The sequence below is a fragment of the Sphingomonas lutea genome, assembly GCF_014396785.1.
Taxonomy (GTDB): Bacteria; Pseudomonadota; Alphaproteobacteria; order Sphingomonadales; family Sphingomonadaceae; genus Sphingomicrobium; species Sphingomicrobium luteum.
Map to the genome: position 1 here is coordinate 278,267 of NZ_CP060718.1, position 109,234 is coordinate 387,500.

The 109,234-nt window shown below is 66.8% G+C and carries 111 protein-coding genes, 1 tRNA gene and 8 pseudogenes (2 of these 120 cut by a window edge); 80 read left to right on the forward strand and 40 right to left on the reverse strand.

The genetic code is table 11. The features are described from left to right. The 3 genes and pseudogenes from H9L13_RS01420 to ribA form a co-directional block, all read left to right on the forward strand. A protein-coding gene (locus H9L13_RS01420) for an outer membrane lipoprotein carrier protein LolA (RefSeq protein ID WP_244954818.1) crosses the window boundary here: on the forward strand, window positions 1–442 show its 3' portion. The gene continues 221 nt to the left of window position 1, outside the view; only the last 442 of its 663 coding nucleotides appear in the window; its start codon lies off the left edge, out of view; it ends in the stop codon at window positions 440–442. A 154-nt stretch (window positions 443–596) separates the two neighbouring features. Further along, window positions 597–1,379 (forward strand): exodeoxyribonuclease III, encoded by a 783-nt coding sequence (locus H9L13_RS01425; RefSeq protein WP_187540036.1) that lies wholly within the window; start codon window positions 597–599, stop codon window positions 1,377–1,379. After that, window positions 1,376–2,415 (forward strand): annotated as a pseudogene (gene ribA / locus H9L13_RS12875) (GTP cyclohydrolase II). Before H9L13_RS01425 ends, ribA begins: the two are co-directional and overlap by 4 nt. A 3-nt stretch (window positions 2,416–2,418) precedes the next feature. On the opposite strand, the gene H9L13_RS01440 reads toward ribA, so the two are convergent. Beyond that, a complete protein-coding gene (locus H9L13_RS01440) occupies window positions 2,419–3,072 on the reverse strand; it encodes a YggS family pyridoxal phosphate-dependent enzyme (protein ID WP_187538378.1) in 654 nt (217 codons plus the stop codon). Between the two features lie 21 nt (window positions 3,073–3,093). Between H9L13_RS01440 and H9L13_RS01445 the strand changes: the two genes are divergently transcribed. Next, window positions 3,094–3,576 carry a thiamine phosphate synthase gene (locus tag H9L13_RS01445; RefSeq protein WP_187538380.1) on the forward strand — a complete coding sequence of 161 codons (483 nt, stop codon included), beginning with the start codon at window positions 3,094–3,096 and terminating at the stop codon, window positions 3,574–3,576. A gap of 89 nt (window positions 3,577–3,665) precedes the next feature. Here H9L13_RS01445 and H9L13_RS01450 read toward each other — a convergent pair whose 3' ends face one another. Then, the gene (locus tag H9L13_RS01450) at window positions 3,666–4,373 is read right to left on the reverse strand and encodes a porin (protein WP_235091058.1); all 708 of its coding nucleotides are present in this window, start codon (window positions 4,371–4,373) and stop codon (window positions 3,666–3,668) included. A 188-nt stretch (window positions 4,374–4,561) separates the two neighbouring features. Between H9L13_RS01450 and H9L13_RS01455 the strand changes: the two genes are divergently transcribed. Genes H9L13_RS01455 through holA form a run of 4 tightly spaced genes read left to right on the forward strand, consistent with a single transcriptional unit; the run spans window position 4,562 to window position 9,052 of the window. After that, window positions 4,562–4,996: a DUF3576 domain-containing protein gene (locus tag H9L13_RS01455; RefSeq protein WP_187538382.1), complete on the forward strand. Its 435-nt coding sequence runs from the start codon at window positions 4,562–4,564 to the stop codon at window positions 4,994–4,996. 32 nt (window positions 4,997–5,028) lie between these two features. After that, entirely contained in the window at window positions 5,029–7,545 is a 2,517-nt protein-coding gene (gene leuS, locus H9L13_RS01460) for a leucine--tRNA ligase (RefSeq protein ID WP_187538385.1), read from the forward strand. Continuing rightward, the gene (gene lptE, locus H9L13_RS01465) at window positions 7,542–8,042 is read left to right on the forward strand and encodes an LPS assembly lipoprotein LptE (protein WP_187538387.1); all 501 of its coding nucleotides are present in this window, start codon (window positions 7,542–7,544) and stop codon (window positions 8,040–8,042) included. The genes leuS and lptE overlap by 4 nt, the downstream gene beginning before the upstream one ends. Next, window positions 8,039–9,052, forward strand: a complete 1,014-nt coding sequence (holA, locus tag H9L13_RS01470; RefSeq protein ID WP_187538389.1) for a DNA polymerase III subunit delta — start codon at window positions 8,039–8,041, stop codon at window positions 9,050–9,052. Before lptE ends, holA begins: the two co-directional genes overlap by 4 nt. Window positions 9,053–9,280: 228 nt before the next feature. On the opposite strand, the gene H9L13_RS13000 is transcribed toward holA, so the two are convergent. The 10 genes and pseudogenes from H9L13_RS13000 to hemE form a co-directional block, all read right to left on the reverse strand. Continuing rightward, window positions 9,281–9,445: a hypothetical protein gene (locus tag H9L13_RS13000; RefSeq protein ID WP_425326491.1), complete on the reverse strand. Its 165-nt coding sequence runs from the start codon at window positions 9,443–9,445 to the stop codon at window positions 9,281–9,283. A gap of 140 nt (window positions 9,446–9,585) precedes the next feature. Beyond that, window positions 9,586–10,143 (reverse strand): annotated as a pseudogene (locus H9L13_RS01475) (ParB/RepB/Spo0J family partition protein); the annotation flags it as partial. Beyond that, window positions 10,140–10,919, reverse strand: coding sequence for a ParA family protein (locus H9L13_RS01480; RefSeq protein ID WP_187538391.1), 780 nt, complete (start codon window positions 10,917–10,919; stop codon window positions 10,140–10,142). The pseudogene H9L13_RS01475 and the gene H9L13_RS01480, both read right to left, overlap by 4 nt. Continuing rightward, window positions 10,916–11,527: a 16S rRNA (guanine(527)-N(7))-methyltransferase RsmG gene (gene rsmG, locus H9L13_RS01485; RefSeq protein ID WP_187538393.1), complete on the reverse strand. Its 612-nt coding sequence runs from the start codon at window positions 11,525–11,527 to the stop codon at window positions 10,916–10,918. The genes H9L13_RS01480 and rsmG overlap by 4 nt, the downstream gene beginning before the upstream one ends. Continuing rightward, entirely contained in the window at window positions 11,524–13,185 is a 1,662-nt protein-coding gene (mnmG, locus tag H9L13_RS01490) for a tRNA uridine-5-carboxymethylaminomethyl(34) synthesis enzyme MnmG (protein WP_187538395.1), read from the reverse strand. Before mnmG ends, rsmG begins: the two co-directional genes overlap by 4 nt. A 42-nt stretch (window positions 13,186–13,227) precedes the next feature. Continuing rightward, window positions 13,228–14,508: a tRNA uridine-5-carboxymethylaminomethyl(34) synthesis GTPase MnmE gene (gene mnmE, locus H9L13_RS01495; protein ID WP_187538397.1), complete on the reverse strand. Its 1,281-nt coding sequence runs from the start codon at window positions 14,506–14,508 to the stop codon at window positions 13,228–13,230. Window positions 14,509–14,535: 27 nt separating this feature from the next. Next, window positions 14,536–15,261, reverse strand: coding sequence for a YjbE family putative metal transport protein (locus H9L13_RS01500; RefSeq protein WP_187538399.1), 726 nt, complete (start codon window positions 15,259–15,261; stop codon window positions 14,536–14,538). Window positions 15,262–15,333: 72 nt separating this feature from the next. Then, window positions 15,334–16,590, reverse strand: coding sequence for a transcription termination factor Rho (gene rho / locus H9L13_RS01505; RefSeq protein ID WP_187538401.1), 1,257 nt, complete (start codon window positions 16,588–16,590; stop codon window positions 15,334–15,336). A gap of 216 nt (window positions 16,591–16,806) precedes the next feature. Further along, complete coding sequence (locus H9L13_RS01510) at window positions 16,807–17,181, reverse strand: CopD family protein (protein ID WP_244954819.1); 375 nt, start codon at window positions 17,179–17,181, stop codon at window positions 16,807–16,809. 82 nt (window positions 17,182–17,263) lie between these two features. Further along, window positions 17,264–18,316 (reverse strand): annotated as a pseudogene (hemE, locus tag H9L13_RS01515) (uroporphyrinogen decarboxylase); the annotation flags it as partial. 296 nt (window positions 18,317–18,612) lie between these two features. Here hemE and H9L13_RS01520 point away from each other — a divergent pair. From H9L13_RS01520 to H9L13_RS01555, 8 genes are all read left to right on the forward strand, one after another. Next, the gene (locus tag H9L13_RS01520) at window positions 18,613–19,194 is read left to right on the forward strand and encodes a Maf family protein (RefSeq protein WP_187538406.1); all 582 of its coding nucleotides are present in this window, start codon (window positions 18,613–18,615) and stop codon (window positions 19,192–19,194) included. Further along, window positions 19,191–19,784 carry a dephospho-CoA kinase gene (gene coaE / locus H9L13_RS01525; protein ID WP_187538408.1) on the forward strand — a complete coding sequence of 198 codons (594 nt, stop codon included), beginning with the start codon at window positions 19,191–19,193 and terminating at the stop codon, window positions 19,782–19,784. The genes H9L13_RS01520 and coaE overlap by 4 nt, the downstream gene beginning before the upstream one ends. Window positions 19,785–19,793: 9 nt before the next feature. Further along, window positions 19,794–20,492: a DNA polymerase III subunit epsilon gene (gene dnaQ, locus H9L13_RS01530; RefSeq protein WP_187538410.1), complete on the forward strand. Its 699-nt coding sequence runs from the start codon at window positions 19,794–19,796 to the stop codon at window positions 20,490–20,492. A gap of 55 nt (window positions 20,493–20,547) precedes the next feature. Next, on the forward strand, window positions 20,548–21,114 hold the full coding sequence (gene hpf, locus H9L13_RS01535) for a ribosome hibernation-promoting factor, HPF/YfiA family (RefSeq protein ID WP_187538413.1): 567 nt from the start codon (window positions 20,548–20,550) through the stop codon (window positions 21,112–21,114). A 61-nt stretch (window positions 21,115–21,175) separates the two neighbouring features. Further along, window positions 21,176–21,640 (forward strand): PTS sugar transporter subunit IIA, encoded by a 465-nt coding sequence (locus H9L13_RS01540; RefSeq protein WP_187538415.1) that lies wholly within the window; start codon window positions 21,176–21,178, stop codon window positions 21,638–21,640. 54 nt (window positions 21,641–21,694) lie between these two features. Continuing rightward, on the forward strand, window positions 21,695–21,997 hold the full coding sequence (locus tag H9L13_RS01545) for a DUF1491 family protein (RefSeq protein WP_235091271.1): 303 nt from the start codon (window positions 21,695–21,697) through the stop codon (window positions 21,995–21,997). A gap of 179 nt (window positions 21,998–22,176) precedes the next feature. Then, window positions 22,177–22,824, forward strand: coding sequence for a cell wall hydrolase (locus H9L13_RS01550; protein ID WP_187538417.1), 648 nt, complete (start codon window positions 22,177–22,179; stop codon window positions 22,822–22,824). Between the two features lie 113 nt (window positions 22,825–22,937). Continuing rightward, complete coding sequence (locus H9L13_RS01555) at window positions 22,938–23,423, forward strand: MmcB family DNA repair protein (protein WP_187538419.1); 486 nt, start codon at window positions 22,938–22,940, stop codon at window positions 23,421–23,423. Here H9L13_RS01555 and H9L13_RS01560 read toward each other — a convergent pair. Then, a complete protein-coding gene (locus H9L13_RS01560; protein WP_235091061.1) occupies window positions 23,420–24,016 on the reverse strand; it encodes an ankyrin repeat domain-containing protein in 597 nt (198 codons plus the stop codon). The genes H9L13_RS01555 and H9L13_RS01560 overlap by 4 nt on opposite strands. A gap of 64 nt (window positions 24,017–24,080) precedes the next feature. Between H9L13_RS01560 and H9L13_RS01565 the strand changes: the two genes are divergently transcribed. Both H9L13_RS01565 and H9L13_RS01570 read left to right on the forward strand, forming a co-directional pair. Continuing rightward, on the forward strand, window positions 24,081–24,518 hold the full coding sequence (locus H9L13_RS01565) for a YcgN family cysteine cluster protein (RefSeq protein WP_187538424.1): 438 nt from the start codon (window positions 24,081–24,083) through the stop codon (window positions 24,516–24,518). Beyond that, complete coding sequence (locus H9L13_RS01570) at window positions 24,496–25,212, forward strand: M48 family metallopeptidase (protein WP_223176464.1); 717 nt, start codon at window positions 24,496–24,498, stop codon at window positions 25,210–25,212. Before H9L13_RS01565 ends, H9L13_RS01570 begins: the two co-directional genes overlap by 23 nt. On the opposite strand, the gene H9L13_RS01575 is transcribed toward H9L13_RS01570, so the two are convergent. Next, window positions 25,165–27,276 carry a transglycosylase domain-containing protein gene (locus H9L13_RS01575; protein WP_187538429.1) on the reverse strand — a complete coding sequence of 704 codons (2,112 nt, stop codon included), beginning with the start codon at window positions 27,274–27,276 and terminating at the stop codon, window positions 25,165–25,167. The genes H9L13_RS01570 and H9L13_RS01575 overlap by 48 nt on opposite strands. A gap of 50 nt (window positions 27,277–27,326) precedes the next feature. Next, window positions 27,327–27,728 carry a peptide-methionine (R)-S-oxide reductase MsrB gene (gene msrB / locus H9L13_RS01580; protein ID WP_187538431.1) on the reverse strand — a complete coding sequence of 134 codons (402 nt, stop codon included), beginning with the start codon at window positions 27,726–27,728 and terminating at the stop codon, window positions 27,327–27,329. A gap of 75 nt (window positions 27,729–27,803) precedes the next feature. Here msrB and H9L13_RS01585 point away from each other — a divergent pair, with 75 nt between their 5' ends. The 5 genes from H9L13_RS01585 to H9L13_RS01605 all read left to right on the forward strand — a co-directional run bounded on the left by H9L13_RS01585 (window position 27,804) and on the right by H9L13_RS01605 (window position 33,309). Continuing rightward, complete coding sequence (locus H9L13_RS01585; RefSeq protein WP_187538433.1) at window positions 27,804–28,328, forward strand: DUF4402 domain-containing protein; 525 nt, start codon at window positions 27,804–27,806, stop codon at window positions 28,326–28,328. 141 nt (window positions 28,329–28,469) lie between these two features. Further along, window positions 28,470–28,970: a DUF4402 domain-containing protein gene (locus H9L13_RS01590; protein WP_187538435.1), complete on the forward strand. Its 501-nt coding sequence runs from the start codon at window positions 28,470–28,472 to the stop codon at window positions 28,968–28,970. A gap of 175 nt (window positions 28,971–29,145) precedes the next feature. Continuing rightward, complete coding sequence (locus H9L13_RS01595) at window positions 29,146–29,652, forward strand: DUF4402 domain-containing protein (protein ID WP_187538437.1); 507 nt, start codon at window positions 29,146–29,148, stop codon at window positions 29,650–29,652. A gap of 109 nt (window positions 29,653–29,761) precedes the next feature. Beyond that, entirely contained in the window at window positions 29,762–30,589 is an 828-nt protein-coding gene (locus tag H9L13_RS01600) for a fimbrial biogenesis chaperone (protein WP_187538439.1), read from the forward strand. 29 nt (window positions 30,590–30,618) lie between these two features. Next, complete coding sequence (locus H9L13_RS01605; RefSeq protein ID WP_187538441.1) at window positions 30,619–33,309, forward strand: MSCRAMM family protein; 2,691 nt, start codon at window positions 30,619–30,621, stop codon at window positions 33,307–33,309. Window positions 33,310–33,347: 38 nt separating this feature from the next. On the opposite strand, the gene H9L13_RS01610 is transcribed toward H9L13_RS01605, so the two are convergent. After that, a tRNA-Leu gene (locus H9L13_RS01610) sits at window positions 33,348–33,434 on the reverse strand. A gap of 169 nt (window positions 33,435–33,603) precedes the next feature. On the opposite strand from H9L13_RS01610, the gene H9L13_RS01615 reads away from it, so the two are divergent. Next, entirely contained in the window at window positions 33,604–33,816 is a 213-nt protein-coding gene (locus H9L13_RS01615) for a hypothetical protein (protein WP_187538443.1), read from the forward strand. A 1-nt stretch (window position 33,817) separates the two neighbouring features. Here H9L13_RS01615 and H9L13_RS01620 read toward each other — a convergent pair whose 3' ends face one another. Continuing rightward, entirely contained in the window at window positions 33,818–34,792 is a 975-nt protein-coding gene (locus H9L13_RS01620) for a zinc-ribbon domain-containing protein (RefSeq protein WP_187538445.1), read from the reverse strand. Between the two features lie 112 nt (window positions 34,793–34,904). Between H9L13_RS01620 and ftsE the strand changes: the two are divergent. The 4 genes and pseudogenes from ftsE to H9L13_RS01640 form a co-directional block, all read left to right on the forward strand. Then, window positions 34,905–35,593 (forward strand): annotated as a pseudogene (ftsE, locus tag H9L13_RS01625) (cell division ATP-binding protein FtsE); the annotation flags it as partial. Between the two features lie 22 nt (window positions 35,594–35,615). Further along, window positions 35,616–36,488, forward strand: a complete 873-nt coding sequence (locus tag H9L13_RS01630) for a cell division protein FtsX (protein WP_187540454.1) — start codon at window positions 35,616–35,618, stop codon at window positions 36,486–36,488. Continuing rightward, window positions 36,485–37,021 carry a YdcF family protein gene (locus tag H9L13_RS01635; protein ID WP_187540456.1) on the forward strand — a complete coding sequence of 179 codons (537 nt, stop codon included), beginning with the start codon at window positions 36,485–36,487 and terminating at the stop codon, window positions 37,019–37,021. The genes H9L13_RS01630 and H9L13_RS01635 overlap by 4 nt, the downstream gene beginning before the upstream one ends. Next, on the forward strand, window positions 37,021–37,701 hold the full coding sequence (locus H9L13_RS01640; RefSeq protein ID WP_187538447.1) for a lysophospholipid acyltransferase family protein: 681 nt from the start codon (window positions 37,021–37,023) through the stop codon (window positions 37,699–37,701). Before H9L13_RS01635 ends, H9L13_RS01640 begins: the two co-directional genes overlap by 1 nt. Here the strand turns inward: H9L13_RS01640 and pheT are convergent. Together pheT and pheS are read right to left on the reverse strand one after the other, a co-directional pair. Then, window positions 37,698–40,067, reverse strand: a complete 2,370-nt coding sequence (gene pheT, locus H9L13_RS01645; RefSeq protein WP_187538449.1) for a phenylalanine--tRNA ligase subunit beta — start codon at window positions 40,065–40,067, stop codon at window positions 37,698–37,700. The two genes, H9L13_RS01640 and pheT, sit on opposite strands and share 4 nt — an antisense overlap. 88 nt (window positions 40,068–40,155) lie before the next feature. Beyond that, the gene (pheS, locus tag H9L13_RS01650) at window positions 40,156–41,217 is read right to left on the reverse strand and encodes a phenylalanine--tRNA ligase subunit alpha (protein WP_187538451.1); all 1,062 of its coding nucleotides are present in this window, start codon (window positions 41,215–41,217) and stop codon (window positions 40,156–40,158) included. Window positions 41,218–41,277: 60 nt separating this feature from the next. Between pheS and H9L13_RS01655 the strand changes: the two genes are divergently transcribed. Next, window positions 41,278–42,189 (forward strand): DUF5996 family protein, encoded by a 912-nt coding sequence (locus tag H9L13_RS01655; RefSeq protein WP_187538453.1) that lies wholly within the window; start codon window positions 41,278–41,280, stop codon window positions 42,187–42,189. A 36-nt stretch (window positions 42,190–42,225) separates the two neighbouring features. On the opposite strand, the gene H9L13_RS01660 is transcribed toward H9L13_RS01655, so the two are convergent. Further along, entirely contained in the window at window positions 42,226–43,626 is a 1,401-nt protein-coding gene (locus tag H9L13_RS01660) for a helix-turn-helix domain-containing protein (RefSeq protein ID WP_187538455.1), read from the reverse strand. Window positions 43,627–43,762: 136 nt separating this feature from the next. Between H9L13_RS01660 and aceA the strand changes: the two genes are divergently transcribed. Genes aceA through H9L13_RS01680 form a run of 4 tightly spaced genes read left to right on the forward strand, consistent with a single transcriptional unit; the run spans window position 43,763 to window position 47,209 of the window. Further along, on the forward strand, window positions 43,763–45,040 hold the full coding sequence (gene aceA / locus H9L13_RS01665) for an isocitrate lyase (RefSeq protein ID WP_187538457.1): 1,278 nt from the start codon (window positions 43,763–43,765) through the stop codon (window positions 45,038–45,040). Window positions 45,041–45,052: 12 nt separating this feature from the next. After that, entirely contained in the window at window positions 45,053–45,247 is a 195-nt protein-coding gene (locus H9L13_RS01670; RefSeq protein WP_187538459.1) for a DUF4170 domain-containing protein, read from the forward strand. Beyond that, on the forward strand, window positions 45,244–46,812 hold the full coding sequence (gene aceB, locus H9L13_RS01675) for a malate synthase A (protein ID WP_223176465.1): 1,569 nt from the start codon (window positions 45,244–45,246) through the stop codon (window positions 46,810–46,812). Before H9L13_RS01670 ends, aceB begins: the two co-directional genes overlap by 4 nt. Window positions 46,813–46,822: 10 nt before the next feature. Beyond that, window positions 46,823–47,209 carry a hypothetical protein gene (locus tag H9L13_RS01680; RefSeq protein WP_187538464.1) on the forward strand — a complete coding sequence of 129 codons (387 nt, stop codon included), beginning with the start codon at window positions 46,823–46,825 and terminating at the stop codon, window positions 47,207–47,209. A gap of 64 nt (window positions 47,210–47,273) precedes the next feature. On the opposite strand, the gene rplT is transcribed toward H9L13_RS01680, so the two are convergent. Next, on the reverse strand, window positions 47,274–47,654 hold the full coding sequence (gene rplT, locus H9L13_RS01685; protein WP_187538466.1) for a 50S ribosomal protein L20: 381 nt from the start codon (window positions 47,652–47,654) through the stop codon (window positions 47,274–47,276). Window positions 47,655–47,667: 13 nt separating this feature from the next. Then, window positions 47,668–47,871 (reverse strand): 50S ribosomal protein L35, encoded by a 204-nt coding sequence (rpmI, locus tag H9L13_RS01690; protein ID WP_187538468.1) that lies wholly within the window; start codon window positions 47,869–47,871, stop codon window positions 47,668–47,670. 144 nt (window positions 47,872–48,015) lie between these two features. On the opposite strand from rpmI, the gene H9L13_RS01695 reads away from it, so the two are divergent. Continuing rightward, window positions 48,016–48,426, forward strand: a complete 411-nt coding sequence (locus H9L13_RS01695; RefSeq protein ID WP_187538470.1) for a VOC family protein — start codon at window positions 48,016–48,018, stop codon at window positions 48,424–48,426. Window positions 48,427–48,433: 7 nt separating this feature from the next. Here H9L13_RS01695 and H9L13_RS01700 read toward each other — a convergent pair whose 3' ends face one another. Together H9L13_RS01700 and H9L13_RS01705 are read right to left on the reverse strand one after the other, a co-directional pair. Then, the gene (locus H9L13_RS01700; protein WP_187538472.1) at window positions 48,434–49,084 is read right to left on the reverse strand and encodes an SDR family oxidoreductase; all 651 of its coding nucleotides are present in this window, start codon (window positions 49,082–49,084) and stop codon (window positions 48,434–48,436) included. A 32-nt stretch (window positions 49,085–49,116) separates the two neighbouring features. Next, entirely contained in the window at window positions 49,117–50,052 is a 936-nt protein-coding gene (locus tag H9L13_RS01705; protein ID WP_187538474.1) for a ribose-phosphate pyrophosphokinase, read from the reverse strand. A 96-nt stretch (window positions 50,053–50,148) separates the two neighbouring features. Here H9L13_RS01705 and H9L13_RS01710 point away from each other — a divergent pair, with 96 nt between their 5' ends. The 9 genes from H9L13_RS01710 to ribH all read left to right on the forward strand — a co-directional run bounded on the left by H9L13_RS01710 (window position 50,149) and on the right by ribH (window position 58,194). Next, the gene (locus H9L13_RS01710) at window positions 50,149–51,807 is read left to right on the forward strand and encodes an NAD+ synthase (RefSeq protein ID WP_187538476.1); all 1,659 of its coding nucleotides are present in this window, start codon (window positions 50,149–50,151) and stop codon (window positions 51,805–51,807) included. Beyond that, window positions 51,804–52,277: a hypothetical protein gene (locus H9L13_RS01715; protein WP_187538478.1), complete on the forward strand. Its 474-nt coding sequence runs from the start codon at window positions 51,804–51,806 to the stop codon at window positions 52,275–52,277. The genes H9L13_RS01710 and H9L13_RS01715 overlap by 4 nt, the downstream gene beginning before the upstream one ends. Window positions 52,278–52,305: 28 nt before the next feature. Continuing rightward, entirely contained in the window at window positions 52,306–53,625 is a 1,320-nt protein-coding gene (gene gltX / locus H9L13_RS01720; RefSeq protein ID WP_187538480.1) for a glutamate--tRNA ligase, read from the forward strand. Between the two features lie 79 nt (window positions 53,626–53,704). After that, a complete protein-coding gene (locus H9L13_RS01725) occupies window positions 53,705–54,376 on the forward strand; it encodes an energy transducer TonB (RefSeq protein WP_187538482.1) in 672 nt (223 codons plus the stop codon). Between the two features lie 42 nt (window positions 54,377–54,418). Next, complete coding sequence (locus H9L13_RS01730) at window positions 54,419–54,745, forward strand: hypothetical protein (protein WP_187538484.1); 327 nt, start codon at window positions 54,419–54,421, stop codon at window positions 54,743–54,745. Window positions 54,746–54,762: 17 nt separating this feature from the next. Next, the gene (gene ribD / locus H9L13_RS01735) at window positions 54,763–55,713 is read left to right on the forward strand and encodes a bifunctional diaminohydroxyphosphoribosylaminopyrimidine deaminase/5-amino-6-(5-phosphoribosylamino)uracil reductase RibD (RefSeq protein ID WP_187538486.1); all 951 of its coding nucleotides are present in this window, start codon (window positions 54,763–54,765) and stop codon (window positions 55,711–55,713) included. Between the two features lie 94 nt (window positions 55,714–55,807). After that, window positions 55,808–56,416: a riboflavin synthase gene (locus H9L13_RS01740; protein ID WP_187538488.1), complete on the forward strand. Its 609-nt coding sequence runs from the start codon at window positions 55,808–55,810 to the stop codon at window positions 56,414–56,416. Window positions 56,417–56,467: 51 nt separating this feature from the next. Further along, window positions 56,468–57,775, forward strand: coding sequence for a 3,4-dihydroxy-2-butanone-4-phosphate synthase (gene ribB, locus H9L13_RS01745; RefSeq protein WP_187538490.1), 1,308 nt, complete (start codon window positions 56,468–56,470; stop codon window positions 57,773–57,775). Further along, on the forward strand, window positions 57,775–58,194 hold the full coding sequence (gene ribH / locus H9L13_RS01750) for a 6,7-dimethyl-8-ribityllumazine synthase (protein ID WP_187538492.1): 420 nt from the start codon (window positions 57,775–57,777) through the stop codon (window positions 58,192–58,194). Before ribB ends, ribH begins: the two co-directional genes overlap by 1 nt. Here ribH and H9L13_RS01755 read toward each other — a convergent pair. Continuing rightward, entirely contained in the window at window positions 58,191–58,817 is a 627-nt protein-coding gene (locus H9L13_RS01755) for an SOUL family heme-binding protein (RefSeq protein WP_187538494.1), read from the reverse strand. The two genes, ribH and H9L13_RS01755, sit on opposite strands and share 4 nt — an antisense overlap. A 99-nt stretch (window positions 58,818–58,916) precedes the next feature. Here H9L13_RS01755 and H9L13_RS01760 point away from each other — a divergent pair, with 99 nt between their 5' ends. From H9L13_RS01760 to ssb, 6 genes are all read left to right on the forward strand, one after another. Next, the gene (locus tag H9L13_RS01760) at window positions 58,917–59,828 is read left to right on the forward strand and encodes a DMT family transporter (protein WP_235091063.1); all 912 of its coding nucleotides are present in this window, start codon (window positions 58,917–58,919) and stop codon (window positions 59,826–59,828) included. A 5-nt stretch (window positions 59,829–59,833) separates the two neighbouring features. After that, window positions 59,834–60,487, forward strand: coding sequence for a COQ9 family protein (locus H9L13_RS01765; RefSeq protein WP_187538496.1), 654 nt, complete (start codon window positions 59,834–59,836; stop codon window positions 60,485–60,487). 66 nt (window positions 60,488–60,553) lie between these two features. Next, on the forward strand, window positions 60,554–60,784 hold the full coding sequence (locus H9L13_RS01770) for a hypothetical protein (protein WP_187538498.1): 231 nt from the start codon (window positions 60,554–60,556) through the stop codon (window positions 60,782–60,784). 147 nt (window positions 60,785–60,931) lie between these two features. Then, complete coding sequence (locus H9L13_RS01775) at window positions 60,932–61,210, forward strand: FeoA family protein (RefSeq protein ID WP_187538500.1); 279 nt, start codon at window positions 60,932–60,934, stop codon at window positions 61,208–61,210. Beyond that, window positions 61,207–63,054: a ferrous iron transporter B gene (gene feoB / locus H9L13_RS01780; protein WP_187538502.1), complete on the forward strand. Its 1,848-nt coding sequence runs from the start codon at window positions 61,207–61,209 to the stop codon at window positions 63,052–63,054. Before H9L13_RS01775 ends, feoB begins: the two co-directional genes overlap by 4 nt. A 30-nt stretch (window positions 63,055–63,084) precedes the next feature. Continuing rightward, window positions 63,085–63,582: a single-stranded DNA-binding protein gene (ssb, locus tag H9L13_RS01785; RefSeq protein WP_187538504.1), complete on the forward strand. Its 498-nt coding sequence runs from the start codon at window positions 63,085–63,087 to the stop codon at window positions 63,580–63,582. 15 nt (window positions 63,583–63,597) lie between these two features. Here ssb and H9L13_RS01790 read toward each other — a convergent pair whose 3' ends face one another. Next, entirely contained in the window at window positions 63,598–64,119 is a 522-nt protein-coding gene (locus H9L13_RS01790; protein WP_187538506.1) for a YceD family protein, read from the reverse strand. Next, the gene (locus H9L13_RS01795) at window positions 64,116–64,754 is read right to left on the reverse strand and encodes a ubiquinol-cytochrome C chaperone family protein (RefSeq protein WP_187538508.1); all 639 of its coding nucleotides are present in this window, start codon (window positions 64,752–64,754) and stop codon (window positions 64,116–64,118) included. The genes H9L13_RS01790 and H9L13_RS01795 overlap by 4 nt, the downstream gene beginning before the upstream one ends. Here H9L13_RS01795 and H9L13_RS01800 point away from each other — a divergent pair. The 13 genes and pseudogenes from H9L13_RS01800 (at window position 64,753) to H9L13_RS01860 (ending at window position 79,235) form a co-directional block, all read left to right on the forward strand. Beyond that, on the forward strand, window positions 64,753–65,205 hold the full coding sequence (locus H9L13_RS01800) for an outer membrane protein assembly factor BamE (RefSeq protein ID WP_187538510.1): 453 nt from the start codon (window positions 64,753–64,755) through the stop codon (window positions 65,203–65,205). The two genes, H9L13_RS01795 and H9L13_RS01800, sit on opposite strands and share 2 nt — an antisense overlap. 42 nt (window positions 65,206–65,247) lie before the next feature. Further along, a complete protein-coding gene (locus H9L13_RS01805; protein WP_235091067.1) occupies window positions 65,248–66,015 on the forward strand; it encodes a tryptophan 2,3-dioxygenase in 768 nt (255 codons plus the stop codon). Continuing rightward, window positions 66,012–67,166, forward strand: a complete 1,155-nt coding sequence (locus tag H9L13_RS01810; RefSeq protein WP_187538512.1) for an aminotransferase class V-fold PLP-dependent enzyme — start codon at window positions 66,012–66,014, stop codon at window positions 67,164–67,166. Before H9L13_RS01805 ends, H9L13_RS01810 begins: the two co-directional genes overlap by 4 nt. 5 nt (window positions 67,167–67,171) lie before the next feature. Continuing rightward, window positions 67,172–68,460, forward strand: a pseudogene (locus H9L13_RS01815) (spinster family MFS transporter). A gap of 97 nt (window positions 68,461–68,557) precedes the next feature. After that, the gene (locus tag H9L13_RS01820; RefSeq protein WP_187538514.1) at window positions 68,558–70,159 is read left to right on the forward strand and encodes a hypothetical protein; all 1,602 of its coding nucleotides are present in this window, start codon (window positions 68,558–68,560) and stop codon (window positions 70,157–70,159) included. 84 nt (window positions 70,160–70,243) lie between these two features. After that, complete coding sequence (locus H9L13_RS01825; RefSeq protein ID WP_187538516.1) at window positions 70,244–70,828, forward strand: fasciclin domain-containing protein; 585 nt, start codon at window positions 70,244–70,246, stop codon at window positions 70,826–70,828. 147 nt (window positions 70,829–70,975) lie between these two features. Continuing rightward, entirely contained in the window at window positions 70,976–71,167 is a 192-nt protein-coding gene (locus H9L13_RS01830) for a hypothetical protein (protein ID WP_187538518.1), read from the forward strand. Between the two features lie 84 nt (window positions 71,168–71,251). Further along, window positions 71,252–72,354 (forward strand): annotated as a pseudogene (gene dnaN, locus H9L13_RS01835) (DNA polymerase III subunit beta). 10 nt (window positions 72,355–72,364) lie between these two features. Beyond that, a complete protein-coding gene (locus tag H9L13_RS01840; protein ID WP_187538520.1) occupies window positions 72,365–72,991 on the forward strand; it encodes a hypothetical protein in 627 nt (208 codons plus the stop codon). 44 nt (window positions 72,992–73,035) lie between these two features. Beyond that, window positions 73,036–74,094, forward strand: coding sequence for a DNA replication/repair protein RecF (recF, locus tag H9L13_RS01845; protein ID WP_187538522.1), 1,059 nt, complete (start codon window positions 73,036–73,038; stop codon window positions 74,092–74,094). A gap of 226 nt (window positions 74,095–74,320) precedes the next feature. Further along, on the forward strand, window positions 74,321–75,844 hold the full coding sequence (locus H9L13_RS01850) for a DEAD/DEAH box helicase (RefSeq protein WP_187538524.1): 1,524 nt from the start codon (window positions 74,321–74,323) through the stop codon (window positions 75,842–75,844). 115 nt (window positions 75,845–75,959) lie between these two features. Continuing rightward, entirely contained in the window at window positions 75,960–78,440 is a 2,481-nt protein-coding gene (gyrB, locus tag H9L13_RS01855; RefSeq protein ID WP_187538526.1) for a DNA topoisomerase (ATP-hydrolyzing) subunit B, read from the forward strand. 33 nt (window positions 78,441–78,473) lie between these two features. After that, window positions 78,474–79,235: an endonuclease/exonuclease/phosphatase family protein gene (locus tag H9L13_RS01860; RefSeq protein ID WP_235091073.1), complete on the forward strand. Its 762-nt coding sequence runs from the start codon at window positions 78,474–78,476 to the stop codon at window positions 79,233–79,235. Here the strand turns inward: H9L13_RS01860 and rpoN are convergent. From rpoN to H9L13_RS01885, 5 genes and pseudogenes are all read right to left on the reverse strand, one after another. Next, window positions 79,232–80,679, reverse strand: a pseudogene (gene rpoN / locus H9L13_RS01865) (RNA polymerase factor sigma-54). The gene H9L13_RS01860 and the pseudogene rpoN sit on opposite strands and share 4 nt — an antisense overlap. Before the next feature lie 15 nt (window positions 80,680–80,694). Beyond that, window positions 80,695–81,468, reverse strand: a complete 774-nt coding sequence (gene lptB / locus H9L13_RS01870) for an LPS export ABC transporter ATP-binding protein (protein WP_187538528.1) — start codon at window positions 81,466–81,468, stop codon at window positions 80,695–80,697. 4 nt (window positions 81,469–81,472) lie between these two features. Continuing rightward, a complete protein-coding gene (locus H9L13_RS01875) occupies window positions 81,473–82,018 on the reverse strand; it encodes an LptA/OstA family protein (protein ID WP_187540051.1) in 546 nt (181 codons plus the stop codon). Continuing rightward, complete coding sequence (lptC, locus tag H9L13_RS01880) at window positions 82,018–82,656, reverse strand: LPS export ABC transporter periplasmic protein LptC (protein WP_187538530.1); 639 nt, start codon at window positions 82,654–82,656, stop codon at window positions 82,018–82,020. Before lptC ends, H9L13_RS01875 begins: the two co-directional genes overlap by 1 nt. A gap of 8 nt (window positions 82,657–82,664) precedes the next feature. Then, complete coding sequence (locus tag H9L13_RS01885) at window positions 82,665–83,288, reverse strand: ribonuclease D (protein WP_187538532.1); 624 nt, start codon at window positions 83,286–83,288, stop codon at window positions 82,665–82,667. 212 nt (window positions 83,289–83,500) lie between these two features. On the opposite strand from H9L13_RS01885, the gene H9L13_RS12880 reads away from it, so the two are divergent. Beyond that, complete coding sequence (locus tag H9L13_RS12880; RefSeq protein WP_187538534.1) at window positions 83,501–84,319, forward strand: cold-shock protein; 819 nt, start codon at window positions 83,501–83,503, stop codon at window positions 84,317–84,319. A 69-nt stretch (window positions 84,320–84,388) separates the two neighbouring features. Here the strand turns inward: H9L13_RS12880 and H9L13_RS01895 are convergent, their stop codons facing one another. Genes H9L13_RS01895 through H9L13_RS01905 form a run of 3 tightly spaced genes read right to left on the reverse strand, consistent with a single transcriptional unit; the run spans window position 84,389 to window position 87,380 of the window. Then, entirely contained in the window at window positions 84,389–85,999 is a 1,611-nt protein-coding gene (locus H9L13_RS01895) for a cisplatin damage response ATP-dependent DNA ligase (protein ID WP_187538536.1), read from the reverse strand. Next, window positions 85,999–87,021: an apurinic/apyrimidinic endonuclease family protein gene (locus tag H9L13_RS01900; protein ID WP_187538537.1), complete on the reverse strand. Its 1,023-nt coding sequence runs from the start codon at window positions 87,019–87,021 to the stop codon at window positions 85,999–86,001. Before H9L13_RS01900 ends, H9L13_RS01895 begins: the two co-directional genes overlap by 1 nt. 50 nt (window positions 87,022–87,071) lie before the next feature. Beyond that, window positions 87,072–87,380, reverse strand: a complete 309-nt coding sequence (locus H9L13_RS01905) for a hypothetical protein (protein WP_187538539.1) — start codon at window positions 87,378–87,380, stop codon at window positions 87,072–87,074. Between the two features lie 88 nt (window positions 87,381–87,468). Here H9L13_RS01905 and H9L13_RS01910 point away from each other — a divergent pair, with 88 nt between their 5' ends. Together H9L13_RS01910 and rpmG are read left to right on the forward strand one after the other, a co-directional pair. Beyond that, entirely contained in the window at window positions 87,469–88,254 is a 786-nt protein-coding gene (locus H9L13_RS01910; protein ID WP_187538541.1) for a hypothetical protein, read from the forward strand. A gap of 83 nt (window positions 88,255–88,337) precedes the next feature. Further along, entirely contained in the window at window positions 88,338–88,505 is a 168-nt protein-coding gene (gene rpmG, locus H9L13_RS01915) for a 50S ribosomal protein L33 (RefSeq protein ID WP_187538543.1), read from the forward strand. Window positions 88,506–88,629: 124 nt separating this feature from the next. Here the strand turns inward: rpmG and H9L13_RS01920 are convergent. Then, window positions 88,630–88,986, reverse strand: a pseudogene (locus tag H9L13_RS01920) (response regulator); the annotation flags it as partial. A 44-nt stretch (window positions 88,987–89,030) separates the two neighbouring features. On the opposite strand from H9L13_RS01920, the gene H9L13_RS01925 reads away from it, so the two are divergent. The 5 genes from H9L13_RS01925 to H9L13_RS01945 are packed head-to-tail and all read left to right on the forward strand — an operon-like array spanning window position 89,031 to window position 92,349. After that, a complete protein-coding gene (locus H9L13_RS01925) occupies window positions 89,031–89,306 on the forward strand; it encodes a DUF3572 family protein (RefSeq protein WP_187538547.1) in 276 nt (91 codons plus the stop codon). After that, a complete protein-coding gene (locus H9L13_RS01930) occupies window positions 89,303–90,046 on the forward strand; it encodes an SDR family NAD(P)-dependent oxidoreductase (protein ID WP_187538549.1) in 744 nt (247 codons plus the stop codon). The genes H9L13_RS01925 and H9L13_RS01930 overlap by 4 nt, the downstream gene beginning before the upstream one ends. Window positions 90,047–90,079: 33 nt before the next feature. After that, window positions 90,080–90,541, forward strand: a complete 462-nt coding sequence (locus tag H9L13_RS01935) for a RidA family protein (RefSeq protein ID WP_187538552.1) — start codon at window positions 90,080–90,082, stop codon at window positions 90,539–90,541. Continuing rightward, complete coding sequence (locus H9L13_RS01940) at window positions 90,516–91,232, forward strand: glycerophosphodiester phosphodiesterase (protein WP_187538554.1); 717 nt, start codon at window positions 90,516–90,518, stop codon at window positions 91,230–91,232. Before H9L13_RS01935 ends, H9L13_RS01940 begins: the two co-directional genes overlap by 26 nt. Next, window positions 91,213–92,349: a GNAT family N-acetyltransferase gene (locus H9L13_RS01945; RefSeq protein WP_187538556.1), complete on the forward strand. Its 1,137-nt coding sequence runs from the start codon at window positions 91,213–91,215 to the stop codon at window positions 92,347–92,349. The genes H9L13_RS01940 and H9L13_RS01945 overlap by 20 nt, the downstream gene beginning before the upstream one ends. On the opposite strand, the gene H9L13_RS01950 is transcribed toward H9L13_RS01945, so the two are convergent. The 4 genes from H9L13_RS01950 to H9L13_RS01965 are packed head-to-tail and all read right to left on the reverse strand — an operon-like array spanning window position 92,325 to window position 97,793. After that, window positions 92,325–93,245 carry an isoaspartyl peptidase/L-asparaginase family protein gene (locus H9L13_RS01950; RefSeq protein WP_187538558.1) on the reverse strand — a complete coding sequence of 307 codons (921 nt, stop codon included), beginning with the start codon at window positions 93,243–93,245 and terminating at the stop codon, window positions 92,325–92,327. The genes H9L13_RS01945 and H9L13_RS01950 overlap by 25 nt on opposite strands. A gap of 46 nt (window positions 93,246–93,291) precedes the next feature. Beyond that, window positions 93,292–95,109, reverse strand: coding sequence for a hypothetical protein (locus H9L13_RS01955; RefSeq protein ID WP_187538560.1), 1,818 nt, complete (start codon window positions 95,107–95,109; stop codon window positions 93,292–93,294). Between the two features lie 2 nt (window positions 95,110–95,111). Next, a complete protein-coding gene (locus H9L13_RS01960) occupies window positions 95,112–95,633 on the reverse strand; it encodes a hypothetical protein (protein WP_187538562.1) in 522 nt (173 codons plus the stop codon). Window positions 95,634–95,645: 12 nt separating this feature from the next. Then, entirely contained in the window at window positions 95,646–97,793 is a 2,148-nt protein-coding gene (locus H9L13_RS01965) for a toll/interleukin-1 receptor domain-containing protein (RefSeq protein WP_187538564.1), read from the reverse strand. Between the two features lie 95 nt (window positions 97,794–97,888). Between H9L13_RS01965 and ispG the strand changes: the two genes are divergently transcribed. From ispG to H9L13_RS02015, 10 genes are all read left to right on the forward strand, one after another. Next, window positions 97,889–99,013 carry a flavodoxin-dependent (E)-4-hydroxy-3-methylbut-2-enyl-diphosphate synthase gene (ispG, locus tag H9L13_RS01970; RefSeq protein ID WP_187538566.1) on the forward strand — a complete coding sequence of 375 codons (1,125 nt, stop codon included), beginning with the start codon at window positions 97,889–97,891 and terminating at the stop codon, window positions 99,011–99,013. 181 nt (window positions 99,014–99,194) lie between these two features. Then, window positions 99,195–100,097 (forward strand): DMT family transporter, encoded by a 903-nt coding sequence (locus tag H9L13_RS01975; protein WP_235091077.1) that lies wholly within the window; start codon window positions 99,195–99,197, stop codon window positions 100,095–100,097. Next, complete coding sequence (locus tag H9L13_RS01980; protein ID WP_187538567.1) at window positions 100,097–100,411, forward strand: DMT family transporter; 315 nt, start codon at window positions 100,097–100,099, stop codon at window positions 100,409–100,411. The genes H9L13_RS01975 and H9L13_RS01980 overlap by 1 nt, the downstream gene beginning before the upstream one ends. A gap of 87 nt (window positions 100,412–100,498) precedes the next feature. Then, window positions 100,499–103,030 (forward strand): TonB-dependent receptor plug domain-containing protein, encoded by a 2,532-nt coding sequence (locus H9L13_RS12885; protein WP_268825693.1) that lies wholly within the window; start codon window positions 100,499–100,501, stop codon window positions 103,028–103,030. A gap of 39 nt (window positions 103,031–103,069) precedes the next feature. Then, window positions 103,070–104,296, forward strand: coding sequence for a histidine--tRNA ligase (gene hisS / locus H9L13_RS01990; RefSeq protein WP_187538569.1), 1,227 nt, complete (start codon window positions 103,070–103,072; stop codon window positions 104,294–104,296). Then, on the forward strand, window positions 104,293–105,372 hold the full coding sequence (gene prfA / locus H9L13_RS01995) for a peptide chain release factor 1 (protein WP_187538571.1): 1,080 nt from the start codon (window positions 104,293–104,295) through the stop codon (window positions 105,370–105,372). Before hisS ends, prfA begins: the two co-directional genes overlap by 4 nt. Further along, window positions 105,369–106,208 (forward strand): peptide chain release factor N(5)-glutamine methyltransferase, encoded by an 840-nt coding sequence (gene prmC, locus H9L13_RS02000; protein ID WP_187538573.1) that lies wholly within the window; start codon window positions 105,369–105,371, stop codon window positions 106,206–106,208. The genes prfA and prmC overlap by 4 nt, the downstream gene beginning before the upstream one ends. A 224-nt stretch (window positions 106,209–106,432) precedes the next feature. Then, window positions 106,433–107,116, forward strand: coding sequence for a DUF4167 domain-containing protein (locus tag H9L13_RS02005; RefSeq protein WP_187538575.1), 684 nt, complete (start codon window positions 106,433–106,435; stop codon window positions 107,114–107,116). A 112-nt stretch (window positions 107,117–107,228) separates the two neighbouring features. Further along, the gene (locus H9L13_RS02010; protein WP_187538578.1) at window positions 107,229–108,665 is read left to right on the forward strand and encodes a DUF4139 domain-containing protein; all 1,437 of its coding nucleotides are present in this window, start codon (window positions 107,229–107,231) and stop codon (window positions 108,663–108,665) included. Between the two features lie 4 nt (window positions 108,666–108,669). Continuing rightward, a protein-coding gene (locus H9L13_RS02015; RefSeq protein WP_187538580.1) for a DUF4139 domain-containing protein crosses the window boundary here: on the forward strand, window positions 108,670–109,234 show its start. It continues 962 nt past the right edge of the window; only the first 565 of its 1,527 coding nucleotides appear in the window; it begins with the start codon at window positions 108,670–108,672; its stop codon lies beyond the right edge, outside the window.

Consider the following 109,234-nt stretch of genomic DNA (forward strand, 5'->3'; position numbering starts at 1 on the left):
CAGCGGCGACTTGCTGCTCGTCGCCGACGGCAGCCGCCTCAACTTCATCGACTATCAGGTTGGTCAGAAGTCGAGCTGGCCGCTCAACCGCACCCCGCTCGGCGTGCTTTTGTCAAATTCGCCCAATCTCAACGGTCGCGCGCAGATCGTTCCGAGCAAGGATCCGCGGATCGTGACCGTGCGCGCCCGCGATCCCGCCCAATATGGGTCGGTCGTGCTTGCCTTCATCAAGAGCCCGTCCGCCCCGGTGGCCTGCAGCTCCACGGCTGGACGGCGATCGACGCGCAGAACAAGCGGACCACGGTGCGGCTGTCGAACGTGCGCTACAATGTCGCGGTGCCCGAGACCGCGTTCCGCTTCGCCGAACCGAAGAAGCGTCGCTAGATCGGTTGCAGTTCGCGACTGTTCATCGCGGCGTCAGGCGCTGACGATTATTGCCTAATTGGTTCCGCATCAAAGGCTTGGGGTTTCCCCCTGTTACCCGGGCCCGTGGAACCCCTTGCGTGACAACGCTCGGTCGGCCCTCGCTCCACGCCCCGGAGCGGGGGCCTTTTTCTTTCGCTTGGGGAGCGGCTAAGCGACCCGTCGTGACCCACATCAAGATCGCGTCCTGGAACATCAATTCGGTGCGTGCGCGCACCGCGCTGGTCGAGCAATTGATCGTCGACGAGCAGCCCGACATCCTGTGCCTGCAGGAAACCAAGGCGCTCGACGGTGTCTTCCCCGCGGCAATGTTCCACCAGCACGGTTACGTTCATCAACAGCTTAACGGGCAGCGCATGCACCACGGCGTCGCCATCCTTAGCCGCCTGCCCTTGCGCGAGCCGGGGCGGCACGACTGGCAGGACAATGGCGAAGCGCGCCATGTCGGCGTCCGGCTGGAATGCGGCATCCGGCTGGAGAATGTCTACGTGCCCGCGGGCGGCGACGTCCCCGACCGCACGCTCAACCCCAAGTTCGGCCAGAAGCTCGACTTCATCGAGCGTATGACGCGCTGGTCCGAAGCGCTTGCCGAGCCGACGATCATCGTTGGCGACTTCAACGTCGCGCCGCTGGAGTGCGACGTGTGGAGCCACAAGGCGCTCCTCAATGTCGTCAGTCACACCCCGGTCGAAGTCGCGGCGCTGACCCGCCTGCAGCAGGCGCACGACTGGATCGATATCGGCCGGCGCTTCATCCCCGCGCCGGCGCGCAACTACACCTGGTGGAGCTACCGTTCGCCCGACTGGACCAAGAACGACCGCGGCCGGCGGCTCGACCATATGTGGGCGTCGCCGGCGCTTGCCGGGCATTTGCGCGGGCACCGCGTGCTCGAGCCGTGCCGCAATTGGCAGCGTCCCTCCGACCATGTCCCGCTGATCTGCGAGATCGACGTTTGAGCGATCCGGGCCGCCTGCGCCGGGCGATCGCGGCCTTGCGCGCCGGGCGCCCGGTCGTCATCGGCGGCGCCGGCTACCTTTCGGTCGAGACGGCGACGGCGGAAATGCTGGCCTTGCTCGACCCGGAGGACCACGCCCCCTGCTGATCAGCGGGGCGCGCGCCGCCGCGCTGTCGCTCGCAAATTTGCGCGAGGCAGCGGATCCGGCGGCACCGGTCGTCATCGGCCGCGCCGAATGGCTTGGCGTGGACGCCGCGCAGGCACTCGCCGACCCTGGCCAGGATTTCGCCCGCGCGCCGATCGGACCGCTCGAGCCGCTGCCGCTCACGGATGCTCTTTCGGCATTGGCTGCGCTCACGCTCGCGCGATCGGCAGGGCTGCTGCCTGCTTTATGGGTGGTGGCGAAGACCGATGGCGCCGTGGAGGTCGAGTCGGGCGACGTCAGCGCGGCGGCGCAGGTCGACCTTATCGCCCGCGCGAAGCTCCCGCTCGACGACATGCCCGAAACGCAGATCGTCGCCTTTCGCGGTACCGACGACGGGCAGGAGCATGTGGCGCTGGTGGTCGGCGCCTTTGGCGGCGCGCCGGCGCTGGTCCGCTTGCACAGCGAATGCCTGACAGGCGATGTGTTCGGATCGCTCAAATGCGATTGCGGGCCGCAGCTGAAGGAAGCGCTCCGACTGATCGGCGCGGAAGGCGGCGGCATCCTGCTTTACCTGCGGCAGGAGGGGCGCGGCATCGGGCTTGCCAACAAGCTGCGCGCTTATGCGCTGCAGGATCGCGGGCTCGACACGGTCGACGCCAACCGCCGCCTCGGCTTTGCCGACGACGAGCGCGATTATGCCCATGCGGCGGCAATGCTGCGCGCGCTCGGCGTCGAGCGCGTCCGGCTGCTGACCAACAACCCCGCCAAGGTGCGCGGCCTGGAAGCAGCGGGGATCGCGGTCGCCGAGCGGGTCGCGCACCACATGCCCGCCAATCCACACAATGCCGACTATCTGGCCGCCAAGCGCAAGAAGAGCGGGCACCTGCCCTAGGCTTCATTCGAACAGCGCCGTCCCAATCCGCACCGCGGTTGCGCCGAGCATGATCGCGGCGCGGAAATCGCCCGACATGCCCATGCTCAAGCCCGCGACGTCATGGCGTCGCGCGATCTTGGCGAGCAAGGCGAAATAGGGGCCCGGCTCGACCCCTGCTGGCGGGATCGCCATCAGTCCGGCAAGCGGCAGCGGCGATGCGCGAACCTTGGCGAGGAGATCGCCAGCGTCGGCAATCGCGCAACCGCCCTTCTGCTCTTCCTCCCCGATATTGACCTGGACGTAGACGGCGGGCGTGCGGCCCGCTTTGTCGGCAGCCTTGACGAGGGCGTCGACCAGGCCGGTGCGGTCAACGGCATGAATGACGCTGAACAGGCGCACCGCGTCTTCGGCCTTGTTGGTCTGCAAGCGGCCGATGCCGTGCAGGCGGATGTCGGGATGGCGCGCCACGAGCGGCGGCCATTTGTCGAGCGCTTCCTGGACCCGGCTTTCGCCGAAATCGCGCTGCCCGGCAGCGATCAAAGGTTCGATCTCCTCGGCGGAGCGGCCCTTGCTGACCGCGATCAGCTGGACGCCGGCGGGATCGCGGCCGGCGATCTTGGCGGCAGCCGCCATCGCGGCAAGGATCATTTCGCGTCGATCGGCGGCGCTGGGCATTTCACGGCTATAGGAAGCGCCATGACTCCTCGCCAGAGCCCGCGCCAATGGATGATCGTCGATGCGCCTCTCGACCCGGCGACGGAGCGTGCGATCCGCCGCGCCCCGCGGGGCAGCGGAATCCTGCTGCTTGCGCATAACCTGCCGCCGCGCCAGCGGCGGGAGCTCGTCAGGCGCTTGCGACAGCTGGCGCAGGCCCGCGGGCTTGCCTTAGTCGATGAAGCCGCGCCGCGAGCAGCAGCGCGCGTGCATGATCTTCGCGAGTTGCGGACCGCCTTGCTCCGCGACACCCGCCTCATTCTCCTCTCGCCGCTGTTCGCCACGCCGAGCCATCCGGACTGGCGACCGATCCCGCGCATGCGCGCCGCGGCGCTGGCGCGGCTGGCGAATCGGCGCCTGATCGCGCTTGGCGGCATGAATCTTGCGCGTTTTCAGCGAATCAAGCCGCTGGGGTTTGTCGGATGGGCGGGGATCAGCGCCTGGGCGCGCGCGCTAATGTCATGAACGTCATGGAGTGCGACGCTTTTGCAGTGACTTTAGGCGGTGGGAGCGCCGTCACGCGAGTGAATCGCGTGACGTCAGAGGGGCACCGCTCAGAACTTGAAGGCCGTGCCCACGTAGACCGCCTGGCTGTCGCGGCGATCGTCCTTGAGCGCCGACACGCGGTCCTTTTCGACCTGGTAGCGAACGCCGCCGGTCACCGCGATCCGCTTCGACAGCGAATAGGAGCCGCCGACATCGACCGAATAATTGTCGTTCGAACGAAGCGCCGGCAGCGCCGCGCCTTCCGAGCGGTCGGCGCCGACCGCGACTCGGCCGGTAAACTTCTTGTTGAGCGAGTAGCTGACGCCCACGATCGCGCTTTCGCGGTCGCCGAGCGCGGGGACGGGGCCCTTCACCTTGGCGACATCGCCGGCAACGGCGAAGCGCCGCCAGCCGACGGCCACGCCGAGATTGTAGCTGGCCGGGGTGAGCGCGTTTACCGCCGCCGTTTCGGCAAGCTGAGTCGCCGGCGCCGTCGAGCGGGCGCGGATCGCGACCCGCACTTGCGACGGACGGCCCTTGGCCGCGGCCGGCGTGAATTGCAGGTCGGTCAGCGAGGCGGTGCGATTGCCCAACGCCGCCGCCAGCTTGGGATCGGCATTGGCCGGCGTGAACGAGGACATGGGATCGAAGCTGAGCGAAACCGCGGGCGGCCGCTTCTTGCCGGAAGTCGCCGCGAACGCCGGAGTCAGCACGAGCCCAACCGCGGCAAAGGCCGCGATCAGCTTGGCTTCCTTCCTGCGCGTAACCGTCAGCAACTTAACGCACCTTCCCTGTTCACGAGTCGATATAGTCGGGAGCACCTGAAGGTTCCATGACCTGAATCGATTCACAAGCCACCTGTTGCAGACTCATCACAAATCTGGCCCGGCGCGGGACATGCTTGCGAGTGCGCCTTGAGTATCTATAACGCGCCGACACCAAATTTGTTGGTCAAGGATCCTTGATGACTCGCCGCAAGACGATCGCTGCCGCTCTCCTGATTGCCACCCTTGTTTCGGCGGGTTGCGCCAGGTCCATCCGGACGCCGACGCAGCTCGCCCCGTCCCGTGTGACCACGATCGGCGTCAACAGCTATTTGTGGCGCGCCGCGATCGACACCGTGTCCTTCGCGCCGCTGTTGCAGGCCAACGTCAACAGCGGGGTGATCATCACCGACTGGTACACCAACCCGCGCTCGCCCGGGGAGCGGGTGAAGCTGACGGTGTCCGTGCTCGACCAGGATCTCCGCGCCGACGCGCTGCGTGTCGCCGCGTCGCGCCAGGTCAACCAGGGCGGTGCCTGGGTCGATGCCCCGGTCCAGGCCGCGACGGTGCAGAAGCTGGAGGAGATCATCCTGACCCGCGCCCGCGACCTGCGCCGCGTCGCCGTCCCCGGCTGAGGCCTGATGATCCGAGGGGCTCGCCTGCCGTCATGACCCGCTTCGACCCCGGCGAGGCCGACCGCCGGTGGCAGGCACGCTGGGAAGAGCAGCGCGTCTTTCACGCCGACAGTAACAGCGCCAAGCCCAAGACCTTTGTCCTGGAGATGTTCCCCTATCCGTCGGGGCGCATCCACATGGGGCACGTGCGCAATTACACGATGGGCGACGTCATCGCCCGCTATCGCCGGATGCAGGGGCACGAGGTGCTCCACCCGATGGGTTGGGATGCGTTCGGGATGCCGGCCGAAAATGCCGCGATGGAGCGCAAGGTCCATCCGGGCGAGTGGACCTGGGCGAACATCGCCACGATGCGCGACCAGCTGAAGCGGATCGGCTTCGCGATCGACTGGAGCCGCGAGCTCGCGACCTGCGACCCGGCTTATTACGGGCATGAACAGGCGCTGTTCCTCGACCTGTTCGAGGCGGGACTGGTCTATCGCCGGGAAAGCGAGGTCAACTGGGACCCCGTCGACATGACTGTGCTCGCCAACGAGCAGGTGATCGATGGCAAGGGCTGGCGGTCGGGCGCGATCGTGGAGCGGCGCAAGCTCAACCAATGGTTCCTGAAGATCACCGACTTCGCCGAGGATCTGCTCGAGGGGCTGAAGTCGCTCGATCAGTGGCCCGACAAGGTCCGGCTGATGCAGGAAAACTGGATCGGCAAGAGCACCGGCCTGCAATTCCGCTTCCGCCTGGCGCAGAAGGCGGGGTCGCAGGACGAGGTCGAGGTCTTCACCACCCGCCCCGACACCATTTTCGGCGCGAGCTTTGTCGCGGTGGCGCCCGATCACCCGATTGCGATTGCAGCCGCGCAAAGCGACCAGGGCGCCGCCGCCTTCATTGAGGAATGCAAGGCGGGCGGCACCAGCGCGGCCGAGATCGAGACCGCCGAGAAGAAAGGCTACAAGACCGCGATCGAAGCGGTGCACCCGCTCGACCCGCAATGGCGTTTGCCGGTCTATATCGCGAATTTCGTGCTGATGGACTACGGCACCGGGGCGATCTTCGGCGTGCCGGGCCACGACCAGCGCGATTTCGAGTTCGCGACCAAGTACAAATTGCCGATCCGCCGTGTCGTCGCCGCCGACGCCGGCTTCGCGTCCGACCCGATCGGCAAGGAGGCCGAGCCGGGCAGCGGGGTCGCGGTCAATTCGCAATTCCTCGACGGGATGACGACGGAGAAGGCCGCGGCCGACGTCATCCGCCGTGCCGAGGCCGCGGGCTGGGGCAAGGGCACCACGGCGTGGCGGCTGCGCGATTGGGGCGTGTCGCGCCAGCGCTACTGGGGCACGCCGATCCCGATCATCCATTGCGACGGCTGCGGCGCGGTTCCGGTGCCGCGCGACCAGCTGCCGGTGACACTGCCCGAGGACGTCAGCTTCGACATTCCCGGCAATCCGCTCGACCGGCACACCAGCTGGAAGACCGTCGATTGCCCGTCGTGCGGCGGCACGGCACGGCGCGAGACCGACACGCTCGACACCTTCGTGGATTCAAGCTGGTACTTCATCCGCTTCGCCAGCCAGCCCGCGGACCAGCCGTTCGACCGCACGGAGGCGGAGAAGTGGCTGCCGGTCGCGCAATATATCGGCGGCGTCGAGCATGCGATCCTCCACCTGCTCTACGCGCGCTTCTGGACGCGCGCGCTGCAGCGCATCGGCAAGATCGGCATGGCCGAGCCGTTCAAGGGCCTGTTCACGCAGGGGATGGTGACCCACGAAACCTATCGCGCGGGCGACGGCAGCTGGCTCAGCCCGGACGAGGTGCGGCGCGAGGGCGACGACTGGATCCACATCGACAGCGGCCAGCCGGCGACGCCGGGCCGGGTCGAGAAGATGTCCAAGTCGAAGCGCAACACGATCGATCCGGAGCCGATCCTCGCCAAATATGGCGCGGACGCGGTGCGTTGGTTCATGCTGTCGGACTCGCCGCCCGAGCGCGACCTTGAATGGTCGGAAAGCGGGATCGAGGGCGCGTCACGCTTCGTCCAGCGGGTGTGGAAGCTGGTTGCCGCGGCCGCCTCAGCGGAGGGGCAGGACGAGGCGCTCGCCCGCAAGCTGGCCCGCGCCGTCGCGGCCGTGGGCGAAGCGATCGACGCGCTGCAGTTCAACAAAGCGGTGGCGCAGCTGTACGAGCTGGTCAACGCGATCGAGAAAGCCGGGCCGTCGGCGACGCGGAGCGAGGCGATTGCGGCGCTCGTCCGCCTGGTCGCGCCCATGGCCCCGCACCTTGCCGAGGAGAGCTGGGCGGCGCTTGGCAAGGACGGGCTCGTCGCCGATGCCGCATGGCCGGAGTACGATCCGGCACTGCTGGTCGACGACCAGGTGACGCTGGCGATCCAGGTCAACGGCAAGCTGCGCGACACGATCATGGTCGCGCGCGGGATTCCTCGCGAAGAGGCCGAGGTGCTCGCTTTGGCATCCGAGAAGGTGCAGCGGCAGCTCGACGGGGCGGCGCCGCGCAAGGTGATTGTGGTCCCCGACCGGTTGGTCAATATCGTCGCGTGACCGCGCGCATCGCCATCCTCATTCTCGCCTCGCTGGCACTTTCGGCGTGCGGACTGCGACCCTTATATGGGTCAGGCGAAAGCGGGTCGGTCGCGGCAACGCTGCGCACGATCGAGGTTGCGCCGATCCAGGGCCAGGCGGGCTGGCTGGTGCGCAATGAGCTGGTCGACCGGCTGGGCGAATCCGAAGGCGCACCGACCTATCGGCTTCTGATCACACTCGACGACAATATTACTGCGTTCGGTATCCGCACCGACCGCGCCGCGACGCGCGAACGGCGCACGCTGCGCGCGCGTTACCAGCTGGTCAGCGCCACCACCGGGCTGGTCGTGCTCGACGCCACCGCGGGTTCCGACGCCGGGATCGACATCGTCAGCTCTGAATATGCAACCGTCGCGGCCGAGCAAACCGCGCTCGAGCATCTTGCCGGCATGCTCGCCGACCAGATCGTCGCGCGTGTCGGCATCTATGCGGCGCGCGGATCGGTCACGCCGTGAAGATCGTCAAGGCTGCGCTCGGCCGTACGGTCGATCAGCCCGACGGCAACATCCGCCTGTACCTTTTCCACGGGCCTGACGATTCGCAGTCGCGCGCGCTCGGGGCGCGGCTCGTCCAGGCGCTCGGCGCGTCGCGCTTCCTGCTGCCATCAGGGACGGTGAGGTCCGACCCGGCGACTTTGGCCGACGAGGCCGGGGCGATGAGCTTGTTCGGCGGCGCGCGCGTGATCTGGATCGAGCCGGCGGGCGAGGACATCGTCGCCGGGGTCGAGGCGTTGCTCGAAGGGCCGGCGCCCGTCAGCCCCGTGGTCGCCATCGCCGGCGCGCTGCGCAAGACGTCGGGGCTGCTCAAGCTGGCCGAGGCATCGAAGCAGGCGGTGGCCTATGCGGCCTACGCACCCGAGGGTGCCGAGGCGGGACGCATGGTGAGCGACGTCGGACGACGCTACGGCCTCAAGATCGACGGCGCGGTCGCGTCTCGCGTGGCGGCGAGCTGCAGCAACGACCAGGCGCTGGTCGCGCAGGAATTGCAGAAGCTCGCGCTCTATCTCGACGCATCGCCGCAGGCGCCCAAGGCGCTCGACCATGATGCGATCGACGCCGTCGGGGCGGAGATGGTCGAGGGCGACCTGCCGCGGCTCGCGGATCTGGCGTTGGCGGGCGACGTGCGGGCGCTGGCGGAGGAGCTGGCCCAGCTGCCGCACGGCGCGCAGGGCATTCCGGTGGTGCGGGCGCTGCAGCGGCGGCTGCTCATGCTCGCTCCGGCACGCGCGCGCGTCGAGCGCGGCGAGAGTGTCGACGGCGTCATGACGTCACTCGGCAGGGTCCTGTTCTGGAAGGATAAAGCGGTCGTCGGGCGTATGCTCCAGACATGGGATGCGCGCGGGCTGGCGACCGTGTCCGAGCGCGCCGGACGGCTCGAGCGCGACCTGATGTTCAGCAAGGCGCCCGAGCAGGAGATGCTGGGCGAGGAATTGCTGGCGATCGCGCGGGCGGCGCGGCGGCGGTGACGGAGCGGGCCGTCGTTGCGGGTGGGGCGCGTTATGCCACTTGGCTGGGCATTGGGTGAAACGGCGCGCCGTCACGGAGTGAATCCGTGACGTCGATCCACACGGCCGCAGGCCGGTGGTCGGCCGGGCGCTGCGCCGGCTCTTCGCGCTACTCGCGATTTGCTGCGCAAATCGGTCGTTGCGCTCGGCGGCTGGGCTAGATCGGTTCGCCGCTCAGGCGCTGGCAGATCATGTCGAGCTGATCGAGGCTCGAATAATATAGCACGACGCTGCCCCCTGCCCCTTGTGCGTGACCGCGACCTTGAGGCCGAGCATGTCGCCCAACTGCCGTTCGAGGGCGAGCAGGTCGGCATCGGCCGCGCCGGCCTGCGCCCGGGCGACCGCACGCGCCATGTCGTGGCCCGCGCCCGGCCGGACCTTCTTGGCGAGCGCTTCCGCCTGTCGGACCGACAGCCCCGCGCGAGGATCTCGCGGGTCAATTGCTCTGGATCCGGGGCGGCGGCGACGGCGCGCGCGTGCCCCATGCTGATATCGCCTTGCAATAGCGATTCGCGCACAAACTCGGGAAGTTCGAGCAATCTCAGATGGTTGGCGACGTGGCTACGTGACTTGTGCACAATATTCGCAATAGCATCTTGCGTATGACCAAACCGCTCGATCAGCTGGCGATAACCCTCGGCCTCCTCGATCGCATTCAGATCCTCGCGCTGGATGTTCTCGATCAGTGCGATTTCGGCCGTCCCAGCGTCGTCGATCTCGCGCACCATCGCCGGGATCGTATGCAGCCCGGCCTTTTGCGCAGCGCGCCAGCGGCGCTCGCCGGCAACGATCTCGAAGCCCTCACCGGTCGGTCGCACCAGGATCGGTTGCAGCACCCCACGTTCGCGAATCGACTGGGCGAGCTCGGCAATGGCCGCATTGTCGAAGCGGGTGCGCGGCTGCGTCGGGTTGGGCTGAATGCGCGCAATGTCGATCTCGCGCACGCCGCCGCGCTCGGCCGGCGCCTCGTCTGCCGAAGGTGCGCGCGACGCCTCGCCGAGCAGCGCCGATAGCCCCATGCCTAGGCCCTTCCCCGGCCGCTCGACGCTCATGCCGCCTCCGCCAATTGCGGCAAGCGCCCGATAATCTCCTTCGCGAGGCGCACATAGGCTTCGGACCCGGGGCAGCGCAGGTCGTAGATCAATGCCGGCAGGCCGTGGCTTGGCGCTTCGGACAAGCGTACGTTGCGCGGCACCACGGTTTCGAACACCGCGCCCCCGAGGCAGGCGCGGACATCATCGGAAACGGCGCTCGACAAATTGTTGCGACGGTCGAACATCGTCAGCGCGACACCGAGGATGGCAAGGTCCGGATTGAAGGCGCTGCGGATGCGCGCGACCGTCTGCAGCAGCTGGCTCAGCCCTTCGAGCGCAAAGAACTCGCATTGCAGCGGAATCAGCAGATGCCGCGCCGCGACCAAAGCATTGACCGTGAGCAGTCCAAGCGACGGCGGGCAGTCGATCAGGCAGATGTCCCACCGGCCCGCGGCCGCGGTCAGCGCACGGTCGAGGCGGTGCGCGCGGCCCTCGAGCGCGACCAATTCCACTTCGGCGCCCGACAGGTCGACCGTCGCCGGCACGAGGTCGAGCCGCGGCACGCGCGTCGCCACAGCCGCGTCGCCGACGCCGGACTCGCCAATCAGGACGTCGTAGCTCGATCGTTGGCGCTGCGATTGGGGGACACCAAGACCCGTCGACGCATTCCCTTGTGGGTCAAGGTCGACCAGCAGCACGCGCCAGCCGATCGCCGCGAGCGCCGTCGCAAGGTTGATTGCCGTGGTGGTCTTGCCGACCCCACCCTTCTGATTGGCCACCGCGATTCGGATCATGATTGCCTCGGCCTCACTTCCGTCCCGATCACGATCCAGGAATCCGCGTCGGTGACACTCTGTTCCACGTGAAACCGACCTTGCCACGCACGCCGGGCCTCGGCCAGTTCGGAATGGGCCTTGCGCCCTTTCGGAAGCGCCCAAACGGTATTTCTTGTGGACAGATGTGCGGACAAGCTGAGGAATGCCGAGAGGCCCGCGACCGCGCGACCGGTAATGATGTCGAACTTGCCCTGGGCGCGCTCGGCCTTTGTGGCGGTGACGCGGACGTTGAGGGACAATGCCTCACTGACGCGGGCGAGGAAGTCCGCGCGAAGACGACGCGGCTCGACCAACGTCACCGGCCCTTCGACCAGGCAAGCGATCACGATCCCCGGTAAGCCGGCGCCGGAACCGATATCCACCCAGGATGCGCCCGCGGCGGGCTCGAAGCGCACGATCTGTGCGGAGTCGAGAACGTGTCGCTCCCATATCGCCTCGAGCGTTCCACGTGAAACGAGGTTTTGGCGCTGGTTTTCCTGCCGTAACAGCTCGGCATATTCGGCAAGCCTTTCATATGTTTCACGTGAAACAGGCCGCCCTGCGGCACGCGCAAGCGCCTCGATCACGCCGCGCGCTGTGCCGTCGCGACATAAAGCGCGGAGAGCGCGGCGGGGGTCACCCCGTGAATGCGGGAGGCTTGGTCGAGCGTCTCGGGGCGCGCGGCGCTCAAGCGCTCGACCATCTCATTCGACAGGCCAGGGACGCCAGCGTAATCGAAGCCGGCGGGAATCCAGGCGTTGGCATCGCGGCGTACGGCCTCCCACTCGCGTTGCTGCCGGTCCACATAGGGCGCATAGAGGCGATCCGCTTCGGCCTCCTCGCCGGTTGCGCCATCGCTAAGCCGCCGCGTGATCGCCGCCCGACGGCGGTTCGAGACGCAGCCAGCTGCCAACGCCGCCGCGCCAAGCCGGGCCGTGGCGTTGTCGGCGCGCAGCGAGAGCCGATACTCCGCCCGCGCCGTCATCATGCGATAAGGCTCGCTTACCCCGTGGAGCGTGAGATCGTCGATCATCACGCCGATATAGCTCGTGCGTCGGTCGAAGCGCACGCGGTCGAGCACGCACGCATGCGCCGCCGCGTTCAACCCCGCAGCCAGCCCCTGCGCGGCCGCTTCCTCATAGCCCGTGGTGCCGTTGATCTGGCCCGCAAGGAACAACCCCGGGATCTCCGCGACCTCAAGGGTCGCATTCAGCCGGCGGGGATCGACAAATTCATACTCGACCGCATAGCCGGGCCTGACGATCTCCGCCCGCTCGAGGCCCGCGATGCTCCGCACGAAATCGCGCTGTACGTCCGCCGGGAGGGACGTCGAAATCCCATTGGGGTAGACCAAGACGTCGTCCAGCCCTTCGGGTTCGAGAAAGATCTGATGCCCGTCGCGGTCACCGAACCGCTTCACCTTGTCCTCGATTGACGGGCAGTAGCGCGGCCCCCGCCCCTCGATCGCTCCGGCGAACAATGGCGAGCGATCGAACCCGGCGCGGATGATCTCGTGCGTGCGTTCGTTGGTGCGCGTGATCCCGCATGCGAGCTGGGGCGAGCGGACCCCCTCATCGAGTGCGGACATTTGCCACGCCTCGCGATCGCTCGGCTGCGGCGCGATCCGCGCCCAGTCGATGGTACGCCCGTCGAGACGCGGCGGCGTCCCCGTCTTGAGCCGGCCCTGACCGAGGCCAATCTCGCGAATCTGCGCCGCGAGCCGCTCCGACGCGCGTTCATCGCAGCGGCCGCCCGCGACGATCTCCGTACCGACGTACATGTGGGCGTCGAGAAACGTGCCGGTCGTAATCACAACCGAACGGCTGCGCAGGTCGCCGACGCTGGTCGTCACGCCCGCAAGCTGCTCCCCATCGAGGATCAGCGCAAAGGCCTCCGCAACGATCATCTCCACGCCGCTCTCACGAAGCAACGCGCCGATCGCCTGGCGGTAAAGCTTGCGGTCGGCCTGGACGCGCGGGCCCCAGACGGCAGGCCCCTTGCTGCGGTTGAGCATACGCCGGTGGATCGCAGCGCAGTCGGCGGCACGCGCCATCAGGCCATCGAACACGTCGAGCTCACGCGCCAGATGTCCCTTGCCCACCCCGCCGATCGACGGGTTGCACGACATCTGCCCGGCATTGTCGGGCGCCAGGCTTAGGAGCCCCACGCGGGCGCCGCGACGCGCGGCCGCTGTGGCCGCCTCACAGCCGGCGTGTCCTGCACCAATGACCAGAACATCGAACATTGGCGACCGCTTACAGCAAGCCTGTTTCACGTGAAACCATGTTCACTTGCCGAGGCAGAACCGGGAAAAAAGCGCATCGAGAACGTCCTCGAAGTCCGCCCGGCCCGTCATGCGGTCGAACGCTGCTCGTGCCGCGCGAAGACCCTCCGCCGCAAGGACCGGATCGCGGCAGCTTGCGGCGTCTCGCAACGCTCCCGCCGCGTCGACGAGATGTGCGGCTTGACGGCGATTCAGGGCAATTGCGTCCTCCGCGGGAAGGAGAGCGGCGGCGGCAGCGGCGATACGCTCGAGCAGCGCCGGGATCCCCGCGCCGCTTACTGCCGACACGGCCAGGCTGTCCGCCGGTGCGAGGCTGCGATCGGGCATGTCCGCTTTGCTGTGCAACAGGATCGGGCGGGGATGTCGCGGCGCCGCGTCGTGCGCGCCGAGCCACAGCAGGATGTCCGCCGCCTCAACCAAAGACTCAGCGCGTTCGACGCCGATCGCCTCGACCTGGTCGACGGTCGCGCGCAGTCCCGCCGTATCGGTCAAGACCATGGGGACACCGCGAAGCGCCAGCGGGACTTCGACATAATCGCGCGTGGTTCCCGCGACATCGCTCACGATGACTCGATCACTACCGACTATCGCATTGATAAGGCTCGATTTTCCGGCATTTGGCGGCCCCGCGACTACGACTCGGACGCCATCCTTCAATGGTTCGGCACGTGGGCGTGCGAGCCAAGCCTCCAGCTCGCGCGCCAGATCCGCGCACGCCAGGGCGCGCGCCGGATCCTCGGTCTCCTCCTCGTCGCCAACATAATCGATGGCGCGCTCGGCCTCAGCCGACAGGGTGAGCAGGCGTTCCTGCCACTGCGCGATCTGGCGCCGAAGCCCACCCTCGGCGAGCGCCAGCGCGGCCTTGCGCTGGCTTTCGGTCTCGGCCTCGATAAGGTCGGCCAGCCCCTCGGCCTCGGTCAGGTCGATGCGGCCATTGGCGAAGGCGCGGCGGGTGAATTCGCCCGGCTCGGCCGCGCGTAGCCCATCCATCCCAGTGAGCGCCGACAGCACGGCGTCGACGACCGCCCGCCCGCCGTGGCAATGGAGCTCGACGCTATCCTCCCCGGTCGCACTTGCCGGCGCATCGAAGCGCAGCACCAAGGCGCGGTCGAGCAATGCCCCTGACCCGTCGCGAAGCTCACGGACCGCGGCTTCGCGCGCGGCGGGCAGGCTTCCGCCGAGCGCCTGCCCAGCGGCGTGCGCCCGCGGCCCACTGATGCGGATGATCGCGATCGCGGCGGGCGGTCGCCCACTCGAATGCGCAAAGATCGTATCGCCGGCCATGCCCACGCGCTTAGCGCAGGCGGGGCGTCAGGCGAACAGCTTGCCCAGCCCCACCTGGGGGTCGACCCAGCCGTCGTACATCATCTTGCCCGCGACATAGACGATGACCGCAAGTCCGATCCACGCGATCCAGCGATAGCGCTCGATATATTTGGCGATGACGTTGGCGGCGATGCCCATCAGCGCGACCGCAAAGATCAAGCCGACGATGAGGATGCCCGGGTGATCGCGGGCGGCGCCGGCAACGGCCAGGACATTGTCCAGGCTCATGCTGACGTCGGCCACGGCAACGGCCCAGACGGCCGCGCCGAAGCTCTTGGCGGGACGGATGCCGCTATGCTCGTCGCCTTCGATCTCGGGCGATCCGGCGCTTTCCCCGGCATGGTGGAGGTCGCGCCACATTTTCCACGCCACCCACAACAGCAGCACGCCGCCGACGAGGATCAGGCCGACGATCTGAAGCAATTGCGTCACGATCAGGGCGAAGATGATGCGCAGGACGAGCGCCGCGATCACGCCGATCAGGATGACCTTGCGCCGCTGCTCGGCGGGCAGGCCCGCGGCAAGCGCACCGACGACGATCGCATTGTCCCCGGCCAGCACGAGGTCGATCATCAGCACCTGCACGAAGGCCGCGAAGGCCGCCGGTTCGGTGATGTTAGAGAAATCCGTCACGATCGCGTTCCAGATGCCTGCCGGCCCACCGAAGCCTTCGGACGCAGCGCCCGCGGCAGCCAGCAAAAGTTCGATCATGCGGTTCAATCCCCGTTATGTGTCGCGACGTCAGTGGCCGAAAAGCGGCAGAACGCCTTCGGTTCCGCCCCTTTACTGGTTCATCGACGCGAAGAAATCCTCGTTCGACTTGGCGTCCTTCATCTTGTCGAGAAGGAACTGCATCGCGTCGACCGTGCCCATCTGCATCAGGATGCGGCGCAGCACCCACATCTTGGTGAGCGTGCCCTGTTCAACCAGCAACTCTTCCTTGCGGGTGCCCGACTTGCCGACGTCGAGCGACGGGAAGATGCGCTTGTCGCTGACCTTGCGGTCGAGCACGATTTCGCTGTTGCCGGTGCCCTTGAACTCTTCGAAGATGACCTCGTCCATCTTCGAGCCGGTGTCGATCAGCGCGGTGGCGATGATCGACAGCGACCCGCCTTCCTCGATGTTGCGTGCGGCGCCGAAGAAGCGCTTGGGCCGCTGCAGCGCATTGGCGTCGACGCCGCCGGTCAGCACCTTGCCGCTGCTCGGCACCACAGTGTTGTAGGCGCGGCCCAGACGCGTGATCGAGTCCAGCAGGATCACGACATCCTTCTTGTGCTCGACCAGGCGCTTGGCCTTTTCGATCACCATTTCGGCGACCTGGACGTGGCGCTGCGCCGGCTCGTCGAAGGTCGAGGAGATGACCTCGCCCTTCACGCTGCGCTGCATGTCGGTCACTTCCTCGGGCCGCTCGTCGATCAGCAGGACGATGAGGAACACTTCGGGATTATTGTCCGTGATCGCGCGCGCGATATTCTGCAGCAGCACGGTCTTGCCGGTGCGCGGCGGCGCGACGATCAGCGCGCGCTGGCCCTTGCCGAGCGGCGCGACGATGTCGATCACGCGCGCCGACTTGTCCTTGATCGTCGGGTCGAGCGTGTCGAGCTTGAGCTTCGAATCGGGGTAGAGCGGGGTCAGATTGTCGAAATTGACGCGGTGCCGCACCTGCTCGGGATCGTCGAAGTTGATCGTGGTGATGCGCGTCAGCGCGAAATAGCGCTCGCCTTCCTTGGGCCCGCGGATCTCGCCCTCGACAGTGTCGCCGGTGCGCAGCCCGAAGCGGCGGACGATCGACGGCGTGACGTAAATGTCATCTGGACCGGCAAGGTAATTGGCCTCGGGCGAGCGGAGGAAGCCGAAACCGTCGTTGAGGACCTCGATCGTCCCCGCGCCCATGATCTCGACGCCATTCTCGGCCTGGACCTTGAGGATCGAGAACATCAGGTCCTGCTTGCGCATCGTCGACGCGCCTTCGATGCCCATTTCCTCGGACATCGAGACCAGCTCGGCGGGGGTTTTCTTTTTCAGATCTTTCAAATGCATGGGACGGTCTTTTCTTGGGATTTGGTGCTCGAGCTAATCGGGTCGATCAACGCTGGAGAGGCGGCAGGACGCCGCGAAAGGGAATGACGGAGGCCGGCAATGGAAACTGGCCGGGCAGCCGTCGTGAAGTGGCAGGTATGTCTGCCGGTGCTGGCTGTCAATCAGGCGGAGGCGCGCGGAATCGGCGAAGCGTTCACCGCCGTCGCCTAGAGGGGCCTAGAACGGGCGGACGATCACCAGGACGACGATCAACGCCGCGGCGATGCCAGGGATCTCGTTGATCAGCCGCACGGCCTTGCCCGACAGCGGGCGCTGCCCCGACGCCAGCTTCTTGCCATAGCTGCCGAGCCAGCCTTGATAAGCGGAGAGCGCGACGACCAGCGCCAGCTTGGCGTGAAACCATGCCTGGCTGAACGCATCGATGTGGAGCGCCAGCATGATTCCGAGGATCCACACGAGCACGAGCGCCGGAGACAGGATGATCGAGCGAACCCGCGCCTCACGCTCGATCCAGGCGCGGTCCTCGGGCGAACCGACGATCGTTTCCTGGTGGTAGACGTAGAAGCGCGGCAGCAGGAACAGGCCTGCCATCCAGAAGATGACGAAGGTGACGTGCGCCGCCTGCACCCACAAATATGCAGGGCCGAGAAAGCCGGTCAGGTCGCTCACTCGTCCCCTTCACCAAACGGATCAGCTCCTCGACCCGCGCGATCGGCGTGTCCTTCTGGATCCCGTGCCCCAGGTTGAAGATGTGCGGCCGCCCGGCGAAGGCGTCAAGGATTCGCCGGACCGCATCGCGCAACGTTTTGCCCCCGGCGATCAGCGCCAGCGGATCGAGATTCCCCTGCAGCGGCAGGCCGTCGGGCAGGTTCGCCGCGGCCCATGACGGATCGACCGTCTCGTCCAGGCCGATCGTGTCGACCGCGGTTTCGCGCGCATAAGCCGCAAGCTTGCCGCCCGCGCCCTTTGGGAAGCCGATGATGGGCACGTGCGGATGGCGCGCGCGCAGCGCTGCGACGATCCGCGCGGTGGGGGCGATCACATATTGCTCGAACTGCCATGGCGACAGGCTGCCCGCCCAGCTGTCGAACAACTGCACCGCCTCGGCGCCCGCAGCGATCTGGCCGGACAGATAATCGACGGTGACCGCCTCGATCCGTTCGATGATCGCGGCAAAGGCTTGCGGATCGGCATAGGCCAGGCGGCGCGCTTCGGCTTGCTCGCGGCTGCCCTGCCCCGCGGCCATGTAGGTCGCGACGGTCCACGGCGATCCGGCAAAGCCGATCAGCGTCTTCGACGGGTCGAGCCGCGCGCGGACCTTGGCGACGGTCTGGTAAATGGGCTCAAGCCGCGCCGGATAGGGCTGCAGGCTGTCGACGGCGGCATCGACCAGGGGCGGCGTCAGGCGCGGCCCTTCGCCCGTCACGAAGGTCAGGTTCTGGCCGATCGCGAACGGGACGATGAGGATGTCCGAAAAGAGGATCGCCGCATCGAGCGCGGGGAAGCGCTGCAGCGGCTGGAGCGTGATCTCGGCCGCGGCATCGCTGTCGTAGACGAGGTCGAGGAACCCGCCCTTGTCGGCACGCAGCGCCCGGTATTCGGGCAGGTAGCGTCCCGCCTGGCGCATCATCCACATCGGCGGCGGATCGCGCCGCTCCCCGCGGAATACCGAGAGCATGGGCTTGCCGGCCTGGGTCTGCGCAGCCTCGCCAGGCATCGAAGCCACCCTCTATCTCTCCCTTATATAGATAATAGAAATAGGATTCATGATGTAGTTGGTCGCGGGACAGCGGGGTTTAGGCGGGCCTCCCGGATTTGCCAACAAGCGCGCCGGGCGGGCGTCTCTCCGGCGCTGCGCGAGTCGCCTGCGGCCGTGCCCGTGATTCACAGGCTGGGGATCGAAACTGTCCCCGGGGATGGAAATGCGGACAAGCCTGGGCGGGGCGGGAAAGATCGCGCCGATTGGCCCGCCCCCAGCTTCGCGCTAGGCGTGCACGGCCTGTTATCCACAAGGTTGTCCGATTGGCCCTGATCCTTGCCTCTTCGAGCCCGCTTCGGCGCGCGATGCTCGATTCCGCCGGGGTTGCGCACGGCGCGATTGCCCCGGATGTCGACGAAGACGCGGTCAAGGCTGGCGGCGCCTCGCCAGCCGCGATGGCCGAGCAGCTGGCCGTGGCCAAGGCGGTCTCGGTCAGCGCGCGCCATCCGGAAGACTGGGTGATCGGCAGCGACAGCATGGTCAGCGTCGGCGAGCGCCGCTTCGACAAGCCGCGCGACCGCGCCGACGCGGCCGATCATCTGCGGTTTTTCTCGGGCAAGGCGATGGTCCTGACCAGCGCTGTCGCCCTGGCGCGCGACGGCGCCGCCGACTGGAGCCATGTCGGCCAGGCGCAGCTCCATGTCCGCGAGCTTTCGGAGGCTTTCATCGAAGCCTATCTCGATGCCGAATGGCCCGACGTCGCTTATTGCGTTGGCGTATTCCGGCTGGAGGGCCGCGGCGTGACCTTGTTCGATCGGATCGACGGCGACCATTTCACCATCCTTGGCATGCCCTTGCTGCCGCTGCTTGGTGCGCTGCGCGACCGCGGGGTCCTGCAACGATGAGAATGATCGCGCTCACTGGGTCGATTGGCATGGGCAAATCGACCGTCGCGGCGATGTTCGCACGCGCCGGCGTTCCCGTGTTCGATGCCGACGCCACCGTTCGACGGCTGCAATCCGATGGCGGCCCGCTGGTCGCGCGAATCGAAGAGCGCTTTCCGGGTACGACGCGCGATGGCGCGGTCGACCGCGATGCGCTCGCCGCGGCGGTGCTCGGCAAGCCCGACGAGCTGGCCGCGCTCGAAGCCCTGGTGCATCCGGCGGTGCATCACGAACGCACGCGTTTCATCGTATCCCATGGCGATGCCCCGGCGCTGCTGTTCGACATCCCCTTGCTGTTCGAAACGCACGGCGAGCATGCCTTCGACACAATCATCGTCGTATCCGCCCCGCATGACATCCAGCGCGCGCGCGTCATGGCCCGGACCGGCATGTCGGCGGAGAAGTTCGAGGCCTTGCTGGCGCGCCAGATGCCCGATTCGGAGAAGCGCGCGCGGGCCGACTTCGTGATCGACACGAGCGGCGATCTATCCACAACTGAAGCCCAGGTGCGCGACATCATGGCTTGCCTGGGAATCACGCCCGAATCATAGTCGCCAAGCATGCGCGAAATCGTCTTCGATACCGAGACTACCGGCCTTAATCCGATGGGCGGCGACCGGATGGTCGAGATCGGCTGCGTCGAGATGTTCAACCGCGTCGAGACCGGCCGCCACTTCCACGCTTATTTCAATCCCGAGCGTCTGATGCCGAGCGAGGCTGAAGCGGTGCACGGGCTGACCAACGTCTTCCTGTCGGACAAGCCGTTGTTCGCCGACCGCGTTGAGGAGCTGCTCGAGTTCATCGCCGATTCGCCGCTGGTCGCGCACAATGCCGCGTTCGATTTCGGCTTCCTCAATTTCGAGCTCGAACGCATCGGGCGGCCGCTCGTCTGCGGCAGCCGCATGGTCGACACATTGGTCCTTGCCCGCACGCGCCATCCCGGCGCCAAGCATAGCCTCGATGCCTTGTGCATGCGCTTCGGCGTCGACCGCAGCCACCGCGTCAAGCACGGCGCCTTGCTCGACGCCCAACTGCTGGCGCAGGTCTATGTCGAATTGACCGGCGGCCGTCAGATCGGGCTTGGCCTGGTGGCCGAGGCCGGCAGCGTTTCGGTCGCGGCGTCGGACCGGCCGATCACGGTGCGCACGTTTCGCCCCGCGCGGCCGCACTTTGCCGCGGCCGAGGAATTGGATCGGCACCGCGCATTTATCGCTCAACTCGCCACGCCCCTTTGGGCGCGCTTTGCCCCTGCCGGTTGACGCAGGGTTCGGCGCGGTCCTAAGCCGCGCGCCATAGCGAAAAAGGAGCACCCAAGTGGACGTTCGGGTCGCGGGCCATCAGGTCGATACCCCTGAAACCCTGCGTGATCATGCGGTCGCGCGGGTCGAAGAGATTACGGAAAAATATTTCACCCGCGCCTTCAGCGGCAATGTCACCTTTGGGCGCGGTCCGAATAACGACTTCACGTGCGACATCGTGGTGCCGGTGGTGAACGGCGTCGTGCTCAAGGCCTCGCACCGCGCGCCCGAAGCGCAAATGGCGTTCAACGGCGCCGCCGATCGAATCGAGAAACAGCTTCGCCGCTATGGCAAGCGGCTCAAGGAGCGGCGGTCGGACAATGGCGACCAGGCGTTGCGCGAGAATGCCGGCTATACGATTTTCGCGACCGAGCCGACGGAGGACCGGGCGCCTGCCGCGCCGGCGATCGTCGCCGAGACGCGCGTCGACATTCCCGATGCCAGCGTGTCCGATGCGGTGATGCTGCTCGACCTGCGCAACACGACGGCGCTGATGTTCCGCAATTCGGGCACGGGGGAGTTCAACATGATCTACCGCCGCGAAGACGGGAACATCGGCTGGGTAGAGCCGCAGCCGGATTGAGCGGAACCGGCGGTTCGGCCGGGCACCGGCCGGCGTTTCAAGCGCGTGAGTTTCTACGTAGATGCATCTGACCGATTTCCTCGATTTCGAATCGATCAAGACGTCGCTTTCGGGCGGCAACAAGCGCTCGCTGCTGCAGCAGCTGGCGCAGGTTGCGGCGCAGCGCGTCGGCGCCGATCCGGCGGACGTTCTCGCCAGCCTCAACGAGCGCGAGCAGCTGGGCTCGACCGGCTTCGGCCAGGGCGTGGCGATCCCGCACGGCAAGATCGACGGCCTGACGCGCGTCTATGGCCTGTTCGCGCGCCTGTCGGAGCCGATCGACTATAAAGCGATCGACGGGCGGCCGGTGGACCTGGTCTTCCTGCTCCTGTCGCCGCCCAATGCCGGTGCCGAGCACTTGAAGGCGCTTGCCGCGATCAGTCGGATCACGCGCAACGTTCCTACGCTGGAGAAAATGCGTGGCGCGCGCAGCCGCGACGCCTTGATGGCGGTGCTGTTGGGGGCCGATGAGCGCGACGCCGCCTGATCCGGGCGCGTCATCCTGACCGATCGCCTGCCATCGGGGCTCGAAGTCGCCGCCATTGTCCGGCAGGCGCAGGTTGCCGGCGACTTCGCCGCAATCCTCCGTCGTGGCGATCCCGACCGCGGCGCGATCCTCCTGATGGTGAGCTCGCGTGGGTCGCATATCGCCTGCCTCGAACGCGTGCTGGGCGCGTCCGGCGACTACGGCTGGCAGCGCACCGGCCCGGCCGATTCGGCGAGTTCCACGGAAATCCGCGAATTCCTCGCCAAGCGCGCACGGTTCGACGAAGATTCGTGGGCAGTGGAACTGGATATCGCGGACGCCGAACGGTTCATCGCTGAAACAATCTCCGCGGGTTGACCCCGCGGAACAACCGTTAGACACCCGTATCAACAACAAGAGCGGGGGCATTTACCCGGGCAACATCGGGAAATGCCACGCGAGACGGGCAACACTCAGGGGGCGATCAGCGGAAGTATTCGCGCGTATTCCTTCGCCCCCATTACTTTGGGCTGTTGACCGCAAATTTAACGGTATCGATGACTGTCATGCTTCGAACGGGGCTGCTGTTCTGTGCAGTACTGAGCGCAAGCTCGATTGGACCTGCGCAGGCAGGGCCGTCGACCGAGCCGGTCCTTCCGGTCGAGACCGTGGCGCTGCCACAGGTCAATGTCCCGAATCTCCTCGACGAGGCGGGTGAGCCCGCGCTGTCCGCGCCGGTGAGCGAGCCGCAGCCGGCGGTCGTCGAGCGTGAAGAGCCGACCGTCAGTCGCAGCGCCGATCTTGCGGCCAAGGTTGCGCAGCTGCGCGCCTCGGACCCCGGCAGCCGCCAGCTGGAATGCCTGGCGACCGGCATTTACTTCGAATCCAAGGGCGAACCGCTGTCGGGCCAGCTTGCCGTCGGCCACGTCATCGCCAACCGCGCCGAATCCGGCCGCTTCCCTGATTCCTATTGCGGCGTGCTGTTCCAGCGCGGCCAATTCTCCTTCATTCGCGGGCGCTCGCTGCCGAGCGCGCCGCGCTCGAGCCGCCACTGGCTGAACGCGGTCGCGGTCGCCAAGATCGTCGACCAGGAATTGCACCAGTCGCCGGTCGGCAATGCGCTGTTCTTCCATGCGCGCCGCGTGTCGCCGAAGTGGCGCCTGAAGCGCGTCGCATCGATCGGAAACCACGTCTTCTACCGCTAGAAAAGCGGTCATTGTTGCGGGTGGGGTGCGGGGCAGTTGCGCAGGTGCGCGGCTGCCCCGCCTTTTATGCGCGACGCCTAGCCGCCGGTCCCGCTTTGTTCTAGCAAAGCGGCATGGCTACCCTGCCCGAGTCCCCCTGCTTTGCCGACGCGCCGCCGATTGCGACCGATGTCGCGCGCGGGGTGACGCGGCTCCTGTGCCGGCACGATCTGTTCGCAATCTGTGAAATCCCGCTGCCCAACGGCCGCCGCGCCGACCTGATGGCGATCGACGCCAAGGGCAGCCTGACGATCGTCGAGATCAAGGTCGCGCGCGCCGACCTGCTCGGCGACGGCAAGTGGCGCGATTATCTCGATTATTGCGATCGCTTCTTCTGGGCCGTGCCCCCCGGCCTCGCGCATATCCTGGAGGAGGAGCGCTATTTGCCCGGGGAAGCGGGGCTGATCGTTGCCGACCGTTACGACGCTGCGATCGTGCGCGATGCCGGGCATCGCCCGCTCGCGCCGGCGCGGCGCAAGGCCGAGGTGCTGCGCTTCGCGCGCCGCGCCGCGCGGCGTCTGGCGGCGCAAATCGACCCGTCGCTCGGCGACGCGATCTAGAGGCGGAAGTTGGTGGCGGTCGTGGCCGGCTTCTTGGCCTCGATCGCCTGCAGGATCTGGCGCGAACGCGTGTCGCGCTTGGCGTAATCGCGCGCCGACAAGCCCGCGGCCGTGTCGGCCTTGTCGGGATCGGCGCCGGCGTCGAGCAGCAGGCGGACGATCGGCAATTGCCGTTGGTGCACCGCCGCGATCAGTGCGGTTTCGCCGCTGCGATTGGTCTGGTCGACCCGGGCCTTCTTCGACAGCAGCCAGCGCACCGCATCGTGGAAGCCGACGCGCGCGGCCAGGATCAAGGGGGTGTCGCCGCCCTTGCCCGGAAGATTCACATTGGCGCCCTTGCTGATCAGGAAGCCGGTCCATTCGGCGTCTTCGCGCGCAATGGTCACGGTCAGCGGCGTGCTGCCGTCGTCGCCGCGCACGTCGAGGATCGCGCTGCCGCCCGTCCGCGCCAGCTCATTCGCCTTCAGCGCATCGCGTTCCTTGATCGCATTGAGAAAGGCGATCTTGTTGCTCAGCAACGTGCCTTGCGCGTGCGCCGGGCCGGCGGTGGCGAGCAATGCTGCGGCGGCAATCGAAATGACAAATGACTTCACGGACGTGATCCCCAAGGCCCCGAACTTGATCGGTGGCGGTTAGCAGCGCAAGGATAGCTCTGTCATGAATGGTCGCAACGCCTTCTGGGAAAAGCCCCTGCGCGAGCTCGATCGCGGCGAATGGGAAGCGCTGTGCGACGGCTGCGGGCGCTGTTGCGTCCACAAGCTCGAGGATGAGGACACGGGCGAGCTCTACCCGACCAACGTCGCGTGCAAATTGCTCGACCGCCGCAACGGCCGCTGCACCGATTACAAGAACCGCAGGCGCCGGGTCGCGGACTGCGTCACGCTCGATCGCGCCAGCCTCAACAGCCTCGAATGGCTGCCTGAAACCTGCGCCTACCGCCTGCGCGCGGCGGGGGAGCCCTTGTTCGATTGGCATTATCTGATCAGCGGCAGCCGCGAGACGGTGCACGCGGGGGGGCAATCGACGCGCGGCTGGACGGTCAGCGAGGATGATGCTGGGGAGCTTGAGTGGCATGTGGTCGACCGCGCGCTCTGACGCGGCGCTCGAAGCCCGCTTCCCCGTTCCGATCGACGTCCGCCCGATGCGCAGCGCGCGCCGCTTCCGCCTGCGCTTCGATGCCGCGGCGGGCGTCCTCAAGCTGACGTGTCCGCAGCGCACCAGCCGAACGGCGGCGCTGGCCTGGGCACTCGACCAGCGCGACTGGATCGACCGCCAGGTCGCGCAGGCGCTTCCCGGCGAGCCGTTCGTGCCCGGCGCGACGATCCCGATCGAAGGGATCGACACCTTGCTGCTGTGGGACGCCGACTTGCCGCGAACGCCAGCACTGGCCGATGGGGTCCTAAGCTGCGGCGGGCCGGGCGCCGGCTTCGCGGCACGCATCGACCGCTTTCTCAAGGCGCGCGCCTTGGACCGGATGCGCGCGGACGTTGCCGACTATTGCGCGAAGGCGGGGATCGATGCGGCGACGGTCAGCGTCGGGGATGCCGGGTCGCGCTGGGGCAGCTGCTCGTCCGAGCGGCGCATCCGCCTCAGCTGGCGATTGATCCTTGCCCCGCCGCACGTCCGCCGCTTCGTCGCCGCGCATGAGGTCGCGCACCTCGTCCACCTCAACCATGGACCGGACTTCAAGGCGTTGGAAGCGCGGCTGTTCGGTCCCGGTCTCGCCGAAGCGAAGGCCGATTTACGGAAGCTGGGCCCCCGGATCCGAAGGATTGGCCGGCGGCTGTGACCGCGGGTCCTGCTGCGGCGGGGGGCGCTGCGGATATTGATTGGCGCGCGGCGGCGCCTGCTGCGGCGGGAAGGCCTGATCCAGTTCCTGCTGGCTGGGATCGCCGGGCCGTCCGGGTTGAAGGAACGGCTGATCGACTGGCGGCTGACCCGGCTGGTCGAGCGGCATGCCATCTTCATCGACCATCGATTCAAGCACGTTGCCGTCAATCGCGACGTCGCCGAACATTTGTTCTTCGGGCGTCAATTGCCAATCGGGGATCGGCACCTGCGTTTCGAACTGCTCGACCGGGCGATTGGCGACCGCGACCCGCATGAAGGCACTGAACGCGCGCGCCGGCGCCGTCCCGCCCTGCAAATTGCCGACTGCCCGGGCATCATCGCGGCCCATCCAAACGCCCGTCGTCAGCCCGCTTGAAAAGCCGATGAACCAGCCGTCCTTGTTGGAACTGGTGGTGCCGGTCTTGCCGGCGACCGGGCGCCCGATCTGCGCCGCGCTGCCGGTCCCGCCCATCACTGCCGATTGCAGCAGGTCGACCATTTCCGCCGCAACCCACGGAGCGACCAGGACGCGCTCCTCATTCTGCTCGTGCTGATAGAGCAAGCGGCCGTCGGCGGTAATCACCTTGCGGATACCGTAGGGCGTCACGGCAACGCCCCGGTTGGCGACCGAGGCGAAGGCGCGGGTCATGTCGATCAGGCGCACCTCGCTGGTCCCCAGCACCATCGACGGAAAGGTCGACAACTGGCTGGTGATGCCGAAGCGGCGCGCCATGTCGGCGATGGTCGAAAAGCCCAGTTGCGCACCGATCTTCGCGCTCACCGTGTTGATCGACCGCGAAAAGGCTTCGCGCAGGGTTACCGGGCCAAGATGCGTGCGAGTCGCGTTGCGCGGCGTCCAGCCATCGATGGTGACCGGCGAATCGACGATCGTGTCGGTCGGCTTCATCCCCGATTCGAGCGCGGTCAGATAAACGAACAGCTTGAACGCGGAGCCCGGCTGGCGCTCGGCCTGGGTCGCGCGATTGTAGATGGAATCGACATAATCCTTGCCGCCGACGAGGGCGCGGACCGCGCCGTCGCGGTCGATGGCGACGAGCGCGCCCTGCACGCCGCGCGGTGTATGGGCGTCGATGGCGCGGTCGGCCGCGGCCTGCATCCCCGGGTTGAGCGTCGTCCACACGTCGATCGGGTCGGATGTCTCGTCGATCAACGTATCGAGCTGGGGCAGCGCCCAATCGGTGAAATAGCGGACGCTATTCTCCCGCGTCGTTTGCTGGATGCGGATTTCCGCGGGGTCGACGGCGGCGGCCGCGGCGGCGCTGATGAAGCCGTTCTCGACCATTGAATTGAGCACCACGCCCGAACGCTGGCGCGACGCTTCGGCATCGGCCGTCGGCGCATAGTTCGACGGCGCCTTGACCAGGCCGGCGATGATTGCGGCTTCGCCGAGGCTCAAATGGTCGGCGCTATGACCGAAAAAGCGGCGCGACGCGGCGTCGATGCCGTAGGCGCCGCCGCCGAAATAGACGCGGTTGAGGTAGAGCTCGAGGATCTGGTTCTTGCTGAACTTGCGCTCGATCGCCAGCGCCAGGATGATTTCCTTGACCTTGCGCCCAAAGGTGCGGCTGTTGGTCAGGAAGATGTTGCGCGCCAGCTGCTGGGTGATGGTCGACCCGCCCTGGCGCCAGCGTCCGCTGTCGACGCGCACCTTGACCGACCGGGCGATGCCGATGGGATCAACGCCAAGGTGACTGCGGAAACGCTTGTCCTCGACCGCAATCATCGCCGCGCGCATTTCCGCGGGAATCTCGGCATAGGGCAACCACTCGCCGAAGCTCGGGCCGAGCGACACCAGCACCGCACCATTGGCGGCGCGGACGCGGATCATCTGGCCAAGGTCGGATCGCTTGGTCAGCTCCCCATAGCTCGGCAGGTAAGCGGTCGCGACCGCGACGGCGATGATCAGGCTGACGAGGCCGAGCAGCGCGACATAGACGCCGCCCATCAGCACCGTCTTCGTTCGGGAGCGTCGCCCAGCGCTGGCGGTTGGCGTTCTGGCCATTCAGCGCACTGCGATAGAAAGCCGCGGGGCGGGCGACAATAGTCCGCGGGCTATTCTTGTGCGGCCTTGTCGAAAGCCAGGCTGGCGGAATTGATGCAATAGCGCAGCCCTTCGGGGCCCGGGCCGTCGGGAAAGACGTGCCCCAAGTGGCCGTCGCACCTGGCGCAGCGGACCTCGGTCCGTGTCATGCCGTGACTGTGGTCGTGATGTTCGCTCACCGCCTCGTCGCGCATCGGCGCGGTGAAGCTCGGCCAGCCGCTGCCGCTGTCATATTTGTCGGCGCTGTCGAACAGCGGCTCGCCGCACGCCGCGCAGCGGAAGGCACCATCATCCTTCAGGCCCAGCAATTCGCCGCTCCACGGCGCCTCGGTCCCGCCCTCGCGCAGCACGCGATATTGCTCGGGGGTCAACTCCGCGCGCCACTCGGCGTCGCTCTTCTCGATCTTGTCCATGCGCGCTTCGTCCTCCACGCGGGATTACCGGGGCATTAACCCTGTTTTAGAGCTTTGCCCAATAGAGCGGCAGGCGTGGCAAACCTCATTCGCCTCCTGATGGTCAGCGCTGCGGTCGCGGTGTTGGCCGTGCCGCTGAAGCGCGCCGACGCGCAATGCCGCTTGTGCGACACGCCGGTCACCGCGCGCGACGGCAGCGGTGAGGGCGCGCCGGTGGCGCTGGAGATCGAGACGAGCCTTAGCTTCGACCGTCTGGTGCTGCTCGGCGACGGCGAGGGCTCGGCGGTGATCCGGCCCGATGGCACGACCAGCGCGCTCGGCATGATCGGCCAGGTCGGTCCCCGTGCGATGGTCGGCTCGGCGATCGTGCGAGGCGAGCCGAATCGCGTCGTTCGCGTCGATCTGCCGCGCCAGATCACGCTCCATTCCGCCGCCGGCAACGCGATCGGTTTCGACGAAATGGTTAGCGACCTGCCGGCGGTGCCGCGGCTCGATTCGACCGGCACGCTGCGCTTCCGCTTCGGCGGCCGCCTTCATATCCGCGGCGAAGCAGAGGGCGAATATCGCGGAGATCTGCCGATTACGGTCGAATATCCGTAAGCCTGCTCCATCTCGGCGGAAAGACTAATCCGCCGTTAACCATGCCCTTGAGGGAAGCCGTAAGCGGGCAGGGTTAATAGCAGCCCCACGGATGGCCCGGCGAGCTCGGACAGCCGCGATGTTTCGATAGGGGATTTCCAGATGAAGAAGATTCTTGCGACTGCCGGCGCGATTGCGGCTCTGGCGCTGACGTCGGCTCCGGCCCAGGCGGCGACGCCGACCCAGCAGGCGACGGCCACGGCGCGTATCTACACGCCGCTCAGCATCACCTTTGACCGCAACCTCGACTTCGGTGTCGTCGTGCTCAACAACACGACGTTCGCGGCTGAAGCCGTTACCATCAGCGGCGCTGGCGCCGTGAGTTGCGGCGGCGGCGTCAACATGACCTGTTCCGGCAGCCCGACCTCGGCTCGCTACACGCTGCAGGGCAGCGCCAATGCCTCGGTCGGCGTAACGTCGCCGGGCTTCAACCTGGTCAATGGCGGCAACACCCTGGCGTTCACGCCGTCGTTCCCGGCAACCGTCACGCTCGACGGAACGGGCGCGGGCGCGTTCAACCTGGGCGGCTCGATCAACGTTCCCGGCAACACCCCGGAAGGCGTCTATACCGGCACCTTCAACGTGACCGCCAACTACCAATAAGCTTTAAGCTTTCCCGCGGCCGGTCACGGCCGCTTGTGGACAGGGGGCTGCCGAGCGATCGGCGGCCCCTTTTTCATGCCTGCGCAGGGCAATGCCGATCATGGTTGAGGGAAAATCAACCATTTCGGCGGTATCGCAGCATCGAACATTTCCGTTCGACGAAAGTGACTGGCCCGTGCGTTTCCGGCTTATTCTCGCAGCGCTCGCGCTGACCGGCTTCGTGCCGGTCGCGAGCGCGGCGCATGCCGCGAGCCAGTCGGCCAAGGTGTCGGCGAGCGTGCTCAAGCCGATCACCGTGACCTGGGTCCAAAACCTCGACCTCGGAACGGTCGTCCTGACTACCGGCACCTGGTCCAACGCGACGATCGGGATCAGCCGCGCCGGCGCGTTCAGCTGCACCAGCCCCCGGGTGACGTGCAGCGGTGCCCCGCAAGTCGCGAAATATAATGTGACGGGCAGCAACAGCGCACCGGTCCGGATCTCCGCCCCCAACGTCACCTTGGTCAAGCAGGGCGATCCCAGCCGCACGCTCACCCTGGTGGTCGACAATCCCGGGACGGTGACCTTGCCCAATTCGGGCAACCGCGGGGTCGATTTCTCGCTCGGTGGGGCGATCACGGTCAATTCGACGACGGCCGCCGGCTCCTATGTCGGGACGTTCAACGTCACCGTCGATTATTGAGGCGAGCGAAGCGCGCGCGAAACGATCATGGTTGAGAGAAAATCAACCATTTTCCCCCACACCGGATGAGACCGGCTCGACTTCGGAGCCAAAGGGGGATCGCAATTCCATGAAGCTGTGGACCAGAACGTTCGTCGCGCTTGCCGTTGCAGCGCCGCTCCTCACCCTGCCGATGCCCGCCAGCGCCGGCGTCGGCGACCTGCTGGTCGCACCGACCCGTGTCGTGCTCGACGGGCGCAAGGGGACCGAGATCATCCTCAACAACATCGGCGAGGAGCCCGCGACCTATCGTGTTTCGGTCGAATTCCGGCGCATGACCGCGGAAGGCGGGCTTGAGGACGTGGTGGCGCCGAGCGCGGCCGAGAAACTGGCCGAGGAAATGATCGTCTATGCCCCGCGCCGAGTCACCCTCGCCCCGCGTGAGCCGCAGGCGATCCGCCTGCGCGCGCGCGTTCCCCAGGGCGTGGCCGACGGCGAATATCGCGTCCATTTGCTGTTCCGCGCCATCCCGCCGGCGACGCCGGTGGTGCAGGCCAGCGCGCCGACCGAGGCCAAGGGCGTCAGCTTCCAGATCACGCCTGTCTATGGCGTCACCATCCCGGTCATCGTGCGCCTCGGCAATTTGTCCGCGACCGCCGCGATCGCCGATGTCCGGCTGGACACCAAGGACGGCAAGAAAGCCGTCTCGCTCGAGCTCAGCCGCAAGGGCAATCGATCGACCTTCGGCGAAGTGCGCGTGCTCAAGCCCGGCGTGAAGACGCCGATCGCGCTGCAGCGCACGGTCGCGGTCTATACCGAGGTCGACAAGCGCCGCGTGACCATTCCGATCGATGAGCGGTTCACTGGCCAGCTGAGCGGGCCGGTCACCGTTCAATATGCCGAGACCTTCGACGATGGCGCGAAGGTCATCGCCGAAACCCAGGCAGTGCTGCGCTAGGCGGAACGGAGCACGATCGGATCCGCGTGATGGCCTTTGGCCGCACCTGGCTCGGCAAAGCCGCGATGCTGCTGGCGCTTGGCGCCGGCAGCATTGCTGCATCCGCGCCTGGCGCCCAAAGCGAGGCCTGGACCGCGGATCCGGAAACGCAGTTCCTTCTTGACGTCAACATCCGCCAGCTTCGGCTTGGCGACGGCGTGCGCGCCTACGCCACGCCCGAAGGCACCTGTGTCGTCTTAGGCGACTTTCTGACCGCGCTCGACGTGCCGATGCGCATCGACCTGACCGCCAAGCGCGCCAGCGGCTGGGCGTTCAAGGAAAAGCATCGGATCGCCATCGACCTCGCGACCATGACCGCGCGCTTCGGTGCCGCCAGCGAGCCGATCGCGCCGGGCACCATTCGCGAAACCCCCGAAGGCTGGTGTGCCGACACCGCCGCGCTGACGCGCTGGTTCGGCATCGGGGTCAAGGCGGTGACCGCGGGATCGGTGCTCAAGCTTGATTCGAAGGACAAACTGCCGGTCGAGCTGGCGATCGAGCGCACGCAGCGCGCGAAAATGATCAAGAAGGCGTCGTTCGACCTCGGCAGCCTGCCGCAGGTGCGGCTGCCCTATCGCATGTGGCGCGCGCCGGCGCTCGACTTCGTCGTCAATGCCGGCCTGACTTATCGCGCCAGCGACGGCATGCGCGTTGATCGCCAGACCTCGGTCTATGCCGCGGGCGAGATCGCGCGCCTGTCCTATGACGCGCAGCTGACCACCAATCAGAAGGGCCTGCCGGAAAATGTCCGCCTGCGCGCTTTCCGCTCGGACCCCGAAGGAAAGCTGCTCGGACCGCTCAAGGCGACGCATTTCGGCCTGGGCGACGTTGCCGGCTATGCGACGCGCCTGTCGGGATCGGCGGCCGGCGGGCGCGGCGGGATCGTCACCAACCGCCCGCTTGTCGCGCAAACGGCGTTCGACCGCACCCGCTTCGAAGGCGATCTGCCGCTCGGCTGGGAGGCGGAAATCTACCGCAACGGCGAATTGCTCGGCTTTGCCAAGCCATCGGCCGACCAGCGCTACGTGTTCGAGGACGTGCAGCTCCTCTACGGCGACAACCGCATCGAAATCCGCATGTACGGCCCACAGGGGCAGGAGCGAACGCGCGAGGAGCAGGTCAACGTCGGCCAGGACAATGTGCCCAAGGGAAAAACCTGGTATTGGGCCGGCGTCAATCAGCCCGGGCGCGACCTCCTGGCCTTGACCAAGCCGCCCGACAGCAGCGCGCTGCCGAAGGCGCAGGCTGCGGCGGCGATCGAACATGGGGTGGATCAACGCACGTCGGTCGGCGTGCTTGCGCGCGCCATGCTGGTCAACGACGAGCGGCTGACCTTCGTCGAGGGCAATGTCCGCCGTTCGATCGGATCGGCCATGGTCGAAGTCAGCGCTGCGCGGGAAACCGGCGGCGGCGTTGCGGCGCGGGCGCAGTTGCTGGGCAAGATCGGCCCGGTCAACGTCAACGCCGAAGCACTTATTGCAAAGGATTTTCATTTGCAGGGCGAGCGCCGCGAGAGCGTGCGCGACCTCCGCGTGGCGCTCGATGCGCCGATCAAAATCGGCCGAACGTCGCTTCCGGCGCACGCCGACGTGCATTTGCGCGAGCGGCCCGACGGCACGCGCCAGGTCGAAGCCGCGGCGCGCCTGGCCGCCAATCTGCAGGGCTTCAACCTCGCCACCGATCTTAAATATCGCAAGACCTTCGATGCGCGCGGCGGCGCGCCCCCGCCGGAGGTCAATTGGGGATTGATCGGCACCGGCCGGGTCGGCGACGTGCGCTTGCGCGGCGGCGCGACGTTTGACGTCTCGCCGTCGGCACGCTTCCGCTCGGCCGAGCTGTCGGCTTATTGGTCGGCGTCGGACAATGTCGATTGGGAAGGCGACCTTGTCTACGAAGCCGAGGCCAGGCGCGGCCGAGCGCGGATCTCGCACATCCGCCGCCTGAACGCGTTGGCCATCGCACTCACGGGCGAGGCGTCGACCGACGGCGCCGTTGCGCTCGGCGTCAACCTTAACTTCTCGCTCGATCCGCGCCAGGGGATGCGGCTGTCGCGCACCCCGCTCGCCCAGAACGGGATCGTTCGGGCAACGGTGTATCGCGACCTCAACGACAACGGGATTCGCGAACCGTCAGAGCCGCTGGAGAAAGGCGCGCTCGTGCTTGCAGGCACGCGGCCGTCCGACCGGCCGACAGACGCCAAGGGCGCGGTGACCGTCGCCGGGCTGCCGGCCTATGCTCCGATCACCGTCGGGATCGACCAGACCAGCCTGACCGACCCGATGCTGACGCCCAAGCGCGCGCTGCAGGTCGTAGTGCCGCGGCCCGGCATCCCGGCCGAGGTCGAAATCGGCCTGGTCGGCGGCGGCGATGCCGAAGGGATGATCGTCAAAAGCGGCGGCGTGCCCGTCGAAGGTGTCGAGCTTGAGCTGATCGATGCCGCAGGCAAGGTCGTCCAGCGCACCCAGACCGACTTCGATGGATTCTTCCTGTTCGAACGCATTCCATACGGCCGCTACGCCGTGCGCGTGGCCGCCCCATCCGCCGCCGCGGCGAAAATCGCATCGCACCTCGACGCCAGCTTCGAGATCAGCGGGGCCAAGTCGATCGTCCGCCTCGGCCTGATTCACGTTACGCCGCAGCCCGCACTGGCGGCCGGGGACGCGCGGCCCCATTCGCCGTAAGGCGCTCCTGCGACGCATTCGCGCCTGACATGGAAAGATGGTGCGGTCGAGAAGACTCGAACTTCCACGGCCTTTCGGCCACAGCGACCTCAACGCTGCGCGTCTACCAGTTCCGCCACGACCGCACGTCATGAATGAAGCGGGCCAGGAAGCGCCGCTACTGGAGAGCGCGCGCCTCTAGCATCGGCCTATTCGGCGCGCAATGCCGCCGGCGGCGCGGCGGAAATGGTCCACTTTGGCACAATCCTTACGAACGCGTTTACCATTCGTGGGCGAAGGCGTTAGGCAGCCAATATGCTGACGCTGCTTGCCTCTGCCATCGCCCTGTCGGCGCCGCAACCGGCGACACCGCGGGTGCAGGCGCGGGCCACCGTCCGGATCGTTGCCGGTGCGCAGTTGCACATGGATGGACGGCCCAACCGCCACGCCCCGCGAGCGCGCCCAGCGATGATCGAAATGCAGCGCGGTCAGGCAAAAATCCCCGCCCAACTCATTGAATTCGAATGAATTAGGCTGGCGGACCGCCGAGCGTGATGGTGAGTTCATCGCCGCCTGGCGGGACGTTGACCTCGGCACTGTTGAAGCTGGCGCTGGCGCCGGCGGGGAGCGTCCGCGCGGGTGGGGCAATGGTCCAGCTATAGACGATCTGCCCGGTGCGGCTCTTGAGCTGCGCCTGAAGCGGCGGGACCGCTTGCTCCTTGGTTGTCGGATTGATCACGCGCCCGGTGACGGTCAGCAATTCGTTGCCGCTTTCCAGCTTTTGCCGGTCCATGTGTGTGGTGACCAGGGCAAGCGGACTGGTCCCTGCATCGACCAGGCCGACGCGCGCTTTCAACTCGGCCGGGGCGAGGAACCAGAATGCGGCGGCAAGCGCCGCGACGATCAATGCCACGATCAGGATCTTGACGATCGGACTGCGCCGTTTCGATTCGAATTCGTCGTCGCGCGCGGCGAACGGGCTAAACTCGTCGTCCTGCGCTTCCGGAAGCGGCGGCTCGCGCCAGTCCTGGGCCGGCTGGGGGTCGGCATCAGCCGTCGCCGCAGCGGCGAATTCGGGCTGCGCTTCGGGCACTGGCGCGCCCGGCATGGGTGCAGGCTGTGCCGGTTCAGCTTCGTCGGTCGGCACCGGCGCCTGCGTCGCCGGATCCTCGGCGACCATCGCCGCTTCATACGCACGTTCTTCGGCTTCGGGTCCGCTGCGCGGCTCGATCAAGGTCGCCGCGGCCAGTGATTCATCTTCGGGCTCGGGCTCGGGCTCGGCGGACGGTGCTCCGGCGAATGGCTGCTCGGCGGGCGGGTCTTCGGCGGGCGGGGTCACCGGCCAAACCTCTTGCGGGCCGTCCTCCGCCACAGGCTCGACAGCCTCGGGATCCTGGTGCCAGCTATGCTTGCATGACGCGCACCGCACCTGCCGGCCCTGCGGCGGGATGGCGCCGTCCTTGACCATATATTGCGTGCCACAATTCGGGCAGGTGAGCAGCATCGCGCAAAAGCCCTCTTCCGGAGCGGTTCTCAGCCGGTAAACAGGAATGCGCGCGCATTGGCAAGGCAGGCTTGGCCAAGGCAGCGCAAGGATGTGGGGAAGGGCAAGTCCGCTGGCAGCCATCGTCGAGTTCGACAGCGTCGGCCTGCGCTACGGCACGGGCGCCGAAGTGCTGCGCGACCTCGATTTCCGGCTGACGGGGGCGGCTTCTACTTCCTCACCGGCCCGTCGGGCGCGGGCAAGACCTCGCTTTTGAAATTGCTCTACCTCGCCCAACGGCCGACGCGCGGACGAATCCGCTTGTTTGGCGAGGAATTGGCCGACGCCCCGCGCGACGCGCTTCCCGCCTTCCGCCGCCGCATCGGCGTCGTGTTCCAGGATTTCCGGCTGATCCGCCATCTGTCCGCGTTCGACAATGTCGCGCTGCCGCTGCGTATCGCCGGCGCCGGCGAGCGGGAGATCGAAGGCCCGGTGCGGGAGATGCTGGCGTGGGTCGGCCTTGCCGATCGGTCGAGCGCGCGGCCCGCGACGCTGTCGGGCGGGGAGCAGCAGCGCGTCGCCATCGCCCGCGCGGTGATCGCCCGGCCCGAACTGCTGGTCGCCGACGAGCCGACGGGCAATGTCGATGCCGACATGGCAACGCGGCTGCTGCACCTGTTCACCGCGCTCAACCGCCTCGGCACGACGATCGTCGTTGCGACCCATGACGTCAGCCTGATCAGCGCTACGCCGGGCGCGCAGATGATCCGGCTGGAGGGCGGGACGATGGTCGATCCCACGGGCGCGTTGCGCAACCCGCCGTCATCGCCGATCCGGGGGAAGCATGATGCTCGACTGGCTCCTCGCCCCGGGGTCCGAACGCAAGCTGCTCGGCGGCGAGCGCAAGCGCGGCGCGACCCCCTGGGTGATCGCGATCATGAGCTTTTCGATCGTCATCGTCGCGGCCGCGGGCCTGACCTTGTCGAACGCCGCGAGCCAAGTCGGGACGTCGGTCGCCAACCGCTATTCGCTGCAAGTGCCCGGCGGCAGCGACGCCCTGCCGAGGCTGGTGGAGACGATCCGCGCCGCGCCCGGCGTGACGTCGGTCGAAGCCGTGCCCGAAGCCAAGATGCGCCAGACGCTCGCGCGCTGGCTCGGCCCCGCGGCGCAAAGCGCGGACCTGCCGGTGCCGGCGTTGATCCATTTCGACATCGCGCCCGGTGCACCGCTCGCCCCGGTCGAGGCGCGCGTCCGCGCGGTTGCGCCGCGCGCATCGCTTGCCTCGCAAGTCGAAAATCTGCGGCCATTGCTCGGTTCGCTGCGGACGCTGCAGTGGCTCGCGCTGGGGATGGTGCTGCTGTTGACCGCGGCGGGGGCAGCGGCGGTCGTGCTTGCGACCCGCTCGGCGCTCGAAGCGCACCGCTCCACGATCGACGTCATGCACGGCGTCGGGGCGACCGACCTCCAGGTCACGCACTTGTTCCAGCGCAAGATCGCGATCGAGGCGCTGGCCGGAAGCCTTGCCGGCGCCGCCGCGGCGGGCGTCGTCCTGCTCATCCTGTCGGCGGGGGCGACCTTCGTCGGCGGCATGACCGGCGGCCTCAGCTTGTCGCTGCTCGACCTGGCGCTGCTTGCGATCCTGCCTGCGGTCCTGACGATCGTCGCGACGTGGGTTGCGCGGCGCACGGTCCTTCAAGCATTGCGCGAGGCCTTATGATCGCGCGCGCTTTTTCCCTCCTGCTCCTCATCTACGCGATCGGCTTCATGGCCTTCGCCTTCACGCTGGGCAAGCCGGCCAAGGCGGATGCCCGCACGACCGATGCCGTCGTCGTCCTGACCGGCGGCAGCGGGCGGCTGGAACATGCGGTCGACGTGCTGCGCGACGGCAAGGCCGAACGCCTGCTCGTCGCCGGCGCCGATCCTTCGGTGACCAAGGCCGATATTGCCCGGCGGCTCGGCAGCCGCGCGCGCAACGTGCGTTCCGCGATCGATCTGGGCAGCGAATCGGTCGATACCCGGTCGAACGCGGAGGAAGCCGCGCGCTGGCTGCAGAAGAATCGCTACGATTCGCTGCGGTTGATCACCAGCGACTGGCACATGCGCCGCGCGCGCTACGAATTCCGCCGCGTGCTCGGCCAGGATTTCGACATGATCACCGACGCCGTCCGCTCGGAACCAAGCTTCCTCACCCTGTTCGGCGAATATAACAAGTTCGTCCTTCGGCGGGTCGCGGTCTGGGCCGACATCTGATGGCGGTCTTGCGTTCGCTGCTGTTCGCGGCGCTCTTCTATCCGGGGACGCTGGTCTATGTGGCGGGCTGCTTCGTCGCTGGCATGCTCAGCGAACAGGCGCTGCGCGACACGGTCTGCGCCTGGTCCCGCTTCCACGGCTGGCTGTGCCGCAACGTGCTTGGCATCCACAGCCGGCTCGAAGGCGAAATCCCGTCGGGGCCGTACCTGATCGCGGTCAAGCATGAATCCATGTACGAAACGATCGAAATGGTGCGGCTGACCGAACAGCCCGTCGTGGTCATGAAGCGCGAACTGACCGAAATGCCCTTCTTTGGCTGGGCGACACGCAATTACGGGGTCATCGGGGTCGATCGTGCAGCGGGCGCGGCGGCGCTGCGCAACATGCTCAAGGCGGGCAAGGCCGCGCTGGCGACGGGCCGGCCGGTGCTGATCTTTCCCGAAGGCACGCGCGTGGCGCATGGCGAAGCGCCGGCGCTGGGCGCGGGGTTCGCGGGGCTGTACCGCGCACTCGGCCTGCCGGTCGTCCCGATCGCGCTCGACAGCGGGCGCTTGTGGGGCCGCGGCCTGGTCAAGCGCCCCGGCACGATCACCATCCGCGTCGGCGAAACCATTCCCCCGGGGCTCGAACGAAGCGCGGTCGAGGCCGCGGTCCACGCGGCGATCAACCGCCTCAACTAGCTGCGCAGCCGCGCGCCGAGCTTTTCCGCAGCAGCGACGATGCGCCGCGACATTTCAGCGATCTGCTCTTCGGTGAAGCTCTTGTCGCCGGGTTGGAGGGTCACTTCGAACGCCAGGCTGAGTTCGCCGCCGTCGGGCTGGTAGCGGTCGAAGACGCGCACGTCGGTGATCGCGTTCTTGTCGGCGCCGCGCATGGCACGGATCACCGCGTCGGCGCTGACGCCGTCGGGCACGACGAAGGCGAAGTCGCGCGTGATCGCCTGAAGCGGCGGCGGCGCATAGGCGGCGCGGGCACGGCCCGATGCGCGTTGCGCCGGAATTGCATCGAGGTAGATTTCCCCTGCGACGCAGCCGCCCGGCGCGTCATGCTCGCGCACCAGCCTCGGATGCAGCTCACCGAAGGCAGCGAGAATCGTCTTGGGCCCAAGCCGTAGCGTCGCCGAGCGTCCAGGGTGCCAGGTCGGACCCGCGTCGGGGAAAACCTGCAGATTGGCGACGGGCGCACCAGCCGCTTCGAGCAGCGATACCGCTTCGGCCTTGGCATCGAACGCACTGAAATCCCTCGCCTTGCCCGTCTGCCAGTGCCGCGCCCGCGCGTCGCCAACCATGAGGAACGCCGCCGTGGGATGCTCGCGCTCACCAAGGTAGCGCCGCCCGATCTCGAACAGGCGGACGCTCGTCGCGCCGCGGTTGAGGTTGCGCTGCGCGGCGGCGATCAGGCCGGGGAGGAGCGAGGGCCGCATGACCTTCATCTCCTCGCTGATCGGGTTGGCCAGCCGCCACTCGCCGCCACCAAAAGCCGCAGCTTCCTTTTCGGAAATGAAGCTCCAGGTCACCGCCTCGTCGAGCCCACGCGCCGCCGCGGTGCGGCGCAGGCGCCGCTCGACGATTTGCGATCGCGTGGCCGTCGGTTGAGCAACGCCCATGGCCCGCGGCAGCGGCGTCGAGGGCACATTGTCGTAGCCGTGGATGCGCGCGACTTCCTCGACGATGTCGGCCTCGCCGTCGATGTCGGAACGCCAGCTCGGCGGCACCACGCCATTGCCTGTGATGCGGAAACCGAGGCGATCGAGGGTCGCGTGCTGCTCGGCCTCGGGCAAGTCGATTCCCGCGAGAGCCTCTACGCGCGCGCTGCGGAAGGGGACAGTGCGCTCGGCGATCACGTCCGCCCAAGCCTTGGTGGTGGCGAAGGTCACTTGTGATGCGTCGCCGCCGCACAGCTGCTGGATCATCGCCGTTGCCGCCTCGACCATCGGCGCAATCGCCAGTGGATCGACGCCGCGCTCGAACCGCGCACGCGCGTCGGTGATGATCTGGTGGCGGCGGCCGGTGGCGGCGATGACCTCGGGCGCGAACCACGCGCATTCGAGCAACACGTCGGTGGTGCCGTCGTCGACGCCGGTGCTTTCGCCGCCGATCACGCCACCAAGGCCGATGGCGCCGCTGTCGTCGGCGATCACGCAATCGTCCGGCGTCGCATCATATTCCTTGTCGTTGAGCGCGAGGAAGCGCTCTCCCCTGCGCCCGCGCCGCGCCGTGATTCCGCCCCGCAGCTTCTTGACGTCATAGACGTGCAGCGGTCGCGCCGCGTCGATCGAGAAGAAGTTGGTGATGTCGACGAGGGCGGAGATGGGGCGCAGTCCGACCGCCTTCAGGCGCTGCTGCAGCCAGTCGGGGCTCGGCCCGTTGCGAACGCCGCGGATCAGGCGGCCGGCAAAGGCGGCGCAGCCGCTGCCGTCTTCGACCCTTATCGGGACCGGATTGTCGAACCCGCTCGCGATTTCGGCAACCGGTCGCGGCTTCAGCGTCCCTAGCCCGGCGGCGGCAAGGTCGCGGGCAATGCCGTTGACGCCCATCGCATCGGGGCGGTTCGGGGTTACGTTGACGTCGAACACGGGGTCGCCAAGCCCGGCATATTCGGCAAAGGCTGCGCCGACGGGGGCGTCGGCGGCAAGCTCGATGATGCCGTCATGCTCCTCGCCCAGCTGAAGCTCACGCACCGAACACATCATGCCGCGGCTCTCGACGCCGCGGATCGCGGCGACCTTCAAGGTCATGTCGGTGCCGGGGACGTAGGCGCCCGGCGGGCCGAATACGCCAAGCATGCCGGCGCGGGCATTGGGGGCGCCGCACACCACCTGGACCGGCCCGCCGTCGCCGGTGTCGACGCTCAGCACCTGCAATTTGTCCGCCTGCGGGTGCTTGTCCGCGGTCAGCACACGGGCGACGCGGAACGGCGCCAGTGCCTCGGCGGGATTGGTCACGCCTTCGACCTCGAGTCCGATCGCGGTCAGCTTGTCGGCGATCTCCTGCGGCGAGGCATTGGTGTCGAGGTGGTCGCGCAGCCACGAAAGAGTGAATTTCATGAGCGGCGTCCGTTTGTCCCGAGCGAAGTCGAGGGACGTGTCTCGACTTCGCTCGACACCAGCGGAAGTGGGGTGACGAACTGCGGCTTCACGCGCCCACTCCCGCCGACAGCGTCGGCACGTCGAGCGCACGGAAGCCGTAATGTTTGAGCCAGCGGATATCGCCGTCGAAGAAGGCGCGCAGGTCGTCCATGCCATATTTGAGCATCGCCAGCCGGTCGACGCCGGTGCCGAAGGCAAAGCCCTGCCATTCGTCGGGATCGAGTCCGCAATTGGCGATCACGCGCGGGTGGACCATGCCGCTGCCAAGCACTTCCATCCACCCATCCTGCCCGCCGACGACGCGCCGGCCGTTCTCGATCGAATAGCCGACGTCGACCTCGGCCGACGGTTCGGTGAAGGGAAAATAGGACGGGCGCATGCGGATCGCGACGTCGTTGCGCTCGAAGAAGGCCTTGAGGAAGGTCTCCAGCGTCCACTTGAGGTGGCCGAGCGTGATCGCGCGGTCGATCACCAGGCCTTCGATCTGGTGGAACATCGGCGTGTGCGTCGCGTCGCTGTCGGACCGGTAGACGCGGCCCGGCGCGATGATGCGGATCGGCGGCGGGGTCTTTTCCATCGTGCGGATCTGAACCGGCGAGGTATGCGTGCGCAGCACGCGCGGCTCGTCCTCGCCCTCTCTCGGCTCAAGGTAGAAAGTGTCCTGCATCGCCCGCGCCGGATGGTTCTCGGGCATGTTGAGCGCGCTAAAATTATACCATTGGCTTTCGATCTCGGGCCCCTCGGCGACCGAAAAGCCGAGGTCGGCGAAAATCTCGGCCAATTCGTCCATTACCTGGCTGACCGGGTGGACGGTGCCGCGCGGGCCAGTGTCGACCGGCAGCGACAGGTCGATCGTCTCGGTCGCCAGCTTGCGATCTAGCTCGGCGTCCTCGAGCGCGGTCTTGCGCTCGGCCAGCGCCGTCGAGATTTGCTCGCGCAGGGCGTGGATCTTCGGCGCTTCCGCCGCGCGCGTGGCCGGGTCCATCGCACCCAAGGACTTGAGCATCGCGGTGATGCTGCCCGACTTGCCAAGCGCGGCCACGCGCACGGCATCCAGCGCCTGGAGCGAGCCGGCGGCGGCAATCTGGTCGAGCAGGTCGTCGGACATGGCCAGCGCCTTAGCCGCGCCCCCGCGCAAAATGCAAAGGCGCGTGCTACAGTCCGGGTCATGAGCGACTGGCCCGAGCTTCGCGCCGAGCAGGATCACGAGACGCTGACCGTGCTGCACCTCGCGGCACAGATGATCGGCAAGATCCGCGTCGCCCATGCGCCCTGGGTCAACCACGGCTGGCATGTCGCGCTGCAGCCCAATGCGCGCGGCCTCGCGTCGCTGCCGACCGCGGCTGGCGACGGGCGCACCTTCACGCTGACGCTCGACCTGTGCCGTCATGCCGTCGTCCTGTGGGTCAGCGACGGCAGCCGCGAGGAGCTGCCGCTCAACGCCGGGAGCATCGCGGCACTCTACCAGCGGCTGGTGCGGCTGCTTGACCAGCACGGCCTGCCGTCGCGCTTCGACGGTCTGCCGAACGAGATCGAAGGCGCGGTGCCCTTTGCCGAGGACAAGGTGCCGCGCGACTACAGCCGCGCCTCGGCGGGGCGGCTGCGCGAGGCGCTGGCGGCGATGCTCCCAGCCTTCGCGCGCTTCCGCGCCGGCTTCACCGGCAAGGCCAGCCCGGTGCACTTCTGGTGGGGAAGTTTCGATCTTGCCGTCACGCGTTTCTCGGGCCGCACCGCGCCGCCGCATCCGGGCGGCGTCCCCGGCCTGCCCGACCGCGTCACGCGCGAGGCGTACAGCCATGAGGTGTCGAGCGCGGGCTTCTGGGCCGCGGGCGCCGCCAAGGCCGAGCCGTTCTTCTACAGCTACGCTTACCCGTCGCCCGATGGCTTCAGCGCGGCGCAAGTCGCGCACGGCCGGTTCGACGACACGTGGGGCGAATTCATCCTGCCCTACGATCAGGTGCGCGCGGCCGACGACCCCGACCGGATGCTCGGCGAATTCCTGCAATCGACCTACGATGTTGCGGCGGACCTGGCGAAATGGGACCGCTCGGCACTCGAGCGGGCCCCGGTCGCGCCTTAGCTCGGGCAGCTGTGTCCGGGGGACCCAGCGAGCAAGCTAGGGGACGAACGGGAAGGGCGAGATCGTCTTCTTCGTCCGGTCGACCGCGAGCATGCGCCCCGCCGGCGGCGTCGCGCGATAGCTGCAGTCGATGCGCGGGCAGATGGCGCAGGCGGGGCCGACCGGGGTCACCGGCGCATTGGCGAGGTCGTAGACTTCGGCGCAGTGCAACCGGTGCGCATGGCGGATGTCGCAGCCGAGACCGATCGCCAGCAATCCCGTGCCAAGCTCGGTCTTGATCGGCCGCTCGATCGTCCGTGCGACGGTGAAGTAGCGTTGGCCGTCGGGGGTTTCGATCAATTGCGTGACCGGCTGGCCCGCGGCTTGGAAGGCGGCATGCAGGTTCCAGCGCGGACAGGTGCCGCCGAAGCGCGAAAAGGGGAAATTCTCGCCCGCATAGCGCTTGGAGATGTTGCCGGCGGGGTCGACCCGCAGCATGAAGAAGGGCACGCCGCGCGCGCCGGGCCGGCCGAGCGTGGTCAGGCGGTGCGCGACCTGTTCGACATTGGCGCCATATTCGCCGCACAGCCGGTCGATCGAGTAGCGATATTGCTCGGCGCTGGCGAGGAAGCGGCCGTAGGGCATCATGATCGCCCCCGCGGCGTAATTGGCCAAGCTCATGTGGAGCAGCTGGCGGATGCCCTCGTCGGGCGGCGCGGCCTCGGCCACCATGCGCTCGATGACGCTTGCGAATTCGACCAGGGCGAGCTGGTAGGCGAGCGCGAAGGTGCGGTTCTCGGCGCGCAGTTGCGACGACATCAGGAAGATTCGGCGGCCTTCGTCATAGAGCTGGCTGACATTGCCGAGCTCGGCCTGGGAAACGACCGAGGCGCTGATCCCCCACGCTTCCTTGAGCCGCCGCCGCATCGGCTCGGCCATCGACAGGGGGTCGCTGAGCGCGCCGCCCAGGGTTTCCGCCGCCTCTTCCAGCGCGGGGTAATGGTTGCGGTGCTCCTGGATATAATCGCGCACCCAGTTTTCGGGCGTGACCAGGGCGCGCGCGTCGTCGCCCTCGCCAAGGCCGGGATTGCGCGCAGCGTCCTTGATCGCGGTGTAGAGGCGGGCGACGGCGTCGGCGATCGCCGGCGCATTATTGGCCAGCTCGACCAGCTCGAAGCGGGGTACGGCGAGGTCGCTGAGCATCCGATCGGCGAAGATTTCGGCGAGCGCATCGGGCCCGGTCCGGGTCCCGCCGCCGGCGGCAAAGGCACGCACGTCGATGTCGTAGAGCTCGGCCAGCTTGAGCAGCAGCGCCGCGGTCACCGGCCGCTGGTTACGCTCGAGATGGTTGAGGTAGCTGGGACTGATCCCAAGCCCCTGCGCCATCACGGTCTGCGACAATTGCCGGTCGCGGCGCAGGCGCTTGAGCCGATGGCCGAGGAAAAGCTTGGTCGACATTCCGCAAGGGCTGTCAATTTCCGCACGGATCGACAAGTCAATTTGTGACAACCGCACTATTTTTGCCGAGCCTTTCAGTCGCCCTACGTGGTTGAACGCCATCGAAAGCCGGGACGCGGCGAGGTGGAGACAAACGATGGCAAGTTTTGACGAAGTTGTCGCAGGCCCGAACGGACGGTTCGACGGCATCGAGCGGCCCTATTCGAGCGCCGACGTTCTTCGCTTGCGCGGCTCGGTCCCGGTCGAACATTCGATCGCCCGCCGCGGCGCGCTCAAATTGTGGGAGCTGCTGAGCCGCGACGAGCCGGTGCGCGCGCTCGGGGCGCTGAGCGGCAACCAGGCGATGCAAATGGTCCGCGCGGGCCTCGACGCCATCTATCTTTCGGGTTGGCAGGCCGCGGCCGACGCCAACACCGCGGGAGCGATGTATCCCGACCAATCGCTCTATCCGGCCAATTCGGGGCCGGAGCTGGCGCGCAAGATCAACCGCACGCTGCAGCGTGCCGACCAGATCGAACATATGGAAGGCGGCGCCAAGCGCGATTGGTTCGCGCCGATCATCGCCGATGCCGAAGCCGGCTTCGGCGGGCCGCTCAACTGCTTCGAGATCATGAAGGCCTATATCGAAGCCGGCGCGGCAGGGGTGCACTTCGAAGACCAACTCGCCAGCGAGAAGAAGTGCGGCCATCTCGGCGGCAAGGTGCTGATCCCGACCCAGGCCGCGATTCGCAACCTCGACGCCGCGCGGCTTGCTGCCGATGTCTGCGGCGTGCCGACGATCCTCGTCGCGCGCACCGACGCCGAAAGCGCAAAGCTGATCACCAGCGACATCGATGAGCGCGACCGGCCGTTCCTGACCGGCGAGCGCACGCCCGAAGGCTTCTATCGCCTCAAGGATGGCACCGGGCTCGACCATTGCATCGCGCGCGGTCTGGCCTTCGCCGCGCATGCCGACCTCATCTGGTTCGAAACCAGCCATCCCAATCTCGAAGAGGCGCGGACCTTCGCCGAGGCAATCCACGCGCGCTTCCCGGGCAAGAAGCTGGCCTATAATTGCTCACCCAGCTTCAACTGGAAGGCCAAGCTCGACGACGAGACGATTGCCAAGTTCCAGCGCGAGCTTGGCGCCATGGGCTACAAGTTCCAGTTCGTCACGCTGGCCGGCTTCCACAGCCTCAACCATGCGATGTTCGAACTGGCCTCCGATTACCGCGAGCGCGGCATGGCGGCTTACTCGGAACTGCAGCAGGCCGAATTCGCCAGCGAAGCCGCGGGCTACACCGCGACGCGGCACCAGCGCGAGGTTGGCACCGGCTATTTCGACGCCATCGCCCAGGCAGTCTCGGGCGGCCAGGCGTCGACCGTCGCGCTGAGCGAATCCACCGAAGCCGCGCAATTCGTGGCTGCCGAATAAGGAGTGAGACAGATGGGACAGCGTTATTGGGTGATCGGCGGCGAATATCGCAACTGCACGTTCGACGAGGTCGTTCCGGGCACCGAGGAAATTTCGGGCCCCTTCCCCGACGCACTGCGGGCACGCACCGAATGGCAGCGGCTCACCTTCCGCGACCGGATGCAGGCCACGACGCGCTACGTGATCACGCAAGAAGCGCGCGGGTGAGCGAGGTCCTCGACCGGCCGCGCGCCGTCGCCGCGCCTTCGGCGCTGGCGGGCGTGGCGGAGATATTGACCGAGGATGCGCTGGCGTTCGTCGCCGACCTTCATGGCCGATTCGACGCGCGCCGGCGCGCGCTTCTTGCGGCCCGTACCGAGCGGCAGACGCGGTTCGATGCGGGTGAGCTGCCCGACTTCCGCGCCGATACCGCGCACATCCGCGATTCCGAATGGACGATCGGTGCGATCCCGGCGGACCTGCAGGACCGCCGCGTCGAGATCACCGGCCCGACCAACGCCAAGATGATCATCAACGCGCTCAACAGCGGCGCGCGCGTGTTCATGGCCGATTTCGAAGACGCGACCTCGCCGGTGTGGGACGAGCTCGTCCGGGGCCAGGTCAATCTGCGCGCTTACTGGCGGGGCGAGCTGGGCTTCACCGATCCGGCCAGCGGCAAGGCTTATGCGGTCGGGAAGACGCCCGCAGTCCTGATGGTCCGTCCCCGCGGCTGGCACCTCGACGAGCGGCATGTCACCGTGGACGGCGCGCCGGTCAGCGGCGGCCTGTTCGATTTCGCACTTTATGCCTTCCACAATGCCAAGGTGGCGCTTGCCAAGGGGTCGGGCCCCTATTTCTACCTCCCCAAGCTCGAGAGCATGGAAGAAGCCGCGCTGTGGAGCGACGTCTTCGCGACGGCCGAAGAGTGGCTCGGCCTGGCGCGCGGGACGATCAAGGCGACGGTGTTGATCGAGACGCTGCCCGCGGCGTTCGAAATGGACGAGATCCTCTACGCGCTGCGCGACAATATTGTCGGGCTCAATTGCGGCCGCTGGGATTACATCTTTTCCTACATCAAGCGGCTCGGCCGCTCGCCCGACCGGCTGACGCCCGACCGCGCCTGCATGACGATGGATAAGGCGTTCCTCGCGGCATATTCGCTGCGCCTGATCGACACCTGTCACCGCCGCGGCGCCTTCGCGATGGGCGGCATGAGCGCCTTCATCCCGGTCAAGGGCGACGAGGCGGCGAACCGCGCGGCGATGGACAAGGTCCGTGCCGACAAGCTGCGCGAAGTGACCAATGGCCACGACGGCACCTGGGTCGCGCACCCCGCGCTGGTGCCGATCGCGCTCGAGGCGTTCGAGCAGATGGAAGGCCCCAACCAGCTCACCCGGCGGCCCGATCATGTGCCGGGACGCGACGCGATGCTGGCGCTGCATGACGGTCCCCGGACCGAGGCCGGCGCCCGCGAAAACATCCGCGTCGGCGTCCAATACATCGCCGCCTGGCTGAGCGGCAAAGGCGCGGTCCCGCTCTACAATTTGATGGAAGACGCCGCGACGGCGGAGATCTGCCGCACCCAGCTCTGGCAATGGTTGAAGTACGAAGCACCGCTCGACGACGGCCGCGACTTCACCCATGACCTGTTCGAAGATTGGCTTGCGGATGAACTCGGCAAGCTCGAGGACATCCTCAACCTCCGCCCCGCCGCGCGGCTCCTGCACGAGTTGGTCACCGCCAAAGAGCTCGAGGAATTCCTTACGCTCCCGGCTTACGAGATGCTCTACTGAGGCTGGGCCAATGACGCCTATTGCAGACGTTTCGAAGCGTGGGCATCGTTCGGCAATGGGCGAGTATGCCGAAGTAGATGGCGTAATCGACGCCTGGGTGAAGACGACTGGCTCCACGCTGTTCACGGAATGGGCAGACGCTCCAGCGAGGTTCTTCCACGTGCCGGGCGACCCACCGTTCGAATGCTTTCAAGTTAGTGTGCATCCGCCGGAGGATGGTCGGGTAGCGGTGACGGCACGGGCTATCGACACAAACGACGATACTGAAGAAGAGATGGAGCAAACATGGGAAGGGCCGGTTGCCGATCTGGATCACATGCTCAGGATTGCCTTAGCAACCATTGAAGCGTGGAAGGGCCGTGAGCGAAAACGAGCCGATCCGCCGTCACCTTGGTAACACGCTAAGAAAAAGGGCGCCGGATCGCTCCGGCGCCCTCTCTGATTTCGCCAGCCGCTAAAGCTTAAGCCGCCTTCTGCGCGTCCTTGCCGTCGAGCGCCTTCTTCGCTTGCGCAATGATGCCGCTGAACGCTTCGCCTTCGTGCATCGCGATGTCGGCCAGAACCTTCCGGTCGAGGTCGATGTTCGCGAGCTTGAGGGCGTGGATGAATTGGCCGTAGGTCAGCCCTTCGGCGCGCACCGCGGCGTTGATGCGCTGGATCCACAGAGCGCGGAAGCTGCGCTTCTTCACCTTACGGTCGCGGTAGGCATATTGCCCGGCCTTTTCGACGGCCTGGCGGGCGATGCGGATCGTGTTCTTGCGACGGCCATAATAGCCCTTCGCCTGATCGAGGATCCGCTTGTGTTTGGAGCGGGTGGTTACACCGCGTTTGATGCGTGGCATGTCGCTCTACTCCTTACTTGAGGCCGTAGGGCGCCCAGGCCTTCACGCGCGCCGTATCGGCGTCTGCGAGAACGTCTGTGCCGCGGTTCTGGCGGATGTACTTGGCGTTGTGGCTGATCAGGCGGTGGCGCTTTCCAGCGACCCCATGCTTGATCTTGCCGGTCGCCGTGAGCTTGAAGCGTTTCTTGACGCCGCTCTTGGTCTTCAGCTTGGGCATTTTCTCTCCTTTTGCTCGCATCAGGCGAGCGAGTGTTCGAACCGCCACGGCAGCCCTTTCGGCCGGGCCGTTCTTCATTGTTCCAATAGATTGGAAGCGCGCGCCTATAAGCAGGGGCGTCCGAATAGGCAAGGAGCGAGTCGCATGGCAGAACAGGATCAGGTCACCGGCGGAGTCACCGCCCATCTCACCATCCGCGACGGCAAGGCGGCCGAGGCGGTCGAATTCTACAAGCGCGCCTTCGGTGCCGAAGAAGCAATGCCCGCGCACCTGGCGGAAGATGGCCGCCGCATCATGCATTCGCACCTGAAGATCAACGGCGGACATCTGATGCTCAACGACGACTTCCCCGAATATGGCGGCGCGGCCAGCCCGCCGGGGAGCCTGACGCTGCACCTGCAGGTGGCCGATGCCGACGCCGCCTGGCAGCGCGCGATTGATGCGGGTGCGACCGAGACAATGCCGCTCGCCGACCAATTCTGGGGCGACCGTTACGGCCAGGTCGAAGATCCGTTCGGCTTCCGCTGGTCGATCGGCGCACCGTCGCAGCGCTAGACAAGCATCACCAGGGAACGCGCGAACCGTCGTAGCTGAAGAACCCGCCGCTGTCCTCGGCGCTTAGACCGTCGATCACGCGGCGCATCCCGGCAACGCTGTCTTGTGGCGTCAGCGGCGCGGATGCGCCGCCCATCCGCGTCTGCACCCAGCCGGGGTGGAGCACGGCGCAAGTGGCGCCGCTGTCGATTGCCAGGCTGCGCCACGCCATGTTGAGCGCCGCCTTGGAGGATCGGTAAGCAATGAACCCGCCCGAGCTGTTGTCCTCGATCGAGCCCATGCGGGTCGAAATGGCGATCAGGTTGCCGCCGCTTGCGCGGATCGCTGGCAGCACCGACTGCGCCAGCACGAAGGGCGCAATGGTGTTGACCGTGAACGTGTCCGACCAGCCCTCGGCATCGTCGGCGCTGGTCACGGACTTGGGACCGTAGGTGCCGGCATTGGCGATGAGCAGGTCGAGCTCGTCGATCTCCGCGCCGAAGTCGGCGACGGCGTCGAGATCGAGCATGTCGACTTCCTCGACCCGGACGCACAGGCCTTCAAGCTCGTCGGTCGGCTCGCGGGCAGTGGCGGTGACGTTCCAGCCATCGCGGCAATATTGGCGCGCGAATTCAAGGCCGAGGCCGCGGTTCGCGCCGGTGATGAGGACATGGGGCATGGACCATCAACGCTGGCGCGCCGCGATGTTCCCTAGTCGAACAGGCTGGACACGCTCGATTCGTCGGCAATCCTGCGGATCGCCTCGGCGAGCAGGGGTGCAATGGTCAGGCGGCGGATCTTGCTGTCCTTGGGGTCGGGCTCCCCGCTGCTAATCGAATCGGTGACGACCAGCTCGCTCAGCTCCGACTTGGCGACGCGGGTTGCGGCCCCGCCCGACAGCACGCCGTGGGTGCAATATGCGAAGACTTCGACCGCGCCCTGCTGCTTGAGCGCTGCGGCGGCGTTGCACAGGGTGCCGGCCGAATCGACGATGTCGTCGATGAGGATGCAGGTGCGGCCCTCGACGTCGCCGATGATGTTCATCACTTCCGATTCGCCGGCCTTTTCGCGGCGCTTGTCGACAATCGCCAGCGGGGCATTGCTGAGCCGCTTTGCAAGTCCGCGGGCACGCACCACGCCGCCGACGTCGGGCGACACGACCATCAGATTGCGGTTGGCGAGGCGCGCCTGAATATCCGCCGCAATCACCGGCGAGGCGAAGAGGTTGTCGGTCGGGATGTCGAAGAAGCCCTGGATCTGGCCCGCGTGCAGGTCGATCGACAGGACCCGGCTGGCGCCCGCAGTGGTGATGAGGTTAGCGACCAGCTTGGCCGAGATCGGCGTGCGCGGGCCGGGCTTCCGGTCCTGCCGGGCATAGCCGAAATAGGGAAGCACTGCGGTGATCCGCTTGGCCGACGCGCGGCGCAGCGCGTCGATGCAGATCAGCAGCTCCATCAGATTGTCGTTGGCCGGATAGCTGGTCGACTGGATCACGAACACGTCCTCACCACGGACGTTCTCGTTGATCTCGACGAACACTTCCTCGTCGGCGAAGCGGCGCACGCTGGCGTCAGTCAGCGGCACTTCGAGATAATTGGAGATCGATTGGGCCAGCGGCGTGTTGCTGTTCCCCGCAAGCAATTTCATGTCGGCAATTCCCCAGCGGCTGGCCGGGGCTTTAGCGGTCGGATGCGGACGGCGTAAAGGTTGCCCGTCGACGGCTGCGCACTAAAGCTGGAAACGATGACCGACCGGCTCAAAATCGCGCTCGCGCAGATGAACCAGCGTGTCGGCGACCTCGCCGGCAATGCCGCGGCCATGCTGGAGATGCGGCGGCGCGCGGCGGGGGCGGATTTGCTGCTGTGCCCGGAATTGCAGCTGGTCGGCTATCCGCCCGAAGACCTGGTGCTGAAGCCCGAATTCGTCCGGCGCGTGCACGAAGCGACCGACGCACTGGTCGCGGCGACGGCCGAGCCGGGGCCGGCGCTGCTGATCGGCACCATCCTTCAGGAAGGCGGGTTGACCTACAATGCGATGCTGCTCGCCGACGGCGGGCAAGTCGTCGGCCGCACCTTCAAGCGCGAGCTGCCCAATTACGGAACGTTCGACGAAAAGCGCGTGTTCGCGCCCGGCCCACTGCCCGACCCGATCTTATGGCGCGGGGTCAAGCTCGGCGTGCCAATCTGCGAAGACATGTGGCTTGAACCTGTCTGCGCGCATCTTGCGCAGCGCGGCGCGGAGCTGTTCCTGGTGCCGCACGGCAGCCCGTACGAACTCGACAAGATCGACATCCGCGAGCGGCTGGCGCGGGCGCGGACGACCAGTACGGGCTTGCCGCTCGTCTTCCTCAACCGCGTCGGCGGGCAGGACGAGCTGGTGTTCGACGGCTCGTCCTTCGTTATGCACCCCGATGGCTCGACCGTGGTGCAGATGCCCGATTGGGACGAGGACCTGCTGGTCACGGATTGGGTGCGCGGGCCCGGCGGCTGGCGATGCGAGACGCAGGTTCGGCACGATCTCGATGCGTATCCGGCCGACATTTACAGGGCGATGATGGTTGGCCTGTCCGACTATGTGAACCGGAACGGCTTCCCGGGGGTGATTCTGGGGCTGTCCGGGGGGATCGACAGCGCGCTTTCGGCCGCCGTCGCGGTCGACGCGCTCGGGCCCGACCGGGTGTGGGGCGTCATGCTCCCGTCCAAATATACCAGCGAAGACAGCCTGGAGGACGCGCGCGAGAATGCGCGGCTGCTCGGCTGCCGTCATGACGTCGTGTCCATCGCGCCTGGGGTCGACGCGCTCGATAGAATGCTGCCCGATATGAGCGGCCTCGCAGCGGAGAATGTCCAGGCGCGGCTGCGCATGGTGGCGTTGATGGCGCTGAGCAATTCGGGCGGGCAGATGCTGCTGACCACTGGCAACAAGAGCGAGATGAGCGTCGGATACGCCACCCTCTACGGCGACATGGCGGGTGGTTATTCGGTGCTCAAGGACGCCTACAAGACGACGGTGTTTGCGTTGTCCAAATGGCGCAACGAGAACAAGCCAGAGGCCGCGCTCGGCCCTGACGGCCCGGTGATGCCGACGCGCGTCATCACCAAGCCGCCCAGCGCGGAACTCCGCGCCAACCAAAAGGACGAGGACAGCCTGCCGCCCTATGCGCTGCTCGACCGAATTCTCGAGGCTTTGGTCGAGAAGGAGCAGTCGGTGAAGGAAGCCGCCGCTGCGACCGGCGCGGATGTTGCGCTTGTCGCGGAGATCGAGCGCAAGCTTCTCCGTGCTGAATATAAGCGCCGCCAGGCCCCGCCGGGCGTGAAGATCGGCAGCCGCAACTTCGGCCGCGACCGCCGCTACCCGATCAGCAACTTCTTCCACACGGCCGCGACCGAGGCGCCCGAATGAAGGCGTGGCATCTGGCCCTGGGGCTTCTGACCGGCGCGTGTCAGCCGCAGGACACGGCGGACAAGCGCCTCTTACAACCGCCCAACCCTTCGCCGGCTCAGTCAGCGCCGGCGCTCGTCGCATCGCTGGCGGGTGAATGGCGTGTCGCGGGGGTCGATGGCAGGGCTTTCGACGAGCCGGCGGGGATCGCGCTCAGCGCTGACGCCGAAGAGATTTGGTGGACGCCGCGCTGCGCCGGGATGGTCCGGACCTATCGCATTCAGGGAAACGTCTTTTCTACCGGACCGCACAAGGGTTTCGTGCCACGTAAACCGGGGGAGCCGACCCCGCCGGTTTGCGCGATCGGCTTGCCCGCCCGCTTCCACGAAGTTGTCCGCGCCATCGACGCTGCAACTATGATTCGCCGTACCGCCAATAACGGGATCGAGCTGTCGGGCGGCGGCCGTTCCCTGCTGCTTTTCTCGCAATAAGCGCCATCCCCCGCTATCCGACGCGGCCATGACCGTCGTCACCCGCTTTGCCCCTTCGCCCACCGGCCGGCTCCACGTCGGCAATATCCGTACCGCGCTGCACAATTTCCTGTTCGCGCGGGCGAATGGCGGGCGGTTTTTGCTGCGCATCGACGATACCGACCGTGAGCGTTCGACGGCGGAGTTCGACCAGGCGATCCGCGACGACCTCGACTGGCTCGGGCTGACGCCCGACCAGGTCGTTCGGCAGTCGGAGCGCTTCGACCTGTACGAGCGCGAGTTTGCGCGGCTCAAGGCGGATGGCCGCGTCTATGCGTGCTACGAAACGGCCGAGGAGCTCGATCTGCGGCGCAAGGTGCTGCTCGGGCGCGGGCTGCCGCCGGTCTATGAGCGCCAGCGTCCCGAGGCACCGGTACCCGAGGGGCGCGCGCCCCACTGGCGCTTCAAGCTCGACCACGACCAGCCGATTGCCTGGCGCGACCTCGTTCGGGGCGACCAGAGATTCGATCCCAAGTTGCTCAGCGATCCCGTCGTCCGGCGCGAGGACGGCAGCTGGCTCTATCTACTTCCGAGCGTGATCGACGATGTCGACCTTGGCATCACGCATATCGTGCGCGGCGAGGACCATGTGTCGAACAGCGCAACCCAGATTCAAATGTTCGAGGCGCTCGGCGCCGCGCCGCCGCATTTCGCGCATGAGGCGCTGCTTGTGGCTGCCGAGGGCAAATTGTCCAAGCGGCTGGGCTCTTATGGAACGATGCACCTGCGCGACGAAGGGGTCGAGCCGATGGCGTTGTTGTCGCTCCTAGCGCGGATCGGAACGTCGCAGCCGGTCGAAGCGAAGGCCGACCTCGAAGAGCTCGCAGCGGGGTTCGACTTCGCCCATTTCGGCCGCGCGCCGGCGCATTTCGACCCGCATGAGGTCGAGCTGCTCAATGCCAAGCTGCTCCACCAGCTGCCGTACGAACGCGTGCAGTCCGACCTTCCGCCCGAAATTACGCCGGAGGATTGGGCGATCGTGCGCCTCAACCTCGGCCGGGCGCGCGACGCTCGCGACTGGATTGCGGTCCTGCACGGCGACATCGATCCGCCCGAACTGAACCACGACGAGCGAATGTTGGTGCGCGAAGCGGCGGCGATTGCGGCGGGGCTCGATTGGGCGAGCGCGCCGTGGAAGTCGCTGACCGACGCGGTGAAGGCGGCGACCGGAAAGAAGGGCCGCGAGCTGTTCCATCCGCTTCGCCTTGCTTTGACCGGGCGCGACAGCGGGCCAGAGATGGCGCCGCTGATCGAGCGGATCGGTCAGGCGCGCGCCGTTCGCCGCCTCGAAGCTGCCGCGCGCCGATGATTCACTTTCCGTAAATCATGCTTGCCAAGGCGATGTAATGTTGTAACATCATATCATCTGTTGCGTGATGGAGGGTCGAATGCTTGCTTATGCCGCCCACCGCCGATCGCTGGCCCAGCGCGGATCCGCGCCGAACGCCATGTTGGTTATCATTGCCGTCCATGTCGCGGGCATTGCCGCGTTGATGAGCGCGAAGATGGACATTCCGATCATTCCCGATTTCAAGCCGACGATCGTCGACCTGATCCCGGCGGAGACGCCGCCGCCCCGCAACGATCCGCCGCCGCCCGATCCCGCGCCGCAGAATTCGACGCTCGACCGGCCCGTGCCGCTGGTCCCGACGCCGCCGGTCGACCTGCCGGCGACCGACCCGACGCCGATGCCGCTGCCTGACCTCAGCGAGATCATCCGCCCCGCCCCGCAACCGCAGCCACCGCGCGCCGACCCGGTGCCGCCCGCGCCGCCGGTTCGAGTCGGCCCGCGCCTTCTCACTGCCGCCGATCGGTTGAAGCCGCCCTACCCGGCGTCGAAGCTGGCCAGCGGGGAGGAGGCTTTGCTCCGCCTGCGTCTGTCGATCGACGCGTCGGGCCGGGTCACCGCGGTCGACCCGGTCGGCCCCGCCGACGGCGCCTTCCTTGCGGCCGCGCGGCGCCACCTCATCGCGCACTGGCGCTACCGTCCCGCAACCGAAGGCGGGCGGGCGCTGGCAACGACGATGGTCATCACCCTGCGCTTCCAGCTCGAAGGCTGATTGCGATCGGCCTTTGACGCGCAGCGGTAGCACCCTATCTTTATGGGCATGTCCTGGTTCCCGCGTCCCGTCGGCCCGCGCGCCGCCTTCGCCGACTTGCGCGCGTTCATGCGCCAGCGCAGCCGCGAGCAGGTGATCGGCTTCGCACTCGCAATCCTGGCGACGACGATCATCATCATTGAATTCATCGTCGACGCGCAGATCAATACCGCCCCGCCGCCGACAATCACCTATGTCGAACAGTGGGACGCCAACCGCAGCGATGCGGAAATCATCGCGCAGCAGAAGAAGGACCAGGCCGAGGTCGAGGCCTTCCGCAAAGAACGGCAAGAGCAATTTCAGCGGCTCGAGAACAAGCTCGGGATGTAGCAGCCGACCGCCGCTTCATGGCGCAAGCGGTGCTTCTCGGCGAAGATGCGCGCGGCCGAAGCGCGCCCAACCCAAATGTCGGTTGCCTGATCGTCCGCGATGGCGAGATCGTCGGCCGCGGTGCCACTGCCGCGGGCGGGCGGCCCCACGCGGAAGCCGTGGCGCTCTCGTCGGCAGGCAAGACAGCGGCCGGCGCAACGGCTTACGTCACGCTGGAGCCGTGCGCGCATGACAGCGAGCGTGGGCCAGCCTGCGCCGATCTGCTGGCCGAAGCGGGGCTCGCGCGCGTCGTCGTTGCGATGCGCGATCCCGATCCGCGCACCGACGGCAAAGGTCTTGCCCGCCTGCGCGACGCCGGAGTCGAGGTGCGGGTGGGCATTGCCCGGTCGGCGGCGCGCGCGTCGCTGTCGGGCTGGCTGACCCGGCTCGCGCTCGGGCGGCCGCGGATCACGCTCAAGCTCGCGCTATCGATCGACGGCAAGATCGCCTTGCCTTCGGGCGAGAGCAAGTGGATCACCGGCGAGGACGCCCGCCATCACGTCCACCGCGAGCGCGCGCACAGCGACATGATCCTCGTCGGGCGCGGCACCTATCTCGCCGACCGGCCGCGGCTCGACGTGCGCTTGCCGGGGCTCGAGGAGCGCTCGCCACGGCGCGCGTTGCTGACTCGCGGGGAAGCCGTCGCTGGCTGGGAAACCCTGCAATCTCCGCAGGATGTGTATCGCCTTCATGACGTCAACGACCTGCTGGTCGAAGGCGGATCGTCGACTGCCACGGCTTTCCTCAGCGCGGATCTGGTCGACCGCATCCTGATCTACCGCGCGCCGATCATCGTCGGCGAAGGCAAGTCGTCCTTCGGCTATGTCGGGCTCGACGCGATTGCCGATGCGCACGAACGCTGGCGCCTGACGGGCGAGCGCCGGCTGGGGGTCGACCGCCTCGAAGTCTACGAGCGCGTGCGTGGGTGAGCGTCCCTCGACTACGCTCGGGACGAACGGCTAAGGGGCGTCCAACTCCGTTCGTGTCGAGCGAAGTCGAGACACGTTACGATGCGAGGAAAGCATGTTTACGGGCATCATCACCGACATCGGCACCGTGCGCAGCGCCGAGCAGCGCGGCGACCTGCGCCTGGTGATCGGGTGCGGCTACGACCTGGCGAACGTCGACCTCGGTGCGTCGATCGCCTGCTCGGGCGTGTGCCTGACCGTCGTCGACAAGGGTGTCGACTGGTTCGCGGTGGATGTGTCGGGCGAAACCGTATCGCGCACCGCGGCCGACCTTTGGCGCGAGGGGGCGCGCCTCAACCTCGAGCGCGCGTTGCGCCTTGGCGATGAGCTGGGCGGGCACATCGTCACTGGCCATGTCGATGCGGTCGGCGACGTGTTCGATAGCTGCGCCGAGGGCGATTCGCACCGCGTCGGCATCGCCGTTCCGCGCGAACTCGGCACCATGATCGCGCCAAAGGGCTCGATCGCGCTCGATGGTGTGTCGCTGACGGTCAACGAAGTGCGCGACGCCGACGACGGGCGCACGCATTTCACGGTCAACATCATCCCACACACCGCACATAACAGCACGTTCGACGACATCGCTTACGGCCGACAGCTGAATGTCGAGATCGACGTCCTCGCGCGCTATATGCAGCGGATGACGGCGGCCCGCGCACAGTAGAGAACAAGCGTCCGGGCTTTTCATCACATTGCAATGTGATATAGCGCGATCATGAGCACGACGTTGATGGATCGCCTCAATGCGATCATCGAGACCGGCGAAGTCAGCCGCGCAGGCCTGGCCCGCGCTGCCGGGCTTCACCCTAACAGCCTGCGCAAACTGGGGCAGCCCGACTGGAATCCAACCGCCGACACGCTGGTGCGCTTGGAAAAGCTCATCCAGCGCGGCTCGGCCGAAGTCATTGTCGGGGCCGAAGTCATCATCAATGAGGCGCGCAACGGGCGCATGTTCATCCTGGTCGACGATGACGACCGCGAGAATGAAGGCGATCTGGTCATTCCCGCGCAAATGGCGACGCCCGACGCGGTCAATTTCATGGCGCGCCACGGGCGCGGCCTCATCTGCCTGGCGCTGACCAAGGATCGTGCCGACGCGCTTGGGCTCGAGCCCATGGCGCGCACCAACCGCAGCCGCAACGAGACCGCCTTCACCGTCTCCATCGAGGCGCGCGACGGCATTTCGACCGGGATCAGCGCCGCCGACCGCGCCCGCACCATCGCGGTGGCGATCGACGCAGGCCACGGCGCCGATGCGATCGTTTCGCCCGGCCACGTCTTTCCGCTCGTCGCTCGCCCCGGCGGCGTGCTCGTCCGCGCCGGCCACACCGAGGCGGCGGTCGACGTGTCGCGGCTTGCCGGTCTCAACCCCAGCGGCGTCATTTGCGAGATCATGCGCGAAGACGGGACCATGGCCCGCCTCGACGACCTCATGGATTTCGCACGCCTGCACGGCCTCAAGATCGGCACAATCCGCGACCTCATCGCCTACCGCCTGAAAAAGGATCATCTGGTCGAACGCACGACCGTCAGCCCGTTCAAGGCGTCGAGCGGCGCCGATTGGCAGGCGCAAGTATTCCGCGACAAGGCGACGGGCGAGGAACAGCTCGCGTTGGTTCATGGTACGCTCGACCCCGACACGCCGGCGCTGGTGCGGATGCACAGCCTTGACCTGTTCGCCGACGTGCTTGGCGAATCAGGCGCGCGCTCGGGCTTGTTGCAGGGCGCGATGCGGATGATCGAAGCGGAGGGCGCTGGCGTCCTCGTCGCGCTCCACGCCGCCGCCGCCGGGTCGCTGTCGCGATCGATCGACCTGCGCTCGGGCAAGCCGGCGGAGGGTGGCGACGCCGTGCGCGGCTATGGCATTGGCGCCCAGATTCTCGCCGCGCTCGGCATCCACGACATGATCCTGCTGACCAACACGCACCATTCGCCGATCGCCTTGTCGGGCTACGGCCTGGCGATCGTCGAGGAGCGGCCGATCGAGGTCGCGGCCCCTTCGACAGGCTCAGGGCAGGCCTGATGGCGACGATCCTGATTGCCGAAGCGCGTTTCTACCCGCACCTCAACGACATGCTGCTCGCCGGCGCGCGCGCCGCGATCGAGGCCGCCGGGCATAAGCACGAAACGCTGACCGTCCCGGGCGCGCTCGAACTGCCCGGCGCGATTGCGCTGGCGGCGCGCAGCGGGCGCTTTTGCGCCTTCGTCGCGTTGGGGGTCGTCATCCGTGGCGAAACCTATCATTTCGAAGTGGTGTCGGAAGAGAGCGCGAGGGGACTGATGGCCCTGACGTTGCAGGGGTTCGCCATCGGCAACGGCATCCTGACCGTGGAGAATGAAGCGCAGGCGACCGCGCGCGCCGACCCGTCGCAGGGCGATAAGGGCGGCGGCGCGGCGCAAGCCGCCCTGGCGCTCTTCGAACTGCGTGAGAAATACGCCTAGCCGAGCGGGATCAGCACCTCGTTGCGGCGCAGCGGCGGCGGGATCATCGGCGAATTGTAGAATGCATATTCGGGGTCGGCGGCGGCGCGTTCGCCTTGCCGCGACAGCCATCCGCGCAATTTGTCTTCATGCGCGACCAGACGGTCGTCGTCGGCCACGCCGGAAAATTTGACCGCGCCAACGCGCCGCTCGCCGAGCTCGACCAACTCGATCTCCGCAGGTGGCTCCGGCAGGTCGTCGACGCTGCGCCCTTCGGGCATGACGAAGCGGACACGCCATTGGCCTTCGACCATGTCGTCGAACAGCGGCGGATCGGTGGCGAGCGGATTGCCCGAATCCTGCAGCACCGGCGCGGTCATTGGCAGCTTCTCCCCTTCGCGCGACTTGGCGAAGATGTAGTCGGCGAGGCGGTGGAAACCCTGGTTGAGCGCGTCCTTGCGCGGGCCGGCAACGATCGTTTCGGCGACGATCATCCCGCCGTAGAGACGTACCTCCAGTTCCCCGTCACTGGTCAGCACGCGATAGCTTGGACCCGGCGTCGCTTTCTCCTGGAGGTAGTAAATGACGGCGGCACCGAGCAGTGTGGCACCGGCGGCGGCTCCGGCCACGGCGGCTTTGCGCATCGCGATTTCTCCTTCGCGCCAACAATCCCTGTCCGACCGCCGCGGTTCCTACCGCCTTTGGCCTTGTTTCCGCGCCCGGCGGCAGGCAGGCGCTGCCGCGTGAGCGATGCCGCGCCAGCCGACGTACCTCGTCCCGTCCCTTTAGCCTTCGCGGCGCTGCTGATCGGCAGCAGCATGCTGGCGCTCGGGCCGTGGTTCGTCCGCCTGTCGGGCGTCGGACCCGTCGCCGCGGGATTCTGGCGGCTCGCGCTCGCCCTGCCGTTCCTGTTCGTCATCGCGCTCGTCGCGCGCCAGCCGGCGCATTGGCCGGGCCGGGCGCTTGGCGGCCTGATCGCGCTTGGTGGCTTCTTCTTCGCCGCCGATCTCGCTGCGTGGCACGTCGGCATCCACATGACCAAGCTCGCCAACGCGACCCTGTTCGGCAACATTTCGAGCTTCGCCTTCGCCGCTTGGGGGCTGTGGCTCGCCCGGCGCCTGCCCTCGCGCAGCCAGGGCGCGGCGCTGTCGCTGGCAGCAATCGGCGCGGCCTTGCTCATGGGCAGCAGCGCCGAACTATCTGCCCGCAACCTGCGCGGCGATGCGCTCTCGCTGCTCGCCGGATTGCTTTACGCAGGTTATCTGATCGCCGTGCAGCGGGCCCGCGGCGCGCTTGCCCCGCTGCCCCTGTTGTTTCTGTCGAGCGCGTTCGGCGCGGCCATGCTCCTGCCACTGTCGCTGGCGCTGGGTGAGCGCATCGTTCCGGCCGATTGGACCTTCGTCATCATCCTTGCGCTCAGCAGCCAAGTCATCGGACAGGGCCTTTTAGTCTATGCCATCGGCGGTCTTTCCCCTTTGATCGTCGGCCTGACCCTGCTGACCCAGCCCGCCATTTCCGCGCTGGTCGGCTGGGTCGCTTATGGCGAACGCCTTTCCGCGCTCGACTGGGCCGGCGCGGTCGCGATCGGCGTGGCACTGGTGCTCGTCCGCCTGCCCGACCGGGGGTTGCGCAACGCGCCCTCTCAGCCCAGTTGAGCCAAATGGAGCCGCTGAGCCCCCTCGAGCAGTTGCGCCGGAAGGTCGCCCTTGCCGTCGGCGAGAATGCGGTGTTCGACGGCTGGACCGAAAAGGCGGTGGATGCCGCCGCGGACCAGCTCGGCATCGATCGGGCGCAGGCGCGGCTGGCGATGCCCAAGGGCCAGGCGGCGATGGTCGACCTGTATATCCAGGCAGTCGATCGCGCGCTCGAAGCCGCGTTCACGCCCGAGCGGCTCGCCGGAATGAAGATCCGCGACAAGATCCGGTCGATGGTGTGGCATCGGCTGGAAGTCATGGGGCCGGCGCGCGAAGCGGTGCGCCGCGGCTTGGCCATCCTCGCCATGCCGCAGAATGTCCCCCTCGGGCTGCGCATCTCGTGGCGCAGTGCCGATCTGATGTGGCGCCTTGCAGGCGATACCAGCACGGACTTCAACCATTATACCAAGCGCATGACGCTGGGCGCGGTGTACGGCTCGACCCTGCTCGCCTGGCTCGACGACCAGACCGAAGGATGGATGGAATCAGCGGCCTTCCTCGACCGCCGCATCGACAATGTGATGCAGTTCGAAAAGTGGAAGGCGCAGTGGAAAGGGTCATCGGATCACCAGCTCAGCCTGTCGCGCTTTCTGGGCAGGCTGCGGTATCCGCCGCGTTAAGCTGTTCAATCCTAACGAAAACTTGCTAACCGCTCGCTTCCCGATTCCGGGAAAGGAGAGTGTTTGATGGCGTACAAGAAGGTTTGTCTGGCTGTGGCCGCGGTCGCGATGATGGCACCGCCGGCGTTTGCTTCCGGCAATGCGCAAAGCGGCCTGACGGTCGGCAATTGCATCTCCGACATCGTTTACGGCAACGAGCCAAACATGGCTGACGGCAGCCCCGGCGGTCCGGCCGAGCAGGCGCCGGGCACGAAGGGGGCAACGTCCTTCCGACCCAATCGCCGGGCCCGTTCGTGAACAACCCCAACGATCCCGACAATCCGACCCGCGGCCGTTCGGTCGGGCAGTTCATGCAGGACGGGATTAATATTCCGGAAGCTTGCCGGACCGCCTTCGGCAACTAGACCGCTGGTAATCCGCCGTTGTTATTGATAATCACTCGCAATGACAGCGGCGGTCACCACCGACCAATTTGCGATCCCGCTCGACCGGCTGACGCTCGGCACCCGGGCGCGCATCGTCGGCATCGATTGGGCGCTGCTTGGCGAGTCCGAGGCCGCGCGCTTGCGCCATTTCGGCTTCGATGAGGGCGTGTCGGTCCAGCCGTTGCATTGCGGACCGTTCGGCCGCGACCCGATCGCGATTCGCGTCGGCCGAATGATGGTGGCGATCCGCCGCCGCCACGCCGTCGCGGTCCAAGTCACTCCGTTACCGCAACAGTGAACCCGCTTCCGCTAGTTGCGGTCGCCGGCAGCCCCAATGCCGGCAAGAGCGCCCTGTTCAACGCGCTGACCGGTGCGCGGCAGAAGGTCGGCAATTATCCTGGCGTGACGGTCGAACGGCATTCGGGGCGCTTGGTGCTCGGTGATGGCCGACCGGCGGAGCTGATCGACCTGCCCGGCGCCTACAGCCTAGAGCCTGCGAGTCCCGACGAGGCCGTCACCCGCGACGTTTTACTTGGCGCGCAGAAGGGGGAACGCCGCCCTGATGCGTTGCTGATCGTCCTCGACGCGTCGAACCTCGACAACCACCTGCGCTTTGCGTTGCAGCTGATCGCATTGGAACTGCCGACCGTCGTGGCGCTTAACATGGTCGACCTGGCGCGCCGCGACGGGCTCGAGCTCGATGCCCGGGTGCTTGAACGCAAACTTGGCGTGCCGGTGATCGAAACCGTCGCAGTGCGCCGTCGTGGAATCGCGGAATTGCAGGCAGCGCTCGACGCAATGATCGCCAATCCGCGCCCCGGACTTCCGGTCGGGGACGGCGGCGACCTGCTGCACGTGCAGCGCCGTGCGCGGGACATCGCGGCCGCCGCGGTGGTCAGCGAAACACCGGTGCGGCGCTGGACCCACCGGCTCGATTCGCTGCTTCTCCACCCAGTCGCCGGTCCCGTCATCCTGGCGGCAATCATGTTCGTCATGTTCCAGGCGGTCTTCGCCTGGAGCGAGGCGCCCGTGGCGTGGATCGAAAGCGGAATGGCCGCGCTGGCCGAGGCGGCGATCGCGACCATCCCCGATGTCGTGCTGCGGTCTCTCGTGGTTGACGGGCTTATCGCCGGCGTTGGTGCAGTTGTCGTGTTCCTGCCGCAGATCCTGATCCTATTCCTCTTCATCCTCATGCTCGAAGGCACCGGCTACATGGTCCGCGCCGCCTTTCTGATGGACAAATTGATGCATGGCGCGGGACTGTCTGGCCGCGCCTTCATCCCCTTGCTGTCGAGCTTTGCCTGCGCGGTGCCCGGGATCATGGCGACGCGCACGATCGACGACCCCAAGGACCGCCTGACGACGATTCTTGTTGCGCCTTTGATGACCTGCTCGGCGCGCCTGCCGGTCTACACCCTGATCATCGCCGCCTTCATTCCCGACCGCGATGTCGGCCCGGGCATCGGCCTGCAGGGGCTGGTCATGTTCGGCCTGTATATCGCCGGCATCGCCGGTGCGCTTCTCGCCGCTTATGCGCTCCGCCGCGGGGTGATGAAGGGCAGCGGCGGCGGGTTCATGATGGAACTGCCGAAATATCAGTGGCCGCAGTTCAAGGATGTTCTCATCGGCCTGTGGCAGCGCGCGGCGATCTTCCTCAAGCGCGCGGGCACAATCATCCTTGGCACGACCGTGCTTTTGTGGGCGCTGGCAAGCTTCCCCCAGGCGCGCCCGGGCGAGAGCCAGGTCGAAGCGTCGATCGCCGGCAAGATCGCCAACGGGATCGAGGTGGTCGTCCGCCCGATCGGCTTCAACCACGATATCGCGCTTGCCCTGCTTCCGGCGATGGCCGCCCGCGAAGTGGCGGTCAGCGCCATCGCCACGGTCTATTCGATCGACGCCACCGACGAGGAAGCGGCGAGCCGCACGCTCGCCGAACGGCTCCAGGGCCGCTGGTCGCTGGCCACCGCGCTGGCCTTCCTCGCCTGGTTCGTGTTCGCCCCGCAATGCATCTCGACCATTGCCGTGACGCGGCGCGAGACGAACAGCTGGCGCTGGCCGCTTTTCATGGTCAGCTATCTTTTTGTGCTCGCCTACATCGCGGCGGGCGCGACCTACTGGACGGCGGTCGCGCTAGGTTTATAGCTGCCCTCAAGCACGAGAGGAGACAGTGGAATGGCGGGCGTGAACAAGGTGATCCTGGTCGGCAATCTCGGCGCGGACCCGGAGGCGCGGTCGCTCAACAACGGCGGCGAAGTGGTCAACATGCGCGTCGCCACGTCGGAAAACTGGAAGGACCGCGACGGCAACCGCCAGGAACGGACCGAATGGCACAATGTCACCATTTTCAACGAGAATCTCGGCCGGGTCGCCAAAAGCTATTTGAAAAAGGGCTCGAAGGTCTATCTCGAAGGCCAGCTCCAGACCCGCAAGTGGCAGGACCAGTCGGGTAACGACCGCTACACCACCGAAATCGTGCTCCAGCGCTTCCGCGGCGAACTCGTCCTGCTCGACAGCCGCGGCGAAGGCGGCGGTGGCGGCGGCAGCTATGGCGATGACGACGGCGCATTCGGCGGCTTCAGTGGGGGTGGCGGCGGCGGATCGTCCCGCCCGCAATCGCGCCCACAGCCGGCGGCATTCGATACCGACCTCGACGACGACGTTCCGTTCTAAGTCCGCCGGACGGTTCTAGGTCTCGCCACCGCCCTTGAGCCGCGCCAGCACGGCGAAGGGGCTGGCTTGCTCCTCGGTCATCACGCCGGCTTCCTTGAGCGTTGCCTCGGCGCCCGCGCTGCGCGGGTAGGGGTCGATGCTCAGCGCCAGCGTATCGGCGATGGCGCTGCCGAGGTCGATGGTCGCGCCATCGTGGAAGACGACGTCGCAGTCCTCGGCGCCAAGCTCGATCTCCTCGTCGTGACCCGTGCTGCCCGGATCGCGCATGAACAGGATGTCGAACGGCGCGTCGACGTGCGCCGCCACGGGATCGCCGGTGACCACGCACGCCTGAGTCAGCGCGGCGCCGAGCCGACCCTGCGCGCGAACCGACTCCTTGCCGCACGTCAGCACCGCGTGCGCCTCGAGCCGGTCGAGCCCGTCGAGCCCGAGCCGTTCGGCGATGGCCGCGCATTCGTTGTCATTGGCGGTCAAGTCGATGCGGTCGCCATCGCGCAACTGATCGAGGCGCAGGTCATGGGCGAAGTCGTCGCTCATGCGAATTTCCCCTCGGCGATCGCAGGTGCATCGGCGGCTTCGAGCCGCTGCCAAATGACGCGCAGCTCCTTACCCGCATGGGCGGCCGCGTCCGCCGCCACGTCCTCCGCATAGAGGCTTTCCCGGGCTGCGGCAGTCCAATCGCCGCCGTCCAGCGCGGTCCGCCAGATCTCAATTCGCCGGCTAAGCGCGCCGACCAGACGGCGGACGGTCTTGCCGAGGGTGGGGTCGCCGAGCCCAAGCTCGCGATGCTCCGACTCCATGACCTCGATGAAGCGCTCAGTCAGCGCGACCGATTCGCGCTGCGCGCCCAGTTGCTCCAGCCGGATCGTCACCAACGCGGCGATCGTCGACAGTACGCGAAAACGGCCATCGAGGTCGTCGGGCACGCCGCTCGCGACATACCAATGCGCCTTGCGCGCTTCGCGCGTCACCGCGTCGAACGCGGCAGCGCCGCGCGCCGGGTCGGCTGTTAATCCGGGGAACAGGAAGCGGAGCATAGGGTCTTTGCCTCTGGCGTGCGGCGGGCTTGCGCCGCCGGTCGCGGCCAGCATATTGAGCGGCGGCGGCGCGCAGGCAAGCCTGCGCATGCCGACGGGACGCCCCCGCAGGGCAACGAAAGGTTCGACGATCATGATCTTTGGGCGGTGGAAGCTTGCGGCGATGGCCGTCGCGGCGGTGGCGATGACCGGCTGCGCCGGCGTCAACATGCACAAGGGCGCAGTGATCGACGATCAGCTGGTCGCGACGATTCAGCCCGGCGTCGACAATAAGGCGTCGGTCGAAAAGCTGCTCGGCCGCCCGTCCTTCACCGGCCAATTCTCCGACACCGACTGGTATTATGTTGCGCGCGACACCAAGCAGGTCGCCTTCCGCAACCCCAGCGTCCTGCGGCAGACCGCGCTGCTGGTGCGCTTTGACCAGGGCGGCAACGTCGCCTCGATCCACCGTTCGGGAAAGGAACTGGTGGCATCGGTCGATCCGTCAAATCGCAGGACCCCGACCTTGGGCCGCGAACGCAGCTTCTTCGACGAGATCTTCGGCAATATTGGCTCGGTCGGCGCGGGCATGGCACCGGGCCAGTAAGCGCCGCTTCCGCGTTTGACGCGAATCTCCTAAGCCGTCGCGATGACCGCGACGCCTGAAGGCATGACCTACGCCGACTATCTGCGGCTCGACCAGCTGCTGACGGCGCAGCAACCCTTGTCCGACTTGCACGATGAAATGCTGTTCATCGTCATCCACCAGACCAAAGAGCTGTGGATGAAGCAGATGCTTCATGAGCTGGAGCTGGCGATTCGCTTCGTTGGGGACGACCGGCTGGCCGAAGCTTATAAGTCGATGGCGCGGATCAGCCGGATCCAGGCGGTGATGACCTTGTCGTGGGACGTGCTGTCGACCCTGACCCCGGTCGATTACCTCAAGTTCCGGCAAGTGCTCGGCACATCGTCGGGATTCCAGTCGGCGCAGTTCCGCGAGCTCGAGTTCCGGCTCGGGCTCAAGGAGGCGAACTTCGTCAACCATTATGAGGAAGGGAGCGAGGAACGCGCTCGCCTGACCCGTGCGCTGGAAGAGCCGAGCCTGCGCGATGCCGCGCAACAGGCCCTGCAGCGTGCCGGGTTCGACCTTGGCGACGGCTCGGTGGATGCGCTCGCGGCCGCGTGGCTTCAGGTCTATCGCGACGCCGACCGCTGGTTCGACCTCTACGAGCTGGCGGAAAAGCTGGTCGATATCGACGATGCGCTTGCCGGCTGGCGGCACAAGCATGTGCTGACGGTCGAACGGATTATCGGCAGCCGCCCGGGCACCGGCGGCTCAGCTGGCGCGCCTTACTTGCGAGCGACCCTGTCCAAACGCGTGTTCCCCGAATTGTGGGCGCTAAGGACCGATCTTTGAGCTCTAAAGCGCTGTTCTCGCGAAGCTTGGCGGCCGATCCCGAACGGCTGCACTTCGCCGCGCACAGCCATCATCTATGGCCGGACGCCAGTTACGACGGCCAGGTCGAATGCTGGACCGACGCCGCGCAGCTGGCCGACCGCAAGTGGGATCGCATCATGGGCGAGGTGTGGCCTGAGGCGCAGCACCATGTCGCACGGGAACTTGGTACCGACGATCCCGACAGCATCGTCTTTTCGTCCAACACCCACGACTTCCTCGTACGGCTTTTCTCGGCGCGCTCGCGACCAGCGCCCCTCCGGGTGCTGACCAGCGACGGCGAGTTCCACAGCGCGCGGCGCCAGTTCGCGCGGTGGGAGGAGGCGGGGGAGATCGCGGTCGAGCGCGTTCCCGCCGCGCCGTTTGACGACTTCGCCGAACGCTTCCTCGATCGCGCGCGGGCAGGTGGGCACGACCTCATCATGGTCAGCCAGGTCCTGTTCGGCAGCGGTCGCTTGTTCGACCGGGTTGCCGACCTCGCAGCGCTCGCTGCGCCCGATGGACCGTGGGTCGTCATCGACGGCTATCACGCCTTCATGGCCGTCGAGGCGCCGTTCGATGCGGTATCGGCAAGCTCGGCCTTCTACCTTGGCGGCGGATATAAATATGCGATGGCCGGGGAAGGGCTTGGCTTCCTCCATGCACCGCCCGGCTTCGGTGCGCGACCGACGATCACCGGATGGTATGCGGAGTTTGAGGATTTACGCCTGCCGCCGGGCAGCGTCGGCTATGCCAAGGACGCGCGCCGCTTCCTCGGTGCGACGTTCGATCCGTCCGGGCTCTATCGCTTCAATGCCGTTCGCCGCATGCTCGACGACAACGCTCTGACGACCGTGCGAATCAGCGCGCATGTCGCTGCGCTTCAGGCACAGTTGCTAGACGCGCTACGCGGCGCGGTGGCGGAGGCCGAGTTGCTCAATCCGGTCGACGGCGGCGCGCACGCGCGATTCCTCGCTTTTCGCGACCCCCGGGCGCAGGATTGGTACGCGAAGCTCAAGACGCAGAATTGCATCACCGACGTGCGCGGCGACGTGCTTCGCATCGGCTTTGGCATCTACCAGGACGAAGCGGACGTCGATCGGTTGATCGACCTGTTAAGGAGGCTCGGTTGAACGCGATCAAATCGGACGTGCCGCGCGGAAGCGGCCTGGTGCTCGCGCTGCTCCTCCTCGCCTACATCTTCAACTTCCTCGACCGACAGATCCTCGGCATCCTCGCCGGGCCGATCATCGTTGACCTGAAGCTGACCGATGCCGAGTTCGGCGCCATCGCCGGCCTTTCCTTCGCCATTCTTTATTCGGTGCTCGGCGTCCCCCTCGGCCTTCTTGCCGACCGTACCAGCCGCAGCCGCGTCGTCGCCGGTTCGCTCGTCGTGTGGAGTGCTTTCACCGCCTTGTGCGGCACTGCGACCAGCTTTGCGCAATTGTTCTTCTACCGGCTCGGCGTCGGCGTCGGTGAAGCCGGCGGGGTTGCGCCATCCTATGCGCTGATCGCGGATTATTATCCCCCGAACGGCGGGCACGGGCGCTCGCCATCTTCTCGCTCGGCATTCCGCTCGGGCTCGCACTCGGCACGCTGATTGGCGCCTACCTTGCCGCCTGGGTGAATTGGCGCGCCGCCTTCCTGACCATGGGCATCGCCGGAATCGCGCTGGCGCCGATCATGCTGTATTTCGTGCGCGACAAGCCGCGGCCGATCGGTGCCACAAGCGCTCCACTCGCCTCCACCTTCGCGATCATCGCTCGCAAGCCGAGCTTTTGGCTGATGGCGATTGCCGCTTCGCTAAGCTCGCTCGCCGGCTACGGCCTGGCCTTGTGGACGCCCTCGGTGCTCGAACGCAGCTTCGGCTTCACGTTGATCGAGCGCGGGCAGTTCCTCGCCGCGATCTTCCTCATCGGCGGCACCGCGGGAGTGTTCGCCGGCGGCTGGCTGGCGGACCGGCTGGGGCAGGGCGACCGGCGCTGGTATGCGCGCCTTCCGGCGATCGCGTGGCTGATCACCGCACCCTTGTTCGCGTTCGGCCTGTTGTCGACCGACCCGATCTTGGCCTGGGCGCTTCTGCTGATACCCAATGCGCTCAACATCCTGTGGCTTGGCCCCGTCACCACCGCCGTCCAGCATCTCGTCGCGGCGCCGATGCGGTCGACCGCTTCGGCGAGCTTTCTGCTGATCAACAACCTCATCGGCCTGGGTGTCGGCCCGACGCTGATCGGGGCCCTGTCGGAGCTGTTCAAGGCTCGCTTCGGCACCGAGGCGCTGCGCTACGCCGCAGTCAGCGTGGTCGGCTTCTACGTCCTGGCGGCGTTGCTGATGTTGCTGGCGGTGCGCCGCCTGCGCGACGATTGGGTCGAGGAACCCGTCAGCTCGTATACGGCGAGTAAGTCCCTGAACGAACGGGACATTTGAGGTTCACCCTAGTGCGGTAGCCTGCAAGGTCTACCCGACAACCTGTGGGAACGGCGCGGCTGACGGGCCGTTCTTGTCGTTCGGAAGGAGATTTATCGTGTTGAATAGGGTGATCCTCGCAGCCGGCGTAGCCGCGCTGGCGATCTCGGCCCCTGCTGGCGCAAAGCCGGACGGGGATCGTGGTGGCGGCCAGTCCGCCAGAGCCGAACGCGGCGGCGGTGGCGGCCAGAACGTCCAGCGCGCGCACCGCGTTGAACGCCAATCGATGCCGCGCATGGAACGGCAGCAACAACGCGCCGAACGTCGCGCTCAGCCGCGCTTCGAACAACGCCAGATGCAACGCGCCGAGCGCCGGGCGATGCCGCGCATGGAACGCCAGCAGCAGCGGGCCGAACGTCGCGCTCAGCCGCGTTTCGAACAGCGGCAGCAGCAACGCGCCGAACGTTATGCGGCCTTCCGCCAGGATCGCGCGCAGAACAATCGGGCCGAGCGGCGTGCCCAGCGCGTTGAACAGCAGCAGCGCTTTGCAAACCGTGTGGAGCGCCAGCAGCGCGCCGAGCGTCGTCAGGAACGCGTCGAACAGCGGCAGCGGTTCGCCAACCGCATCGATCGTCAGGACCTGCGCAATCAGCGCGTTGCCAACCGGATCGATCGTCAGGACATCCGCAACGAACGGTTCGCCAATCGCATCGATCGCCGGGATTTCCGCAATGATCGCGTCGAGTTCCGCAACGATCGCATTCGCGTCGCAAGTGCCCGTTCGGCGCTGGGCTTCGGCGGCGGCGGCTGCCCGCCGGGATTGGTCAGCAAGGGCTGCGTTCCCCCGGGCCAGCAGTACAGCGCCAATCGCTTCATCGGTGATGCCGACGCTTACCGCTACAGCCGCCTTGCGTCGCTCGCGTACAGTCCGCGTTACGAGATCATTGAGCCGTATCGGGCCGCGAGCTTCCTTGGTTCGCCGTTATCGTCGCTTGCAGGAACATTCTCGCTGATGGCGATGCCGCAGGCCGTGTCCTATCTCTATCCGGATACCGACGATTATTATTATCGTTACGGCAACGGTTATGCCTATCGCGTCGATCGGGACAATGACCTGATCAGTTACGTGCTTCCGCTGCTCGCGGGTGGTTTCATGCCTGGCCAGTATCTGCCGGCCAGTTACATGAATAGCTACGTGCCGGACCATTACGGGTTCAACAGCTTCTATCCGTCGAGTTACGATAGTGCCTACGGCTACGGCTATGGCTACGAGAATCTGTGCAATCGCTACGTGAACGGTGTCGTCTATCAGGTGGATTGCAACAGTGGCGTGGTCGAGGATGTGATCCCGCTTTACGCCAGCGGCTATGGCGTGGGTCAGTATTTGCCGGCGTCCTATGGCACCTACAACGTGCCCTACCAGTATCGCGACATGTATTATAACACGTCCGATTATAACTATTGGTATGCGCCGGGCGCGATCTACCAGGTCGACCCGACCAGCCAGTTGATCACGGCGGTGGCGTCGCTTCTGGCGCCGGGCTTCTCGGTCGGTCAGCCGCTTCCTGCGGGTTATGGCATGTACAATGTGCCGCTGGGCTATCGCGACACTTATTACGATACGCCCAACGCCTGGTACCGTTACAACAACGGCTACATCTACCAGGTCGACCCGACCACGCAGCTGGTGACCGCGATCGTCGCGTCGATCCTGACCTGATCGTCCATCAGCCGTTGAACAGAATGGCCCGGCACGCGTTGCCGGGCCATTTCCATGACGAAACGAAAGGGAGGCCATCCCCGCATGCATAAACATGCCATCGTATCCGCGGTCACCGCGATTCTCGCACTGAGTGCGTGCAATAATGACGACACGGCGGCGACGGGAAACAGCCCGGTCGCGCAAACCTCGGAAGCGCAGGAAGCGGCGGGCGACAAGGCGATCGCCGCCGGCATTCCGGCTGGCAGCCAGTTCATGGCCGCGGCGAAGGCCGCAGGCCTCGACCAGACGCTGGCCGGCCCAGGACCCTATACCGTGCTCGTTCCCGTCGATGCCGCCTTTGCGGCCGCGCCGGCCGGGACGTTCGATCCCAAGCCCGAAAATCGCGCGCGCATCACCGGTGTGCTGACCAACCTCATCCTGCCGGGCACCGTGTTGTCCACCGACATCGACAAAGCGATCGAGGCGGGCAAGGGCAAGGCCGTGCTTGCAACCATGGGCGGCGGCACGATTACCGCGACCAAGGAAGGCGGCAAAACGGTCTTTACCGACGCGTCGGGCAAGAAAGTGACCGTTACCGAGGCCGATCAGCGCTTCACCAACGGCGTTGTCCACCAGATCGACGGCGTCCTGATGCCGGCCACCGCGCCAGCCCGCAACGCCTCTTAAGCTCGCTCAATTGCGCCGGCGGCACCTGAGCCGCCGGCGGCCGACCTGCCCGTAACCGACGGAAACTGAACCGAAATGGGCGAGCCCCTGGTGGGGCCGCGCTCACAACGATGGTATCTGCCACGCGGCTTGTCGCGAGGGGGCACCGTGGACATCAGGCGGAAACGGCCGTCGCCGTTGTTCGGCGCCACCGGGGTCAGCGACGCCGCATGCAGGATCGAGCAAGCCGCGGACGCGGCACAGGCCCGGGCCGCGGTTACGGCACTCGACGCGGCGATCAAGGACGCGCTCGGCGCCCTCGATCAACTTCGTCCCCAGGCGATTCATCGCGCCTGCTGAATTTCGGCCTGCGCCCACTGGAACGCTCAAATCGTCCCGCTATAACCTCGTCCAACGCGAGCTAAACTCAGGGCGGATGGGGCAATGAAAGCGACGATCGAGCGGGCGACATTCCTGAAGTGCCTGGGCCACGTCCAGTCGGTCGTCGAGCGACGCAACACGATCCCGATCCTGTCCAACGTGCTGATGGAAGCGCGCGACGACGGATCGATCCGGCTGATGGCCACGGACCTCGACCTGCAGATCGATGAAAGCGTGCCGGCCAACGTCACGCAGGCGGGGGCAACGACGGTTTCCGCCCACACCTTGTTCGACATCGTCCGCAAGCTGCCCGAAGGCAGCCAGGTCGAAATCACCGCTGCCGAAGGAAAAATGCAGGTCGTCGCCGGGCGCGCCAGGTTCAACTTGTCGACGCTGCCCCGCGACGATTTCCCGGTGATTGCCGAAGGCGAGCTTCCGACCCGCTTCGAACTGCCCGCCGCGACGCTCCGCCAGATTATCGAGAAGACGCGCTTCGCCATCTCAAGCGAGGAGACGCGCTATTATTTGATGGGGATCTTCTTCCACATCGTCGATGAGCAGCTGCGCGCCGCCGCGACTGACGGCCACCGTCTTGCCCGGGTGACGGTCGCGCGGCCCGACGGCGCCGAAGGGATGCCCGACGTCATCGTCCCACGGAAGTGCGTGGCCGAGCTTTATCGCCTGCTCGAAGAACTCGAAGGCACGGTCGAAGTCTCGCTGTCCCCGACCAAGGTCCGGTTCGGGCTGGGCAGCGCGGTGCTGACCAGCAAGCTGATCGACGGCACCTTCCCCGATTACAATCGCGTCATCCCGACCGGCAACGACAAGTTGCTCAAGCTCGATCCCAAGAGCTTTTCGGCGGGTGTCGATCGCGTCTCGACCATCGCCAGCGAGAAGACGCGCGCGGTCAAGATCAGCGTCGACCGCGACAAGGTCACGTTGTCGGTCACCAGCCCCGAAAACGGCGTCGCGACCGAGGAGCTGGCGGCCGACTACGGCTCGGACGGGATCGAGATCGGCTTCAACGCGCGCTACCTGCTCGACATCCTCGGGAGATCGACGGCGACACGGTCGAAGTGCACCTCGCCGACGCCGCCGCCCCGACGCTGCTGCGCGAAAACGACAAGTCGAACGCGCTCTACGTCCTCATGCCGATGCGGGTCTGAGGCGCCGCAGGTGGACGTCGAGGTCGAGAACCCGCACGACCACGTCGCACATCGCACGGGCCATAAATGGCTCGACAAGGTTCTGCCGATCTCTGCGCTGTTCGTCTCCTTCCTGTCGATCCTGATTGCCTACCACCACGGCGAAGTGATGCAGGACTTGGTGCGTCAGAATGAACGGCTCGTGCAGGCCAATTCGCTTCCCTACCTGCAATTGTACGGCAGCAATTCGGTCAATGCGGGCAGTTACAGCGCCATTTTCAGTGCCAGCAACGAGGGCATTGGGCCTGCCGAGATTCGCTCGGTCCAGGTGCTTGTGGATGGAAAGCCGGTCAGCTCTTATGGGCAGATCCTGCGCGAATGTTGCGGCATCCGAGACTATTCCAACGTGTCGACTTCGACACTGCTCGGTCGCATGATTCGGCCCGGGGCCGCGATCCAGTACATCAACATGACCTCGTCCGGATCCGAACGTGACCGGGCGTTCCTCGTCGATCGCGCGCGGCAGGCAGATCGGATCGAGACCCGCCTGTGCTACTGCTCGGTGTTCGACGAGTGCTGGACAGTGACTTCGCGCGGGATGAGCCCGCCTGCGCGTGTCGACCAATGTACGAGGCCGGAACCCCAATACCGCACGTGATGCCGGCATCGACCGGGCTGGGCGATCGCGGCTAAGCCGGCCCCGTGCCTCTCACCCGCCTCGTCCTGACCGATTTCCGGTCCTACGCCTTCGCGCTGATCGAACCCGGCCCGGGTTTCGTCCTACTATCGGGCGAGAATGGCGCGGGTAAGACCAACATCCTCGAAGCCGTGTCGCTGCTCGCCCCCGGAAGGGGCTTACGCGGCGCAGCGTTATCGGAAATGGCGCGGCTCGGCGGCGGCGGCGGATTCGCCGTGGCGGCGCAACTCGGAGAAACCGACATTGGCACCGGCACGCAAGCCACCACGCCCGAACGCCGGCAGGTGCGCGTCAACGGCGCCCCGGCCGCCGTCAACAGCCTTGCTGAATGGTTGTCGGTGCTGTGGCTAACCCCGGCGATGGACCGGCTGTTCACCGGCAGCGCGGGCGACCGCCGCCGCTTCTTCGACCGCCTCGTGCTCGCGCTCGAACCTGCCCACGCGCACCATAGCGCCCGCTACGAAGCGGCGATGCGCGCACGCAACAAGTTGCTGGCCGAGCCCGAGACGGCGGATCCCGCGTGGCTGACGGCGTTGGAAGAAGCGATGGCCGAGCATGGCACGGCCATCGCCGAGGCGCGGGACCGAACAGCGAGTGCGCTCGACACACGCCTTGCGTTGGTGCCCGACGACGGGTTCGCCCGGGCGGCAATCGCCATCGCCGGCTGGGAAGGCGGCGACCTGATCGCGATCCTGCGCGCCAACCGTGCGCGCGACAGTGCCGCCGGCCGCGCGGTCGAGGGCCCGCATCGGCAGGACGTCGCCGTGCGCCACCGGCTCAAGGACATGCCTGCCGATCGCGCCTCCACGGGGGAGCAAAAAGCCCTTCTGCTTGGACTGATCCTGGCTCATGCCGATCTCGTCGCCGAGCGCCGCGCCGCGCCGCCCGTCCTGCTGCTCGACGAGGTCGCGGCCCATCTCGACCCGCGCCGCCGCGCCGCGCTGTTCGCCCGCCTCGAAGGCCGCGGGCAGGTGTGGATGACGGCGACCGAGGCGGGCCTGTTCGACGGCATCGGCCCCGCCGCGCGCTTCCACGTCGAGGCGGGAAGAGTCTCACCTGCGTGACTGCCGACGGCATTTCCTAGCTCTCGCCTAGGGAAAGCTGGACTTTCTTCACTTTCCGTCTATATTGCACCGCAGCACGAGACGCTTTGCAAGCGGCGTGAACCCCCCGATCAAGTCGGGGGCGGCCCGCGTCTCGATCGTTTTGCTCTCCAATTCACGCGGGGCGCTTTTTGACCCCTTTCGACCGCGCATTTTTGCGCGGCGACCCATTTTTGGAATCCTATTCATGTCATTTCACACCCTCGGGCTGTCCAAGCCCCTGCTCGACGCGCTTGCCGCGAAAAATTATTCGCAGGCGACGCCGATCCAGCATCAGGCGATCCCGACCGTTTTGAGCGGCCGCGACCTGCTCGGCATTGCCCAGACCGGGACCGGAAAGACGGCGGCCTTCATGCTGCCTTCGCTCGATCGCCTCGCGGCCGAGCGCCAGATCCCCAAGCCGGGCCAGATCCGCATGCTGGTGCTTGCGCCGACGCGCGAGCTCGCTTCTCAGATCGCCGCCAGCGCCGAGACCTACGGCCGCTTCATGCGGCTATCGGTCGGCGTCATTTTCGGCGGCGTGCCCAACGGCAAGAGCGTGCGCACCGTTGCGCGCGGCCTCGACGTGCTTGTCGCGACGCCGGGCCGCCTGCTCGACCTGATCGATCAGCGTGCCTTGAGCTTGCGCGAGCTTGAAATCCTCGTCCTCGACGAGGCCGACCAGATGCTCGACCTGGGCTTCATTCATGCGCTCAAGCGCATCGTCGCCCTCGTCCCGCCCAAGCGCCAGACTTTGTTCTTCTCGGCCACCATGCCCAAGGCGATCAAGGAACTGGCCGACAAATATCTGACCAACCCCGCCGAGGTTGCGGTGACGCCGGTGGCCAAGACCGCCGACCGCGTCGCGCAGCGCGTGGTGATGGTCAACCAGGCGGAAAAGACCGCGCTTCTGACCATGTTCCTGCAGTCGGAGAAGACCGAGCGCGTGCTGGTCTTCAGCCGCACCAAGCATGGCGCCGACAAGATCGTGCGCATGCTCGAAGCGGCTGGTCTTTCGGCCAATGCGATTCACGGCAACAAAAGCCAGGCGCAGCGCGAAAAGGCGCTGGCGCTGTTCCGCTCGGGCGAAGTGCCGGTGCTGATCGCGACCGACATCGCCGCGCGCGGGATCGACATTCCGGGCGTCAGCCACGTCATCAATTACGACCTGCCCGAAGTGCCGGAGCAATATGTTCACCGCATCGGCCGCACCGCGCGTGCCGGGGCGGAAGGGCAGGCGGCGGCGTTCTGCGCGCCCGATGAGCGCGGCTTGCTGCGCGACATCGAGCGGCTGACCCGCCAGCGCATCGAGGTTGCCGCGCTGCCGGCCGACTTCACGGTGAAGGTCGAGGAGCTCAAGCGCCTCAAGCTCGCGCCCAAGGCGCCAGAGCGGTCGGCGCGCCCGAACTTCAAGTCCGATCGCCGTCACGACGGCCAGCGCCGAGAGCAGCGCAACGACCGCCAGCGTCATCCGCATCGTGCCGACGGCCACGCTGCGCATCGGTCGGGCGCGCAGGACCGCAACGGCCAGCGCCGCGACGGTCAACGCAACGACGCCGTGCGCTCGCCGTACCGTCCGGAGGCGCATCGCGAGGTCGATGCCGCGCCGGCGCCGGCGCGCACCAACCCCGGCCACGGTCATTCGCGGCCCGCGGGCGCCCACCCGCGCCCCGAGGGCGGCCAGCCCAAGCGCAAGTTCCGCCGTGGCGGGCCGCGCCGGGCGCAGGGCTAGCTTCTAGCTCGACCATTTGGTGAGGGGCCCGTCGCGTACGGGCTCCTCGCGTGCGCGCACACGCGTACGCGCGTGTGCGCGTGACTTCCGCGCCGAAATCCCTATATCCTGCCTCATGGCAACCGACCCCAATCAGAACGCATATGGCGCCGACAGCATCAAGGTGCTCAAGGGCCTCGACGCGGTGCGCAAGCGTCCCGGCATGTACATCGGCGACACCGACGATGGCTCGGGCCTCCACCACATGGTGTTCGAAGTTTCGGACAATGCGATCGACGAGGCGCTGGCGGGTCATTGTGACCGCATTCTCATCCAGCTGAACCCCGACGGTTCGGTCACGGTCGAAGACAACGGCCGCGGCATTCCCACCGGCATCCATGCCGAGGAAGGCGTATCGGCGGCTGAGGTCATCATGACCCAGCTCCACGCAGGCGGGAAGTTCGAGAACACCAGCGACGACAATGCCTACAAGGTGTCGGGCGGCCTCCACGGCGTCGGCGTCAGCGTCGTCAACGCGCTGTCGGAATGGCTCGACCTCACCATCTGGCGCGACGGCGAAGAGCATTACATGCGCTTTCGCCACGGCGATGCCGAAGCGCCGCTCAAGGTCGTGGGGCCGGCGCCCGAGGGGAAAAAGGGCACGCAGGTCACCTTCCTGCCCAGCCCCGACACGTTCAAGATCACCGAATTCGACTTCGAACGGCTCGAGCATCGCTATCGCGAGCTCGCCTTCCTCAACTCCGGCGTGCGCCTGATCCTCGCCGACGCGCGGCACGAGGAACGGGTTGAGCATGAACTATATTACGAGGGCGGGATCGCGGCCTTCGTCAAATATCTCGACCGGGCCAAGACCCCCTTGTTTCCCGAACCGATCGCCATTTCGGCGGTGCGCGACGGCATCGGCATCGACGTCGCGCTCGAATGGAATGATTCTTATTACGAGAACGTCCTGCCGTTCACCAACAACATCCCCCAGCGCGACGGCGGCACGCACATGGCCGCCTTCCGCGCGGCGCTAACCCGGACGATCAACAATTACGCCGAAAAGTCGGGGATGCTGAAAAAGGAAAAGGTCACGCTGACCGGCGAGGACATGCGCGAAGGCCTGACTGCCATCGTCTCGGTCAAGCTGCCCGATCCCAAGTTCAGCAGCCAGACCAAGGACAAATTGGTCAGCTCCGAAGTCCGCCAGCCGCTCGAGAGCCTGATGAGCGACAAGATGAGCGAGTGGCTCGAGGAAAATCCGCAGAATGCCCGGGCCATCATCCAGAAGGTCATCGACGCCGCCGCGGCGCGCGAAGCCGCGCGCAAGGCACGCGAGGCGAGCCGCAAGTCGGTGATGGGAATCGCTTCATTGCCGGGCAAGCTGGCCGACTGCCAGGAAAAGGATCCGGCGCTCAGCGAACTGTTCCTGGTGGAGGGCGACAGTGCCGGCGGATCGGCCAAGCAGGGTCGCAATCGGCACAACCAGGCGATTCTGCCCTTGAAGGGCAAGATCCTCAACGTCGAACGCGCGCGCTTCGACCGCATGCTCGGTTCGAAAGAGATCGGAACGTTGATCCAGGCGCTCGGGACATCGATCGGCGCCGAGGAATTCGATATCGAGAAACTGCGCTACCACAAGATCGTGATCATGACCGACGCCGACGTCGACGGCGCGCACATCCGCACGCTTCTGCTGACCTTCTTCTACCGGCAGATGCCGCAGCTGATCGAGAACGGTCACCTCTTCATCGCCCAGCCGCCGCTTTACAAGGTCAGCCGCAGCCGCTCCGAAGTCTATCTCAAGGACAATGCCGCGCTCGACGATTATCTCGAGGCGGCGGGGCTGGAAGGGCTGATCCTCGACAGCCCGGAAGGATCGCGCTCGGGCGCCGACCTCAAGGGCCTGGTCGATCATGCGCGGCGGATGCGCACCTTGATGGCGTATGCGCCGCGCAAATATGATCCGGCGTTGATCGAGGGGTTGGCGCTCAACGGCGCACTCCAGCCCGATCTCGACAAGGCGGGCCGCGCGGCGGCGGTGGCCAAGGTCGCCGACTGGCTCGGTGCGGCCGATCTCGAAGCGACCTGGTCGGGCGAGATTGCGGCCGAGGGCGGATATCTGATCAAGCGGCTGTGGCGCGGCGTCACCGACGCTTTCATCATCGAGCCGACCTTCCTCGTCTCGGCTGAGGCGCGCAAGCTCCATGCGCTCGCTGCCGAACAGGCCGCGACCTACGCCAAGCCGATGACGTTGCGCACGCTCAAGAAGGGCACGGCGGAGCCCGAACCGGCCGAGGACGGGGAAGCCGCGGAAGCCGAGACCAAGGGCAAGCCGATCGCGGTGACGCGCCCGTCCGAACTGCTCGACGCCGTCCTTGCTGCCGGCCGCAGGGGCCTCAGCGTCCAGCGCTACAAGGGTCTCGGCGAAATGAACGCCGAGCAATTGTGGGAAACCACGCTCGACCCCGCGAACCGCTCACTGCTGCGTGTCGAAGTCGCACAGGCCGACGTCGCCGACGAAATCTTCACCCGCCTGATGGGCGATGTCGTCGAGCCACGCCGCGAATTCATCCAGGACAACGCGCTTAGCGTCGCCAACCTCGACGTCTAGGAACCGCGTGCCCATGGCGTTGTTGGCTAGCCCGTGACCAGCGGCACCATCACCGTCGCCTCGTACAACATGCGCAAGGCCGTCGGGCTCGACCGGCGGCGCGATCCGCATCGCGTGCTCGATGTATTGCATGAGATCGATGCCGACGTGGTTGCCTTGCAGGAGGCGGACAAGCGGGTTGGCGGGCGCGGGTCGGCGATCCCGCATGAGTTGATCGACGAATACGGGCTGTACACGCCGGTCCACCTTGGGGTGCGGCACAAGCGGCCGCTCGAGAAGACGCGGGTGCATGCCGAGAAACTGCTCAAGGTAAACACGCGCAACATCGGCTGGCACGGCAACGCGTTGCTGATCAAGCGTCACGTCGGGGTGATCGACTGCGCGACGATCGAGCTGCCGACGCTCGAGCCGCGCGGCGCGGTGCTTGCGGAGTTGCTGATCGGGGACAAGCCGATCCGCGTCGTCGGCATGCACCTCGACCTGTCCGGGTTGTGGCGGCGGCGGCAGTTGCGCGCGATCCTCGACGCCGTCGACCGCCGGCAGCAGCGCATGCCAACGGTGTTGATGGGCGACACCAACGAATGGCGCGTCGCCGGGGGCTGCCTGCGCGAGCTCAACGGCGACTTCTGCATCGCGCCGACGGGCCCGAGCTTCCATGCGCGCCATCCGGTCGCCGCGCTCGACCGCATTATCGTTCACCGCGACCTCGGGATCGAGGCGGCGGGGGTGCATATGACGGAGGCAGCGCGGCGCGCGTCGGACCATTTGCCGATCTGGGCACGGATCAGCGTCTAGCCCGCAATCTTCCTCAGCCGTCGGCGCTGGACTGACGATCCAATCCCCATCGCTTCGCGATACTTGACCACGGTGCGACGCGCGCAGTCGAAGCCGCGCTGCTTAAGCAAGGCCGCGATGGCGTCGTCGCTGAGGATGTCAGACTCCGCGTCGATCAACTCCTTGATCGCAGCCTTGACCGCGTTCGATGAGGCCCCGTCGCCTTCGGCTGACGCCACGCCCGATCCGAAGAAATATTTGAGCTCGTAGAGCCCGCGGTCGCACAGCAGATATTTGTTCGAAGTCACCCGGCTGACGGTCGATTCATGCATCTCGATCGCCTCGGCGACCTCGCGCAGCGTCAGCGGCTTCATCGCCGCGACGCCGTGTTCGAAGAAGCCCTGCTGGCGCTTGACGATCTCCGACACGACCTTGACGATCGTCCGCGCGCGCTGGTCGAGCGCCTTGACCAGCCAGTTGGCGCTGGCCAGGCATTCGCTCAGCCAGGCGCGCGACGCCTTGTCCTGCGGCCCGGTCTTGAGCTCTTGATAATAGCGGCGGTTGACGAGCACGCGGGCAGCGTGGCCTGGTTGAGCTCGACCGCGAACCCGGCGCGCGTGGTGCGGACGAACACATCGGGGGTGACGTCGACCGAGGCGCTGCCCGAATATTGGCAGCCGGGCTTGGGGTCGTAGGCGCGCAATTCGCGGATCATGTCGGCGAGATCCTCGTCGTCGACCCGGCAAATGCGCTTGAGGTCCTGCATCCGGCCCTTCGACAGCAGTTCGAGATTGTCGATCAGCCGTGCCATCGCGGGGTCGTAGCGGTCGGCCGCCTTGGCCTGCAGCGCAAGGCATTCGCTCAAAGACCGCGCGCCGACGCCCGGCGGGTCGAGCCCCTGCACCAGCGCGAGCGCTTCCTCGACGAGCTGCAGCGGCGCGCCCGAGGCCGCGGCGATGTCGTCGAGATCGACCGACAGGTATCCGGTCTCGTCGATCATCTGGGCGATCACGCGCGCGAGCTCCCCCGTGGCCCCCGACGCCCCGTGCAATTGATCGAGCAGATGCTCGGCAAGCGACTGCGCGGCATATTCCAGCCGATCGAAGTCGAAGGCTTCCTCACCGCCGCCGGACGTCACGACATCGCTGAAACTGTCGACCTCGAGCGCCTCGGCAGTGGTGTCGTGGTCGAGCGGCCGGTCGTCCTCGGCCTGGCCCATGATGATGTCGTCGGCGCCGGGATCGTCGGGTGCCTCGTTGCTGTCCTCGGGGGCCGAGGCCGTCGGCGCATCCCCTTCGTCCTCGCTCGAGGGCGCTTCGAGCAGCGGGTTTTTCGACAATTCCTCGGCGATATAGGCTTCGAGCTCGAGGTTGCTGAGCTGGAGCAGCTTGATCGCCTGGGCAAGCTGGGGCGTGAGCACCAGCGATTGCGATTGGCGGATGCCAAGGCTCGGTCCGAGGCCCATGGCGTTCGCCCGGCCCTAAAGCGCGAAGCTCTCGCCGAGGTAAAGGCGCCGGACTTCCTGGTCGGCAACCAACGCTTCGGGAGTACCCTGGAACAGAACCTGCCCGTCATAGATGATGCAGGCGCGATCGACGATGTCGAGCGTCTCGCGGACATTATGGTCGGTAATGAGGACGCCGATGTCGCGCTTCTTCAATTCGCGCACCAGCTCACGGATATCGGAAATGGAAATGGGGTCGATGCCCGCGAACGGCTCATCGAGAAGCATGATCGACGGCTCGGCCGCCAATGCACGCGCGATCTCGCACCGGCGCCGCTCGCCGCCCGACAACGCCATCGCCGGCGATTCGCGCAGGCTTTCGATGCCAAACTCGCCTAGCAATTGCTCTAGCCGGTCGCGGCGCGTCTGCGCATCGGGCTCGGCGACCTGGAGAACGGCCATGATATTCTCCTCGACCGTTAGCCCCCGGAAGATCGAGGTTTCCTGCGGAAGATAGCCGAGGCCGAGGATGGCGCGGCGATACATCGGCAAGCCGGTGATGTCCTGACCGTCGAGAAAGATGCGCCCGCTGTCCGGGTTGACCAGCCCCATGACCGAATAGAAGCAGGTCGTCTTGCCCGCACCGTTGGGGCCGAGCAGGCCGACCACTTCGCCGCGCCGCACTTCGAGTGACACGTCGAGCAACACGGCGCGCCGGTCATAGGCCTTGGCGATCGAGCGGACTTCAAGGCCGTCGCCGGTCTGCCGTGCGCTGGCGGTAGACCGGGCGATGGTCGCGGCTTCGTTCACGCGATCAGCCGCCGCCGCGCCGCGGCACGGTGAAGCGGCCGGTTACGCGCCCGCCGCTCTGGTTCACGCCCGGGGGACCGCCGTCGATCACCGCGCGGCCCGAATTGAGGTCGATCATCAGCCGGGCGCCGGTGACCCGGTTGGCCCCGCGGTCGAGCTGGACGTTGCCAAGCAAGGTGATCAGCTTGCGGTCGAGGTCATAGATGCCGATGTCGCCGCGCGCGGTTTCGGACGGGCTTCGGACGACCACGCCCCCGGCCGCGTCGAGCCGTCGGATCTGCACCCCGCCGCCGCCCGAATAGGCGACCGTGAGCCGCTGCGTTTCCAGCGTCAGAGCGTCCTGGCGGACCTGCACATTGCCGACGAAAAGCGCACGGTCGGCGCGATCCTGCACCTCGATCCGGTCGGCCGACACATCGACGGGCGCATTGCTGTTGTGGCCCTGAAGCGCCGACCTCGACGTGTTCGATTGTGCAACCGCGCCCGACGCGACGGGTCCCGCGACGGCAAAAGTGATTGCAAGAATGATGCCGAACGGACGCATGCGCATCATCTGACCGCGCCTTGCGTGATTTTCAAGCGAGCACGTCCATTCAGGATCAGCGTGCGCGTGCCGAGATCGGCGCGCAGTTGATCGGCCTCGAAGGTTCCAAGCCGGGTCGAGCCGGTCACGGGACCATCGCTGACGACCTGGCGGTCCTTGAGATCGACCTTCACGTCGCGCGTCGCCAGCCGATAGCCGTCCGGCCCGAGGACGCGGATCGGGCCGTCGACGACCACTTGCTGCGTATCAAGATTGTAGCGGCCCTGATTGGCGCCAATCCGGACCGGACCTTGCTGCAACTGGAGTTGCGCGAACATGCCGCGGATGTCGACAATGGGCTCGTCGGAAGTCTGCTGGATGGCGTTGTTGGCGACGATTTCGAAGCGCTGCCCCTTGTTGTCGGTCCCAGTGTAGCGCGCCGATTCGACGCGCATCCGTTCGGGCGCATTGTCGACCTTCTTCTTGTCGAGGATGAAGCTGACGTCGCCATCTCGGTCGAGCGGTGCCACTGCAAGCACGGCGATGACGACGCCGACCGCCGCCGGAAGAACGACCTTCGACCAGCCGATCAGCCGGTCGTGCGCGCTGCCCGGCACGGCCCAGCGGCGCTTGGTGCCGCGGCGGTTGATCGCGGCTTCAGACATGGACCCGGCTATCCGTCATGCGCGAAAATGTCCGTGTCGGCCCAGCCCGCAATGTCGAGCAGGGCACGTGCCGGCAGGAAGGCGAAGCACGCCTGCGCGAGTTCGACTCGGCCCTCGCGCGCCAGACGTTCGTCGAGCTTGGCCTTGAGCGCGTGCAGGTAGCGGACATCGCTTGCGGCATATTCGCGCTGTGCCTCCGACAGTTCGTCGGCGCCCCAGTCGCTGGTCTGCTGCTGCTTCGACACTTCGATGTTGAGCAATTCGCGCACCAGATCCTTGAGCCCGTGCCGGTCGGTGTAGGTGCGCACCAGCCGCGACGCGGTGCGCGTGCAGTAAAGCGGCGCGGCAATGATGCCGAGGTACGCGTGCATGATGCCAACGTCGAAGCGCGCGAAATGATAGAGCTTCAGCCGAGCCCCGTCGGACAGCAGGGCCTTGAGGTTGGGCGCGGCATAATCGCTGCCTTGGCGGAAGCGGACCAGATGCTCGTCGCCCTGACCGTCCGACAATTGCACCACGCACAGCCGGTCGCGACCGGCCATCAACCCCATCGCCTCGGTATCGACGGCGATCGGGCCGTCGGCGAAGCGCACGTCGGCGGGCAGGTCCTCTTCGTGAAAATGGATGGCCATGCAGTCTCTTTCGTTCGGCGTTGCGCTCCGCTTTAGTCCGGCTGGTGCTCGGCATTCCAGCCCCGCGCCGATTCAATCCACTAGAGCGAGCGTGATTTTTGCTGTAAGCGCGTGAACCGTGCGTGAGTGAGAAATGCACGGACCGGTTGCGCAGTCCTTGCCCGAGGCGCGGTGGTTTAGGGATCATGGGGCAGTAAGAGTTCGGAAATTTCATGGGTTTTGACAGAGGGCGCAAGGGGGATCGCGGCGGGCGCGGCCGCGACAAGCGCGACAGTTTCGGCGACGACAATTTCAGCGGCGGTAGTGAGTTCGGCGGCGGCGGTTTCCAGGACCGCGGCGGCTTCGCTGGCGGCGGCGGCCGTGGCGGCTACGGCGGCGGTGGCGGCGGTGGCTATGGTGACCGCGGCGGCTTCGGCGGTGGCGGCGGCGCTGGCGGCTACGGCGGCGGTGGAGGCGGTGGCTTCCGTGGCGGCGGCGGCGGCGGTTTCCGCGGCGGCGGCGCTGGCGGCATGCCCCCGCAGGTTGTTGGCGAAGGCAAGGGCACCGTCAAATTCTTCAACCCGCAAAAGGGCTTCGGCTTCATCGTTCGCGATGACGGCGCGGAAGATGTGTTCGTGCACATCTCGGCGGTCGAGCAGGCGGGACTGACCGACCTGGCCGATGGCCAGCCGCTCGAGTTCACGCTGGTCGATCGCGGTGGCCGGATTTCGGCGACCAATTTGCGAATCGAAGGCGATCCGATGCCGGTCGAGCGCAGCGGCGGCGGCGATCGCGCCGGCGCTGGCGGCGGCGGTGGCCCGCAGCGGCAGCTGACGGGCGAAAAGGCCAGCGGCACGGTCAAGTTCTTCAATTCGATGAAGGGCTTCGGTTTCATCCAGCGCGACGATGGCCAGCCGGATGCATTCGTGCACATTTCGGCGGTCGAGCGTGCGGGCATCCCGACGCTCAACGAAGGCGACCGACTCGAATTCGAACTCGAAGTCGACCGCCGCGGGAAGATGGCCGCGGTCAACCTGCAGACGATCAGCTAGAACGAACCCGTTTCGACGGGGGCAAGGCACCCGCCCGGCGCAATCCGGGCGGGTGTTTTTTATGCTTGTTCAGGTCACCATCGCCAGGAGCGTCGCGACATGGTCCGCTTCCGCCGCGGGCTTGTCGGTGCGGATTCGGCTGACGCGCGGGAAGCGCATCGCCAAGCCCGATTTGTGGCGGGTGCTGCGGTGGATCGAATCGAACGCGACTTCGAGCACCAGTTCCTTCTTGACCTCGCGCACCGGGCCGAAACGCTGGGTGGAGTTGTTGCGCACCCAGCGGTCGATCCATTTTAATTCCTCGTCGGTGAAGCCGAAATAGGCCTTGCCGACGGGCAGCAGCTCGCCCCCGTCCGCGGGGTCGCCCGACCAGCAGCCGAAGGTATAGTCGCTGTAATAGCTCGACCGCTTTCCCGACCCGCGCTGCGCGTACATCAGCACGCAATCGGCGGTCAGCGGATCGCGTTTCCATTTGTACCACAGTCCCACGCGGCGGCCGCCGACATAAGGGCTGTCGCGGCGTTTGAGCATGATCCCCTCAATCGCCGCGTCGCGCGCGTTGCCGCGCAGCTCTTCCAAGGCTTCGAAGCTGTCGGCCTCGATCAGCTGTGACACGTCGAACCGGTCGGGATCGAGCACGGGCGCGAATTGCTCGAGCCGCGCACGCCGTGCCGTCCAGTCGAACGCGCGCAGGTCCTCGTCACCGTCAAACAGAATGTCGTATAGCCGTACGAACGCCGGGTAGGTGCCAAGCATCTTGCTGCTGACATTCTTGCGCCCCAGCCGCTGCTGCAGCGCATTGAAGCTGGCTGCCCCGCCGCCATGCGCTTCGGCGCCCTGGCCGGAGCCGCGCACCAGCAATTCGCCGTCGAGAACGCCATGCAACCGGAACGCCTCGGCGATATCGGGAAAGCTGCCCGAAATATCGTCGCCGGTGCGGCTGTAGAGGCGCGTTTCCCCGCCCGCGTGGACGAGTTGGATGCGGATCCCGTCCCACTTCCACTCGGCCGCATAATCATCGAGCGAGACCCGCGTCTCCTCGAGCGCATGGGCGAGCATGAACGGCCGGAACACGGGAACGTCGCGGACGGTCGGCTGCGCACCGCGTCCTTCGGCCCAGTCGAACAATTCGGTGAAGGGCGGGCGCAGCCCATGCCACACTTCCTCGACGCCCTCGACGTCGAGGCCGAAGGCGTCGGCCAGCGCCTGCTTGGCGAGGCGCGCGCTGATGCCCACGCGAAGCGCTCCAGTCGCGACCTTGAGCAAGGCGTAGCGCCCGGCGGAGTCGAGATGGTCGAGCATGTCGGCAAGCACGGCGGGTGCGTCCGATTTGCTCACCGAACGAAGGCGATCGACGGCCGCGCTCAACCGCAGCGTGCCGTCGTCGATCTCGGCAGGCTCGCCAGGGCGGCCGGGCCAAAGCAGCGACACTGTCTCCGCCGAATCGCCGACATAATCGCGGCTCATCCGGTAGAGAACCGGGTCGATCTTCTCTTCAATCAGGCCGCGAATTACCGCCGGCTTGACGGCGGGAATGTCGAGCGTGCCCGTCAGGGCGGCGAGCGCGATGCCGCGATCGGGATCGGGCGTGGACTTGAGGTAGTCGCCGATCAGCTGAAGCTTGGTGTTGCGCGACCGCGTGTAGACGAGGTCGTCGAGCAGTTGCGAGAAGGCGCGCATCAGGCGGGGTGCACCTCCGCCGCGCGGCAGTGGTCGGCAAGCTGGCGGCTGGCAAGGTTCTTCGCCTTGGCCTCGACCTCGATATCGCACCATGACAGATGCGCGCGCATCAGGTCGTTGACCGCGCGGTTCCACATCATGTCGCTATGCCCGCGCAAATGTCCGGCCTTGTGGCCGGAGTCGAACAGCGCCGGGAAATCGGGCAGTGTATCGGGACAATGGCCGGGGATCACATTCTCCCGGCTGACCGAAATGTGCGCCAGCGGCCGCACCCCGTTCCAGCTTGCCTGCAGCGCTGAAACCCGCGGATCGCCGGGTTGCAGCCATTCCCCGCGCGAGTGGATCCAGTGGTGGTGGAAGTCGATAAGGATGGCGACGCGCTCGCCGACTCGAAGGAGGTCGTCGAGCCCGAAGCTTGTCTCGTCATTTTCGATGCTTAGCAGGTTCAGTGCCGCCTGCGGCACGCGGTCAAGGCCGGCGCGTAGCCCGTCAACGCCGACGCTGCCGGCCCCACCGTGAATATTGATGCAGGCGCCGTGCGGATGCCAGCCGCTGTAGCCAAGCATGGCGAATATCTCGGTGTGCTCGGCAATGTCGCGCAGCGCGTTGTCGAGCGCCTCGGGCCGCGTCGTGGCAAGAATCGCGTGCTGCGCCGGGTGCATCGACAGGCGCACGTCGGCGGCGCGCGCCGCCGCGCCCGCGCGCGCTAGCCGGCGCTCAACCTCGCCGCGCAGCGTCGGCGTCCACCCCGCCGCCAGCGCCGGGTGCGACCAGCCGATCAGGAAGCCGGACTGGATCCGGAACAGCCGTTCGAGCGCGGGCAGGGCCGCAACGGTCGCGATCTGGCGATCGAGGATGTCGAGATTCTCGGCGATGACGGCCTCGAGCTTCTCCGGCGCCGCCGCGCCGAGCCGGACGATGGACGCGATCGTCGGCCCGCGGAAGTTGCGCGCGCGCTGTTCCGCCTCATCGCCCGATGGCGAGACGAAAGTGCAGCAATAGCCGATGCGCGGAGCGTCCATGACGCGACAATGCGCGAGGCGCGGTGCGGTGCCGAAGCTGGGCTAAGGGATTAGTGAAGCCGGACGGCAAGCGCGGCGAGGATCACGCCGCAGTCGCGCTCCGACCGGCTGTCGAGCGCTTCGTCGATATGTTCGAGGCAGGCCTGCAGCGCCACCCGATGTCCCGGCAGCAGGGCGCGCTGCGCCGACGAGCGGGCGAGGCTTTCGAGCGTCGCCAGGCCATGTTCGCACGCCAGTTGGCGAATGGCGTCCATCCGCATGTGCATGTCGAGCGGGGACAGGCGCGTGCCGCGGGCGCGGATTTCGGCGATGCGCGCACCGACTTGCGCCTTCACCTGATCGAATGGGTCGGTCGTCATGCCTCACTCCCTCAGCAGCGCCATCTTCACCGAAAATGGTTAACAGCCAGCGAAAGCCCGGTTACGCTCCCAAGACTGGGGGACGCCGATGGTCATTCGCCGCATCCGCGAGCATGCCGCCGCGCAGAATTGGTTTGCGGTGGGGATCGACCTCGCGATCGTCGTCGCCGGGGTGTTCCTCGGCACCCAGGTCAACAATTGGAACGAAGAGCGGATCGAGAATGATCGGGGCAGGGACTATCTTGCCCGACTGATCACGGAGCTGGACTTCGACGCGCGGCAATATGCGCTGCAAATCGCTTACTACCGCCAGGTGCGGACATATGGCTTGCAGGCGTTGTCAGCACTCGATGGAGCGCCAGTCTCTGATCGCGATTTCGTAATCGCGGCCTACCAATTGACGCAAACCGACACGACCAAGGCAAAAACGGGCGTGTTCGACGAAATGGCGGCGAACGGACTTGGGGAGCATCTTGGGGACGACGAAACGCAGCAGCTCGCCAGCGATTTCTACCTCAGCGTCGAGGTGGCGCAGCGCACGAACGAGACGATCTATCCCTATCGAACGCTGCTGCGCGAAACGATGCCCTATGCGGTCCAGACCCGCGTCCGTCGCGAATGCGGCGACCGCAACGTCTTCTACCAGAAGCGCGTCGTTGGCATCCAATTGGTTGTGCCCTGTCCAATGGCGATGACCGTCGAGGAGGCGGCGGACGCGGCCGCAGCCGTCAAGGCCGCGCCCGAAATCCGGCGCCAGATGGTTCGCTACATCGCCTCGATCGACGAGAAGCTCGACAATCTCGAATTCGTCGGGGCGCAGGCGGTGCAATTCCGCGACCGCCTCAAGGCCGACGAACGTCCCCGCGCGAGTTGACAGAAAAGGGTGGTTGCGCGTACGAGCGCGCCGACTTGAGCGGCTCGCGCCGCTTTTTCTTTTTTCAGCATCGGGACCGACAAATGGCGAAGCCAGCCACCGTCAAGATCAAGCTCGTCAGCACCGCCGACACGGGCTTCTTCTACGTGACCAAGAAGAATCCGCGCACGCAGACCGAGAAGATGGTGATGCGCAAGTACGACCCGAAGGCGCGCAAGCACGTCGAGTTCAAGGAAGCCAAGATCAAGTAGTTGGTGGGCCCGGCTCTTCGGGCTCAGCACCAGCTTCCGGATCGCGAATCGCCGGCGTTCCCTCATCGGGATCGCCGGTTTTTTCGTCTGGGCGCGCAATCAACGCTGCCTCGTGGCCGTCGGGCAGCAGCTCGTCCACCGTCTGCGCGAACTTCACCACCGAGATCGGCTTGGACACATAGGCCTGGGCGCCCGCCGCACGAATGCGCTCCTCGTCACCCAGCGCCGAATAGGCCGTCACCGCCATGATCGGCACGGAGGAGAGCTGCGCGTCGGCTTTGAGCAATTTGATCAATTCGAGCCCGCTGACGTGGGGCAGCTGGATGTCGGTGATCACCAGATCGGGCTCGAACTGCTTGGCGACGTCGAGCGCGTTGCGGCTGTCGGTCACCGCCTCGGGCTGATGGCCGTGCGCCGCGAGGAGATCGCAGAACAGCTTGATGTTGAGGGCATTGTCCTCGACGATCAGGATCTTCGCCATTTCCCTCCCCACCCGAGCACCGAGCGCGAGCCCAGAGCTAAACGATGCCGCCGCAGACCACAAACGACCCGCACGCCCTTGCTCTTGCCGCGCTGGCCCAAACGCTCGCCGATGAACGCCGGGCCCGGCGGTTCCTCGACCTGACCGGAATCGGGACGGACGAGCTTCGCGCGCGGGCTGACGATCCCGCGTTGCTGGCCGAGTTGATCGGCTTTCTCGAGGCGCATGAACCCGACCTGGTGGCGGTTGCCGAAGCGATCGGCGTCGGGCCCGCGGACCTTGTCGCGACGCGCCATTTGCTCGACAGGGGCGAGCCATGAAGACCGCACTCATCACCGGCGCTACGGCGGGTTTCGGCCGCGCCTCAGCCAAGCGTTTCGTCGACGGCGGGTGGCGCGTCGTCGGCACCGGTCGCCGCGGGGATCGCCTGCGCCAGCTGCAGGAGGCGCTTGGCGACGCCTTCCTCCCGCTCGAAATCGACATGCGCGACCGCGCGGGTCTCGATTCGCTGGCGCAGCTTGGGGCGCCGTGGGGTCAGATCGACCTGCTGCTCAACAATGCCGGGCTCGCGCCCCCGACCACGCCGCTGCCCGATACCGACTGGGATCGGATCGACCAGGTCATCGACACCAACATCACGGGCCTCGTCGCGCTGACCCGCGCGCTGCTGCCGGGACTGACCGCGCGCAAGGGCCATATCATCAATCTGTCGTCGGTCGCTGCGACCTATCCGTACAAGGGCGGCGCGGTGTACGCCGGGACCAAGGCGTTCGTTCGCCAATTCTCCCTCGACCTGCGCTGCGACCTTGCCGGTACGGGGGTGCGCGTAACCTCGGTCGAGCCCGGGATGGCCGAGACCGAATTCACCATCGTCCGCACCGGCGGCGACCATGAAGCTTCGGACAAGCTTTACGCGGGGATGGACCCGATGACCTCAGAAGATCTCGCGGACCTCTTCTGGTGGCTCGCCAACCTGCCGCCGCACCTCAATATCAATACGATCGAGTTGATGCCGGTCACGCAAAGCTGGGCCGGGTTCGCGGTCGAGCGCAAGGGTTGATTTGCGCACGCGCCGGTGCTTGAGCGCATGGCCATGAGCATCGACCAGCGCCTTGCCGAGATCGGCATCACCCTTCCCCAACCCGCCGCCCCGGTGGCGTCTTACGTTCCCGCGGTGGAGCAAGGCGGGCTTCTGCATATCTCCGGCCAGATCAGCTTTGCCGAGGACGGCAGCCTGATCAAAGGCCGCTTGGGCGAAGACGTCGATCTTGATCGTGGAATTGCGGCTGCACGGCGCTGCGGGATCATGCTTCTGGCGCAGATGAAGGCCGCGCTCGGCTCGCTCGACCGGGTCGATCGCGTCGTGAAGCTCGGCGTGTTCGTCAACAGCACGCCCGATTTCACTGACCAGCCCAAGGTCGCCAATGGCGCGTCGGAGCTGATGCAGGAGGTGTTCGGCGAATCCGGCCGCCATGCCCGCAGCGCAGTCGGCGTCACGGTGCTGCCCTTGGGGGTCGCAGTCGAAGTGGATGCGATCGTCGCCGTCAAAGGTTGACCCGCTCGCGCCTGGGCCGCTCGGTTTCGCGCATCGCGGACTGCACGATGGCGCGGCCTTTCCCGAAAACAGCCTGATCGCCTTCGCCGCCGCGCTGGAGCTTGGTGCGGGCATCGAATGCGACCTGCGGCTGACCGCGGACAGACGGATCGTCGTGTTCCACGATGCCGACGCCTGGCGGATGTGCGCCAGCCCGCTGCGGATTGGCGAGACCAGCCTTGCCGACCTTGGCCGCCTGCGCGTCGGCAACCATCCCATCCCGACCCTCGAAAGCCTGCTGGCGCTGGTTGCGGGGCGAGTCCCGCTGCTGCTCGAGATCAAGGTCAGCGACGATCGCTGGCGGTGGGTTCCCGCGCTGATCGCCGCGCTGGCTGGCTATGACGGGCGCTTCGCGGTGATGAGCTTCGATCCCGGCCTGTTGCGGCTAGTCGGGACTAACCTGCCGCATGTGCGGCGCGGATTGCTGGTCGAGGATCGCCTGCCGCGACTGCGCCGCTGGGCGGCCCGAAAGCTCGCCGATCCGGATTTCGTGGGCGTCGAATATGCTGCAGTGAAGCGCCCCTGGGTCGCGCGGTGGCGGCGCAAGATGCCGGTCTATTGCTGGACCGTGCGCACCGCGGCGCAGCGCGCGCAAGCGCAGGTTCAGGCCGACGCGCTCATCTGGGAAGGCGATGGCCGACCGCGAAGCTGACATCCTCGCCCGCCTCGCGCCGGGCGTCGCGACGGTCGATGCCGCCGAATGGGACACGCTTTCGGGCGATGACCCGTTCCTTTCCCACGCCTTTCTCGCCGCGCTTGAGGATTCGGGCAGCGTCGGGCCCGGGACCGGCTGGTCGCCCGCGCCGATCCTGGTCGAGCAGGAGGGCCGGATCGCCGCCGCCGCGCCGGCCTATTTGAAAAGCCATAGCCAGGGCGAATATGTGTTCGATCATGGCTGGGCCGATGCATGGCAGCGTGCCGGCGGATCTTATTATCCCAAGCTGCAGGTCGCGGTGCCGTTCACGCCGGTCCCGGGCAAGCGCCTGCTCGGAGTGCGCCCGCAGCAATTGCTGGCGGCGATCGAAGCGGTGACCGTGCAGAACGAGCTATCGTCGGCGCACATCACGTTCCTCGACGAGGCGGACGCTGCGGCGTGCTCGCAGCGCGGCTGGTTGATGCGGCATGGCATCCAGTACCACTGGCGCAACCGCGGCTATGCCGGCTTCGATGATTTCCTCGGCGCGCTGCGCAGCTCGAAGCGCAAGGCGATCCGCAAGGAACGCGCCGCGGCGCACGCCGGGCTGACCTTCCGAACGCTCCGCGGCGGCGAGATTGCGCGGGCTGACTGGGACGCGATGTGGGCCTTTTATCAGGATACCGGCGCGCGCAAGTGGGGTCGGCCGTACCTCACCCGCGACTTCTTCGATCGCATTGCCGAGCGCATGGGGGACCGGTTGCTGCTGTTCCTGGCTGACCGCGACGGGGTGCCGGTCGCTGGCGCGCTAAACCTCGTTGGGCCGGATACGCTCTACGGCCGCTATTGGGGCACGGTCGAGGAGGTGCCGTTCCTTCACTTCGAGCTGTGCTTTTACCGGGCTATCGAATGGGCGATCGCGCATGGCCTGGCGTCGGTGCAGGCCGGCGCGCAGGGGGAGCACAAAATCGGGCGCGGTTACGAGCCGGTCATCACCCGCTCCGCGCATTTCCTGCCCAACCGCAGCTTTCGCGACGCCGTCGCCAAATTCCTGGAAGGCGAGCGCGCCGCCATCGCGCAGGAGATGGCCTGGCTGGCCGACGCCTTGCCCTATCGCGCGACGTCTTCGGCGTAAATCGCGACGCAGCGGTCGTCGGCGCTAGCCATCCCGCGATACATGGCCGGGGTAGTGAAGCCCCACGCCGCCTCGCCGTCGGGCGCGACCGCGATCAGGCCGCCCTTGCCGCCAATGCCTTCAAGGTCCGCAAGCACGCCATCAAGCGCCTGCTGCAGCGTTTCGCCGCCGAGCCGCATTCGGGCGGCAAGCTCGTGCGCGGCGACGGCGCGGATAAAATATTCGCCTGACCCGGTGGCGGACACCGCCGCGGCGCGGTCGTCGGCGTAGGTCCCGGCGCCGATCAGCGGCGAATCGCCGATTCGACCCCAGCGCTTGGCGGTGATGCCGCCGGTCGAGGTCGCCGCGGCGACGTGGCCGTGCGTGTCGACCGCAACCGCGCCGATCGTGCCATATTTGATCGGATCGGCGTCATTGCCCGCAGCCAGAGCTTCCTCAAGCTGGCGCCGCCGTTCGGGCAGGACGAAGAAGTCGTTTCCGACCTGCTCGATGCCCGCCTTGGCGGCAAAGCGATCGGCCGCGACTCCCGCCAGGAAGACGTGCGGGCCCTGTTCCATCAAGCGCCGCGCCAGCGTCACCGGCGCGCGAGTCGTCCGCAGGCCGGCGACCGCGCCGGCCCTGCGGTCGCGGCCGTCCATGATCGCGGCGTCGAGCTCGACCACGCCGTCCTCGGTCAGCACGCTGCCGCGCCCGGCGTTGAAGCAGGGGTCTTCCTCGAGCACACGGGCGGCCGCCTCGACCGCGTCGACCGCGGACCCTCCATCCGCCAAAATCGCCGCGCCGGCATCGAGCGCGGCGTTCAGCCCGGCGAGCGCCCGTGCCTCATGCGTCGGGTCGTGATGCGCGATCCGTTCCGATCCCGCGCCGCCGTGGATGACGATCCGCCACTTGGTCATGGCGCGGCCTTAGCGGCGGCGTTCGCGCTGTCCAGAACGCTTGGGCTCAGCCGACGCCAAGGTCGCGCTGCTGGTTGACCAGCCGCCATTCGTCGAGGTCGGACAGCATGAAGCGCGCGGCCTGCTCGGCAAGGTCGGCGGCGCGGGTCAGGTTGGTGTGCTTGCGCAGCTCCTGATCAATATGCTCGAGCGTGTCGGCGGTCGCCAGCGAGCGCAGCGCATCGCCGCCGAAATCGCCCTGGAAGCGAATCCCGAACACCGCCGTGGCGAGCGCCGGAAAGCCCGCCGAAATGAGCGTGAACCATTCGCCATAAGCATCCACGAACGCCGATTCCCACGACAGGCCGACGAGGGTGATGATCGACACGATGAGCGTGATGAAGAACAGGATCGTGCCGATCTTCTCGAGCCGCTTGTCGAGGGTCATGATCTGCGCCGCGTTGCGGCGGTGGTAGCTGACCTGCGGCGCGATTTCGTGATCGGTGACCGATTCGGCGATGAGGTCGGCGGACGCCGGCGTGATGACGCCCGCGGGGCAGCCCATCGCGCGCCAGATTGCGCCCGCATACCAGTCGATCCAGCGCTGCGGCACGGGATTGGTCTCGGTCCCCGGCGGATCGGGCGCGGCAATGCCGAGCAATTTGAGGCTGCGCATCGGACGCAGCCGCTCGGCAAGCTGACGATAATCGAGCCAGCGCCGGTGCCATTCGTTCTTGGTCCCGACATGCGCATTGAGGATCACCGCGACGGTCAGGATCATTTCGAACATCGCCCATTGCAACTTGTACTGGGGCAGCATGAAGGCGCTGAGACCCATGCACACCGCGAGCCCGCCCATGACGAAACTGAAGACATGGCCGCTGCGATACGTCTGGGCGAGGTTGGTCGCGGGCAGGTCCGTCCAGCGATAAGCTTCCTCTAGAAGCTCGAACGGCGCGGCGATGCCGAGGTCGGCACAGTCGCGACGGTATTGCGCCCATTCTTCCCGCACGCGCACGCGGCCGTGGATTTCATTGAGGTCGCGCAAGCGGAAGCGGCGGATGCCGACCGCGGCAAGCAACAGGCCATATTCTGGCCGCAAGCGGAACCGCGGCAAGTGCTCGCGCATGAAGCGATCGACGAACTTGCCTTCGACTGCGCTCGGCGGCGGCAGCAGCATGGCCTTCAGCATGAGATCGACATGCTCGCGATCCAACGGCCGCTCGGCCATCGGATCGTCACCCATCGTGTCGACAACGGGGTCGAAGGCGGCCCACAGCAAGCGGTCGGGCCGCGCCGGGTCGGGCGCCAGATGCGCGACCGGCACGCCGCGACTGATCGCAAATTCGACAACCTCCCCGGTGCCGCCGCGCCCGCGGGGCTTGAGACCGTCCCATACCGCGATCAGGATGTCGCAATGCGCGACCGTTGCGCGGCCGGCCATGGCATAGCCCTCGGGCTCGTCGCGCTGCTCGCCGGGTAGCTCAAGCACGCGGGTCGCCTGGGCGAGAAGCGCGTCGAACCGCCTCCGCGCTTCGTCATCGGCGAGGGTGGTGCGATAATGATCGCGGGCAAAGGGCAGCACTGCCTCGACCTCCCACCCCAGCGCAAGCGCGGCTTCGGCGGCGATCTGGTCGGCGCCGTCGGCAATCGGCGTGACGAACCGCATCCGCGGCGGCGCGGGCGAGAAGCACACCGGGCGCGTGTCGGCGAGGCGAACGGTGCCTTCGCCGATCAGCGTGAGCGCAGCCGTGATCCGCTCGCCCAGCGTCGCCATGCACGCCGCGCCCAGCGCCTGGCTGCGGTGCCCGGTCACCCCGACGCTGATCGTGAACGGCAACAGCGGCGGATGGTCGGCCGATGTGCCCGGATCGGATTCCGGCAAGTCTAGGTGAGCGCCTGGAAGGCCAGCGTGAGCAGGCAACCCGCAATCAGCCCGCCGACCGCCGCCGTTAGGACTGCGGCGCTCTGCATATCTTCACCGCCGTTCTGGTTGATCGCCCCAGGATCGAGGTTCAGATATTCGCCCGCCCCATTGACCACCCGCAACGTGTAGTGGAATTCGCCTTGCGCCGGCGACGGATTGGGATTGTCGACCACGAGCGTCTTGCGATTGTTGTCAGACCGCCGCGGTTCGAAAACCTCCCACGCGCCCTCCGTCGGGCACTGCGCGCCCACCTTTGACCAGACTGCATTCGCGATATCGTCATCATCGGGCCAAAGGTAATCCTCGGGCGGATTGACGAGATCGAAATAGATGCGAAAGCCGTCCTCACCTTTCTTGTTCTTAAACTTGATCTTGCCGTTAGGATCCTTGGGCAGCCCGTTCGACACCGGCTCCACGGAAAACCTCAGCGGATCGACCGAGTCGATCCGGACATTAATCCGCACATCTTGTTTCTTGCCCATATTCCCCTCCTCTTAAGACAACTGGCGAAAGCCTGTCGCCGATACGCGCGCCTCCAATTGTTGCGCCTCGTCCTTGCGTCCCAGCCGCCGCAGCAGTCCGGCCCGAATATTCATTTCCCCCGGCCGTTCGGCCCGCTCCTGTGCTAGCGCGCTGAGACCCCGTGACCAAGCCTCGCGCGACCGCTCAGGTCTCCGACTGCGCGCATGGACGTCGCCGAGCAAGCTGAGTGCTGCGGCGACCCGATAGCGGACGCTGACGGGGTCGGGCCGACGTTCACTTTGGGCGGACGCCACCGCCTGCTGCGCCAAGACTTCGGCCCTGCTCAAGTAGTTCGACTGCAGCGCAAGGTGGGCGCGAATGGTCAGGCAGTCGGTCTGCAGGCGGCGCCATGATCCGGTCGGATCTTTTTCGCGCACTTGGGAGGCGAGTACACATCCGGCCTCCATTTCCCTCGCGGCCTCGGCGGTACGACGGGCGGCGAACAGGGTCCGGGCGAGCTCCAATCTCGCGGCCGCTGCCTGCCCCTTCCACAGCATGTTCGCGGGCTCGATCGGGATCAGCCGGTCAGCCTCGGCGACGGCTTGGCGGAATTGCGCAATGGCTGGCTCGGCTGCGCCGCGCATCGCCTGCAACACTCCCAGCCCTTGATGTGCGGGAATGAGTTGCCGGCGGAGCTGAACGTTGGTGCCTGCCCGGCCAAGCGCCGAGCGCACAAGGGCGATCTGCCGTTCGCGCAGGCGGATCGCGGCCTCCAGCCGTCCCGCGTCGCGTTCGCTGTCGGCCGCCCAGCCAAGAATATTGGAGAACTCCTCGCGATACTGAATATTCCCTTCGTCGATCGCGAGCAGGTTTTCCATGGGCCGCAGCGCCGCATTGAGTTGCTTGGCCGCTTCGCCGAACCGACGCTGATTGAGCAGGACGATGCCCAGATTTTCCTGAGCGTAGAGCATTTCCATGCGCCAGCGCAGATTGTCGGGGTCGATGGCGACCATCTGGTCGGCCAACCGCTTATATTCGCGAAAGGCCGTTTCCGCCGCGCTGTTGTCGCCGCGGCTGCGAGCGATCTCCCCGACCCAGAAGATGTTCTGCGCGTGATCGTAGAGGCGTTGCGGATCTTCGGGCGAACGCCGCACTGCTTCGCCGGTGCCTGCGGCCGCCTGGCGATATAGTCGCGCCGCTTCGTCGAGATTGTTGCGCTGGAAGGCGACCTGGGCGCTTAAACCGAGGGCACTGGCCCGCTGGAGCAAGGCCGCATCGCTCAGTTCCGACGGATCCTGCTTGCTATAATAGGCCAGCACGCGCGATCCCACGCCGTCGAGCGCATCGAGCCGGCCGATCGGTTCCAGCTTGTTCTTGAGATCGCCGAGCATGAAGGCGACCAGCCCTTCGGCCTCCCGTCGCTGGTCGCGCGCTTCGTCGCGCGCCTGCACCGCGGCGACCGCGAGCACGATCGCCAGCGCCATGCCGACGACCGATCCGGTCGTGACCCAGGCGAGCCGCCGATGGCGCTGCGTCGCCTCGCGCTGCACGAGTTCGTCGAGGCTCACCCCAAGCATGCCGGCGACCAGCTTGAGGAAGCCTGCGCGGCGCGGATCGCCTTCGTGGCGGAGGTCGGCGGCGAGTGGTTCGGCGCGAGTCGTCGTCTGCCGCCCGCGGCGGTCGAAGCGGTAACGCAGCGCCGGCGGGAAACATTCCTCCTGCTCGCGCCCCCCGATGTCGCTGGCGAACGGCTCGCCGGCGGCGATTGCGGCGAGCACGCAGCCGTCGGGGCGGACGCGCTTGAACGTCGCGATTTCCGCATTGACCCATTTCGACGCCGCCGCGGCGGGCGAGCACAGGACGATTAGGCATTGCGAGGAATCGAGCGCCGCTTCGATCTCGCTGCCGAGGTCGTCGGCCGCGGCCAACTCATGCTCATCGCGGAAGATCGGGGTCAGCCGTCGGGGAATCGCGCCATTGGCGGTCAGCCGGCCGACCAGCGACGCGGGCACCTGGAACTGCTCCAGCTTGCGCTGCAGCCATTTGGCGAGATCCTCGTCGCGATGGCTGTAGCTCAGGAAGGCGAAATACTGGGTGTGGGTCTTCGCCTTGCGCCGCGTTCGGATGCGCGGCGCGGGCGCCCCACGCTCCTCCGCATCCAGTTGGGCAACTCTCGGCATTGCCGCCCCACGCTTCCCCAACCTGCGTTAACACAATGCGCTGAGTCTCGCGACTGCGCTTTGCCCGGGCGGCCTCGGCGCCTATATGCTCCCTCATGTCCCTAAGGCCTTGGCGAAATATCGAGCGGCGCGTGTCGCGGCAGATCATGGTTGGATCCGTCCCCGTCGGCGGCGATGCGCCGATCAGCGTCCAGACCATGACCAACACGCCGACCGAGGACGCCGCCGCGACGATTGACCAGATTCGCCGCTGCGAAGAGGCTGGCGCGGACATCATTCGCGTCTCGGTCCCGACCAAGGAAGCGAGCGCTGCACTCCGCCAGATCACGCGCGCGGCCAACGTTCCGATCGTTGCCGACATCCATTTCCACTACAAGCGCGCGCTCGAAGCCGCCGATGCCGGCGCCGCCTGCCTGCGCATCAATCCCGGCAACATCGGCTCCGAAGAGCGGGTGAAAGAGGTCATTGCCGCGGCGCGCGCCAACGGCTGCGCGATCCGCATCGGCGTCAATGCCGGCAGCCTCGAAAAGGATTTGCTCGAAAAATATGGCGAGCCTTGCCCCGAGGCCCTGGTCGAAAGTGCGCTCGACCATATCCGCATCCTCGAGGATCACGGGTTCCGTGACTATAAGGTCGCGGTCAAGGCGAGCGACGTCTTCCTCGCGGTTGCGGCCTACCATCAGTTGGCGAGCACGGTCGATTGTCCGCTGCACCTCGGCATCACCGAAGCCGGCGGGCTGATCGGCGGGACGGTCAAGTCGGCGATCGGCATGGGCAGCTTGCTGTGGGCAGGGATCGGCGACACCATCCGCGTCTCGCTCTCGGCCGAGCCCGAGGAAGAGGTTCGGGTCGGCTATGAAATCCTGAAATCTCTCGGCATCCGCAGCCGCGGGGTGCGAGTCGTATCATGCCCCTCCTGCGCACGGCAGGGCTTCGACGTCATTCGCACGGTCGAAGCGCTCGAACAGCGGCTGCAGCATATCAAGACGCCGATGTCGCTGTCGGTGCTCGGCTGCGTCGTCAACGGCCCCGGCGAAGCGCGCGAAACCGACATCGGCATCACCGGCGGCGGGCAGGGCAAGCATATGGTCTATCTGTCGGGCGTGACCGACCACCATGTGCAGGACGCCGACATGATCGACCATATCGTGCGCCTGGTCGAAGCGAAGGCGGCGGAGATCGATGCCGCCGCCCACCCCGCCCTCGACGCCGCCGAATAAGCTCAATCCTTTGTTCACCATTGGGGCGCAGCCTCGCGCCATGGCGAAGGTGATTCTCCTGTTGATGGCGGTCTGGGCCGTGGCGGACGAACTTGTCGCGCCGCCGCCGGAACCGCCCATGCTGATCGACGCGAGCCGCTAAGCACTCGACCCGATCCGCTAATCGGCTAAGCGCGAGGGCGTGACTCGCGACGCTTACTCCCCTGCCACCGCTTTCATGGTCGGCGTGCTCGGCATCGCGCTATTCTCCGGCATGGACGCGGTGATGAAGGGGCTCGTGCTCGCCATCGGCACGATCGCGACCATGTTCTGGCGCAACCTCACCGGAATTGTCTTGTCGGGCGCGCTTTACCTGCCGCGCCGCAAGGCTTGGCCGGCGGCGAGCACCATGCGCATCCATGTCGCGCGCGGGGTTCTGTCGGCAGCGATGGGCTTCCTTTTCTTCTGGGGCCTGGGTCGCGTGCCCCTGGCGCAAGCGGTGGCGTTGGCCTTCATTGCGCCGCTGATCGCCCTGTTCCTCGCCGCTCTTATCCTCAAGGAGGAGATCGGCGGCCGGACGATCGGCGCGTCGTTCATCGCCTTTGCCGGGGTCGTCGTCATCTTCGTCGGCCAGGCGCATGCCGACCTTGGCCGCGAAGCGACGATCGGCAGCGTTGCGATCCTGGTGTCGGCGGTGCTCTACGCGCTCAACATCATTATCATGCGGCGGCAGGCGCTGGTCGCCGACCCGCTGGAGATCACCTTCTTCCAGAGCCTGATCGTCACGACCATCCTGTTGCTGGCCTTGCCGTTCGTCGGGGTGCAAGTCCCGCCACTGGCGCAATGGCCGTGGCTGCTGTTTGCCGCGGCGCTGGCGATCGCCTCGATGCTCCTGCTGTCCTGGGCCTATGCGCGGGCGCAAGCTAGCTATCTCGCAGCGACCGAATATACCGCCTTCCTGTGGGCGATGCTGTTCGGCTGGCTGTTCTTCGATGAGGGCGTGTCCTGGTTTACGCTGGGCGGGGCGCTGATGATCGTGGCCGGCTGCATCCTCGCCGCGCGCAAGCCCCAGGACGCCAGCCCGGCGCTGGAGGCCGCGACCTGATGGCCTGGCTGTGGCTCATCCTCGGTGGCCTGTTCGAAGTCGGCTTCACCACGTCGCTGCGATTCGTCGATGGCTTTCGCAACCTGCCGTGGACGATCGCCTTCCTGGTGTCGGTGGCGATCAGCATGGCGCTGCTCGAATATGCCGCGCGCACGATCCCGATGGGGACGGCCTATGCGGTGTGGGGCGGGATCGGCGCGGTCGGCACGGTGATCGTCGGCATGATCTGGTTCAACGAACCCGCGGGCACCGTCCGTGTACTCCTGATACTCGCGATCGTCGCGGCGATTGCCGCCCTGCGCCTCACCGAATAGTGCTGCTGGTCGAAGCCTCGCGGGCGGTTGGTCGAAGCCCGCGACGATGTCAGTGGGCGTTCACCTGCGATCGCTAGCGGAAGGCCGATGCGTAATTTTTACTGGCTTTTGACCACCACCGCCTTCGCCGTTCCCGCCACTGCGCAGAACGGCCCGCCCGCCGCGGCACCCGAAGCGACACCAGCGCAGGCCCAGTCCGCCGCGCCGGTCGAGAGCGACGATCCCGCCGAAGATTATGGTGATGGCGAGGAGATCGTCGTCACTGGCGCGCGCCTGCCCGGATCGGTGGTCGGCGACATCCCGCCCGAAAAGACCTTCGACGCGCGCGACATCCGCGCAACCGGCGCGACCAATATCAACGAACTGCTGGAGGCGCTGGCGCCCGAGACCGGAAGCGCGCGCGGACGCGGCGGCGGCGCGCCGGTCGTCCTCCTCAACGGCCAGCGTGTGTCCGGCTTCCGCGAGTTACGAGATATTCCAACCGAGGCGATCCAACGGGTCGAGGTGCTGCCCGAGGAAGTCGCGCTCAAATACGGCTATCGCGCCGACCAGCGCGTGGTGAACATCGTCACCCGCCGCCGCTTCCGTTCGCCGGTGGCCGAGGCGCGCGGCACGGCGGCGACCGACGGTGGCTATGCCGGCGGGATCGGCGACGTGACGCGGCTGATCATCAACCGCACCGGACGCACCACGCTCAATTTGCGCGGAGAGGCCAACGGCACGCTGACCGAGGCCGAGCGCGACATCGCATCCGAGACTGACGATGGCTTTGCGCGCTCGCTGATCGGGTCGCGGCGCCTGGTTCGCGGGACAGCGACGATCAATCGTTCCCTCGGCGACGTTTCGGCGACGCTCAACACCGAATTGCAGCATAGCAGCGGCCGCTCGCTGATCGGTCTTGGCGAGACGTTGCTCGAACCGCTGGCGCGTAACACGGACAGCAATAGCGCCCACGCCGGCGTGACGCTCAACTGGGACAAGGCGGACTGGCGCTGGAACGTCACCGGCAATGCGGACCTCGACCGGTCGGTGACCCGGACGGACCGCGACGATGCGTTCGACGACGACCGCGCCCGCTCGACCCGCCGCTCGGCCGACGTCACCGGCACCGCGCACGGCAATCTGTTCAAGCTTCCCGCGGGCGACGCAAGCACCACGATCCGCGTCGGCGCGAGCACGGTCGGCCTCGACAGCGAGCGCCGCAGAGCGGAGGTTGTGACGGGCACCGACCTCGGCCGCACGCAAGGCAATGCCGCGATCAACCTCGACCTCCCCATCTCCCGCCGCAACCGCGATTTCAGCGCGCTCGGCAATCTGACGCTCAACGCCAATTTGGAAGTCGAGCAGCTGTCGGACTTCGGCACGCTGGCGACGTTCGGGGCGGGCGCCAATTGGTCGCCAATCGATCGGCTCAACCTGATCACCAGCTGGACGCGCGAGGAGGGCGCGCCGTCGATCCAGCAGCTCGGCGATCCGATCCTCGAGACGCCCGACGCGCGGATTTTCGACTTTACAACGGGCGAGACCGCACTCGTCACCGCGATCACCGGCGGCAATCCCGATCTGCTCGCCGACCGCCGCAGCGTGTTCAAGCTCGGCGGCAATTGGCAGCCGTCTGAAAAGGTCGACCTGCGCCTGCGCGCCGATTTCGTCAGCTCGCGCATCGACCGGCCGATCGGCAGCATTGCCACGACCTCGGCAATCGAGGCGGCGTTCCCCGAGCGCTTCGTCCGCGACGGGGCGGGCCAGCTCGTCAGCGTCGACTTGCGCCCGGTCAATTTCGACAGCGCTCGGCAGGACACCCTGCGGCTCGGCTTCAATTTCACCAAGCCGCTCAAGTCGCGCCAGCCGACGCAGGCCCAGATCGACCAGATGCGCGCCCAATTCGGCGGCGGCGGGCGGCGCGGCGGGCAGGCTGGTGGTGCTCCGGCGGGGGGCGCACCTTCGGCCGATACGGCACGTCCGCAGGAAGGGGCAGCGCCGCGCGAGGGCGGCGGCGGTCGTGGCTTCGGCCGGGGCGGTCGCGGCTTTGGCGGCGGCGGCGGACCGTTCGGCGGCGGCAATCGCGGACGGCTACAATTTTCGCTGACTGACACGATCACCTTGGTCGACAAGGTCAACATCCGCGCCGGCGTGCCTCAACTCGATTACCTTGACGGCGAAGCCATCGGCCAGACCGGCGGTCGTCCGCGTCACCAGGTCGAAGCGCGCGCCGGCTGGTTCAACAACGGCCTTGGCGCGCGCGCCAGCCTGGACTGGCGCAGCGGCACGCGGGTCGAGAGCCTGACTGGCGACGATCTGCGCTTCTCGCCCTATGCGACCTTCGACCTGCGCTTGTTCGCCAACCTCGGCGAGCAGTTTGCGCTGGTGCGGAAAAATCCGTGGCTGCGCGGCAGCTCGGTGCGGCTGGAAGTGGACAATCTGTTCAACAGCCGGCCCAGGGTGCGCGACGCCTCGGGCAACGTCCCCCTCAACTACCAGCCCGATCTGCTCGAACCGCTCGGACGGACGGTGATGATCAGCTTCCGCAAGCTGTTCACGCCCTCGCCCGCGGCGATGCGCCGCATGCGCGAGCAGGAGCGTGCCGCCGGGCAAACGCCGGGAGGCGACGAGGACTAGGTTTTCGCATTTGGTGGATTTGTGCTTAAGCGCCGCCGCATGACGCCCGTCCAGCCCGTCCGGGGCACCCAAAGCCTGATCGGAGAAGATGCCGACCGCCTCGCCACGGTGGTCGACGCATTCGATCGCGTGCGCCGCCTCTACGGCTTCAAGCGTGTCGAAGTGCCGACGATCGAGCATACGCAGGTCTTCGCGCGGACCATCGGCGAGACCACCGATGTGGTGTCGAAGGAAATGTACACCTTCGAGGATCGCGGCGGCGAGCCGATCACGCTCCGCCCCGAATTCACAGCGGGCATTTGTCGCGCTTATCTCAGCGAGGGCTGGAAGCAGTTCGCGCCGGTCAGGGTCGCGACCCACGGCTCCGCGTTTCGCTACGAGCGCCCGCAAAAGGGCCGCTTCCGCGAATTCCACCAGCTCGACGCCGAGATCATCGGCGCGGGCGAGCCGCAAGCCGATGTCGAGATCCTCGCCTTCGCCGATCAATTGCTCAAGGAGCTGGGGATCGAGGGCGCGATCCTCCAGCTTAACACGCTCGGCGATCCCGAGAGCCGCAATGCCTGGCGTGACGCGCTGTACGAACATTTCAAGGCGCACGCTCGCGCGCTTGGCGAGGACAGCCAGGCGCGGCTCGAGCGCAATCCCCTTCGCATCCTCGACAGCAAGGCCCACCAGGACTGGCCCGTGGTCGACGCCGCGCCGACAATCGATGAGTTCCTGACCGCCGAAGCCTCGGACTTTTTCGCCAAGGTCACCGAGGGGCTCGATGCCGCAGGCGTCGCCTGGGAACGCGCCCCAAGGCTCGTGCGTGGCCTCGATTATTACCGCCACACGGCGTTCGAATTCGTCACCGACCGCCTGGGCGCACAGGGCACCGTGCTCGCCGGCGGTCGCTATGACGGCCTCATCGAAACGCTTGGCGGCCCGCACACGCCGGCAGTCGGCTGGGCCGCGGGGATCGAGCGGCTGGCGATGATGATCGACGCGCCCGCGCCCGATCGGGTCGACGTCGCGGTGGTCGCCGAAAATGCGGCGCGGGAGCCTGATGCTTTCGCGTTCGCGACGCAACTACGCGCCGCGCACATCGCTGCGGAAATCTTCGTCACCGGCAGCCCGCGCAAGCGCTACGATCGGGCGATGAAGACGCGCCCCGCCGCGATCGTCTCGCTCGACGTCCGCGACGGCGCGGAAACGCGCGGGTTCAAGCTGCTCGACAGCGACAACGCGCAGGCCGCCCAGGCACAGACGATTTTCGACGCGCAATGACCCAGATTTCTTCCGAGCGGATCGCGAGCATTGAGGCGCGCAAACAGGAGCTTGCCGACGCCATGGCCAGCGGCAACCTTGCGCCCGAAGAGTTCGTCCGGCTGTCCAAGGATTATGCCGCGATCGAGCCGGTCGCTGCCGCGGCTCGCGAGGTGCGGCGGCTGCGCGCCGAGCGCCAGAGCCTGATGGCAATGACCAAGGACGCTGACGAGGAACTGCGCCAGATCGCGTCCGAGGAATTGCTGGAGATCGAGGCCAAGCTGCCCGAGGCCGAGCGCGCTCTGGCGGTGAAGCTGCTGCCGCGCGACGCTGCCGACGACCGCGCCGCGATGCTCGAAGTCCGCGCCGGCACTGGCGGCGACGAGGCGGCGCTGTTCGCGGGCGATCTGCTGCGCATGTACCAGCGCTTTGCCGAAGGGCAGGGCTGGCGCTTCGAACTCATTTCCGCCTCCGCGTCCGAGGTTGGCGGCTACAAGGAAGCCATCGCCTCGATCAGCGGCACGGGCGTGTTCGCCAAGCTGAAGTTCGAAAGCGGGGTCCACCGTGTCCAGCGCGTGCCCGTGACGGAAAGCGGCGGGCGCATCCACACCTCCGCGGCCACCGTCGCCGTGCTGCCGGAGGCGGAGGATGTCGACGTCCAGATCGACGACAAGGATCTGCGCATCGACGTCTATCGTTCGTCGGGGCCGGGCGGGCAGTCGGTCAACACTACCGACAGCGCGGTGCGCATTACGCATATTCCGTCGGGGCTTGTCGTCATCCAGCAGGATGAAAAGTCGCAGCACAAGAACAAGGCCAAGGCGCTGAAGGTGCTGCGTACGCGCCTGTTCGAGCTCGAGCGCGAACGCCTTGCCAGCGAGCGCGCGGGCGCCCGCAAGTCGATGGTCGGATCGGGTGACCGCTCGGAGCGAATCCGCACCTATAATTTCCCCCAAGGGCGGATCACCGACCACCGCATCAACCTGACCAAGCACAACCTTCCCGAAGTGCTCGAAGGGACAGGCCTGAGTGAAATCGTCGACGCTTTGGCAGCGGAAGACGAAGCGGAGCGTTTGGCGGGCCTGGAGGAAGAGTGAAGGCTATCGATCGCGCGCTGGCGGACGCCGCGCGCCAGTTGGATGCGTCAAGCGATACGGCGCGGCTCGATGCCGAGCTGCTGATGGCCGAAGCGCTCAATATCGATCGCGACCGGCTGATCCTGGCACCGCCCGATCGCGATGTGCCGAAGCGCTATTGGGACATGGTCGAGCGGCGCAAGACCGGCGAGCCGGTCGCCTATATCACCGGCCGCCGCGCCTTCTGGGATATTGAACTGCACGTTGGTCCGGGCGTGCTCATCCCGCGCCCCGACAGCGAAGTGCTCATTTCTTCGGCCATCGAGCATTTCCGCGACCGCGACCCGCCCGAATGCATTCTCGACCTCGGCACGGGCCCGGGAACCCTGCTGCTCGCCGCGCTGGACATTTGGCGGGACGCGAGCGGCGTCGGCATCGACGTTTCGCGCCGTGCCTTGTCTTACGCGTCGGCCAACGCCCGCCGACTGGGGTTTGAAAAGCGGCTCAAGCTCAAGCTCGGCGATTGGGCGGCCGGCATCTCGGATACGTTCGACCTCCTGCTGTGTAACCCGCCCTACGTTGCCGAGGGCGAAGCGCTCGGCCCCGGCGTGCGCGAATTCGAGCCGGACGAGGCGCTGTTCGCAGGCGACGAGGGCCTCGATGCCTATCGCGTGCTGGCGCCGCAGCTGCCGCGCCTGCTCCGCCCCGGCGGGATGGTGGCGATTGAAATCGGGCCCGATCAGGCGGACGCGGTGAGCGCGCTGTTAGCCCGGGACGGTCTGCAGGCCAGCGTCGCCCACGACCTTGCGGGGCGTCCGCGCGCGGTACTGCTGACATGGGCGAAAAGCCGTAACTAGACGAAATTGCTTGGCATAGCTGTCCAGGACCACTACATCGGGAGCAGGACAGGGCACGCTCCACCACAAGCTGAAGAGCGTCCCGTCCACCCCCGACGCAATCGGCCGTTTGCTCCACGCGCTGCGTGAAAGCGGAACGAAAGGGTCAGGCGCCGCGCATCTGCGCAGCCCTGCCCAACTGGGGCCAAGGGGGCTTTGACGACACTGCGTAAGGACGTCGGATTTTGATCAACAATCGACAGGGCGGCCGCCGGCGCGGCCGCGGCGGCCAGCGGGGACAAAGCCTCGGCGGACAGCCCGGTAACCGACAGGACAATCGCCAGCGGGGCAATGCGGCGCAGCTTCTTGAGAAATACAAGAACATGGCGCGCGACGCCCAGCTTGCCGGCGACCGCGTCCAGACCGAATATTTCCTGCAATATGCCGACCATTATTTCCGCGTGCTGGGCGAAAGCCGCGCGCGCTACGAGGATCAGCGTCGCCAGCGGGGCGAGGACCTCGATGACGAGGATGATGGCGACGACGAAATGGAGGCCGGCGACGAGCAGGCCGAAGACGACCGTAACGATCGTAACGACCGCAACGAACGCAGCGAGCGCGCACCGCGCCGCGATCGGCCGGAGCGTGCTGAACGGCCCGAGCGTGCCGAACGCCCGGAGCGTCGTCCGCGCCGTAACGAGGAGCGGGCTGCCGACATGTCCGACGACGACCGTGACGATCGCGGCAATCGTTCGGCGCGCATGAACGGTGGGGATTCGATTCCGTTCGATGCGCTTCCGCCGGCAATCGGCCGTGATGAGCCGGAAGGCGAAGGGGCGGCCGAGGAAGAGCCGCGCCGCCCGCGTCGGCGCACGACGCGCTCGCCGCGCGCCGCTGGCGGAGACGACGAGGTCGCGCCCGCAGCGTAGAATGCATTCACAACGGGTTCACGGCTGAACCCCTTTTCTCCCGCGAAACAGCGGTTGACGGTGAAGATACAATGTATCATCGTCCCCGGACGTGTATGGGGAGGGTGATGATATGCGGACATTTTTGCTGTGGGGCGCGGCGCTTGTCGCTGCCGTGCCGGCGCTGGCGCAAAGCGTCCCGCCGCCGTCCCAAACCGCGCAGGGCGATGTTGCCGTCACCATCTACAACAATGGCCGTGCCCTGGTGCAGGACAAGCGTGTGCTCGACCTGCCGAATGGGCGGACTCGGCAGGAATTCCGCGATGTCTCCGCGCAGATCCAGCCGGAAACGGTGACTCTCAACGGCCGCGGCGTCGGCGTTGTCGAGCAGAATTTCGAATATGATTTGCTGTCGCCTGCGGCGTTGATGGAAAATGCCGTCGGCCAGACGATTACGCTGGTGCGCGTCAACCCGGCGACCGGCGCGGAAGTGCGCGAACGCGCGCGAATCCTTGCCGCCAACGGCGGGGTCGTGCTGCAGATCGGCGACCGCATCGAGGTCTTGCGCGACGACGGCTTGCCCGCCCGCGTCATCTTCGACGCCGTCCCGCCGAGCCTGCGTGCGCGGCCGACCCTGTCGGTGACGCTCGAAGCCAGCGGCGGCGGGCCACGCCCGGTCACGCTGACCTATCTGACCCCGGGGCTGGGCTGGTCCGCCGACTATGTCGCCTTGTTCGACGAAGCCAATGGCCGGATGGACGTGCAGGGCTGGGTCACGCTGACCAACACCAGCGGGACACCGTACGTCAACGCCAACACCCTGCTCGTCGCCGGCGCCGTCGGCCAAGCGAGCTATCCCAATTATCGTTACCGCCCGGGCATGCCCCCGCCCCCGCCGCCCCCGCCACCGCCACCCGAATATGATGGCGGCATGGACCGCGCCGGGACCGAGACCGCGGGCCGCGAGCGCCTGGGCGACTTCTATCTCTATCCGCTCGCCGAGCGGACGACGATCGCCGACAAGCAGACCAAGCAGGTCAGCTTCCTCGACGTCCAGAACACGCCCGCGGCACGCGCCTACGAATTCCGCAATCCGTGGCTGTCGACCAGCGAGCAGCCGCTGAGCGTGAGCACGATCCTGCGCTTCTCGAGCTCGCGTAACCAGGGGCTCGGCGACGCGCTTCCGGCCGGGATCGTGCGCGTCTATCAGCGCGACGCGCGCGGCAATCCGCAATTCGTCGGCGAACATCGCATCGGCCACACGCCAATGGGGTCGGACATCGGCCTTGCCACCGGTCAGGCGTTCGACATTAAGGTCCGCCCGGTCGTCGCGGAACGGACTCGAATCGCCAGCGGGCGCTGGCGCACCAAGATGCGCTACACGCTGACCAACGCCGGTCCTCGCCCCGTCACGGTCGATCTGGTCCAGTCCGGCCTGTTCGGCGACACGCGTATCACTGACCAGAGCATGCCGTCCGAGCGCCTCAGCGCCGATCACACGCGCTGGCGGGTGCCCGTGCCGGCCAATGGCGAAGCGACCGTCACCGCGACCTTCGACAGCCGCTACTAAGGCCATGCGTGCCGCCGTCCTGTTGATCGCCGCGCTGCTGTCGGGGCGCGCCGCCGCGCAGGCGATCGTCTCGTCGCCGGCGCCCGAGCGGGTCGCCGTCACCGTCTACCGCAACCCTGATCGCGGGCTGGAGCCGCTCAACCTGCAATGGCTCGGCGGCTATGCCCTGGTCAGCGAGACGCGACGCGTCCGCATCCCCGCGGGGACAAGCGAGCTGCGCTTCGAAGGCGTGACCTCGGGCATTGTCCCGCAAAGCGCGATCATCACCGGGCTAGGTCCGGCGGTGCTCGAGAAAAACCGCGATGCCCGGCTGCTGTCGCCGGGCGCGCTGCTCGATGCCTCGCTCGGAGAGCGATTGCACCTCCGCCGCACCTCGCGCGCGACGGGCAAGGTGACCGAGCAGGACGCGATCGTTCGCGCGACCAGTGATGGCGTGGTGATCGAGACGGCGGCGGGTGTGGAGGCGCTTCGCTGCACGGGCCTGCCGGAAACTTTGATCGCCGATCGCGTCCCCGCCGATCTGTCGGCCAAGCCGACGCTGTCGGTGCGGGTGCGCAGCCCCGAGCCGA

Excerpts from the sequence above, each read along its gene's own strand:
- msrB (WP_187538431.1), bottom strand. The coding sequence starts at position 27,728 with ATGGACAAGATCGAGAAGAGCGACGCCGAGTGGCGCGCGGAGTTGACC.
- H9L13_RS01950 (WP_187538558.1), bottom strand. The coding sequence starts at position 93,245 with ATGACCAAGTGGCGGATCGTCATCCACGGCGGCGCGGGATCGGAACGG.
- H9L13_RS01455 (WP_187538382.1), top strand. The coding sequence starts at position 4,562 with ATGACTCGCCGCAAGACGATCGCTGCCGCTCTCCTGATTGCCACCCTT.
- H9L13_RS01960 (WP_187538562.1), bottom strand. The coding sequence starts at position 95,633 with ATGGGCAAGAAACAAGATGTGCGGATTAATGTCCGGATCGACTCGGTC.
- ribD (WP_187538486.1), top strand. The coding sequence starts at position 54,763 with ATGGCGCAAGCGGTGCTTCTCGGCGAAGATGCGCGCGGCCGAAGCGCG.
- H9L13_RS01555 (WP_187538419.1), top strand. The coding sequence starts at position 22,938 with ATGGCTACCCTGCCCGAGTCCCCCTGCTTTGCCGACGCGCCGCCGATT.
- H9L13_RS01770 (WP_187538498.1), top strand. The coding sequence starts at position 60,554 with ATGGCGTACAAGAAGGTTTGTCTGGCTGTGGCCGCGGTCGCGATGATG.
- ribH (WP_187538492.1), top strand. The coding sequence starts at position 57,775 with ATGGCGACGATCCTGATTGCCGAAGCGCGTTTCTACCCGCACCTCAAC.
- H9L13_RS01715 (WP_187538478.1), top strand. The coding sequence starts at position 51,804 with ATGAAGGCGTGGCATCTGGCCCTGGGGCTTCTGACCGGCGCGTGTCAG.
- pheS (WP_187538451.1), bottom strand. The coding sequence starts at position 41,217 with ATGTCCGACGACCTGCTCGACCAGATTGCCGCCGCCGGCTCGCTCCAG.
- H9L13_RS01695 (WP_187538470.1), top strand. The coding sequence starts at position 48,016 with ATGGCAGAACAGGATCAGGTCACCGGCGGAGTCACCGCCCATCTCACC.
- ribB (WP_187538490.1), top strand. The coding sequence starts at position 56,468 with ATGAGCACGACGTTGATGGATCGCCTCAATGCGATCATCGAGACCGGC.
- lptC (WP_187538530.1), bottom strand. The coding sequence starts at position 82,656 with ATGTCTGAAGCCGCGATCAACCGCCGCGGCACCAAGCGCCGCTGGGCC.
- H9L13_RS01500 (WP_187538399.1), bottom strand. The coding sequence starts at position 15,261 with ATGATCGAACTTTTGCTGGCTGCCGCGGGCGCTGCGTCCGAAGGCTTC.
- H9L13_RS01620 (WP_187538445.1), bottom strand. The coding sequence starts at position 34,792 with ATGCTGCTCACCTGCCCGAATTGTGGCACGCAATATATGGTCAAGGAC.
- H9L13_RS01510 (WP_244954819.1), bottom strand. The coding sequence starts at position 17,181 with ATGGCAGGCCTGTTCCTGCTGCCGCGCTTCTACGTCTACCACCAGGAA.
- pheT (WP_187538449.1), bottom strand. The coding sequence starts at position 40,067 with ATGAAATTCACTCTTTCGTGGCTGCGCGACCACCTCGACACCAATGCC.
- H9L13_RS01740 (WP_187538488.1), top strand. The coding sequence starts at position 55,808 with ATGTTTACGGGCATCATCACCGACATCGGCACCGTGCGCAGCGCCGAG.
- H9L13_RS12885 (WP_268825693.1), top strand. The coding sequence starts at position 100,499 with ATGCGTAATTTTTACTGGCTTTTGACCACCACCGCCTTCGCCGTTCCC.
- H9L13_RS01615 (WP_187538443.1), top strand. The coding sequence starts at position 33,604 with ATGCTGACGCTGCTTGCCTCTGCCATCGCCCTGTCGGCGCCGCAACCG.
- H9L13_RS01445 (WP_187538380.1), top strand. The coding sequence starts at position 3,094 with ATGACTCCTCGCCAGAGCCCGCGCCAATGGATGATCGTCGATGCGCCT.
- H9L13_RS01935 (WP_187538552.1), top strand. The coding sequence starts at position 90,080 with ATGAGCATCGACCAGCGCCTTGCCGAGATCGGCATCACCCTTCCCCAA.
- dnaQ (WP_187538410.1), top strand. The coding sequence starts at position 19,794 with ATGCGCGAAATCGTCTTCGATACCGAGACTACCGGCCTTAATCCGATG.
- H9L13_RS01885 (WP_187538532.1), bottom strand. The coding sequence starts at position 83,288 with ATGGCCATCCATTTTCACGAAGAGGACCTGCCCGCCGACGTGCGCTTC.
- H9L13_RS01875 (WP_187540051.1), bottom strand. The coding sequence starts at position 82,018 with ATGCGCATGCGTCCGTTCGGCATCATTCTTGCAATCACTTTTGCCGTC.
- H9L13_RS01600 (WP_187538439.1), top strand. The coding sequence starts at position 29,762 with ATGAAGCTGTGGACCAGAACGTTCGTCGCGCTTGCCGTTGCAGCGCCG.
- H9L13_RS01565 (WP_187538424.1), top strand. The coding sequence starts at position 24,081 with ATGAATGGTCGCAACGCCTTCTGGGAAAAGCCCCTGCGCGAGCTCGAT.
- H9L13_RS01700 (WP_187538472.1), bottom strand. The coding sequence starts at position 49,084 with ATGCCCCATGTCCTCATCACCGGCGCGAACCGCGGCCTCGGCCTTGAA.
- H9L13_RS01710 (WP_187538476.1), top strand. The coding sequence starts at position 50,149 with ATGACCGACCGGCTCAAAATCGCGCTCGCGCAGATGAACCAGCGTGTC.
- H9L13_RS01670 (WP_187538459.1), top strand. The coding sequence starts at position 45,053 with ATGGGACAGCGTTATTGGGTGATCGGCGGCGAATATCGCAACTGCACG.
- H9L13_RS01925 (WP_187538547.1), top strand. The coding sequence starts at position 89,031 with ATGCCGCCGCAGACCACAAACGACCCGCACGCCCTTGCTCTTGCCGCG.
- H9L13_RS13000 (WP_425326491.1), bottom strand. The coding sequence starts at position 9,445 with ATGGCGCGTGCGGTCGCCCGGGCGCAGGCCGGCGCGGCCGATGCCGAC.
- H9L13_RS01790 (WP_187538506.1), bottom strand. The coding sequence starts at position 64,119 with ATGAGCGACGACTTCGCCCATGACCTGCGCCTCGATCAGTTGCGCGAT.
- aceA (WP_187538457.1), top strand. The coding sequence starts at position 43,763 with ATGGCAAGTTTTGACGAAGTTGTCGCAGGCCCGAACGGACGGTTCGAC.
- gyrB (WP_187538526.1), top strand. The coding sequence starts at position 75,960 with ATGGCAACCGACCCCAATCAGAACGCATATGGCGCCGACAGCATCAAG.
- ispG (WP_187538566.1), top strand. The coding sequence starts at position 97,889 with ATGTCCCTAAGGCCTTGGCGAAATATCGAGCGGCGCGTGTCGCGGCAG.
- H9L13_RS01850 (WP_187538524.1), top strand. The coding sequence starts at position 74,321 with ATGTCATTTCACACCCTCGGGCTGTCCAAGCCCCTGCTCGACGCGCTT.
- H9L13_RS01655 (WP_187538453.1), top strand. The coding sequence starts at position 41,278 with ATGAGCGACTGGCCCGAGCTTCGCGCCGAGCAGGATCACGAGACGCTG.
- H9L13_RS01900 (WP_187538537.1), bottom strand. The coding sequence starts at position 87,021 with ATGGACGCTCCGCGCATCGGCTATTGCTGCACTTTCGTCTCGCCATCG.
- H9L13_RS01570 (WP_223176464.1), top strand. The coding sequence starts at position 24,496 with ATGTGGTCGACCGCGCGCTCTGACGCGGCGCTCGAAGCCCGCTTCCCC.
- H9L13_RS01590 (WP_187538435.1), top strand. The coding sequence starts at position 28,470 with ATGAAGAAGATTCTTGCGACTGCCGGCGCGATTGCGGCTCTGGCGCTG.
- H9L13_RS01660 (WP_187538455.1), bottom strand. The coding sequence starts at position 43,626 with ATGTCGACCAAGCTTTTCCTCGGCCATCGGCTCAAGCGCCTGCGCCGC.
- H9L13_RS01575 (WP_187538429.1), bottom strand. The coding sequence starts at position 27,276 with ATGGCCAGAACGCCAACCGCCAGCGCTGGGCGACGCTCCCGAACGAAG.
- H9L13_RS01730 (WP_187538484.1), top strand. The coding sequence starts at position 54,419 with ATGGGCATGTCCTGGTTCCCGCGTCCCGTCGGCCCGCGCGCCGCCTTC.
- H9L13_RS01895 (WP_187538536.1), bottom strand. The coding sequence starts at position 85,999 with ATGCGCGCCTTCTCGCAACTGCTCGACGACCTCGTCTACACGCGGTCG.
- H9L13_RS01640 (WP_187538447.1), top strand. The coding sequence starts at position 37,021 with ATGGCGGTCTTGCGTTCGCTGCTGTTCGCGGCGCTCTTCTATCCGGGG.
- H9L13_RS01540 (WP_187538415.1), top strand. The coding sequence starts at position 21,176 with ATGCATCTGACCGATTTCCTCGATTTCGAATCGATCAAGACGTCGCTT.
- H9L13_RS01680 (WP_187538464.1), top strand. The coding sequence starts at position 46,823 with ATGACGCCTATTGCAGACGTTTCGAAGCGTGGGCATCGTTCGGCAATG.
- mnmG (WP_187538395.1), bottom strand. The coding sequence starts at position 13,185 with ATGTTCGATGTTCTGGTCATTGGTGCAGGACACGCCGGCTGTGAGGCG.
- H9L13_RS02010 (WP_187538578.1), top strand. The coding sequence starts at position 107,229 with ATGCGGACATTTTTGCTGTGGGGCGCGGCGCTTGTCGCTGCCGTGCCG.
- mnmE (WP_187538397.1), bottom strand. The coding sequence starts at position 14,508 with ATGGCCGGCGATACGATCTTTGCGCATTCGAGTGGGCGACCGCCCGCC.
- H9L13_RS01765 (WP_187538496.1), top strand. The coding sequence starts at position 59,834 with ATGGAGCCGCTGAGCCCCCTCGAGCAGTTGCGCCGGAAGGTCGCCCTT.
- H9L13_RS01705 (WP_187538474.1), bottom strand. The coding sequence starts at position 50,052 with ATGAAATTGCTTGCGGGGAACAGCAACACGCCGCTGGCCCAATCGATC.
- H9L13_RS01905 (WP_187538539.1), bottom strand. The coding sequence starts at position 87,380 with ATGACGACCGACCCATTCGATCAGGTGAAGGCGCAAGTCGGTGCGCGC.
- H9L13_RS01940 (WP_187538554.1), top strand. The coding sequence starts at position 90,516 with ATGCGATCGTCGCCGTCAAAGGTTGACCCGCTCGCGCCTGGGCCGCTC.
- H9L13_RS01910 (WP_187538541.1), top strand. The coding sequence starts at position 87,469 with ATGGTCATTCGCCGCATCCGCGAGCATGCCGCCGCGCAGAATTGGTTT.
- H9L13_RS01755 (WP_187538494.1), bottom strand. The coding sequence starts at position 58,817 with ATGCGCAAAGCCGCCGTGGCCGGAGCCGCCGCCGGTGCCACACTGCTC.
- H9L13_RS01725 (WP_187538482.1), top strand. The coding sequence starts at position 53,705 with ATGCTTGCTTATGCCGCCCACCGCCGATCGCTGGCCCAGCGCGGATCC.
- H9L13_RS01635 (WP_187540456.1), top strand. The coding sequence starts at position 36,485 with ATGATCGCGCGCGCTTTTTCCCTCCTGCTCCTCATCTACGCGATCGGC.
- hisS (WP_187538569.1), top strand. The coding sequence starts at position 103,070 with ATGACGCCCGTCCAGCCCGTCCGGGGCACCCAAAGCCTGATCGGAGAA.
- H9L13_RS01440 (WP_187538378.1), bottom strand. The coding sequence starts at position 3,072 with ATGCCCAGCGCCGCCGATCGACGCGAAATGATCCTTGCCGCGATGGCG.
- H9L13_RS01980 (WP_187538567.1), top strand. The coding sequence starts at position 100,097 with ATGGCCTGGCTGTGGCTCATCCTCGGTGGCCTGTTCGAAGTCGGCTTC.
- H9L13_RS12880 (WP_187538534.1), top strand. The coding sequence starts at position 83,501 with ATGGGTTTTGACAGAGGGCGCAAGGGGGATCGCGGCGGGCGCGGCCGC.
- rpmI (WP_187538468.1), bottom strand. The coding sequence starts at position 47,871 with ATGCCCAAGCTGAAGACCAAGAGCGGCGTCAAGAAACGCTTCAAGCTC.
- H9L13_RS01805 (WP_235091067.1), top strand. The coding sequence starts at position 65,248 with ATGACCGCGACGCCTGAAGGCATGACCTACGCCGACTATCTGCGGCTC.
- prfA (WP_187538571.1), top strand. The coding sequence starts at position 104,293 with ATGACCCAGATTTCTTCCGAGCGGATCGCGAGCATTGAGGCGCGCAAA.
- H9L13_RS01480 (WP_187538391.1), bottom strand. The coding sequence starts at position 10,919 with ATGATCCGAATCGCGGTGGCCAATCAGAAGGGTGGGGTCGGCAAGACC.
- H9L13_RS01945 (WP_187538556.1), top strand. The coding sequence starts at position 91,213 with ATGGCCGACCGCGAAGCTGACATCCTCGCCCGCCTCGCGCCGGGCGTC.
- H9L13_RS01605 (WP_187538441.1), top strand. The coding sequence starts at position 30,619 with ATGGCCTTTGGCCGCACCTGGCTCGGCAAAGCCGCGATGCTGCTGGCG.
- H9L13_RS01825 (WP_187538516.1), top strand. The coding sequence starts at position 70,244 with ATGCATAAACATGCCATCGTATCCGCGGTCACCGCGATTCTCGCACTG.
- rpmG (WP_187538543.1), top strand. The coding sequence starts at position 88,338 with ATGGCGAAGCCAGCCACCGTCAAGATCAAGCTCGTCAGCACCGCCGAC.
- H9L13_RS01775 (WP_187538500.1), top strand. The coding sequence starts at position 60,932 with ATGACAGCGGCGGTCACCACCGACCAATTTGCGATCCCGCTCGACCGG.
- coaE (WP_187538408.1), top strand. The coding sequence starts at position 19,191 with ATGAGAATGATCGCGCTCACTGGGTCGATTGGCATGGGCAAATCGACC.
- H9L13_RS01965 (WP_187538564.1), bottom strand. The coding sequence starts at position 97,793 with ATGCCGAGAGTTGCCCAACTGGATGCGGAGGAGCGTGGGGCGCCCGCG.
- H9L13_RS01550 (WP_187538417.1), top strand. The coding sequence starts at position 22,177 with ATGACTGTCATGCTTCGAACGGGGCTGCTGTTCTGTGCAGTACTGAGC.
- rho (WP_187538401.1), bottom strand. The coding sequence starts at position 16,590 with ATGCATTTGAAAGATCTGAAAAAGAAAACCCCCGCCGAGCTGGTCTCG.
- ssb (WP_187538504.1), top strand. The coding sequence starts at position 63,085 with ATGGCGGGCGTGAACAAGGTGATCCTGGTCGGCAATCTCGGCGCGGAC.
- H9L13_RS01630 (WP_187540454.1), top strand. The coding sequence starts at position 35,616 with ATGATGCTCGACTGGCTCCTCGCCCCGGGGTCCGAACGCAAGCTGCTC.
- leuS (WP_187538385.1), top strand. The coding sequence starts at position 5,029 with ATGACCCGCTTCGACCCCGGCGAGGCCGACCGCCGGTGGCAGGCACGC.
- gltX (WP_187538480.1), top strand. The coding sequence starts at position 52,306 with ATGACCGTCGTCACCCGCTTTGCCCCTTCGCCCACCGGCCGGCTCCAC.
- H9L13_RS01795 (WP_187538508.1), bottom strand. The coding sequence starts at position 64,754 with ATGATCGTCGAACCTTTCGTTGCCCTGCGGGGGCGTCCCGTCGGCATG.
- H9L13_RS01930 (WP_187538549.1), top strand. The coding sequence starts at position 89,303 with ATGAAGACCGCACTCATCACCGGCGCTACGGCGGGTTTCGGCCGCGCC.
- H9L13_RS01800 (WP_187538510.1), top strand. The coding sequence starts at position 64,753 with ATGATCTTTGGGCGGTGGAAGCTTGCGGCGATGGCCGTCGCGGCGGTG.
- rplT (WP_187538466.1), bottom strand. The coding sequence starts at position 47,654 with ATGCCACGCATCAAACGCGGTGTAACCACCCGCTCCAAACACAAGCGG.